Origin of the sequence: Pseudodesulfovibrio karagichevae, assembly GCF_041414475.1 — a bacterium.
Lineage (GTDB): Bacteria > Desulfobacterota > Desulfovibrionia > Desulfovibrionales > Desulfovibrionaceae > Pseudodesulfovibrio > Pseudodesulfovibrio karagichevae.
Genome location: NZ_JBGLYH010000006.1, coordinates 1 through 111428, shown reverse-complemented (window position 1 = coordinate 111428; position 111428 = coordinate 1). Strand labels below are relative to the sequence as shown.

Below are 111428 nucleotides of genomic sequence, written 5' to 3'. Positions count from 1 at the left end.
AAAAACCCTTTGAAAAGGGTTGTTTCCTCCCCTTCCCCCGGACCCCCATCCCCTCCTTTTCCTAAACTTTCTGTGCCGCGCGCGGATAGTGCGGGCGCGGGGTTTTTTCTGTCTTTTCATCGTAGGGAAACGCCGCGAACCCATAGGGACACGTTTTATCAAGCTACACCCGCCTCCCCGAGGAGCGGCACAACTCTATGCCCCCGCACGTCCCTGCCGAAGGCACGTAAAAAGTTTAGGAGGGGGGTCCAGGGGGGAACCCTTTTCAAAGGGTTCCCCCCTGGCCGCCGGAGGCATTCTTCTCCTATCTCGATATCAGCACGATCCCGCCCAGGACGCAGGCGCAGCCGGTGAGTTGTTGCCAGCCGATGGGTTCGTGGAGCACGAGGGCGGACAGGACCAGGGCGGACACGGGCATGATGGCGGTGAATACGCCCGCGGTGGACGGCGGCACCTTGGTGATGCCCGCGAACCAGAAGAGGTAGGCGAGCACGGTGACGAACGCGCCGTAGTAGAAGACCACGAGCCAGCCTGTGGCGGAGATGGCGGCGAGGTCGGCGTGGACGGCCTCGTACACGCCCATGGGCAGGAACCAGAGCAGGCCGAACAGGGAGATGATCGTGGACACGGCCAGGGGGGAGAGCGGTTCGGGCACGGTCTTGCGGATGAGCAGGAACAGGGATTCGAAGAGCACGGCGGCCAGGACAAGCAGGTTGCCGAGAACCGGGTTCGCGCCGCCGGGCGCGCCGTGCGGGGCGGCCTGGACGAGGTTGATGACCAGCACGCCCGTCATGGACAGGGTGATGCCCATGAGCACCCGGCGCGACGGGCGGTCTTTCAGGAAGAGCCAGGCGATGAGCCCCATGCAGGCCGGGGTGGTCGAGGTGATGATGCCAGCCGAGGCCGGGCCGGTCCGGGTCAGGCCGTAGAGCAGGAAGACCGTGAACAGGAACGAGCCGCACAGGGACTGGACGGCCAGCTTTGCCCAGGTCCTGCGCGAGAGGCGGGGCAGGCCGCCTTCGCGCAACCGGACGATGGGCAGGAGGATGACCAGGGCCAGGGCGAAGCGCAGGGCCGAGGCCATGAACACGGGCAGCTCGTCGACCATGATCTTGCCGGCCACCACGGAGCTGCCGACCAGGATCATGGCCAGGGAGAGATTGAGATAGGCGTAGTGTTTTTCGGACATGGCCGGAGCATGCCCGAACCGGGATCAGGAGTTTTGAAGCATCTTGCGGTATTTGGCGGGGGTGACGCCGGTCTGGCGTTTGAACAGGCGGGTCAGGTGTGCCTGGTCCGCGAACCCGCAGTCCATGGCGATGTCGGCCACGCGCTCGTCCCCGGCCAGCCGGTGGCGGGCGTGCTCCACGCGGGTCTGGGTCAGGTAGGCGTGGGGCGTGATGCCGAGCTGGTTCTCGAAGACGCGCACCAGGTGGAAGGGGGACAGCCCGGCCTCGCGGGCCAGGTCGGACAGAGGCACGTCCTCGGCGAAGCGGTCCTCGATGATCTCGCGGGCCCGGTTCACGGCCCGGTGTTCGCGCCCGGTGCGGGGCTCGTTGCCGGGCTCGTCCGCGTGCCGCCTGATCCAGGCTTCGAGCAGGCGCAACAGGCGCGTCTCCTTTTCCATGAGCGAGGTCTCGGGCAGCTCCAGCCGCCTGTGGGTGTGGTCGATCAGGGCGGCCAGGGCCGGGTCGTCGAGCACGCCCGCGCGGAAGTGGGGCAGGTTCGGGCGGGGCATGAGCTCACGGGCGGCGGCCATGAGCGCCTCGGGCGCGAGGTAGAACATGCGGTAGGCCCAGCCGGATTCCTCCGCGCCATGGCCGTCGTGGGGCTCGCCCGGCACCACCAGGTTGACCTGGCCGCGCGCGGCCACCACGGACTCGCCGCGATAGGAGAAGCGCATGGCCCCGTCCTCGATGCAGCCCACGGCGAACCCCTCGTGGAAGTGCCGGGAGAAGCGCTGGGTCACGAAGCGGGCGCGCAGCAGCTCCACCCCGCCCCAGAAGGGCAGGGTCGAGACGCACGCGGTTTCCTTTGACGGTGAACGGACCATGAGTCGATCATCGCCCAGCCCGGGGAGAAAGGCAAATGGCCGGGAGAGGCGGGCCGATATCGGCCAAGGTGTTGACCTCCGAGGATATTCCCGGCTAGGACGGAGGAAACCGGGAGAGCCGATGAAATTTACACAAAAGGACCTGGACGGGGCGGTACGGGCGGGCGTCATCGCGCGGGAGACGCGCGACGCCCTGGTGGCCTTCCTCGAGGACGGGCGCGAGGGCGCTCCGGCCTTTACCATGGCCAACGTGCTGTACTACCTCGGCGGGCTCATCGTCATCGGGGCCATGACCATCTTCGTCACCGACGCCTGGGGGCGTCTCGGCGGGTGGGGGCATCTGCTCATAGGCGCGGGGTACGGGCTGGGCTTCCTGTTCATGGGCAACTGGCTGTGGAAGGGCAGGGGGCAGCGCGTGCCCGGCGGCATCCTGGTCACGGCGGCGGTCTGCATGACCCCGCTGGTCGTGTACGGCATGCAGGAGATGTCCGGCTGGTGGGCCTGGGACGAGCCGGGCATGTATGAGGATTTCTACCGCTGGATCAAGGGCGGCTGGTTCTTCATGGAGGTCGGCACGGTCGTGGCGGGCCTGTTGGCCCTGCGCCGGTTCCGGTTCCCGTTCGTCACCCTGCCCATCGCGTTCTGCCTGTGGTTCATGTCCATGGACCTGACGGCCGTGCTCTACGGCCCGGACTTTTCCTGGGATCAGCGCAAGATCGTCTCCCTGTGCTTCGGGCTGGCCATGCTCGTGACCGGCTATCTGGTCGACCGCCGCACCCGGCAGGACTTCGCCTTCTGGGTGTACCTGTTCGGCATGCTGGCCTTCTGGGGCGGGCTGACGAGCCTGGACAGCGACTCGGAGACGGGCAAGTTCGTCTACTGCTGCGTCAACCTGCTGCTCATGGTGGTGTCCGTGATCCTGCAACGGCGGGTGTTCATCGTCTTCGGAGCCTTGGGCGTGTCCATCTATCTCGGGCACCTCGCGGCGGACGTGTTCGACGACACCCTGTCCTTTTCCTTCGCCCTGAGCGGCCTGGGGTTGCTCGTCATCCTGGCCGGGCTCCAGTACCACAAGCATCGGGAGGCCATCGAGGAGAAGGCCCTGCGCCTGCTCCCGGCAGCCATCCGACGAACGCTCCCCCGTTATCGTTAAAGACGCCTCCGGCTCCCGTTTTCCGGCCGCCGGGGGTCCCGCTTCTGTACTTGGATTGCCTCGGGTTTCGTGCTAGAGGCTTCGCCACGAGCTTTGTTTAAGGAGATATACTCGGATGAGAGCGAAAATACATTTGGAAGGAGCGCTGAAGCAGGCGCTTGAGGGCTTCGGCTGGCCGTGGCCCGAAAAGGCGGTCATCGAGCCGCCCAAGGACAGTTCCTTCGGCGACATGTCGGCCAACGTGGCCATGATGCTGGCCAAGGAAGCGAAGAAGGCCCCGCGCGCGGTGGCCGAGGACATCAAAGGTGCGCTGGCTAACGATCCGCTCATCGAGAAGATCGAGATCGCCGGGCCGGGCTTCCTGAATTTCACCTTCGCCCCCGCCTTCTGGCGCGAGACCGTGGGCGCCATCCTGGACCAGGGCGAGGCCTACGGCTCCTCGACCCTGGGCAACGGCACCAAGGTGCAGGTGGAGTACGTGTCCGCCAACCCCACCGGGCCGCTGCACATCGGCCACGGACGCGGCGCGGCGCTGGGCGACTCCCTGACCCGCATCCTGGAAAAGGCCGGGTACGAGGTCGAGGCCGAATACTACATCAACGACGCGGGCCGCCAGATGCTCATCCTGGGCGGCTCCATCCTGTACCGCGCCCGCCAGATCGCGGGGCTCAATCCGGCCGAGCCCGAGGATTATTACAAGGGCGAGTACATCACCGACATCGCCCGCGACCTGATGGCCGAGCGGCCCGACCTGCTCGACCTGCCCGAGGCCGAGGCCACGGAGGTCTGCAAGGTCTACGGCAAGGACATCATCCTGGAGGGCATCAAGGAAGACCTGGCCGCCTTCCACGTGCGCCACGACGTGTGGTTTTCGGAGAAATCCCTGGTGGACGACGGCAAGGTGGACGAAACCTTCGCCGACCTGACCGCCTCCGGCATGGGCTACGCGGCCGACGGCGCGTTCTGGTTCAAGTCCACCACGCTTGGCGACGACAAGGACCGCGTGCTGCGCAAGAGTAACGGCGACACCACCTATTTCGCGTCCGACATCGCCTACCACGACAACAAGTTCAAGCGCGGCTTCGACCTGGTCATCGACATCTGGGGCGCGGACCATCACGGCTACGTGCCGCGCATGATGGCGGCCTGCGAGGCGCTCGGCAAGCCGGGCGGCCTGTCCGTCATCCTGGTCAACCTGGTCAACCTGCTGCGCGACGGCCAGCCCATTGCCATGTCCACCCGCGCGGGCCAGTTCGAGACCCTCAAGGACGTGGTCGACGAGGTCGGCTCCGACGCGGCCCGGTTCATGTTCCTGTCGCGCAAGTCCGATTCCAAGCTCGATTTCGACCTGGAGCTGGTCAAGCAGAAGACCATGGACAACCCGGTCTACTACGTGCAGTACGGCCACGCGCGCATCCGCTCCCTGGACCGCAAGGCCGAGGAGGCCGGTATCAAGGCGGCGACCGTCAATCCGGATTCCCTGGCCCTGCTCGACACCGAGTGGGACATGGAGATGCTCAAGCTCCTGGACCAGTACCCGGACTATGTGGAGGCCGCGGCAAAGGCCCAGACCCCGCATCTGATCTCCATGTATTTGCAGGAGCTTGCCTCAACGCTCCACAGGTACTATACCAATTGTCATGTGCTCAGCGCCGAGCCCGAAGTGGCCTCGGCACGGCTCATGCTGCTTGACTGCGTGGCCGGTGTGGTCGCGAGCGGCCTCGGCCTGCTGGGCGTGAACGCCCCGGAATCCATGTAGCGGCTCGGCGAACCCCAAAGCGGACGAGGAATATGGCGGACAATCTGGAACCGAAATACAAGGTCAAAGTGCCCAAGCTCAACGCGGCCAGGAAGAAGTACGACTTCTCCCTGTCCCTGTCGGGCATGATCAGCATCACGGGGGTGGGCGTCCTGGCGCTGACCTTCTTCTTCGTCATGGGCATCCTCATCGGGCGCGGCTACCGGCCCGAGGCCGACGTGCCGCCCCTCAAGGAGCTCATGCCCGACGCCGAGCACGGCCAGCTGGCCGCGGAGAATACGCCTCCCAAAGTCCTGACCCTGGAGGAGCTGGACTACCAGGACCGCCTCAAGGCCTCGCCCCAGCAGATGCTCGACGGCCCCGATGAGGCCAAGGCGAAGCCCGAGCCCAAGCCCGTGGCAGCGCCCGAAACTAAGCCCGAGCCCAAGCCGGAAGCCAAGTCCGCTCCGGCCGCCGCGCCTCAGCCTGAAACGGCCACGCCCGCCCCGGCGCAGCCCGGCGAGGCGGTTTTCGACTACGTCTACCAGGTGGCCTCGTTCCGCAAGGCGGACATGGCCACCGGGCTGCGCGACAAGCTGGCCGCAGCGGGGTTGAAGGCCCGGGTCGAGTCCGGCGAGGCCAAGGGGTCCACCTGGCACCGCGTCCAGGTGCTGCACCACGGCACGCCCGCCTCCACGTCGGAGATGAAGGCGACGCTGGCCAAGTTCGGCATAGCCAAGCCGCTGCTCAAGAAGAAGTCCGCCTCAAAATAAGGGGCGGGACGAGATATTCCAAAGGGCTGCGCGGTGATCCGGGCGGCCCTTTTTTTCGGACTTCAACAGGGAAGGAAAAAGCATGCCGACGAATACATCGACAAACGACAGGCCGGGCATCGTCCTGTTCGTGCACGGCGCCTTGGCCGACGAGCGGGTCTGGCAGGAGCACATCGGCCTGTTTCGGGGCGAACAGGAGGCTTCGGCCGTCACCCTGCGCCACTTCGGCGTACACGGCGACCGGGACCAGGGAGAGTTCGGCCTGAACACCCACGCCGACGACCTGGCGGGCGAGTTGGCCCGGCTGGCCGTTCACGGGCCGGTGCACGTGGTGGCCTGGTCCTACGGCGCGGACGTGGCCCTCAACGCCGTGGTCCGCCATCCCGGCAGGGCCGCCAGCCTGCTGGTCTACGAGCCGGGGTATCCCGGCTGCCTGAGCGAGGAGGAGATGCACGTCTTCGGCCGGGATGCCGGGGCCATGTTCGGCCCGATTTTCGCGCTGGTCGGCGATGGGCTGATCCCCCAGGCCGTGGAGGCCCTGGTGGACAAGTCCGCAGGCCGGATGGGATATTTCGCGGCCCAGCCCGAAGCCGTGCGCAACCAGCAGCTGGAAAACGGCCACACCCTGCGCCGTCAGCTGCATCAGCAGGAGACCCCGGACCTGGGCGTCGCCCGGCTCGCCGAAATCGACATCCCGCTGACCGTGGCCTGGGGCGAGGACTCCCGGCCGCTCTTTCGGGCCGTGAGCGTGGGCGTGGCCCGCGCCGTGCCCGGGGCCCGCGTCCATCCGGTGGACCGGGCCAACCACATGCTGCCCGTCGAGTCCCCGCGCCGGTTCGTGGATATCGTCCGTCAACACCTCGGGGCCTGACAGCCGCCCCGCAAAAGGAGCCCATCATGCTTGATCCCAATACCCGCCACCCCATGGTCCTGCCGGACGGCACGGTCGTGAAGACCGTGGTCAACCTGAACCAGGTCATCGACCATCCGCGCATGGAGATCGGCGACTTCAGCTATTATTCCAACTTCAACCCGGTGGAGGACTACGCGGCGGCCATCGCGCCGTACCTCTTCCCGCTCAGCCCGGAACGGCTGGTCATCGGCCGGTTCGTCCAGATCGCCCACGGCGCGGTCTTCGTCACCAGTTCGGCCAACCACGCGACCCACGGGTTCTCGACCTATCCCTTCTGGAACTTCACCATGACCCCGGAGACCGGGTTCGACGAGGTCAAGGCGTTGTTCAACATGCCGGGTCGCAAGGGCGACACGGTCATCGGCAACGACGTCTGGATCGGCATGGAGGCCGTGGTCATGCCGGGCGTGACCATCGGCGACGGCGCGATCATCGGCGCGCGGGCCGTGGTTTCGCGCGACGTGGCCCCCTACACCGTGGTCGCGGGCAACCCCGCCCGCGAGGTGCGCAGGCGGTTCGACCCGGAGATCGTGGACCGGCTGCTGACCATCCGCTGGTGGGATTGGCCGCTTGAGAAGATCATGGCCAAACGCGACGCCATTTCCGGCGCGGACCTGGACGCCCTGGAGGGCTGAGGGGGGCAAAATCAGGTGTTGAAGGCCGCTTCGCGGCGATTGTCGGGTGACTTCGCCTCCGGCGGGTAAAGGTTCGCACCCTTGCATCCCATGCTGCGCCTTCGGCGCATTGCGTGGTGCAAAAAAAGGCCGCCTGGATTATCCAGGCGGCCTTCGTCATTCCATGGTATGGATACGGCGCTCTACGCGGACGGGGCGGCGGCCTGCTCCTTGTGGAACATGCGCTTGGCCAGGTAGATGAACGGAGTATCCAGGGCGGCCACCACGAACTTGATGATGTAGGTGGACAGCAGGATCTCCATGAAGACGTTCATCGGGAACACGCCCCAGAAGGCGATGAAGCAGAAGATCACCGAGTCGAGCAGCTGGCTGACCATGGTCGAGGCGTTGTTGCGCAGCCACAGGTGCTTCTCGCCCGTGCGCGCGCGGATGGCGTGGAAGGCCCAGACGTCGTGCAGCTGGGAGACCAGGTAGGCGGCCATGGAGGCCAGGGCCACGCGCGGCATGAACCCGAACAGGACCTCCAGGTGCGGCTGGGCGAAGTCGTCGGCCGCGGGCTGGAAGAGCAGGGCGATCTGCATGTACGCGACCATCATGAGCAGGGTCACGAACCCCAGCAGCACGCCCTTGCGCGCCTCTTTCTTGCCGTAGAACTCGCTCAAGAGGTCGGTGGCCAGGAACACGCTGGCGTACAGCACGTTGCCCAGCGTGGTGGTCAGCCCGAACAGCTGCACGGTCTTGAGCACCTGGATGTTGCACAGGAGCAGGTTGAAGACCATCAGGCCGAACAGTCCGACCTTGCCGAACAGCCGGTACACCACCAGGACCATGCACAGGTCCACCAAGGCGAATAGGATCCATAATGTCTCGTTCATGGCCCCGGGTGTGCCTCCATTTTTGAGTGAGGTCAAGTTTTTGGTGGGGGGCGGCTTGCGATAGCGGGCCCTCTGCACTGCCTTTGCAAGCTTCCTCTTCGGGAAACGGGCAAAGAAAAAGGGCGCGACTTGCAACGCAAGTCGCGCCCTATCTTTTCTTTCGGAGCGGCTCAGGTGGCGCAGCCACTCGACAGCGGCTTTACTCCCCCGCGTCTGGAATAGGCTTGGGAGAGTGGGGCAGCTGTGCATTTTCTTCCGGCCGGGGCAACCGCAGCGTGCCTCAGCTCTTAGGCCGAGCTTGCTCGGTCTTAGAGATGACGACAGCAGCGATAGCCGTCTACGTGAGGATTGCCACGGCCGGAAAAAATGTGCAGATGGCCCGCTATCGCAAGCCGCCTTAGCCCCTGGTCACCAATCCATAGTTCTTCTTGCCCTTGCGGATGACGAGGAGCTCGCCGCCGATGAAGTGGGTGTCGAGGATGTCGTCGCCCTCCACGCGCTCGCCGTTGATGTACACGCCGCCGCCCTGGATGTCCTTGCGCGCCTGGCCCTTGGACTTGACCAGGCCGAGGTCCACGAGCATCTGGGGCAGGTCGGGTACGTCGCCGGGGGCGTAGCGCATGGCCGGGGCGGATTCCAGGGCCGAGCGCAGGGTGCCGGGGTCGATGGCCTTGAGGTCGCCCTTGCCGAACAGGGCCTCGGTGGCGGCCAGGACGCGCTCCAGCTCGTGCTTGCCGTGGATCATGGTGGTGACCTCTTCGGCCAGCCGCTTCTGGGCCGTGCGCAGGTGCGGGGATTCCTCGGTCTGCTTCTCCAGCTCGGCGATCTGCTCGGGAGTGAGGAAGGTGAAGAGCTTGAGGAACTTGATCACGTCCGCGTCGTCGGTGTTGATGAAGAACTGGTAGAAGGCGTAGGGCGAGGTCAGGTCCGCGTTGAGGTACACGGCGTTGCCCTCGGACTTGCCGAACTTCTTGCCGGAGGCCGTGGTGATCAGCGGGAAGGTCAGGGCGAAGGCTTCGGCAGACTCGCCGTCCACGGCGTAGCGGCGGCGGATGAACTCGCAGCCCGCGGTGATGTTGCCCCACTGGTCGCCGCCGCCGATCTGCAGGCGACAGTCGTAGTTCTTGTACAGATGGTAGAAGTCGTAGGACTGCAGGATCATGTAGGAGAACTCGGTGTAGGAGATGCCGGTCTCCTCGCGGCCGATGCGGCCCTTGACCGACTCCTTCTGGAGCATCCAGTTGACCGTGAAGTGCTTGCCCACGTCGCGCAGCAGCTCGATGCAGGTCATGTCCTTGGTCCAGTCGTAGTTGTTGACGATGTTCGGGCGCTCGCCGGTGTTGCGTTCCACGAAGCGGCGGACCTGGTGCTTGATCAGCTCCAGGCGCTCGTCGAGCTTCTCGGCGTCGGACAGTTCGCGCTCCTTGTCCTTGCCCGAGGGATCGCCGATGCGGCCGGTGGCCCCGCCCATGAGGTACAGGGGGTGGTGGCCCGCCTTCTTCATGCGCACCAGGCAGAGCAGGGGGACGAGGTTCCCCACGTGCAGGGATTCGGCGGTGGGATCGAAGCCGCAATACATGGTGGCCCCGGGCTCGGACAGATACGCGCGCACCTTGTCTTCGTCAGAAACCTGATTGATCAGCCCCCGCCATTTCAACTCGTCGTAGATGTTCACTTTCTTCCTCATTTATGTGGGTTGGACAGTGGATCGGGCCTAGTCGTTCCGCTGGAACGTGGCCATGGATACCGCCTTGCCGGTGCTCTCATCTATGTCAAAAATCGCGCCTTGTAAAACCCCTGGGCCGGTGGCCGCTTCGAGTTGCCGGGGCAGCCCGGTCAGGTAGCGGTCCAGGATGATTTCCGGCTTCATGCCGAGACAGGAATCGGCGGCCCCGCACATGCCCAGGTCGGTCAAATAGCCGGTCCCGCCGGAGAGCACCTTGGCGTCGTTGGTCTGGACGTGGGTGTGGGTGCCGACCACGGCCGAGACCTTGCCCTCCAGGAAGTAGCCCATGGCGATCTTCTCGCCCGTGGCCTCGGCGTGGAAGTCCACGATCTGCACTCGGATGTCGGCGGGCAGGGCGTCGAGCACGGTCTCCACGGCGGCGAACGGGCAGTCGATGGGCGGCATGAAGGTCCGGCCGATGAGGTTGATGACCGCCACCGGCGGGAAGCCGTCCTTGCGGAAGACGCGCACGCCCGAGCCGGGCAGGTGCTCCGGGTAGTTGTGTGGGCGCAGGATGCGCCCATCCCCGTCCAGCATGGCGTAGAGGTCCTTGTACTTCCAGATGTGGTTGCCGCCGGTGATGCCGTCCAGGCCCGCCTTGAGCAGCTCGTGGGCGTGCTTCTGCTTCAGGCCGTAGCCCCCGCTCGCGTTCTCGCCGTTGGCGAAGATGAAGTCGAGGGACTCCTCCTCCCGGATGCGGGCGAGGTTCCGGATGACGGCCTTGCGGCCGGGCAGGCCTACGATGTCGCCGAGAAAGAGAATGCGCATGACGCTCCTTGGGGTGGTGCGAAGGGTTTGCCGGACGGGACCGGCGGGATGACGGGCGGGGCGGTCAGAGCCGCTGGAAGACCGTGGGGGCCACCTGCCGGATGGGCAGGGTCATGCCGGACAGGCTTTCCGAGTGGCCGATGAAGAGGTAGCCGCCGGGCTGGAGGTTGTTGCAGAACTTGTTGAAGAGCACTTCCTGGGTGGGCCGGTCGAAGTAGATGACCACGTTGCGGCAGAAGATGATGTTCTGGGTGTTCTGCAGGCGGAAGTCCTCCATGAAGTTCAGCTGCTGGAACGAGACCTTGTTGCGCAGGATGGCGTCCATCTTGACCAGCTGCTTGTCCTTGGACTTGAGCATGTACTTCTTCTTGTACTGCATGGGCACGTCCTCGACCTTGTCCATGGAGTAGACGGCCCGCTTGGCCTCGGCCAGGATCTTCTGCGAGATGTCCGTGGCCAGGATGGAGAAGTCGAACCCCTGCCGCCCGACGCCCCATTCGTGGAGCACCATGCCCAGGGTGTAGGGTTCCTCGCCGCTGGAACAGCCCGCCGACCAGATGCGCAGGGCCGAGGACCGGCCCACGCCCCGGCTCCACAGCTCGGGCAGAACGATGTTGTTCATGATGTCCCAGTGCTTGGGCTCCCTGAAGAAATGGGTGGTGTTGGTGGTGACCACGTCGATCAGGTGCGAGCGCTCCCGCTCGCGCCCCGCGTCCGAGAAGACGTAGTCGCAGTATTCCTTGTAGCCGGACATGCCCAGGGCGCGCAAGCGCTTCTGGAACCGGGACTGGAGCAGGACCTTCTTGCTGGGCGGCATCTTGATGCCGAGTTCGGTCTGGATCAGGTCGCTGAACCGCTTGAATTCGGCGTCGCCCATCTCGGAGCGTACCAGGTTCATGGACTTGTCCATGGCCTGCTTGAGCTGATCGGTGGATGGGTCTGTGCTGCGGCTCATATCTGTCAGGGCTCCCTTTGCTGCCGGGTTCAGTGATGCAACCATATAGGATGATCATTCTCGTGAGCCATGATTTTTTTCGGATACGCGGCGGGGAGGAAAAGGCGCACCCGGAGGCTCCTCCGGGTGCGCTGGGGAATGTGTTTATTTGGCGTAGCCCACGGCTCGTTTTTCACGGATGACCGTGACCCGGATCTGGCCGGGGTAGGTCATGTTGTTCTCGATCTTCTCGGCGATGTCCTTGCAGAGCACGTAGGTGTTCTCGTCGCCGACCTTCTCGGAATCGACCATGACGCGGATCTCGCGGCCCGCCTGGATGGCGTAGGCCTTCTGCACGCCGTCGAAGCCGGTGGCCAGCCCTTCCAGCTCCTCGAGGCGCTTGACGTAGTTCTCGAGCAGCTCCTTGCGCGCGCCGGGCCGGGCGCCGGACAGGGAGTCGGCGGCCTGGACCAGGTTGGCCAGGATGGTCATGGGCGGGGTGTCCTCGTGGTGGGCGGCGATGGAGTGGATGATCTCCTTGGATTCGCCGTGCTTCTTGGCCAGGTCCGCGCCGATGATGGCGTGGGGGCCTTCGATCTCGTGGTCCACGGCCTTGCCGATGTCGTGCAGCAGTCCCGCGCGCTTGGCCTCCTTCTCGTTCAGGCCGAGCTCGGCGGCCATGACGCCGCACAGGAAGGCGACCTCCATGGAGTGCTGGAGCACGTTCTGCGAGAAGCTGGTGCGGTAGTGCAGGCGGCCGAGCAGGTTGATCAGCTCGGGGTGGATGCCGTGCACGCCCACGTCGAAGGTGGCCTGCTCGCCGATCTCCTTGAGCTTGGTGTCCATCTCGCCCTCGACCTTGCGGACGATCTCCTCGATGCGGGCGGGGTGGATGCGGCCGTCGTGGATGAGGCGTTCGAGCGCCTGCTTGGCCACTTCGCGCTTGAGCGGGCTGAAGGCGGACAGGACCACGGTCTCGGGCGTGTCGTCGATGATCAGGTCCACGCCGGTGGCGGCCTCGAGCGCGCGGATGTTGCGCCCCTCGCGGCCGATGATGCGGCCCTTCATGTCCTCGGAAGGCAGGGTCACGGCGGTCACGGTCTGCTCGCCCGCGTAGTCGCCCGCATACCGCTGCAGGGCCAGGGAGAGGATCTCCTTGGCCTTCTTGGAGGCGTTTTCCTTGGCCTCCATCTCGATATTGCGGATCATCTTGGCGGCTTCGTGCCGGGTGCGGGACTCGATCTCCTTGAGCAGGCTTTCCCTGGCCTCCTCGACGGTCAGGCCGGAAATCTCCTGGAGCTTGCGCTCGTGCTCGTCGGATTTCTGGGTCAGGTCCTCCTCCAGTTCGCTCAGGTGCTTCTCCTGCTTGATGAGCTGCTTCTCCAGCTCCACGACCTGGGCTTCCTTGTCCGCGACCTTCTCCCGCTTGGCGTCGAGGCGCTCCTCCTTGGAGTGGAGGCGCTTCTCCTCGCTCTTGAGCTGGCTCTCGCGGTCCTTGAACTCCCGCTCCAGCTCCTTCTTCTGGTTGAAAATCTCATCCTGCGCCTGGAGACGGGACTCTTTCTTCAGGGCCTCGCTCTCCTTGCGGGCCTCCTCCACGATGCGTTCAGCAAGCCCTTTGGAGTCGGAGACCTTTTTGTCGGTGATGTATTTGAAGAGAATGATCCCGGCTCCGAGGCCGATGATCAATCCACCGCCGACCATGGCGATTTCGGATAACATGAGGTTGCTCCTTTTTATGTTAACAGGCTATTGAACAGGCGGCCTGTTTCCGCCGTGCCGCGTTGAAGAGCACGCAACAAAGACGCACTCTGCTCTGAAGAGAAGAGAGGAGGGTGGTTTCGGATATGGCTGTAGGGTTTATATCGCCGCCTGAAAACGCCGGTCTTGGCCGGTCAGGCGGAGGTTTAAATCCCCGGGAAGCCGTGTTGCCTGTATGTTTTGAACCTGGTATGTCCAGGTGGGCATGACTCGCGGGCCTTCAGGCTTCCCGGTCGGACCGGGCCTGCTCACCAGCACGCTGGAGTCGTCGCCCTTTATCAGAGCATTGGCTCAATAACACTCCGGGCAATCACGCACGCCCCAGGGTAATTCCTTGCCGACCTCGGCCCCGCCCAGTTATCGGCCCGGGTCCGTAGAGGTCTTTTCCAAAATCTCTCCGATCTTCCCTTCCAGTCGCTTCAGCTTATCCTGGGCGACCAGATAATCGTCCGCCAGGCTCAGGAGCAGGTAGGTGAGCAGCTTCTCCTTGCTGATGTCACCGGCCCCGGCAACAAGCTCCTTGTGCTTGTTCTCGATAAACGCCTGCGCGGCCTCGATGCGGACATTGTCCGCATCCGTCTTGAAGGATATCTCGAGTCCCATCAGGGTCAGCGTGTATCGAGGCATCGTAACTCACTATCATTCCAGCTCGTTTTCTATCTTCCCAAGCAGGGTGTCGATACGCGATTCGATGTCGGTACGCAGACGCCTCTCGGCCTCGGCCTCCTCCTTCAAGCGCTGATTTTCTTCTTTCAGTTCCGCAATTTTATTCAATAATCCATTGAAACGCTCTTCAAGCTTGGCAACTAATTCCATATCTTTTTTCTATGCTTTTTTCGGGTCCAAGGCAAGATTTCTTTCCACAGTTATTCAAAGGGTTTTCCACCGTCACGCTAGTTTCTTTTCAGGCTCCGGTTCAGGTTGACCTGCTTGCCCCTGGCGATGCCGGTCTGGTTGTCCGGCACGTCCTTGGTGATGGTGGACCCCGCTCCGATCAGGGCGTTGTCGCCCACGCTCACCGGAGCGACCAGGGCGGTGTTCGAGCCGATGAACGCGCCCGCGCCGATCCTGGTCAAAAACTTGTTTTTCCCGTCGTAGTTGCAGGTGATGGTCCCGGCCCCGATGTTGGCCCCGGCCCCCACCTCGGCGTCGCCCAGGTAGGTCAGGTGGCCGGCCTTGGCGCCTTCGCCCAGCACCGCCTTCTTCATCTCCACGAAATTGCCGACGCGCGCGTTCTTCTCGAGCCTGGCGCCGGGCCGCAGCCGTGAATAGGGGCCCACGGTCACGCCTTCGCCCACCTCGGCCCCCTCGATGTGGTTGAACTCGCGGACAACGCACCCTGGCGCGAAAGTCGCGTCGGTGATGTGGTTGTACGAGCCGAGCCTGGCCCCGGCGGCCACCCTGGACGCGCCGTAGAGCTCGCAGTGGCCGAAGATTTCGGCGCCGGGCTCGACCACGACCCTGGGGCCGATGATCACGGTGCCGGGGTTGTGGATGAGCACGCCGGAATCGATGAGCTCGTCGACGATGCGCGCCCGCAGGGTACTTTCCGCCGCGATCAGTTCGCGAGGGGAGTTGATGCCCATGAGGGAGATGTCGTTGCCCGCCTGGACGCCGTCCACGGACAATCCCTCCTCCACGGCCAGTTCGACCAGGTCGGTGATGTAGTACTCGCCGGACTTGTTGGCGTTCTCCAGTTTTTCCAGGAGCGGACCGAGGGCCGCGACCTTGAGCAGGTAGATGCCCGCGTTGACCTCGCCGGTGACCGGGCCGTGCAGGGAAAAATCGTAGTCCTTGGCCTCGACGATGGCCTTGATCCTGCGCTCCCTGTCGCGGACCACCCGGCCGAAGGCACCGGTGTCGCGCGGGGTGATGGTCATGAAGGCCAGGTCGCAGCACCCCTGGGCGGCCATCAGCCGGTCCAGGGCCTCCACCGTGACCAGCGGGGTGTCGCCGTTGATGACCAGGCAGTGGGTGGCCCCGGATTTTTCCACGGCCTCCCAGGCCACCTGCAGGGCGTGCCCGGTGCCGAGCTGCTCGGCCTGCATGACGAAGCGGTCGGCCATGGCCGGGAAGGCCTTGGCCACGTTGTCGGCGTCGTGGCCCACCACGGTCAGGACGTTGTCCCGCACGATGGGCGCGAGGGCCTCGTATACATAGAAGAGCATGGGCTCGTTCAGCAGGGTCTGCAACACCTTGGCTTTGGGCGAACGCATCCGCGTCCCCTTTCCTGCGGCCAGCACCAGGGCGGTCGTCTTGGTCTCGGGCATTCTGTTCTCCGTATTGGGTTCCTTGTACCGTTATGCCGGGCATAAATTACCCGCTCGCAAGGAAAAGGACAAGACCCCTTTGCAAAATGGCGTCAAGTTGTCGTGTGATGCCCGCCCGTTTCCGGGGCCGATTTTCCGGGGCCGCGTCCCCCCGTCCCTTCGCCCCGGATCGGGCGGCTCACAATCGAAACACCGTTAATAATATGAACGCATTTTCAGATGAGAAAGCCGTGTTCGCAAATGCCGCGAACCGGATTTCCTTTCCATTCCGGCTTGTTGGCGAAGGAGCGTCCGGCCGCTGCGCCCGGCATGGGACTTGCTCATATGGCCGTGATTTCCAATGGAGCGGTACCCGGCCCGGATCGAATCCGGACGGGACACCCCGTCGGAGCACGTCAGCGCCCCACTCGTTGCGGGAGGGGGATTTGACCGGCGGCAAGGCCCTCCGGGGAAACGGCGACAGCGCCGTGGTTCCGGGGCGGCCCGCCACGTCTTCGGACGTGGGCCTCACGCCGGGCGGACGCGCCGAGCCGGGGCCAACATGACTGAACAGGAGGCGGTTATGGATCACGATATTCTTGTGGGCGCCCTGACCAAGCTGGTCGGCCCGGACAATATTCTCACCGGCAAGGAAGACCTCATCGGCTACACCTACAACGCGGGAGGGGCGGCCCCGTCGGCCGTGCTGCCCGCCGCGGCGGTCATCCCGGAAACCACGGAGCAGGTCTCCGGCGTGGTCCGGTTCGCCAACGAAAACCGATTGCCGGTTTTGGTTCGCGGGCAGGGGTCGGGCCTGAGCGTCAACGTCATCCCCGAGCAGGACGATTCCATCGTCATCTGTATGCAGGCCATGAACGAGATCGTGGTCGACCCCGGGAGCATGACCTGCACGGCCGAGGCCGGGGCCATCACCTCGGACATCAAGGCCGAGGCAGCCAAGCACGGGCTGTTCTACCCGCCCGACCCGGCCAGCTTCACCTTCACCTCCATCGGCGGCAACGTGTCCACCGACGCCGGGGGGCTGCAATGCGTCAAGTACGGCACGACCAAGAGCTACGTGTCCGGCCTGGAGGTGGTCCTGCCCAGCGGCGAGATCATCCACACCGGCGGCAAGTGCATCAAGGACGTGACCGGGTACAATCTGACCCAGCTGTTCACCGGGGCCGAGGGCACCCTGGGCGTGGTCACCAAGGCCGTGCTCAAGCTCATCCCCCAGCCCGAGGCCAAGACCGCGCTGCTGGTGGCATTCGACGACCTGGAGAACGCGGCCACGGCGGTGGTGCGCATCATGCATGGCGGGGTGGTCCCGTCGGTCATGGAGTTCATGGAAAAGACCTTCATCGAGGCCGTGGAGGCGCACACCCAGGCCGGGCTGCCCAAGGACGCGGCAGCCATGCTGCTCATCGAGCTGGACGGCGAGGCCGTGACCATCCCGGCCAAGATCGGCAAGGTCCGGTCCATCTGTTCCGAGCTGGGCATGATCCAGTTCCGGGCCGCCGCCAACGAGGAGGAGGCCGAGGCCATCTGGCTGGCCCGCCGCGCCGCGCTCCCGGCCCTGGCCCGGGTGGCCAAGGGACGGTTGGGCGGCGATCCGGCGGCCCCCATCGACCGGCTGGCCGACGTGGTCAGGACCCTGCACGGCCTGGGCGAGAAGTACGGCCTCAAGGTCGGCTGCCAGGGGCACGCCGGGGACGGCAACGTGCACCCGCACTTCTTCTTCGACAACGACGAGCAGAAGGCCCTGGCCGCCCAGGCCCGGACCGAGTTCCACGAATACATCATCTCCATCGGCGGGACCGTGTCCGCCGAGCATGGCGTGGGCCGGGAAAAGGCCCCGTACCTGGTCAAACAGCTGGGCCGGGCCCAGGTAGACGCCATGTGGGCCGTCAAGAAGGCCCTGGACCCCAACCTGATCATGAACCCCGGCTGCATCTTCGGGGAGTCGGACCATGACTAGCCTGCCCGAAGAACTCAAGGCCCGCGCGGCCAAATGCACCCGCTGCGGTTCCTGCCTGGTCGTCTGTCCCGTGGCCACGCGACTGCACAGCGAGGCCACCAGCGCGCGCGGCAAGCTGCAGTTCATCCGCGCCCTGGGCGAGTCCCGCCTGGACGCGGGCAGGGAGCTGTCCCGCCTGGTCAATCTCTGCCTGCTCTGCGACGCCTGCTCCGAGCGGTGTCCCTCGGGCGTGAAGACCACGGACCTGTTCATCCTGCTCCGGCACGAGCTCGGGACCGAGGTCCCCCTGCCCCGGCTCAAGCGGCTGGCCTTCACCGGGCGGACCTACCGTCGCCTCTTCGACCTGGCCATGCGCGCGGGCGGCCTGTTCCAGATGGCCCTGTTCCGCGACGCCGGGCACGGCCTCGGCGTGGAGGCCCGCCTGCCCATCCCGGCCGCCGGGCTCGACGTCCGCCGGGTGGTCCCCAGGCTCGGCGTCCGGCCCCTGCGCAGCCTGGTCTCGCGCAAGGACGACCTCAAGCACCCCCGGGCGCACGTGGCCTTCTTCCCGGGCTGCATGCTCAGCTACATCTATCCCGAGGCCGGGGCCGCCGTGGTCCGGACCCTGCGCGCCAACAACGTGAGGGTGTCCATGCCCGACGACATGGGCTGCTGTGGCACGCCCATGCTGGTCAACGGCGACTTCGAGACCGCCACGCTTCTGGCCGAGCGGACCATCGCGGCCCTGGGCTCGCGGGAGTACGACGCGATCATCACCGCCTGTCCCACCTGCGGCTCGGCCCTGAAGGAGCGCTACGAACTCCTGCCCCTGTCCGACGAGGCCCGCGCGACCTGGGAAGGGTTCCGGGGCAAGGTCGTCGACTTCTCCCGGTTCCTGGCCCAAACCGGCCTGCACCGGAACATGCTCGCCCGCGAGCGGACCGTGACCTACCACGACTCCTGCCACATGGTCCGGAGCATGAAGGCCAAGGCCGAGCCCCGCGGGCTGCTGGCCGAACTGCCCGGCACCGAACTGGTCGAGATGCGCGACGCCGGGGCATGCTGCGGCTGCGGCGGCACCTTCAGCGCGGAAAACTACGACCTCTCCCGGCGGATCAACGACGACAAGATCCGCAACATCATCGCCTCCGGGGCCTCCACCGTGGCCATGGGCTGCCCGGCCTGCATGATGCACATAGCCGACGGCCTGGCCCGCCACGGGTCGGACGTCCGCGTCGTGCACACCGCCCAGCTTCTGGCCGAGGCCTACGGACCGCCCCGGCCATGACCCCGAAGCCATTCCTCCCTCACGATCATGACGGAGGGCACCCCCTCAAGCCGGAACGACCCTCGTTCCGGCTTTTTTTTCGGAGGCGGGGAGACCGGGCGTGGCGGCCGCTTTTCCAAAGGGAAAACCCGGAGCGCGGAAAGACGGACACGGCCCTTCCCTCGCGTCCGCGACCGGCCCTTAGGGGCGATGCCAATTCCAGAGGCAGTGGGTCGGAATGGCCGCCCGGGCCCTTTGCGCACACACTGGCCCACCCCTCGCTCCAGACAACCGTACGAAAGGGCGGCAGTTAAGAAAATGAACAGTGCTAAGTATCTTTACGGCCTGTTCGGACGGTATGGAGATCGGCGGAAATCCGCTTAAAAAATCTACAGTATTACAGTGTGTTAGCAGACGCTTTGCCGGCCTGTTTTGTGGCACGGTGGTTGCTATTTGGGGAATGCTTCACGAGGACGCCCGGTCTGCCCTGAACCCGAGTCGGACGCCCGTACGGAAGTATTAAGGGTAATGGTCTGCTTGCCGCCGTCGGCCCGATCGGCAAACGGCGGCTCCAATTCGGGTTCAATGGACCGCTCTCTTGCATTGTAGGAGGTGCAGCATGGAGTGTAAACAGAGTTCCGGCGACGGCTGGATTGCTTATCTCAGGTATGGCGTCGCCGTTCTTTCCATCTTCGCCGGGGTGGCCATCGCCCTGATGACCCCGCCTGATGGCCTGACCCCCGAGGCCATGCGCGCCATCGGCGTGCTCGTCTTCGCCGTGGGTTGGTGGATATGCCAGATCGTGCCGGAGTACGTCACCGGCATCCTGATGTGTACCTTGTGGGCGGCGACCCATAGCGTCAAGTTCGACGTGGCCTTCTCGACCTTCGCGGGCACGGGCTGGTGGATGATGGTCGGCGCCTTCGCGCTGGGTGCGGTGGCCGGACGGACCGGCCTGTTGCGGCGCATCTCGCTGTACGTCCTGACCCTGTTCCCGGCCACGTTCCGCGGCCAGGTCCTGGGGCTCATGGGCGCGGGCACGATCATCAGCCCGCTGGTGCCGAGCATGAACGCCAAGTCCGCCCTGTCCGCCCCCCTGGCCCTGGCCATCAGCGATTCCCTGGGCGCGGAGCGCAAGAGCCCCGCCGCCTCGGGCCTGCTCGCGGCCTGCTACACCGGGTTCGTGCTCATGGGCCACATCTTCCTGTCCGGCTCGTTCAGCCATTACATGCTGATATCCATCCTGCCCGAACAGTACAAGAACGTGTCCTGGTTCGACTGGCTCCTGTGGGCCCTGCCCTGGGGCGTGGTCGCCTTCACCGGCCTGGCCCTGTACATCTTCTGGGCCTACGCGCCCAAGGAGAAGCTGGCCCTGCCCAAGGGGTACGGCCGCAAGGAGCTCGACAAGATCGGGCCCATGTCCCGCGACGAGAAGATCGTCCTGGCCGTCATCCTGGCCGCGCTGGTCGGCTGGATGACCAGCTTCATGCACCACATCTCGGGCGCGGTCATCGCGGTCATGGCCATGTGCATCCTGCTCGGCGTGAAGACCATGACCAAGGAGGACTTCAAGACCCGCATCGAATGGCCGGCCATCTTCCTCATCGGCTGCGTCTTCAACATGGCCAAGGTCGTCAAGGCCCTGCACATCGACGTCTGGCTGACCGGAGTGCTCAAGCCGATCATGGGCTTCGTCATGAGCTCGACCCCGGTCATGATCGTCTCCATCGTGGTGGTCATCGTTCTGATCCGCTTCCTGATCACCAACATGACGTCCGGCTCGATCATCGTGGCCATCGTCATGATGCCCTCGGTCCTGGCCGCGGGCATCAACCCGTGGATCGTCATCTTCATCGCCTTCACGGCCGCCAACGTCTTCTTCTTCAAGTACATGAACACGATCTACCTGTGCGCCCAGTTCACCACGCACGGCGAAATGTCGGACCACTGGCCCATGGCCAAGTTCTGCATGGCCTTCACGGTGATCAGCACCATCGGGTTCCTGGTCAGTGTTCCGTTCTGGAAGATGTTCGGCTTAATGTAATATATTGAGGAGTTTATAGAATGAGTACAGCCAAATTGATCCAAGGCAACGCCGCCATCGCCCAGGGCGCCTTCTATGCCGGGGCGCGGTTCTATGCCGGCTATCCCATCACGCCTTCCTCGGAGATCGCGCAGATCGCGGCCAGCGAGCTGCCCAAGCTCGGCGGGGTCTTCATGCAGATGGAGGACGAGCTGGCCAGCATGGGCGCCATCATCGGCGCGTCCCTGTCCGGCGCCAAGGCCTTCACCGCCACCAGCGGTCCCGGCTTCTCGCTGATGCAGGAGAATCTGGGCATGGGCACCATGGGCGAAGTGCCGCTGGTCGTGGTCAACGTCCAGCGCTCCGGCCCGAGCACCGGCCTGGCCACCCGCCCGGCCCAGTCCGACATGATGCAGCTGCGCTGGGGCCGCCACGGCGACCAGAGCGTGGTGGCCCTGATCCCGGCCACCGTGGCCGAGTGTTTCGAGCTGACGGTCAAGGCCTTCAACATCGCCGAGAAGTACCGCACCCAGGTGGTCGTGGCCCCGGACGAGGTGGTCGGCCACATGCGCGAGAGCTTCCGCGTGCCCGAACCGGGCGAGCTGGAAGTCGTCGACCGCGTCAAGCCCACCGGCGATCCCGAAAGCTACAAGCCCTTCGACTTCACCCCCGGCGCCGTGGCTCCGCTGGCCTCCTACGGCAGCGACTACATCTTCCACGTCACCAGCTCCATGCACGGCGAGGACGGCTACAGCTGCAACGCCCCGGACAACGCCGCCCGGCGCGTGGCCCAGCTGCACACCAAGCTCGAGGACAACCTCGACGACGTGATCATGGTCAAGGAGTTCGACGTGGAGGACTGCGACGTCCTCATCGTGGCCTACGGCGTGGTCACCCGCGCCGCGCGCTCGGCGGCGGCCAAGGCCCGCGAAAACGGCGTCAAGGCCGGCGTGCTCCAGCTCCAGACGGTCTGGCCCTTCCCCGAGAAGGCCGTGGCCCGCGCCGCCGCGAACGCGAGCGTCGTGGTCGTCCCGGAGATGAACTACGAGGGCCAGATGGCCGGCGAGGTCCGCAAGGTCGTCGGCGACCCGTCCAAGGTCCGCACGGTCAATTCGTACAATGGAACGATCATGTTCCCCGACGCCATCGAAAAGGCCCTGTACTAGGAGAGAACCGATGAAATACGCCACTGGAATGGACTATATCAAGACCGACTCCCTGCCGCACATGTGGTGCGCGGGATGCGGCGACGGCATCGTGGTCAGGGCCATCGCCTGCGCCTTCGAGAACCTCGGGCTGGACCCGCGCAAGATCGTCATGGTCAGCGGCATCGGCTGCTGGGGCAAGGCGGACGACTACTTCAGCTGCAACGCCCTGCACACCACCCACGGCCGGGCCCTGGCCTACGCCACGGGCGTGAAGAGCGCCAACCCCGAGCTGACCGTGGTCGTGCTCATGGGCGACGGCGACGGCACGACCATCGGCGGCAACCACCTGCTCCATGCGGCCCGCCGCAACATGGATCTGACCGCCGTGCTGGTGAACAACTACAACTACGGCATGACCGGCGGCCAGGCCTCGGCCACCACGCCCCACGACGCCGTGACCAGCACCTCGGTGCTCGGCAACCCCGAGCGCAGCGTGGACGTCTGCGAACTGGCCAAGGTGGCGGGCGCGAACTACGTGGCCCGCGAGACCGTGGCCCAGGGCACGCGCCTGTCCAAACGCATCCAGGAGGGCATCGCCAACAAGGGCTTCTCCCTCATCGAGGTGGCCAGCCCGTGCACCACGCTCTTCGGCCCGCGCAACAAGATGCGCCAGCCCGTGGACATGCTCCGCTGGCTCAAGGAAAAGGGCGTGTCCGAGTCCCGCTTCGACAAGATCGAGGACGCCGCGTCCCAGGGCTACTTCAAGGTCGGCAAGTTCGTGGAGCGCCACGACCCCGACTTCAACACCAGCTATGAAGTCATGCGCGACCGGCTCCAGCAGAAGGAGGGCAAGTAACATGGCACGACACTCCGAAATACTCATGGCGGGCACCGGCGGACAGGGGCTCATCTTCGTGGCCTCCTTCCTGGCCGAATGCGCCATCGCCCAGGACCTGAACGTGGTCCAGACCCAGACCTACGGCATCGCCCAGCGCGGCGGGTTCATCTCCGCCGGGGCGATCATCTCGCCGGAGGAGATCTTGTTCCAGCAGGTCACCGCCCCCAACGTGATCGTGGCCCTGCACGACGTGGTCGGCAACCGCTACGACGACGCGACCGTGCCCGTGGTCTACGATTCGAGCATCATGACCGAGCGGACCTTCGACAACTGGCTGGGAATCCCGTGCACCAGCACGGCCCAGGAGATGGGCGCGCCCAAGTCGGCCAACCTGGTGGCCCTCGGTGCGGTCTACCAGATCTACCCGTTCGTGGACTTCGACAGCATCGTCAAGGCGGCCAACAAGAAGTTCGCCCCCAAGATCGCTGAAATGAACATCGAAGCCGTCAAAAAGGGCATCGCCCTGGCCGAAGCGGCTTCCCAGACGAGGTAATGACCATGGAAGAAGCCAAGAAGAAGTTCAAGATCACCATCGTGGAAGAGCGCTGCAAGGGGTGCGGCTACTGCAAGGAAACCTGCCCCAAGGACGTCTTCGAGTTCGAGGGGACGCTCAACGCGGCCGGATACGTCGTGTCCTCGCCCAAGCACCTGGACCGGTGCATCGGCTGCAACAGCTGCGTCATGGTCTGTCCGGACCTGGCCCTGTCCCTGTCCGAGGAAGCATAGCAACAGGCGGCCCGCGCCGCCTCTCCGGGGCCCCGTCCGCGGGGCCCCGGCCATATCAAGAGGAATCCATGTCATACACCACCCTGGAACAACTGGCCGACAAGGTGCGCAACAGCGGCCGGGGCGCGCGGATCGTGTCCGTGATCAACGCCACCGAGAGCCACGTGCTCGAGGCCGTGCGCGACGCCCGGAAGGACGGCCTGATCTCCCCGATCCTGTTCGGCGACAAGGACGTCATCGCCGAGCAGCTCGAACTGCTCGGCCTGTCCCCGGCGGACTTCGCCATCGTGCACGCCGCCTCGCCCGAGGAGGCCGCCGTCAAGGCTGGCCAGTCCCTGGCCTCGGGCCGGGCCGATTTCCTGATGAAGGGCAACATCCCCACCGGGAACATGCTCAAGGCCCTGTTCAGCAAGGAGGCGGACTTCCGCACCGGGAACCTCATCTCCCACCTGAGCATCATCGAGCTGCCCGACCACCCCAAGCTCTTCGGCCTGACCGACGCGGCCATCAACATCGCGCCCGACCTGGAGCAGAAGAAGGGCATCATCCGCAACGCCGTGGCGACCATGCGGGCCATGGGCTTCGTCCACCCGAAGGTGGCCGTGCTGGCCTCCACCGAGGTGCCCAACCCCAAGATGCAGGCCACCATGGACGCCGTGGAGATCAAGAAGGCCGGAGCTGCCGGGGAACTGGGCGACTGCGTGGTCGAGGGCCCCATCTCCTACGACCTGGCCATGAGCCCGGAGTCCGCGCGGATCAAGAAGTTCGACAGCCCCATCCAGGGCGACGCCGACCTGCTTGCCGCCCCGGACATCAACGCGGCCAACGTGCTCATCAAGGCCCTGCGCTATGCCGGGCATTCCCGCAGCGCGGGCATCGTCATCGGCGGGCGCGGCCCCATCGTGCTGACCTCGAGGGCCGCCGCCACGCAGGACAAGTACTGGCCCCTGGTCCTGGCCGCCTCGGCCACCCTCGGCGACAACTAACGAGCGACAGGAGCCATCCGTGCCTCAAGAAAACTACGTCATACTGACCATCAATCCGGGATCGACCTCCACCAAGATCGCGGTCTTCGACAACGACAAGCTGCGCTTCGAGCACAAGGTCGACCATCCGGCCGAGGAGCTGGCCAAGTTCACCAACAGCATGACCGAGCAGTTCCCCATGCGCCGCGAGGCCATCCTCAAGAGCCTGGCCGAGCGGAACGTGGACCTGGCCACCCTGAGCGCCGTGTCCGGCCGGGGCGGCAAGCTGCCCCCGCTGAAGCAGGGCGCCTACGCGGTCAACCGCGAGATGTTCGAGTTCCTGCGCGACCGGCCCATCGACGACCACGCCTCCAACCTCGGCGGCATGCTCGCCTACGACATCGCCCAGGCCCGGGGCATCCCGGCGTTCATCTACGACGCCGTGGTCGTGGACCAGCTCGAGGACATCGCCCGGCTGAGCGGCCTGCCCGAGATGAAGCGGCGGGCCTCCTGCCACGTGCTGAACATGCGCGCCGTGGCCCGGCGCGTGGCCGAGCGCGAGGGCAAGCGGTTCGAGCAGAGCTCGTTCGTGGTCTGCCACATGGGCGGCGGCATCAGCGCCTGCGTGCTCAAGAACGGACGGATGATCGACGTGGTCACCGACGAGGAGGGGCCGTATTCGCCCGAGCGGTCCGGCGGGCTGCCCGTGCGCCAGCTCATCGACAGCGCCTTTTCCGGCGAGTTCGACCGCCTGTCCCTGACCCGCCGCACGCGCGGCAAGGGCGGCCTGGTCGCCTACCTGGGCACGAACAACGCCATCGAGGTGGAGCGGCGCATCGACGCGGGCGACGCCGAGGCCGCCCTGATCTACGAGGGCATGGCCTACCAGACGGCCAAGACCATCGGCGGGCTGGCCACCGTGCTCCATGGCGGCCTGGACGGCGTGGTCATCACCGGCGCGGTGGCCTATTCCGAGCGGCTGACCGGCTGGATCAGGGAGCGCATCGCCTTCCTCGGGCCGGTCTTCGTCGAGCCCGGCGAGGACGAGCTCCAGGCCCTGGCCCTGGGAGCCCTCCGGGTCCTGCGCGGCCAGGAGGAGGCCCACGAATTCACCCTGTCCGACTGACCTCGGACCCAACCGACTCCCCCGGCCGGGCGGCCCCGCACCTCGCTCCGAACTCCAGACAGGATACCCGGAGAGGACCGCCAGTCCGGGAGCCCGTCCCGGCGCAGAGCACTACCCTTACCCCACCCTACGGGACGGGACACCAAGGCCGGAACGATCCCCACAGGATCGTTCCGGCCTTTCCTTTCGCCGAATTCCGTTGGCCCGGAGGCTATTGCCGGACCTGGGTCTCCTGGAGCCGCTTCCAGACGGTCACGCGGCTGACCCCGAGGCGGCGGGCCACCCGGGTCTGGTTGCCGCCCATGCGGTCCAGCATCTTGGTGAAGATCTCGTTCTCCATGTCCTTGAGGGAGGCCACGTGGATGGTCAGCATGCCCGGCGCGTCGTCCGCGGCGGCCAGGCCCGCACACCCCCGGCTCCGGCGGGTGCGCTCGGCCAGCAGCTTCATGGCCGAGTAGTCCAGGTTGCTCTCCAGGGGCTGGAGGATGAGCAGCTTCTCCATGAAGTTCTCCAGCTCGCGGACGTTGCCCGGCCAGTCGTACTCCCGCATCATGTCCAGGGTGCGGGGCGAGAGCCGTTTGGACTCCACGCCGTACATGGCCCCCTTGGAGGCCAGGAAGAAACAGACCAGGGTCTCGATGTCGTCGGGCCGCTCCCGCAGCGGGGCGATGGTCAGGTTGAGCAGGTTGAGCCGGTAGTAGAGGTCGTCCCGGAACTCGCCCCGTTCGACCATGCCGAGCAGGTCCTTGTTGGTGGCGGCCACGATGCGGGTGTTGACGTCCAGGATACGGTCGCCGCCGACCCGGAGCACGGCCTTTTCCTGCAATACGCGCAGCAGGCGGCTCTGGATCATGGGCGAGATGTCGCCGATCTCGTCCAGGAAGATGGTCCCGTTGTGGGCCAGCTCGAAGAGCCCGGCCTTGCCGCCCTTGCGCGCCCCGGTGAAGGCCCCGCTGGTGTAGCCGAACAGCTCGCTTTCGAGCAGGCTCTCGGGCAGGGCCGCGCAGTTCACGGCCACGAACGGTCCCTTGCTGCGGGGGCTGACGTTGTGGATGCCCTGGGCGAAGAGCTCCTTGCCCGTGCCGGTCTCACCCTCGATGAGCAGGGCGGCGTCCGTGGAGCCGAACTGCCGGGCCCGGAGTACGCATTCGCGCATGGCCCGGCTGCTGTAGATGATGTCCGAGAAGGACTTCTTGGCCACCAGGCCCGCGTTGCGCAGGGCGTTGCGCGACTTGCGCTCCAGGGACTGGATGTCCGAGATGGACTGGAAGGTGACCAGGGTCTCCTCGATGCGCCGGTTGATGCTCAGCTGGATGCGGTTGACCATGAAGGCGTTTCCGCCGCTGACCACGGTCTCGTTGACCAGGAAGCTCCCGTCGCCGTAAATGTCGCGGAATATCTGCGGCACCTCGGGCGAGGACAGGGACTTGCCGACCACGTCCGCCTGGGTGACGTTGAAGATCTTCTCGGCCGCGAAATTCATGATCGGAATGACCCCGTCCTTGTCCACGCTGAAGATGCCTTCGCTGGAATAGTTCAGGATGTTGGTCACCCGGCTGGTGGTCAGTCGTTCCTTGTAGTTCAGGTCGATGATGTTCTTGGCCGCCATGAGCGCGCTGCGGATGTTCTCCCGGGAGGACTCGATCATGACGTAGTCCACGCCGTGCTTCCGGACGTGGTCGCAGGTGCACCCGCCCAGGCCGATGACCGTGTGGTCCTTGAGGGAGAAGACCTTGGCGATCTGGTCCTGGAAGTCGTCCTTGTTGGAATAGGGGAACACGGTGAAGTCGAAGTCCGGGGTCAGCTGGGCCAGGCTCTCGAGCTCCTTGAGCAGGGGACAGTCGTAACTGACCAGGGCCACCTTGTGGCCGTAGCTCTTGGCCTTGTTCAGGGCCTGGACGTAGTCCACCACCGAGATGGTGATGGAGATGACCGGCTTGGACAGGGTCTCCTCCATGAGCAGGGCGGTCCCGCCCTGGGAGAGGAAGACGTCGTATTCGCTCTGGTGTTCCAGGGCGTACAGGTGGCCGTCGGTCAGCAGGCCCCCCTTGCGGATGTCCAGTTGCAGGCCGAGGCCCTTGGCGACCCTTGCGGCCTCGCGGCTCAAGGTTTCGGATGTTGAAATAAGAAGCGCCCTGTGTCTCACGGATGGGTTTCCTCCTTGCGCCCGTAACGCGCCTGTCGGCGACAGGTCGAAGGGGCGACATTACACCGCCATGGAGTCCCGGCGATGTTACAGGAAAACGTCCGCCGATTCAATGCCGACGGTATAAACGCATGATTTGGCAGCGCCCCGCGGAGGAGGGGCCGGGACCGTTTCGGGAACCGCCCGCCCTGTGCGCTTATGATGGAGATAAGCCCATTGTAGACAGTGTGTTGCGATGGTCTTAGTAGGCCAGCCTGCCCAGGGATTTCATGATCAGGGTGCAGCCCATGGCGAACATGCCGGTCAAGCCCATGCCGCAGGAGAAGCCCGCCAGCAGGACCGGGGCGTAGTGCCGCCACTTGGCGCCGTACTTCTTCAGGAAATAGAAGCGGCCGAGGAGGGCACCCACGACCTCCAGGAGCATGCCGTGGGGCGTGGACTGGCCGAGCCCCCGGACCACGCCGTAGACCAGGAGCACGGGCAGGCCGAGCACGTTGAGGACCGAATAGAGGATCAGCCCCAGCCCCAGGCCGGACAGGACCACCGGGCCGGACAGCGCCTCGAAGAAGAGCGAGTTGCCGTCCAGCGTGGAGGTCTGGAGCAGCAGGGAGTTGAGGGCCTGGAGGTGCCACAGCTGCTGGGCGAAGGGATACTCGGGCGAGGGGATGGGCGCGAGCTGCCAGAGGAACTGGGAGAAGAGCAGGCTCGAGACCATGACGATGGGAAAGACCAGGATTTCGGCCTTGATGATGCCCTTCAGGCTGGTGCCGGTCAGCTCGATCTGGCGGAACTGGACCGTGGCCTCGCCGTAGTTGTGCACCGGGATGGGCGCGTACCATATCTCCAGCCCGTGGTAGCCGAAGAACTTGGCCCCGGCGATGAACGAGAACTCGCGGACCATGGGCAGAGCCACGAACTGTCCGGCCACGCCCTCCATGCGCGCGGAGATGTACGAGATGACCGGGGTGTAGACGAAGCCGTAGAGGACGAAGAAGATCCACGGGAAGCTCGGCACCAGCCACAGGCAGAACCCGATGTAGCACAGGGTCGAGAAGACGTAGATGCCGATGGACACCCAAAAGTTGATGTCCCCGCGCCCCTCGGGCGGGTTGAACAGGACCGAGAAGTCCAGGCCGCCGGTCGAGCTCCGGAAGGACTTGATGACGTAGTAGATGCCCACCGCGCCGATGGCCAGGCCGAGCCCGATGCCGAAACTCATGTAGAAGTCGAAATTGTTGGCGAAGACCGTCTCCACGGTGGCCATGCCCGGGTGCCAGCGGTGCAGGATGCCGTGGGCGTAGAGAATCGGGTTGGCGACGATGGTCACGATCAGCCCGAGCAGGCCGCCGATGACCGCCCAGAAGGGCAGGACCATGCCGATGAAGACTAGGCCGAGGTCGAACTGGATGCCGGTGGCCACGGCGGGCAGGGCGTTCTCGGTGTACCGGGTCAGCTCCACCCACGGGATGGGGATGAGCCGGATGGGCTCGGTGAAGAGCAGCCCGGACAGGGCGGGCAGGAGCACGTAGAAAAAGCCGAAGGCCAGCCCGATGACCCCGCCGATGGAGAAGACCCGCCACTTCCAGCCGGTCTTCTTGTCCTCGGTGGACTCGGCCAGGGCCATGGTGCCCAGCGCGCCCACCGGGGCCATGGGGAAGGGCAGCTTCTCCACGTCCGAGGTGATCCGGTAGAGCGAGTAGCCCAGGCCGAAGTGGTCGATGCGCTGGACCAGCTGCGAGCCGACGAGCAGCATGATCGGCACCAGCCAGTCGCGGTGCAGGAAGGTCCGCTCCAGGTAGGAGCCCGAGCCGAGCGTCGGGGCCACCCAGTGGGGGATGAATTCGGTCAGGCCGAGCATGCGCGCCGCGTCGGACTGGACCAGGTACTGGTTCCACAGCAGCCCCTGGAACGGCGAGGCCAGGGCCGCGCCCGCCATGTAGTAAAGCAGGAATATCTCCTGTTCCTTCAGGTGGGTGTAGGAGCGCTTGGCGATCTCGGCGAACAGGATGATGGTCACCCAGCGGGCGGCCGGGCCGATGCCCTGGCCGATGACCAGCTGCAGGTACATGGAGCCGGGCATCATCAAAAAGCCGATGAAGATGGCCCCGACGATGGTCTTCCAGTCGAAGCCCTCCTCGAACTTCTCCGGCGGCTGCATCAGGTCGCGATATTCTTTCAGTTCCTTGTCGTCGTACATGCGTCAGGCTCCGTCGGGGGCTATCTGTACCGGTCGAGGATGGCGTTCAGGGCGCCGTCCCGCTTCATGGCCCTGATGCGTTGGTTGATGCGGTCGATATAGTTCTCCCAGCCCCGCCCCTTCGGCAGGAGGAAGCGGTACCAGGCGCTGTCGAACGGGGTCGCGGCCATGCGGAAGCGTTCGGGGTGCAGTTCGGGATGGTTGCGGAAAAGCCACAGGGTCTCGCTGCGGTTGACCAGGGCCGCGTCCACCCTTTCCCGGTCGAGCATCTCCAGCATGCTGTAGGGCGACCCGCAGTCGATGCGCGTGATCGCTCCCTCCCGGAAGGCCGGCTCGAGGGCGGGATAGACGAAATCCGCCATGGCGGCCACGCGCAGGCCCCGGAGGGACGCCGGGGAGACATAGCGCAGGGTGCTGTCCGCCCGGAAAAGCAGGACGTCCTCGTTGAGCATCACCGGGTCGGTCCACAGGAAACGGTCCGGATCGTCGACCCACTCCCGGGCCGAGAGGCAGATGTCCAGCTCGCCGTGTTCGAGCATGTCCCGGCCCCGGCGTTCGGGCAGTTCCCTGACCCTCAGGGTCAGGCCGAGAGGCGTGGCAATCTCCCTGAGCACGTCCACGATCACGCCGTCGCCCTTGGCGGCCGGGTCGCTCATCTGGTAGGGCGGCCAGTCCTCGTTGGTCATGAACAGGACGAGATCGCGCGCGTGTCCCGTGCCCTCGGCGCACAGCAAAAACAGGCAGACGAGGGCCACGGCGGCCGCGTTGGGGGCCCCGCGCAGGCGGCCGGGGAGGCCCGCTCCCGTTCCGGCAACCCGCCGGTATCGCATCGGTTTCTTGTCGTGCATATGTCCGCCTACCTGTACCGGTCGAGTATGGCCTTGAGGCTGCCGTCCTTTTTCATCTCCCTCAGACGGCGGTTGAACTGGCCGACCACGGGCTCCCAGCCCTGGCCCCTGGGGAAGAGGAACCGGAAGAGCGCCCGGCCCACCGGGGGCTCGTTCACGCGGAAGCGGTGCGGCTCCAGATCGTGGCGCGTGCGGAGTATCCACTGTATCTCCGTACGGTTGACCAGCACGGCGTCGGCCCGGCCACGGGCCAGGAGTTCGAGCATGGCCTCGGGCGAGGGAGCGTCCAGGCGGGTGATCCCGCCCGGCCTGAAGTGGCCTTCCAGGGCCGGGTAGACGAACCCCTTGATGCACGCCACGGTCATTCCGTGGAGGGATTCGGGCCCGGTGTAGGACAGGGGGGCCCCGGCGCGGCAGAGGAGCACGTCCTCGTTGGGCATGAACGGTTCGGTCCACAGGAAGCGGTCCGGATTGTCGGTCCATTCCCGGGCCGAGGCATAGACGTCCACCCCGCCGTACTTGAGCATGTCCCAGCCCCGCTTGTCGGGCAGCCGTATGCTGGTCACGGTATAGCCCAGCGGCCCGGTCACGGCCCGGAGCACGTCCATGAGGATGCCGTTGTTTTCGGATTCCGGGCCGACGATGTAGTAGGGCGGCACGTCGGCGTGGGCGATGAACATGACCATGCCGGTCTTTTTCTCCGCCTGGGCGGCGGTGCACACGATGCCGCCGGCGCTCTCGACGAGCAGCAGGATGAGGGAGAGGGGGAGTATCTTCAATATCGAACGCATGGGTATTCTCAAGACTACATGGGAAAGACGCTGTACGCCTGGTTGGAGAACATGCCGATGACGGCGTACGCGCCGCCCATGAGGAAATCGCCGAGGATCAGGCCGATGAACAGGAACCGGACCTTGTTGTAGAGCCGGGTGCCGCCGTAGTGCAGGACCAGGTGGTTGCACAGCCAGCCCAGGAAGAACGGGTACCACAGGATCTTCATGCCCGCGGAGTAGGCGGCCAGGTAGCCCAGCGGATGCAGGGGCCACCAGGGCAGCTTGTAGTAGCAGTAGATGAGCGCGAACATGACCAGGGCCCCGAAGCCCGCGTAGGTGATCAGCCACCGGTTGGGGCCGACCGGCTGGTCCACCAGCCGCTGGGCGTTCTCATAGTTGGCCAGCACGGTCTGGGTGGCCCAGTCCAGGCGCAGCTCGCGCAGGCCGTAGCGGTGGCCGAGATAGAGCATGGTCGCGAACGCGGCGGCCAGGGCCAGGACCAGGGACAGGCCGACGGCCACGAGCACCAGCCTGCGCCGGTCCGGGGCGGCGGACTCGCGGATCTTGGCCCCGTGGAACAGGGTCGGGGCCACGGCCTCGCGCACGTCCAGGAACAGGACCTTCTGCATGACCGCGGTGGCGGCCACGCCCGCCGTGCCGAGCACGCCCGTGCCGAACAGCCCCATGATCCCGTCGGACGGGGCCGCGGTCAGGGTGAAGTAGGGCAGGCCGCCCTGGCAGACCAGGCGGCTGATGACGAGCATGACCAGCATGAAGGCGACGGGCAGCAGGACCGCGCCGGTCCAGGGCAGGCCGAACCAGCGGCACCAGACCACGAGGAAGAGCATGCCGAGGATCAGCCCGACCAGCGGCCAGGCGGGCGGTCCCCACTCCTCCGGGGGCGTGGCGCGGCCCGTCCGGTTAATGGCCTCGCCGCCCTTGCAGACCGGCCGGATGAGGCAGGACAATGTTTCCTTGAGATGGTGGCGGGCCAGCCAGAGCAGGAAGACGAAGAACACGGCGTAGGAGCCGATGGTCTGCGCGCCCTCGGGCCGGGCCAGGTCGGGGCCGAGCGTGGTCCCGAGCGCGGCCTCGGGCAGCTGCCAGCCGAGCACGTAGAGCAGGCCGAAGAGCAGCCCGGCGGCCAGGTGGAAGAACCACATGGAGAAGGAGATCTGCCGGGTGGTCAGGAAGGCGAAGCCCACGAAGGCCGGGATGAAATAGAGTTTCAGTTTGTAGAACCCGGAAAAGAGCCCGAACTTCGGGAAATAGGAACCGGCCAGGATCAGGGTCGGCAGCTGCGGCACGGACGGGTAGTAGAAGTGCAGGCCGTTCAAGAGATGCAGGGCCCCGGCCAGGACCAGGCCGGTGAGCAGGAAGCGGTCGGTCCACCAGGACGAGAACGTCTTCTGGTCGAGCGCCTCGCCCATGAGCAGGGGCACGCGCAGCAGGGGGAAGTTGACCCGCTCGTTGACCACCCATTGGCGGCCGAACAGGGCGGTCAGGCAGACCATGACGAAGTACGCGCCCAGGATGAACAGGGACCAGACGAGCAGCGGCGGCAGCCAGACCCCCCACGGGATGGCCGAGAGGACCTGGAGCACGGACATGTCCCGGCCGCCCTTGAGCCCCTGGAAGAGCTGGCGCACGGCGTCGGCCGAGTGCGGGAACCAGGAGTCGGGCAGCAGCGGGCCGAGGATTTCGGTCCAGCGGTAGGCGTCCCGGGCGTAGCGCTGGGGCGCGGTGATGTTGACGAGGAAGGTCTCGCTCAGCCCGGCGTAGCCGATGGCCGAGAACAGGGTCATCATCAGCCAGACGACCAGCAGCTCCGCCCCGGACAGGACGGGCGGCCTCCTGGTCAGGCGCGCGATCCCGGCGTCGATGAGGAACAGCCAGGCCAGGATGAAGAACGGGGCCAGGGGGAAGTGCCCCCCGCCCAGCGGCACGCCGCCGAGGACCGCGTTGTTGTACGGGGTGTAGACGCACAGGGTCAGGCCGAGGACGAGCCCGGTCAGCAGCGCGCGCAGCCTCAGTCGTCCGTTCATGCCTTGAACTCCTCTGCTTCCTCGCGCTCAAGGCGCAGCCGTTCCGCTTCCAGGTCCTCGGCGTAGTGGTGCACGGCCTCGTCGTCCAGGGAGCGCCAGGCGAGCAGCTGCTTGCGCAGGTCGTTGATGAAATTGCGGTTGAGGTTCCCCCAGGCGGTCAGCTCGCCCGCTTCGCGGTCGATGAGCACCTTGATCTGCCGGAAGCCCTTGTAGACGTCCGACGGGCAGAAGACCAGCTTGACCTTCTGGCGCACGCCGAAGTCGAAGGGGGCCAGCCAGACGCGCAGGTCCATGGAGAAGCACAGGTCGTCGGTCAGGGGGATGTCCTGCCCCGCGCCGGTGGTCAGGCCGGTGGCCGTCTCCTCCTGCTCCAGGTCCAGGAAGTTGCAGCGCATGTCGTCGGTGCAGAAGGCCCCGTGGGACACGTCGTGGTGGGCCAGATAGTACTGACGCAGGAACCCGCCCGCGGATTTCATCTCGGCCATCTTGATCAGGAAGGGCAGGATGATGGTCAACCGGTCGCCCTCGGCCTCGGGCATGGTCCAGGACTTGTTCACGTCCGGAATGGCGATGTTGGCGGCCACGCGGGCCGGGTAGATGGCCGAGACCAGGACCACGCCGATGACCAGGACCATGGCGGCCACGCCCGCGGTGGAAGAATAGTTGGCGGTCATGCCCGCCCACAGCGGCGTCCCGGCCAGGAAGGCGCTGGAGGTCTGGGCCAGGACGTAGCCGACCACCACGGAGATGACCGCGAAGGCCAGGGACTCGGCGATGAACAGGAAGGCCACGTGCGGGGGGGCCAGGCCCACCGAGGTGTAGACCGCGATTTCGGGACGGCGTTCGTAGACCGAGCCGATCATGGTGTTGAGCACGATCAGGATGGAGATGGCCAGGGGGATCAGGATGTTGGCCACGCCCGAGTAGTTGACCGCGTCCGAGGCGAAATAGAGCGAGGTCCCTTCCGGCCCGCCCTTGAACAGGAGCAGCCCGAAGCGGTCGCCCAGGTCGTCGCCCACGCGGTGGCCGGTGTCGGGATGCACGGCGATGCCCTTGAGGCGGCCGACGGACAGGGAGAGAAGCTCCTCGGCCGGGATGACCACGGTTTCGAACCCGGGAATGTGCTGGTAGCGGGACTCGGCGGCCATGACGTCCTCGCCGTTCTCGATGGCCTCGGCCTCCACCTCGGACAGCTGGGTGGCCGCCTGGTTGGGGAAGACGATGGGGGTCATGGGCTCGCCGTCGAGGTCCGGGTGGTCGCGCAGCCCCTCGTCGCTGAACACGCCCACCAGGGTCAGGGGCAGCCCCCAGAGGACCACCTTGTTGCGCGTGGGATCGTCCGGGTCGGCCCCGATCCGCTCGGCCATGCGCTGCGGGAGCAGGACCACCTGGCGCTCGCCCTTTCTGAACCAGCGGCCCTTGACCAGGATGCGGTCGAGCCCGCTGACCTGCGGCTCGCGCCAGGACAGGCCGATCAGGCCGCGCCCCTGGGCCTCCTTGCCGTCGCGGACCACCGGGATGAGCGGGGCGCGTGATTTGTCGGAGGTGAACCCGGTGTCGTACCAGACGCGCGGGGCCACGACCCCGGTGCCGGAAAAGGCGTTGCGCATGACCGACAGGGCCTCCACCGGGATGTCCTGCCAGTTGAGGTACTTGACCATGAGTCCGTCATAGGAGGCGTGGTCGTTGAACTTGGCCCATCCGGCCTGGCGCACGGACTTGACCGTGGTGAAGTTCATGATCGTGAAGGTCAGGATGACCAGGGTGGCGAAGGTCAGAAAGGTGCGCACGGGCCGCCGCTTCAGGTTGCCCACGCCGAGCACGAAGGCCGCGCTGAAGGCGGCCATGGGGCTGATGCCGGTCAGCTTGACGTGGGAGGAGCGCTTCTGGAGCTCGACCATCTCGCGTTCGAAGCGGAAGAAGATGATCATGGACACCAGGAGCGACAGGGCCAGGATGAAGAACGCCAGGATGACCACCAGCGGCGAGTAGGTCAGCTGGAAGGCCGGGTGCACCAGGTAGATGATCCCGATGATCAGGACCAGGAAGCCGAGGAAGGCCCCGATCCGTTTGCGGATGTCCACGAACGAGAAGAAGAGCCGCTCCATGCAGTAGGCGAACGGCACGAACAGGGCCACGTAGAAGAGCACCCCGAAGAGCACGTCGCGCTGGGTCTTGTCCACGTCGTTGTACACCCGGCTGGCCTTGGACAGGGAGGCGCGGGAGGCCTCGACGAACTTGTCCCACTGCCTGGCCTCCTTGTAGCGCACGGCGTCGGCCAGCTCCCGGTCGCCCTCCTTGCGCAGCAGCCGGATGCGGTCGTTGACGATGCCCTTCTCCTCGAGGTTGTCGATGCGCGGACCGAGCAGGGCCCACATGTCGCGGGCCGCCTTGAACTCGGTCATGGGGATGACCGGCCACCGGCGGGCGACGTAGCCCAGCCCGTCGGGATGCTTCTTGTCCGCGTTGAGCAGCAGGACCTTCTTGTCCAGGACCGTGTCGGACAGGGTCAGCTTGATCGGGGTGTCCGGCTCCAGGAACAGGGTGCCCAGGGTGGACGAGCGGGTGTCCAGGCGGCTGTACCAGTAGCTCACGGGCGGGGCCTCGGTGCGGCCGTCGATCAGCGTGGGCCGGTACAGGTACTTGAAGGTCCGGGGTTCGAACATGTCGAACAGGGTGGTCTGGGTGCAGGCGAACAGGATCAGGTCCGTGGCCTGCTCGGCCCGGGACAGCTTGACCCGGTAGGCGTCCTTGCCGGTCTTGGGCTTGTCGATGGCCCAGTCGGCCAGGCCGGTCTCGTCGTTGAACCGGAAGGCCTCGATCACGGCCTTGTGGTAGCTGACCTTCTTGCCGGCCAGGCCGGGGATGCGGAAGTTGCCCTGGGTGTCGACCATGCCGTAGTTGCGCGTCCGCCACTGGAAGGCCAGCACGACCAGGCCGGTGCCGGGACGGTCCGGGAAGATCTCGCCCTTGCGCAGGAGGTTGGCCCGCCCCTGAAGGGTGACGAAGTTGTTCTTGTCCCGCTTGCCCGCGTCCGCGATGGGCCGGTCGGCCAGGGCCGAGATCAGGGCGCGGACCAGCCGGGACTGACGGGCCAGATAATCGAAATCCACGCGGCCGGGCCGGTCGTAAGGGGTGCCCCAGGCCGGGCGCACGTCGTGGACCGTGGCCAGGGTGAAGCCGGGCAACCCGGCCAGGGCCATGGGTTCGCCGCCCAGTTCGGGCCGGTCGGGCAGGAAGCTTTGCCAGGCGCGCTTGCCGGGCCGGAGCGTGTCGTGGAACAGGCGCGCGATGGCCGGGGCGGTCTTTTTCAGTTGCTCCACCGTGTCCTTCATGACCGTGTCCAGGGGCCGGAAGAAGCCGGTCCGGTTGACGTCGGGCTTGAGGTCGATGAGGAACCCCTGGTCGAACCCGCCCACGCCGTCGCCGTGGGAGGAGAGATACAGGGAGACGTGGGCCGCGATGGACGTCTCGCCCAGGGCGTCGCGCACGGCCCGGGCCGAGGCGATGTCCCCGAGCTGCCCCGTGGCGTCGGCGAGCACGGCGGAGCGCAGCTCTTCGGCGGGCTTGAAGAACCGCCTGAGCGCCACGCGCTCTTTTTCGGGCAGGGGATAGTCGTCCACCGTGGAGCTGATCCAGGTCAGCCGCTTGAGCCCGATGCGCTCGTCGGCCAGGGCCTGGATGCGCGTCTGGTCGGCGGCGGCCACCCCGGCGCCGGTCCCGTCGCCCGGCCCGGCCAGAAGGCGCAACCGCATGAGTTCGCCGGTGATGTCGTCCTCGCGGTTGCGGACCACGGCCTTGAGCGCCTGCTTGAGCAGGGCGGCGTCCGCAGGGTCGGCCAGGTTGGACGGGGCCAGCGGCTCTGGCGAGCGCAGCAGGGTCAGGACCCGCTCGGTGTCGCCCACCAGCTTCCGGAGCTCGTCGCGCCGCGCCTTGAGGGACTTGCCCTTGGTCACCAGGGCCCAGGTGAATTCGCGCATGCCCGCCTGGGCCGCGGATTTGCCCGCCGTGGCCAGGAAGAGCACCGAGCGCTTGGGCCGGTGCGCGGCCAGGTCGGCGGCCACGTCCATGAGCGCGGCGATGGACGCGCCCTCGTCCGCTCCCGGGGAGTGGCCCTCCACAAGGGCGGTGGAGTCGTAGAACGCCTCCACGACGACGGTTTGGCTGGACAGCTCCGGGTCGCTGCCCGGGATGCGGCAGTAGACGTTCTCCAGCCGCTCGTTGCGCCACTTGCCCTTGGAGGTCAGGACGGCCTCGCCCAGGGCGCGCGGCCCGTCGGTCACGAGCCCCTCGCCGAACAGGGCCTGCGCCCGTTCGCGGGAAATCCAGAAGGTCGGGAAGTCCACCGGGGTGAGTTCGAACTTGTCGCTGAAGCGGGGCCGGGGGGCCGGTCCGCCGTCCCCGCCCGCGCCCACGAAGATCAGGCTGCGCGCGCCGAGCATGGCCGCGTTGTTCCAGTTCTTGCCCGAGTCCATGTCCATGAGGACCACGGCCCCCTGGACGGTCAGCCCGTCGAAGTCGGCCACGCGCCCCCTGCCCGCGTAGAGCAGCGGCCCGTCGATGCCGGGCGGGGCCACGGCGCCCGGGGACAGGGCGTTGGCCTGCAGCTGGCGCAGGGGCTCCACGTGCCCGGTGGCCGCGATGGTCAGGGACGCGCCCTCCTGGACCTGCACGGGCAGGTGGAAGGACTGGCGTCCGATGGTCCCGTCCGGGAACAGCCGTTTGAACTCGGCCTCGACCATGTCCGCAGCCCGGGCCACGCCCGCGCCGCCCGGCGCGCGGTCGCCCAGCGCGCTCAAGGCGCGCAGGAACGCCGCCCCGTCGGCCAAGGCCGGGCACGCGGCCGCCAGGACCAGGACGAGCGCCTGGAGAACGGCCGTGACGGCGGTTGCAACGTGCGGGCCGCGCCGGGTCATGATCTACGCTCCGGATTCCCTGCGGCCGGTCAGCTTGTCGCCGATGCCGCCGATGGAGATGTCCAGCTCCTCGCGCCGCTCGATGCGGTCCACCTGGCCGTCGCGCACCCAGACCACGCGGTCGGATACGTTGAGCATCTTGTAGTCGTGGGTGGCCGAGATGACCGTGACCCCGCGCTCCTGGGAGAGCATCTGCAAGAGCTCGATGATCTCCTCGCCCGTGGTCAGGTCCAGGTTGCCGGTGGGCTCGTCGGCCAGGACGATGGCCGGATCGTTGGCCAGCGACCGGGCCACGGCCACGCGCTGCTGCTGGCCGCCGGACAGCTCCAGCGGCTTGTGCTGGAAGCGCTCGCCCAGGCCGACCAGCTTGAGCAGCTCGATGCCCTTGTCCTGGGCGTCGTCCGCGTTCATGCCCGCGAAGGTCATGGGCAGGGTGACGTTCTCCAGCGCGGTCATCACCGGGATGAGATTGAAGGTCTGGAAGATGTAGCCGATCTTGCGGTTGCGCAGCCAGGCCAGCTCGAAGGCGTCCAGCTGGGAGATGTCCACCTCGTCGATGAAGACCTTGCCCTCGGTGGGCTTGTCCAGGCCGCCGATCATGTTGAACAGGGTGGACTTGCCCGAGCCGGACGGCCCCATGATGGAGATGTACTCCCCGGCGAATATCTCGAGGTCCACGCCCTTGAGGGCCTGGAGCTCGACCTTGCCCATGGTGAAGGTCTTCTTCACGCCGATGACGCGGACGATGGTGCGTTTTTCGTCACTCATAAAGTATCCTCAATGTTCCGCACGGATGGCCTTGATGGGGTCCATGCGCGCCGCCAGCCAGGCGGGGTAGAGCACGCCCAGGAGGCTGAGGGCGCAGCCCGCCAGGGTGGCCAGCCCCACGGAGCCGAGCAGGGAGGCGGGCGGCAGGCTCGCCAGGGAGGCGAAGCCGAAGCGTACGGCCCCGGTCAGCAGGGAAAACAGGCAACCCAGGAGCGCGCCCGCAAAGGCCCCGGCCAGACCCTGCATGGCCGCTTCCAGCAGGAACAGGCGCAGGATCATGGAGTCCAGGGCGCCCAGGCACTTCATGACCCCGATCTCGGAGAACCGTTCGGTCACGGACATGAGCTGGGCGTTGACGATGCCTACGGTGCAGACCAGCAGGGACAGGATGACGATCCAGCGCTCCTTGGCCGACATGGCCACGGCCCCGTGGGCCAGGTCCACGTCGTAGCCCGCCTGGGAGAGGGCCCGGGCCGCCTCCCGGCCGCCGTGCAGGAGCATGCCCGTGGCGATGTCCAGGTTGACCAGAACGAAACTCAGGAACGAGACGGCCAGGACCAGGCTGGAAACCGTGATCATGGAGCGGAAGAAACGGACCTTCAGGCTCTTGTAGCTGATCTCGAGGGATTTCGAGAACGGCAGCGAAATGAGTCGTCCCGGTTTGTGCATTGCCTTCCTTTTCGTTCGAACATGCTGGATTCGTTCATTCTCAGCATATAGTTTCGGGCTGTCGGAAACAAGCGGAATCAGGAATCAGTGTACGATTATCACACGTCTGACGAAAAGGCACCATCCCGGCGCTCCGGTCAGCGGGGCAGCCCCCTGACCACGACCAGGGTCAGGTCGTCCTCGCGCCTTCCGGTCCCGGTGAACTCGCGGATTTGTCCGCTGATGGCCGACAGGATCTCCCGCGCGCTGCGCTCCCGGTTGTCGCGAATGAGCCCGCGCAGCCGCTCGCGGCCGAACATGGTCCCGTCCGGGGCGCGGGCCTCCCAGACCCCGTCCGTGCAGACGCACAGAATCTGCCCCGGCCCGGGCAGGTCCATGGTCCGTTCGTGGTAGTCCCAGCCCGGCTCCACGCCGAGCGGGATATCCACGCCCTTGAGTTCGGTGAAGGCGTCTGTGGCCGGGTCGTAGAACTGCGGCGGCTGCTGGCCCGCGTTGACCCAGGTGAGCCTTCCCTCGGCCGGGTCCAGGGTCATGAAGAACAGGGTCATGAACCGGCCGGTGTCGCCGATGTCGCGGCTGAGGTGCAGGTTGGCCCGGCGGATGCTGTCGGCGGCGGAGCCCGGCGTGGCCGCGTTCTGGCGGATGACGGCCCGGCCCGCGGTCATGAGCAGGGCCGCGCCGATGCCGTGGCCCGAGACGTCGCCCACGGCCACGGCCAGCTGGCCGCAGTTGTCCGGGTCGCACTCGATGAAGTCGAAGAAGTCGCCGCCGGTCTCGTCCGAGAACAGGCTCGCGCCCGCGATGTCCAGCCCCGGCATCTCCGGGGCCTTTCTGGGCAGGAAATGCTGCTGGACCTCGTGGGCGATCCGCAGCCCCTCGCGCATGTACATGCCTTCGCGCAGGCTGGCGATCATGGCGTTGGTGTGCCCGGCGATGACCCCGAGTTCGTCCGAGGTGGTCACCGGCACCCGCCGGGACAGGTCGCCCCGGGTGACGTTTTCGAGCACCCCGGTCTGGGTCTCGAAGAGGATGCACAGGTTGCGGGCGTAGGCGATGATCAGGTTGATGACCATGACCATGAGGAAGCCCATGACGAAGAGGATCTCGCCCAGCACCGCGCGGCCGAGCATGCCCAGGGTGTCGAGGTTCAGGTCCTGGGTGGCCAGCCAGCCGATGTCGTGGATGATGACCAGCAGGATGATGGCCGTGCTCAGGATCAGGATGAGGATGGCCACCAGCGAGAACTTGTGGGTCATGGGGATGAGCCTGTCGGGCGTTTCGTAGGCGGCGTCCCCGGCCAGGGCGCGGCGGATGACCAGCCGCTCGCGGGCCAAGCCCAGGTCCAGCCCGGCGAAGAGCCCCACGGTGAAGATGCCGAGCACCAGCTTGGACCCGCTCATCAGCAGCGGGTAGCCGTAGAGGATGCGCAGGAGCAGGGCGGCCACCAGCCCGGCCAGGACGAACAGGGCCAGTTCGAGCTGGAACTGGCGCAGGGCCTGGCGCAGGGGGCGGGCCCGGTCGACCCAGCGGGGCTGGGCGCAGGGGCGCACCGCCCAGGCCACGGCCAGGGGGCCGAGCAGGACGAGGCCCAGTTCCCAGGCCGGGAGCTGGTCCATGAAGGGACAGACCTGGCCGCCGTAGACCGCGCCGCCGACCACGGCCAGCGCATAGTACAGAAACGGTCGCCAGGCGGGCATGGCCGGTTCGTTGGGCATCCATCCTTCCCTGTTTGTCGCCTATTCCTTTGCAAATCGATATGATCTTGTTTAACCATAAGGGCTGTCCACGGAGCGGACAAGCTCAAAAACAAACAAAGGCGATGGATATGAGAAGAGCGAGTTTCCTGTTCCTGGCCCTGGCGGCCCTCTTTGCGACGCCCGCCCTGGCCGCCGAGGGGTTCCCCACCACCCTGGCCGGGTTCACCCTGGGCGAATCGGTGGAGCACTACGAGGATTATTGCCGCACGGAAGAGGCCATCCCCGTGTCGGACTGGCCGTTTTTGTCCGAGGCCCAGCTCAAGCCCGAGAACCTGCCCGGCGTGCGCGGCGGCAGCCTGGCCTTCGGCAACTGCCTGGGCGACAAGCGTCTGGTACGCATCAAGCTTAAGTTCAACGATCACAGCCAGAGGCTCTTCAACAGGCTCTACGACCGCTATGAGGCCGATTTCGGCAAGCCGGACAAGTACCTGGGCGACGCCTTCAAGAACGTCATCGCCTGGGAGTGGCTCTTCCAGGACGGCAAGGGCGGGCGCGTCTCGCTGGTGCTCATGTGGAGCCGCGAAAAGGAAGTCCGGCCCGGCGTGTCCATCAAGATGACCCAGGAGACCTACATGGACGAGGAGCACGCGTGCTACAAGGCCAAGTCCAAGGACTCCATGGGCAAGATGGGCAAGGCCCGGATCGGCTCCCTCGACGCCTACGTGCCCCGCTAGCATGGCCGACTTCGCCTGGAACGGGATCGGGCTGGCCGCGCCTCCCGGCTGGGAACCCTCGGCCATCGAGCGCGACGGGCTCTTCCTGGCGGACTCCCTCGGGCCGGTCTGCGAGCTCAAGTGGAACCGCGTCCAGGGAACCTTCTCCTTTGACAAGCACCTCCGGAAACTGACCAAGGGCAACCGCGAAGCCGTGGTCAGCGTGGCGGACTCGGCCGAGACCCCGGCCGCCTGGGCCGGGGCCGTGGACCGGCTGGCCCGGTCCGGCCTGCGCGCCAAAAGCTTTCTCTGGCGGGCCGACGGGAGCCGGGGGCTGGGCGCGGCCCTGCATCATCCCGGCACCGGGCTGGCCTGCCTGATCCAGTTCTTCATCCGCACCGAGGCTGATGAGCCGAGGGCCGCCGAGGTCCTGGCCACCCTGCGCGACTTCACCGGGGGCAAGACCGTGCCGTGGGCCATGTTCGGCCTGGCCGCGCGGGTGCCCGCCGACTTCGTCCTGGACACCTTTTCCTTCCGGCCGGGCCACTATCGGGTGGCCTGGTGGCGGCCCGCCTCGGGCAAACCCGGCGGGCGCGTCCCCGCGGGCAAGGGGCCGGGCACCCATCTCGACTTCGAACGCTTCGCCCCGGCCTCGGTCCTGCTCAAGGGGACCACCCTGGAGGCGTGGTGCCGGGAGCGGCTGGCCCACGCGCCGCCCAAGTTCGTGGCCGTGGACAACGGCCCCGGCCGGGTCGCCTGGCGCGGCGCGGCCAAGACCTCGCTGCTGCGCAAGGCCCTGCGCCGGGAGATCAAGACCTGCGGCCGGGCCTGGACCCCGGACGCGGGCAACGCCGTGCTGGCGGTCACGGCCGAGGGTACCGCGCCCCTGGCCGAATCCACGTTCAACGACATCTGCGGGAGCTTCACCCTTGTTCCGGAAGAAACGGCCTGAGCCGACCATATCCCGCGCCCAGGCCCTGGACATGGTCCCGGTGCGCAACGAGGCCGTGGCGGTCACCGAACTCCCCGGCGGTCTGGTCCAACTGGCCTACCCCCTGGCCATCAAACCGTGGTTCGGCCGGTTGGCCGACAAGGTCGGCCTGTGGGACGGCAAACCCATGACCAAGACCGTGGAGCTCGACGAAATGGGCACCTTCGTCTGGCGGCACATCGACGGAACGCGATCCGTGCGCGACATCGCCCGGGCCTTCACCGAGGCGTACGAGGTTCAGCCCCGCGAGGCCGAGTTGGCCGTCACCGCCTTCATCAAGACCATCGGTCAGCGCGGTATTATCGGCCTGAAATAGGGTGGCTTCCGATAGCGGGCCATCCGCACATTTTCCGCGCGGACTCTTTCGTGTTGGGGAAGGGGGGCGGGATCAGGAATCCTGCAGGGGCGTGGGCAGGATTGCCACGTCCATCTCGGTGGCCGCGGCCTTGAGGAAGGTCCGCACCTCGCGTTTCAGGTGCGGGCTGTAGCGCAGCAGGAGTATTCCCTTGAACTTGTTGACCACGGTGAACACGCCGAGGTTGTCGTACCCTTCCAGGAGAAAGCGGAAGAGCCCGATGTCGCTCGGGGCGATGCGCACGTAGGTCCGCTCGGACCACTGCGGGGGAGGGGGGCAGACCCGTTTTCGGGGGCTGCGACGCGATGGAGATGCCATGGAGGCTGTCTAGCCTCCACCAGATGAAAAGGCAAATGTGTTTTTGTGGGGGGGCACGAATCGCCTGCGGCGGGCCCTGTTGAGCGCGGGCGGGCGTCCGCGCATCTGCGTCGGGGGTGAGGGGGGATCGCCTTGCGGCGGGCCTTATTGTGCGCGGGAGGGCGTCCGCGCATCCGCGTCCGGGCTTTTGGCTGTCTGCCTTACTTTTTGATTTCGCCTTTACGGCGACTTCCTTTTTTGCTGGCGCAGAAAAAAGGAAGCAAAAACTGCGCTGTGGTGCGAGCGCGGCGGAAGCGGACCCAAGAGCCCGTAGGCGGCTTTCGCTGGCTGGATAGATGTCTGCTGCGCAGACTCGATCCAGCCGACGCTTCGCTCGCCGGAGACGGGCTCTAGGGTTCGCTTCCGATTGCTGGCCTCCGTTTGTAAGAATCGAACTGCCGCGTTCGGCTTGGCGAAAGAGCCCATGCGCGGGAGTTTGGCCGCGCTTTGCGACAGACTGGATCGGCCTTCCGCGTTTGGCTTGGCGAAAGGTCCGGCAGGAACTCCCTACGGCGGCCATGGAGCGCCTCGGACGCTTGCGTCCGACAGCGGCTCTCCTCTGCCTTGCGCCGAGACACGCCCAATCGCTCCCCGACTCACTTCTTCCCTTCACCCAAACGAGCCCTTGATCGGGGGGTTAGAAGCTGACCGCGAGGGGCGGCGGCTCTTCGAATCGCAGCGAGCATCGATTCGGGAGCCGACCCGAGCGGATCAGCTTCTTATCCCCCGATCTCCGGGCGGCCGCGCTCCCCTCCCAGGCCCTTTTTTTCGTCTATTTTTTTGGGCCAGCAAAAAAATGGACCCCGCCGGGAGGGCATGGAGCATTGTGCAGGCTTCAGCCTGCACAGCGGCTCTCAGCGGTGCAACCGCGCATTTTCCTCTTCTCCTCTTCCCCTTTCACCCCAAATAAGAAAGCCGCCCCAAGGGGCGGCCTTCCTTATCGTTATACTCTTCATAGCGAGCCGTAGGCTTACGAGGTCAGGTCAGCCTTGGCCAGCACCTCGATCAGCCGCCGGAGCATGTCCATGTCGTACGCGCTGCGCATGGACTTGATCCTGGCCAGGGCCTCGAACGGGGTCAACCTGCGCCCCGCGCGGCCGCGCGTGAGATTGTCGTACGCGTTGCACAGGATGAGCGCCTTGACGTAGGACGGCAGCATCGGCCCCGTGGACCCCGAGGGGTAGCCCAGGCCGTCTTCCCGCTCGTGGTGGAAGAGGATGCACTGCAACGTCTCCTGGGGCAGGGGCAGGGCCGAGCACACGCCCACGCCCAGTGCCGGGTGGGACTTGACCAGGTCCATGTCCGCGCGGCTTAAGGTGTCGAATTTCTTGTGGAAGATTTCCTGCGGCAGCTCCAGCTTGCCGATGTCGTGGAGGATGGCCCCCATGCCCACGGCGACCAGCAGGTCGGAGTCCTCCTTCATGAACGAGCACAGGGTGGTCACGGTCAGGACCATGACCCCGATGCCGTGGTGGAAGATCTCCTCGCCTTCGCGGATGAACCGGGAGAGCTCCTTGAGGGCGTCGTCGCGGGACAGGAACTTGAGCGAGTCGGTGATGAGCGAGCGGATGCGCTGGAAGCGGCGCTTGTCCACGGGCGCGGGCAGGGAGCGGTCGAAGGCCTCCCGGGCCAGGGACGCGGTGGCGTCGCTCCAGACCCGGGCGCGCTCGCCCACGGGGATGGACTCGTCGTCCATCAGCTCCAAAATGTTGTCCTGCACGTAGCGGGTGAACTGGGCGTAGTCCGAGGCCCGGACATAGAGGTGGTCCACGCCGAGCAGGCCGAGGCGCTGCTTGTGCTCGTCGGTGAACAGCTCGCCCTTTTCCGCGTACAGGACGAGCTTGCCGTTCTGTTTCAGGTACAGGGAAAAGCCGCCCACGCGGGACGGGATGACCATGTAGGGCGAGACCTTGACCATGCCCTGGCCGTTGTCGTTTTTGCCGTTATGTGCGCCGTTTCCGGCGGAATGGGTATTGCCCATGTGTTCTCCTGGGGGAAGGCCGTGGCCGGGCGAGGTTCGCGGAGTGTCGGGAGGATCGTCGGCAACCCGGCTGCCTGCGTGAGGCCCGTGGCTTTCCGTCCCCGTCTCGCAACGGGTTTGGCTTTTTTGTGCCTACTCTACATACCCGCACCGGACACGGCTGTAAAGGGCGGCCTCGCCTTGTTCCCGGAGGGGCGGGGGGAGCGGGGTCCGTCCGGCGCGTCAGCATTTTTGTGCTTGTACGGCAAAGGGGAAGCCAATAAAATGCTCGATATTTCCCGAGAGGTATGACGAGGACATAATATGCCATTTGCTTGCGAGTTTGAGGAGATGGACGGCTTTCTGCAGTGTGTCGTCCGGGGGAGCATCAGGAATTCCAGGGAGCTGACCGAATACGCCGAGACGATTCTGGCCAAGGCGGAGCGGGTCGGCACCAGGCGCATCCTGCTCCAGGAAAAGGCCTTGGATACCTCCCTGTCCGCTTTCGATGCCGTGGTCCTGGTCAAGAATCTGGACAAATTGCTCGGGCCCGGCCCCCGGCGGCGGATCGCGCTGGTCCACGCCCCGGACAACGAAGCCGCCATCCGGTCCTTCGAGACGGTATTCCGGAACCGGGGCTACCGGCACCGCATGTTCCTCGACGAGGAGGCCGCTTCACGTTGGCTGATGGGCTAGCCCCGGCCGGAGGAACGAGATCATTTTTCCCTTCCCGCTTGCCATCCAATCGAGAATGGTTACTCTCCCCCGATGAACACGACCGACTCCAAATCCATTCATATAGAAGGCGCCCGTCACCACAACCTGAAGGACCTGACCCTGGACATCCCCCGCGAAAAGCTGGTGGTCGTCTGCGGCCCGTCCGGGTCGGGCAAGTCCACGCTGGCATTCGACATCGTCTATGCCGAGGGCCAGCGCCGCTACGTCGAATCACTGAGCGCCTACGCCCGCCAGTTCCTGCCCCAGATGGACAAGCCGGACGTGGACAAGGTCGAGGGGCTGTCTCCGGCCATCTCGCTGGAGCAGCAGACCGCCACCCGCAACCCGCGCTCCACCGTGGGCACCGTGACCGAGGTCTACGACTTCCTGCGCGTGTTCTTCGCGCGGCTCGGCAAGTTCTACTGCCCGTCCTGCGGCAAGCCCATCGAGGCCCAGACCACGGACGAGATCGTGGAGACGATCCTGGCCATGGAGGAGGGCACCAAGTTCATGCTCCTGGCTCCGCTGGTCGAGCACCAGAAGGGCACGCACAAGGACCTGTTCGCCAAGCTCAAGAAGGACGGCTTCGTGCGCGTGCGCGTGGGCGGCGAGCTGTACTCCCTGGACGAGGTCCCCGAGCTGGAGAAGAACAAGAAGCACACCATCGACCTGGTGGTGGACCGCCTGGTCATCAAGGACGGCATCAAGAAGCGGCTGGCCGACTCGGTGGAGCTGGCCCTGGAGAAGGGCGACGAGCGCATGATCGTCTCGGTGGTCGGCGGCGACAATGCGGGGGACACTTTCATGTCCACCCTGTCCACCTGCCCGTCGTGCAAGATTTCCATGCCGCGCCTGACCCCGCAGCTCTTCTCCTTCAACTCGCCCCAGGGGGCCTGCCCGACCTGCAACGGCATCGGCAGCGTGGAGTATTTCGAGCCCGACCTGATCGCGCCCAACAAGGGGTTGTCCCTCAACGAGGGCGGCGTGATCCCCTGGAACAACGCCACCCGGCAGCGCCAGTATGGGCCGCAGCTCAAGAAGCTCGGCGCCCGGCACGGCTTCACCCTGGACACGCCCCTGGACCAGTTTTCGGCCAAGGCCTGGGCCGCGCTCTTCTACGGCGACAACGACACGGGCTGGCACGGCGTGGTGCCCATCCTGGAATACGGCCGCGAGCAGGCGGGGGTCTGGGACCACTGGACCGCGCGCTTCCAGCAGTCGCGCCCCTGCCCGACCTGCGAGGGCGCGCGCCTCAAGCCCGAGGCCCTGGCCGTGCGCGTGGCCGACAAGAACATGGTCGAGTTCACCTCCATGTCCATCCAGCGCGCCCTGGACTGGCTCAAGGACCTGAAGTTCTCCGGCCACGACACGCTCATCTCCGAGCCGCTCCTCAAGGAGCTGACCCACCGTCTCGGGTTCATGGTCAACGTGGGGCTGGAATATCTCTCGCTGGGCCGCAACATGGCCACGCTCTCGGGCGGCGAGGCCCAGCGCATCCGTCTGGCCTCCCAGCTCGGCTCCGGCCTGGTCGGCGTGACCTACGTGCTCGACGAGCCGTCCATCGGCCTGCACCCGCGCGACAACCAGCGGCTGCTCGACACCCTGCGCTCCCTGCAATCGCGCGGCAACACCGTGCTCGTGGTCGAGCACGACGAGCCGACCATCCGCGAGGCGGACCATGTCATCGAGATCGGCCCCAGCTCGGGCTGGCTCGGCGGTGAGATCGTCTTCCAGGGCAAGGTCGAGGACCTGCTCAAGGCCGACTCCCTGACCGGCAAGTACCTGCGCGGCGACCTGTTCATCGCCCCGCCCGAGACGCGCCGCAAGCCCACGGGCCACATCACCCTCAAGAAGGTCCAGACCAACAACCTCAAGGACCTGGACGTGGACATCCCGCTCGGGGTCATGACCTGCGTGACCGGCGTGTCCGGCTCGGGCAAGTCGTCCCTGGTCATGGATTCCCTGTACAAGCACCTGCTCCTGCACCAGGGACAGAAGGCCAACGATCCCGGCAAGATCGGCGGCATCTCGGGAATCGACAAGATCGAGAAGGTCATCTCCATCGACCAGTCGCCCATCGGCCGCACCCCGCGCTCCAACCCGGCCACCTACACCAAGATATTCGACGAGATCCGCAAGATATTCGCCGGGGCCAAGGAGTCGCGCACGCGCGGCTACCAGCCCGGCCGGTTCTCCTTCAACGTTAAGGGCGGCCGCTGCGAGGCGTGCAAGGGCGACGGCCAGATCCGGGTCGAGATGCACTTTCTGCCCGACGTCTACGTGACCTGCGAGACCTGCAAGGGCAAGCGCTACAACGCCCAGACCCTGGAGGTCGAATACCGGGGCAAGAACATCTCGGACGTGCTGGACATGACCGTGCGCCAGGCTCGCGAGTTCTTCGCCAACCATCCGGCGCTCATGCGCAAGCTCGACGTGCTCGCCGACGTGGGGCTCGACTACGTCCGCCTCGGCCAGCCCGCCACCACCCTGTCCGGCGGCGAGGCCCAGCGCATCAAGATATCCCGCGAGCTCGGCAAGCGAAGCCTGCCCGGCGCGCTCTACATCCTGGACGAGCCCACCACCGGCCTGCACATGCACGAGGTCGGCAAGCTCATCCGCGTGCTCCACGCCCTGGTGGACAAGAACGCCACGGTCATCGTCATCGAACACAACACCGACGTGATCATGGCCTCGGACCACGTCATCGACCTCGGCCCCGGCGGCGGCGAACACGGCGGCCGGATCGTGGCCTCCGGCACCCCCGAGGAGATCATCGCCAACCCCGAGTCGGTTACCGGCAAGTTTCTGGTGTAGGGAAGCCTCCGGCGGCCAGGGCGCTGCCCTATCGCTGCTGTCGACGGCTCTAAGACCGAGCAAGCTCGGCCTAAGACCCGACGCGGCCCCGGCAGGGAGCAAGGCCCCCTGCACCCCCATCGCCCGCCTGGCGGCGGGAGAGCGTATCAGTCTTAAATACAATATGATTTAAAACAGGAAGCTATCCCATGTTCATCCTCCGTCTGACCTATGTGAAGCCCCTCTCGGAAATCGACCGGCTCATTCCGCCGCACCGGGAGTATCTCGCCAAGTATTACGCCTCCGGGAACTTTCTGTTTTCCGGGCGGCAGGAGCCGCGCACGGGCGGGGTGATCATCGCCCGGGCCGGGTCCAGGGCCGAGGTGGAGGAGCTTATCAAAGAGGACCCGTTTCTGATCGAGGGCGTGGCCGAGTACGAGATCGTGGAGTTCGTGCCCGCCATGACCGCGCCGGACCTGGACGGGTACAGGGAGTCGTAGGACTTTTCCCCCGCGAAGCAGCGGGTGCGGCGGTCCGTCTTTCGGGATGGGCCGCCGTTTTTTTGTGGGGGAGGGGGGTGGCGTCAGCGCCAGTAGATGCGCGCCGTGCGCTGGCCGAATTCGCGGGCCGCGGCCACGTCCTTGCCGAAGTAGATGTCGATGCGCCGTTCGAACCGCTGGTTCATCTTGTCCAGGACCCGGTAGGGGCCGTCGAACCCGTCTATCCAGACCTCGGTCTGGTTGTCCAGGCCGAGGTCGATCAGGTCGCGGGAGACCGCCACGGCCTTCATGCCCGGCCTGAGCCGGTTGTTCCAGGCCGCGCGGTGCGGGTTGCCGTCGGTCTGGGCGCGGGTGGAGTTGTAGGCCGTGAGCGTGACCTCCATGCTGTTCCAGAAGGCCACGCGGTTGGGCTGACTCATGGCGTATCCGACCAGCATGAACAGGCAGGCGACGAGCAGGGGGATGAGGACGCGCTTCATGCGTCCTGTGTACCCGGACGCGCGCGTATGGGCAAGCCGATCGCTCCGGGGATGGCGGGCGGCGCGGGGACGGCCGAATCAGGTTCCCTTTGCCCGGTTCGGCGGGCCTGTGCTATGAAGTATGGCAATGAGCACCCTTGCGCGCCATACGCCCCGTTTCCGGGCCCTGACCGGCCTCGCCCTGTGCGTTGCCGCTGCGGCGCTGTGGCTGTCGTCCGCCTCCCCGGTGCAGGTCCGGGAGCCGTATCGCATCGGATACACCCCGGACGCTGAAATCCATGTGGAGTCCATGAAGCGGCTGGCGGTGGCCTATGAACGCGCCGGGCTGCCTGTGGAGTTCGTGCCCCTGCCCCAGAAACGCTCCCTGGTCCAGGCCGTGGACGGCGTCATCGACGGCGACGTGGGACGCATCCCCGGTTTGGAGAAGACCTTTCCCTCCCTGGTACGGGTGGACGTCAAGCTCCTGGACCTGAACGGAGCGGCTTACGTGGTCCGGGAACGGCGGTTCGGTGAATACCGCCCTGAATTGCTCGCGACCCTGCGGGTCGGGGCGGTGCGCGGCGTCCTCTGGGCCGAGAAGGCCATGCACGGGCATCGCCTGGATCTGGTCAACAACTACAAGACCCTGTTCGAGATGCTCCTGGAGGGACGCCTCGACCTGGCCCTTGCGAGTCGACTCAGCGCCGAGTATTTTATCTACGGCAACCGGGCGCGGTACGCCCGCATTCGCCGGTTGGACCCGCTCGTGTACAGTGAGCCTTTCTATCACTACATCAACATCAAGAACGCGGACATCGTCCCGAAGCTCGAAAAGGCCCTGCGCGAACTGCTCGCCGAGGACTACTGGCACGACGGGGAAGGGAACTAGCGGGCTCGGCAGTAGGCCGCGAACAGCCCGAGCAGGGAGGCGGACTCCGGCGTGTCGCGCACCGTGGCCCGGATGGCGGCCACGTCGCGTCCTGCCGCCGCGAGCTCCGTTTCGCGCCGGGCTATGTATTCGCGGATGGCGGGCGCGTCGAACTCGGGATGGAACTGCACACCCCAGGCGGACTCGCCCACGCGGAAGGCCTGGTGCGGGTCGTGGGAGCCCGTGGCCAGCAGGACCGCGCCCTCGGGCAGCTTCAGCGCCGTCTGGGCGTGGGTCACGTGGCCCGGAAAGACCTCGGGCAGCCCGCGAAACAGCGGGTCCTCGCCGGAGGCGCGGGTGCGGGTGATGTCCGCCGTGCCGATCTCCACCCCGCCCGGGTGGTAGTCGGCCCGGCCGCCTAGGGCGTCGGCCATGAGCTGGTGCCCGAAGCAGATGCCGAACAGGGGCAGCCCGGCCGCCACGGCCCGGCGGATCCAGGCCGCCGCGTCCAGAATCCAGGGCAGCTCGTCCGTGACCATGTCGTGGGAGCCGGTGATCACGGCCCCGGCATAGCCCGCCGGGTTGGGCAGGGTTTCCCCGGCCTGCACATTGACGCTCACCCAACCACCGTCCTCAAGGGACATGCCCCGCGCGGCCCAGTCCTCGAAATCGCCGCGCCCGGCGGCGTAGTCCGCAAAGGTGCCGCCCACTTTCACTATCAGGAATTTTTGCATTCTTGTCCTACATAAATGTAGTTAAATTAATATACTAAGGCGATGATGTCCCAAGCCGGTGGGGGTGTCAACAGCGCTCGGCGGGCGGGACGCGCAGCGAGTGCGGGGTTGAACAGCCCTGCGCATTTGCGGTACAACCGGGGCAAGCATTGGGAGATGAACATGAAACCGATGAAGACCGACTCCCGCCTGTCGCGGCGGGAATTTCTCAAGGCCGGGGCCATGACCGTGGCCGCCGCCGGGGTGGCCGCGTGCGCCAAGAACCCGGTCACCGGCCAGAGCCAGTTCATGCTGGTCAGCGAGGAGCAGGAGATCCAGATGGACCGGCAGGCCTCGCCCCAGCAGCTGTCCAACGACTACGGAACCACCCTGGACACCTCGCTGAACGGCTACGTGTCCGGCGTGGGCCGGTCCCTTGCGGACGTCTCCCACCGGCCGCAGATGCCCTACAACTTCCACGTGGTCAACGCCAACTACGTCAACGCCTACGCCTTTCCCGGCGGGACCGTGGCCTGCACGCGCGGCATCTTGCTCAACGTGGACAACGAGGCCGAGATGGCCGCGCTGCTGGGCCACGAGATCGGCCATGTCAACGCGCGGCACACGGCCTCGCGCATGAGCTCGCAGATGGTCATCGGCGGCCTGGCCTCCCTGGGCGGGGCGGCCATCGGGGCCAAGTACGGCGGCACCTGGGGGACGGTCGCGGGCGGCCTGGGCGGCCTTGGGGCCGGGCTGCTCCTGGCCTCCTACAGCCGCGACGACGAGCGCCAGGCCGACGCCCTGGGGTTGGAGTACATGACCCGCGCCGACTACAACCCCGAGGGCATGGTCGGGCTCATGGAGATGCTCAACGAGCAGCACACCCGGGAGCCGAGCGCGCTCGAGGTCATGTTCGCCACCCACCCCATGAGCTCCGAGCGGCTGGCCACCGCCCGCCAGACCGTGAACAAAAAATATTACGGGGCCAGGAAGTACGCCTTCTACCGCGAGCGGTACATGGACAACACCGTGGACCTGCGCAAGCTCGGCCCGGCCATCCGGGACATGCAGGACGCGGAAAAGCTCGGCGGCGAGAAGAAGTACGCCGAGGCCCAGGACAAGATGGGCCAGGCCCTGAAGCTGGCCCCCAACGACTATACCGGCCTGCTGCTCATGTCCAAGCTGCTCATCGCCCAGGAGAAATACAACGCGGCCCTGCCCTATGCCGAGCACGCCCGCGACGTCTATCCCGCCGAACCCCAGGCCAGCCAGGTGGCCGGGGTGCTCCAGCTTAAGGCCAAGAAATACGACCAGGCCCTGGCCAGCTTCGAGGCCTACGACAAGGCCCTGCCCGGCAACCCCTACGTGGGCTTCTACAAGGGCTACGCCCAGGAGGGCATGGGCCACCGCCGGGACGCGGCCGAGGCCTACTACAAGTTCCTCCAGAAGGTGAACAAGGGAGAGCAGGCCCAGCACGCCTACAACCGCCTGGTTGAGTGGGGGTATGTGAGGTAGGCGGCTTCCGATAGCGGGCCATCTGCACATTTTCTTCCGGCCGGGGCGAATCAAAGCCTCTTCCGAGGGCGCGAGAGCGTCGGGGAGAGAGCCGCTGTCGGGTGCCGCGCACCCGAGCCGCTCCAAGGCGGGCGTTGGTCGGGAATGGTGCCCCTGTTGCTTCGAGGCGTTGGAAACAGTGAACCCTGCCGCCGGACGGGTGATTGTCCGGCGGCAGGGCTTTTCTTTTTTTCGGGGCGGGTGGATTCTACCGGGCTCCGGCGTCAAGGAACGCGAACGGTTTCACCGGGGCGCCCAGCCGGGCGGCGTCGCCGGAAAACGGTTTGCCGTCGACCAGCAGGACGGAGCCCTGTGTCAGGCTGATTTTTTGCGTCGAGGCCTTGGGCGAGAAATCGATCTCGTCCAGGGGAATCCAGACAAGGTAAGGGCTGCGCGGGGACTCGAAGTAGTAGACCTTGTTCTTCTGGTCCGAGACCGCGCGCCATTGCGTCGAACTGATGTTGGGTTGGCCCGGCGTGGTGATGCCCAGGGGCACGGACACGTTGCGGATCACGCCGAACGCGCTGGCCAGCGCCTCGTTGATGTCGGCGGTCTGCGGAATCGCCTTGATGTAGAAGGAGGCCCGGACAAAGCGGTCGCTCGCCCGGTTGGTACCGGGGAGCATGGTGGTCCCGCCGATGGCGTCCCAGTAGGCCGTCAGGGCGAGCTGCTGGTCGAAGGTGGGCGAGTTGGTCATGACCTGGAACCGGCGGCCGTGATGGATGACCAGGCGGCCGTCCAGGTATTCGAATATGGCCGAATCGCCGCTCGGGTCGGAGATCGCCAGGTGCGCGGTCCCGGCGTGTCCGTCCGGGGTGCTGGGCGCGGCGATGTAGAACGCCGCCTTGCGCAGCTCCTCCACCGCCTCGGCCACGGTGGCGAAGCTGTCCAGGACGTATTGGCCCCAGGCCGACAGGGACAGGGCCTTCTTGCCCGGGACCGGCTTACCGTAATCGGATTCCGCCAGATAGAGGACGTTGGCCACCAGGCCGGCCTCGTTCATGCCGTCGATGGTGGTCACGTCCCATCCGGCCACGGTCACGCTGCCGTATTTCGACGTCCAGCGGAGGGAATCCGCTCCGGCGGCACCGTCCCGTTCGATCCCCCGGGGGTAGATCCAGAGGTTCGAGTGTTGCGAGCCCGCCCAGTCGTTCGAGCGGGTCGTGATGACGGTATCCTTCGGGCCGAGATAGGTGGCCCGGCTGCAGGCGGACGCCTCGCGCGGGCGGGCCAGCAGAACCACCGCGAATACCGCCAGGGCCGCCACCAGGCCGAATACCGGCAGATTGCTTGTCGTCAGATGCATCGTATAAGCTCCTTCATGACGTCTACGGAATGTCGTGTCCGGTGATCCGCACCCTGCGGGGCGGCGTTAGCCGCCGCACTTGGTATAGGCGCAGGATTTGCACATGTGGCAGCCTTCCTCGAAGACCAGGGGCTCGCCGCATTCGGGGCAGAGCTCGCGGCCCAGGGAGGCGACTCCGCCGTCCACGTGGTCGCCGCTCAGGTAGCGGGATTCGAACACGTAGGCGATGGCGTCCGGGATGGACTTGACCAGGTGCTTCTTCATGAATTTCGGGTTCTCGCCGCCGATGCCCTTGAGCTGCTGGACGATCTCGCGGACCTCCACGCCGGAGCGCAGGGCCAGGGAGACCAACCGGCCGATGGCCTCGGCCTTGGCGGTGATGGAGCCGCCGGACTTACCGATGGTGGCGAAGACCTCGAACGGCTTGTTGTCCACCTCGTTGACGGTCAGGAAGAGCATGCCCAGGCCGGTGGGGATCTTCTGGGTGAAGCCGTAGATGACGTCCGGGCGGTCCTTGACGATGGACCGGCCCTTGGCGGCCTCCTCCTTTTTCTTCTCGGCCTCGCCGGTGCACAGGACCTGGGAGGTCTTGGACCCGTCGCGGTACACGGTCACGCCCTTGCAGCCGTACTCGTAGGCCTTCCAGTAGATATCCCAGATGTCTTCCTTGGTGGCGGAACCGGGCAGGTTCACGGTCTTGGAGACCGCGTTGTCCGTGTATTTCTGGAAGGCGGCCTGCATCTTCAGGTGCCAGATGGGCTCCACGTCCATGGAGGTCACGTAGACCGAGCGCAGGTGCTCGGGCAGGTGATCCATCTTCTTGATGGAGCCGACCTTGGCGATCTCCTCCATGAGCTTGCCGGAGTAGGCGTCGGCGTTTTTCAGGGCGGCCTCGAAGTACTGGTTGGTCTCGACCAGCTTGTCGTTGTCCATGACGTTGCGCACGAAGGACAGGGCGAAGAGCGGCTCCACGCCGGACGAGCAGCCCGCGATGATGGACAGGGTGCCGGTGGGCGCGATGGTTGTGGTCGTGGCGTTGCGGTACGGGCCGAGGTTGGCCGCGCCGAAGGTGGACTCGGGATAGGTCGGGAACTGGCCGCGTTCGGCGGCCAGCTGTTTGGAGGCGCTGCGCGACTCGGCCTGGACGAACTTCATGACCCGCTCGGCCATGTCCACGGCGGTCTGGGAGTTGTAGGGAATGTTCAGCTGGTAGAGCAGGTCGGCCCAGCCCATGACGCCCAGGCCGATCTTGCGGTTCTTGCGGACCGTGTCGGTGATCTGCTGCAGCGGGTAGACCGAGGCGTCGATGACGTTGTCCAGGAAGCGCACGGACAGGTGGATGATCCGTTTGAGCTCGTCCCAGTCGATCTCGGAGTCCTTGCCGTTCTTGCCCTTGGCGAAGCACAGGCCGAGGTTGATGGAGCCCAGGTTGCAGGCCTCGTAGGGCAGCAGGGGCTGCTCGCCGCACGGGTTGGTGGATTCGATCTCGCCGAGCGTCGGGGTCGGGTTGTCGCGGTTGATGCGGTCCAGGAAAACGATGCCGGGGTCGCCGGACTCCCAGGCCTTCTGGACCAGGATGTTGAAGACCTCGCGGGCGTTGAGCTTGCCCACGGCCTGGCCGGTGTTGGGCGCGATCAGGTCGAAGTCCGCCTTTTCGTGCACGGCCTGCATGAAGGCCTCGGTCAGGCCCACGGACAGGTTGAAGTTGTTCAGGTCGCCGTCGCGCTCCTTGGCCTTGATGAACTCCATGATGTCCGGGTGGTCGATGCGCAGGATGCCCATGTTGGCCCCGCGCCGGGTGCCGCCCTGCTTGATCTGCTCGGTGGCGCAGTTGAAGATTTTGAGGAAGGACAGCGGGCCCGAGGCCACGCCGCCGGTGGAGCCGACCACCGAGTCCTTGGCCCGCAGGCGGGAGAAGGCGAAGCCCGTGCCGCCGCCGGACTTGTGGATCATGGCCGCGTGCTTGACCGCGTCGAAGATGCCCTCGATGTCGTCCTCCACGGGCAGGACGAAACAGGCGGCCAACTGGCCCAGGCCGGTGCCCGCGTTCATCAGGGTCGGGGAGTTGGGCAGGAAGCGGTAGGAGGTCATCAGGTCATAGAAATCCCGGGCCAGCTTGGCGGGCTTGGTGGAGGAGTTCTCGTACTTGGCCTCCTCCGCGGCGATGGCAGAGGCCACCCTCCAGAACAGCTCCTTGACCGTCTCGTAGACGATCCCTTCCGTGTCCTTGCGCTGATACCTGCGCTGCAAAACTATCTTTGCGTTTTCATTGATGATCGGGTCCGGAAGATTGGCGGGCATTTTGAGTTCTGGCATGAGGAAACCTTTGTAACTGATTAAAATACTTAAAAATTATTGGTAGTCGCAACGACGATAGTTGCTGGCGTTAGAGAATGTCTAGACTACAGAAACCGGTCTAAAAACGCCAGCCAAAATTCGGTTTCACGAACAAAAAACCGGGGAGCCCGCATGGTCCGGGAGTTCCCGGCCGGGGCGACAGGTGAGAATCAGTACTATTTCAAAGTCGTCTTGTCGAGGGCGAAGATTCTGTCGCCGCAGGGGGAGAAAAAGGCCCCCGCGCCGGAGACGCGGGGGCCGGTTCGGTCAGCCGGTCTAGGACGGTTTGCGGAAGACGTGGAACTGGTAGCCGTATGCGCCGGGATGGCGGCGGTAGAGGGCGATCTCGTGGCGGGTCATGTCGATGATGGCCCGGCCGTCCGGGTCGTCGCCGTAGACCGGCTCGATGGCGTCCAGCCGCGCCTCCACGTCGCTGTAGAAGGCGTCCCAGCAGGCCGCGTCGATGGTGAAGCCGCCGAGCACGTCATAACCCGCCTTGCGTGCGGCTTCATTGTTGGCCTCGGCGGTGCGCATGGCCGGGTAGCCCCGGGCCCAGAACTCGCGCAGTTCTTCCGGCGCGGACTCGGGGGCGATGAGCCAGACCGCGTCCGTGATGCACAGGCAGCCGCCGGGCTTGAGGAATCGCTTCCACTGGGCGAGGGCCTTGTCCACGCCCAGAATGTAGGCCGCGCCCTCGCACCAGATCAGGTCGAAGGATTCGGGCTCGGCCCGGATGTCGCCCATGTCCATGACCGCCGCGATGACCCGGTCGGCCACCCCGGCCGCCTTGGCGCGTTCGATCAGCGCGTCGAGGAAGGGCCGGTACACCTCGGTGGCCGTGACCGTGCCGCCGGAGATTTGCGCCAGGGGGATGGTCGCCCCGCCCGAGCCGCAGCCGAGTTCCAGGATCTCCGGCTTGTCCGGCAATCCCCGGCACAGGCGGTAGGCCCGTTCGGTCATGGCGTGACTGCCCGGACCCTCGCGGTCCAGCCCCTCGTATATCTTGAAGAACAGTTCCATAAATCTTCCTGACTCCCTGTTGAGGTTGAGGATTTCGTGGGGCGCGGCGGCCATGGCCCGGATGGCCGATATCTCGGGGGGCGGGATGCGCAGGGCGCGTAGGAAGAGCTCGTGCTTGTCCGGGTCGCTGCGCTCGAAGCGGACGTGCCAGTTGCGCATGTCCGCCTCGGTGAACCCGGCCGAGGCCAGCAGGGAGACCCAGGTGGCCTTGTCCATGGCCTCGGCCTCGGCCAGCAGGTCGGCCCGGCCGAGCAGTCCGGCCACCAGACGCTGCTGCTCCCGCAGCCCGTCCATCTCCCGGTTCAGCTCCCTGAGCCGGTTCTCCAGCGCCCCGGCCACCGAGGTCCCGGCGTGCCCGTCGAGCATGCGCCGGATCTCGTCCAGGGCGATGCCCGCCCGCCGGTACTCGCGGATGCGCGCCAGCCGGGCGTCGTCCGCGTCCGAGTAGTGCCGGTACTCGCCCTTGGCGTGGCCGGTCGGGCGCAGCAGCCCGATGCGGTCGTAATAGAGCAGGGTCGAGCGCGACAGCCCGTGCCGCTTGGCCAGTCGTCCCACCGTGTACATGTCCGCGTGCTCCTTTCGTGTCTTAGGTCAGCATTTCGCCGGTTGCCAGATAGTGGCCGAGCATGCGCTCGAGCAGCGCCGTCTGGGCGGCGAAGGTTTCGGGCTTGCCGTCGAGCCCTTCGTTGCCCGCCTCGGTCAGGGCCGTGACGTGGTGCGTCCAGGTCAGCCGGGTCCCGCCGCCCTCGGGCGAGAGCCCGATGACGAAATGGATGACCCGGTCCGGGCCCGTGCGCACGAACTCCAGCCGTTTACACGGCTCGTACCGGCTGGTCAGCCAGACCTCGGGCCCATGGTCCGGGAAATCGGTGCGAAACACGCAGCCGAGTTCGTTGACGCCGGATTCGCTGCGCAGAACCTCGCAGCGCCAGTGGGCGATCCAGTCGTATTCGCGCACCGGGCAGAGCAGGGGCCAGATGGCCTCGGCCGGATGATCCAGAAACATTTCAGCCGAAACCGTGAGGTGTCCGGGGGTGAATTCAGCCATGATCCTCTCCTTTTGGTTGGTGGTTGCTCCGTCATGGCTGCACTGTGAACCCATAGACAGGTCAAGCCGCTCGGCAACTTTTTTCCCGAGAGGGGAAGAACGCGATTTACCTCCGATTTTTTTTAGTCTATTGGCAAACCAGCGGTCCTGTACATCAATCATACTATAAAGTGAGCTTTTCCATGCGAATTTCCGAACGTCTGGCGAGAATCAAGCCGTCCGCCACCTTGGCGGTGAACACCAAGGCGCTGGAGCTGCAGGCCCAGGGGCGCGAGATCATCAGCCTGGCCGTTGGTCAGCCCGATTTCAGCACCCCGGTCAACGTCTGCGAGGCGGCCAAGGCGGCCCTGGACGACGGCTTCACCCGGTACACCGCCGTTCCCGGCATCCCCGAGCTGCGCGAGGCCGTGGCAGGGTACTACGGAAGGTTTTACGGCGCCAAGGCCGAAGCGGCCAACGCCATCGTCTGCAACGGCGGCAAGCAGGTCCTGTACAACCTGATCATGGCTCTGGTGAACCCCGGCGACGAGGTGCTCATCCCGGCCCCGTACTGGGTCAGCTACCCGGCCATGGTCCAACTGGCCGACGGCGAATCCGTGTTCGTGCCGACCACTGCCGACGACGGCTATCTGGTCACCCTGGAGGGGCTGGAGGCCGTGCGCACGGACAGGACCAAGGTGCTCATCCTCAACTCGCCGTCCAACCCCACGGGCTGCTGCTACACCCAGGTCCAGGTGGAGGCCATCGCCGAGTGGGCGCGCAAGCATGATATCTTCATCATTTCGGACGAGGTCTATGACCGGCTGGTCTACGCCCCGTTCGAGCCCGTCTCCCTGGCCAAGACCTGGGAGATGTACCCCGAGACCATCGCCATCGTGGGCGCGCTGTCCAAGTCGTTCTGCATGACCGGCTGGCGCGTGGGCTACGCCCTGGCCCACGAGGACCTGGTCAAGGCCATGACCAAGATCCAGGGGCAATCCACGGCCAACATCAACTCCATCACCCAGCGCGCGGCCCTGGCCGCACTGACCGGCCCGTGGGACATCGTGGAGGAGATGAAGCGGTCCTTCGTCCGCCGCCGCGACCTGGCCTACGAGATCATCACCGGCTGGGGCGCGACCTGTCCCAAGCCCGACGGGGCGTTCTACCTCTTCCCGGTGTTGGACAAGTTCTACACCGACGACGCGCCGGACTCGGCGGCCATGTGCACCAAGATTCTCGAAGAGGTCGGGGTGGCCCTGGTGCCGGGATCCGCGTTCGGCGACGACAAGTGCATCCGCTTCTCGTACGCCGTGGACGACGAGGTGCTGAAGTCGGCCCTCGCCAAGGTGGGGTCGGTGCTGCTCGGGAAATAGGCCGGGCATCACGGTCTCGTCGAAATTGAGAGATAAGGAAGGCCGCCCGTTGGGGCGGCTTTTTTTGTGGGATAAGATGCGCGGCTGCGGCACGCGAGAGCCGCCGTGCGGGCTGCGCCCGCACTTGCTCCATGCCCTGCGCGGGCGGCGGTTCTTTTTTGCTTGCCCAAAAAAGAACCAAAAAAGGGCCTTGCGCGCGGTGTGGCCGCCCGAGGGATCGCCGGCGAGAATCCGATCCGCTCGGGGCGGCTCCACACCGGGAAAAGTAGAGGGCGCACCTTTCCGGAAGGCGAGCCGCTTTGGAAGTACGCCGGGTCCCGTGGGGAGAGCCGCCACCCCTTCGCGGTCGGCTTCTAGGCCGTCGATCCAGGGCTCGAGCCAGTTTGCTCCTCTTCGGTCTTTCGGATGTGGCGAGCGTGGATTATCGGGAGGGTGCACTTCCGTTTGTGACGCCCTGCAAAGAGAGCCGCTGTTGGACGCGGGGCGTCCAAGGCGCTCCACTGAGCTTGGAAGGGCTGGGGGCCGAGCGTGATGACGGGCCAAACGCGAGGGGCTGAGACAACTTACAGCGACGGACAATCGGAAGCGGGGCCTAGAGCCCGTGCCCGGCGGCGAAGCGCAGGCTGGATCGCGTCTGCGCAGCAGACATCCACCCAGCCAGCGAAAGCCGCTACGGGCTCTTGGCTCCGCTTCCGCGAACTAGTCCAAAAAGCGCAGTTTTTGCTTCCTTTTTTCTGCGCCAGCAAAAAAGGAAGTCGCCGTAAAGGCGAAACACCGAGTAGGGAGAACGCGCACTCCCCCACCGCGCATGCGCGCAATCCAAATGGAGCTCCTCCCTTCCCCAAAAAAACAAGACGGCGCGCCATGCTCATGCACGGCGCGCCGTCTTGTCTCGGCATCGGGGGGGCGGGGCCCCGCCTGCTATTCGTACAGCTTGTCGAGCTCTTCGTACACGTAACGCATGTACATCATCTTGGGGGAGCCGCCCATGGCTACCGCAAGCAACCCCGCGTCGATGATCTCGTCCTTGGTCGCGCCGCAGGTCACCGCGTTCTGCACGTGGAGCGAGATGCACATGTCGCACTGGGACAGGATGGAGCAGGCGATCAGGATCAGGGACTGGTACTTGTCCTCGATGGCGCTGCCCTTCTTGATGGCGGCGGTGAACCCCTGGTACGCCTTGAAGACGTTGCGGCGGTTCTTATTCATCTGGCGGAAAAGTTCAGTCGCTTTTTCAGCGGGTTCCGGCATTGCGGCTCCTTGATTAGTAGAGTCCGGTCCAGGAGAACGTCTCCTGGACCGGGCCTATGAGAGGGAGAGAGTCCCGATTGGGTTGACCATTGGGTACATTCAAAAAATCAGGCTGTAAAGCGGAAAAAAGAGGAAAAAAATGTCTTTTTGAAGAATATTGTTGCGGATTTTTTCAAATGGACAACCGATTCCGCGTCTTAGGGCGGAATCGGCCGATTTCGCTTTCCCTTCGGAAAGGGGGCTAGTCTTCCTTGCCGTGGACCAGGGTGTAGAGCGCGCCCTTGCGGTCCAGAAGCTCCTGGTATTCGCCCTGTTCGACGATGCGGCCCGCCTTGAGGACCACGACCTTGTCGTAATAGGGCAGCATGTCCAGGCGGTGGATGACCGCCAGGACCGTGGACTTGCCCTTCCAGTTGGTGGTCAGGATGTTCTGCACCCGGGCCTGGGACTTGTTGTCCAGGGCGGCCGTGGCTTCGTCCAGGATGAGCACGGGCGGGACCTTGAGGAAGGCCCGGGCCAGGGCCACCTTCTGGCGCTGTCCGCCGGACAGCCGGTCGCCCATGGAGCCCACCTGGAAGTTCAGGCCCATCTCCACCACGGGCTCGAGCGCGCCCTGCATGATCAGGGCCTGCATGATCCGGTGGTTCAGTTCCTCCTCGGCCCCCTGAGCGTCGGTACGCACGCGGCCGAACAGGATGTTGTCCTGGATGTTCAGGGCGTCGATGTACTTGTCGTGGGTGAAGAAGGTGAAGGAGCCGGGGTAGCGATCGGTGACCAGGTCCATGAAGTCCTGGCGGGAGCGGACCACGCGGTTGGCGAAGCCCTTGTCCAGAACCACCTGTTTGTGGATGCCGGGGATGAATCCCATGGCCAGCTTGACGATCAGGCCCTGCTCCTGTTCGGACAGAGGCTCGCCAGAATCCAGGCGGTTGGCCACCTTCTGGTAGTCGCCGTACTCGGCCTCGGGGATGGGACAGTTGCGGAAGTCCTCGTGGATGGGCTCGGGGCCGAGCTCATCCGTGACCACGCGGGCCAGGGTCTCGCCCAGGACGGTCAGGTGCGCGCTCAGCCCGTGGTTCTCCAGGAACGTCTGGAACTCGGGATGGGCGTGCAGGTGCTCCTGGTCGAAGGGCTCCATGTTGGCCGCGCCGAAGGCGATGTTCTCGGCCACGGTCATGTACTGGGAGTAGGACTCCATGTCGAAGAATTCGATGTGCTCGGCCACGTCCGCGTACATGCCCGCCTCGCCTTCCTGGAACTCCTTGCGCGAGGCCAGGATGGCCTCCTTGAGGGTCTGGCTGTCGGCCTCGGGGTCCAGCCGGGAGCGCAGGGCGAAGGCCAGCACGTCGGTGAACAGCCCCACCTGCTGGGTGATCTTGATCAGGTCGTCCAGGCTCGGCTCGTCGCCGCCCGGACAGTGCCCGCCCTGCATGGCCAGGGAGCGGCAGGAGTAGAGCAGGTTCTCCTTGACCGTGCCGTCGAAGATGAACGGGTGCTGGGCGACCATGCCCAGGTTGTAGGAGATGTCCTGCTTGGTCAGCTCCGCGACCTCGCGGCCGCCGAGCAGGACGCTGCCGCCCGTGTACTTGTAGAGCTGGGCCACGCACAGGGCCAGGGTGGACTTGCCCGAGCCCGAGAAGCCGACCAGGGCCACGTGCTCGCCGCCCTTGATCTTCAGGGAGACGTTGTCCAGCAGCCGGACGTTGCCGCCGACCACGAAGGATAGGTTGCGGATCTCCACGTCGTTATCCAGATGGTAGGGGTCGCGCCCCTCGGTGAACTGCTTGAACTCGGGGGCGTGGTCGAAGGCGCGCATGATCTGCTTGTAGCGCACGGAGCTGTCCTGGTAGACCTGCCAGAACTCCATGAGCTCCTTCCACGGGTCGTAGAGCTTCTCGTAGGCGGACAGGAAGGCCACGATGGCGCCCACGTCGAACCGGCCCTGGATGGCGTACCAGCCGCCGATGAGGAAGAGGACGAACGGCCCCAGGCTCATGAAGAAGTTGTTCACGAACTTGATGCCGAACTTGATGCCGTTTTGCAGCACCGTGGCCTTGTAGAGCTTGTCCAGGATCTTGGAAAAGCGCTTTTTCTCCAGCGGGATGGACGCGTTGGAGTGGACCTCGTGCACGCCGGAGATGGCCTCGCCCACCAGCCCGGAGAGGGCCTGGGTGTGCTTGATGCGGCGGCGATTGGCCCGACGGAAATATGTCTGGATGCGCGGCAGGACCGCCAGCTCTATGGGGTAGATGGCGATGGAGATCAGCCCGATGGTCGGGTTGAGGTTGATCATGTACCCGGCCATGGCCAGGAAGGTCAGGACGTTGACCGCGGGCACGGCCACGGCCTGGCCGATGAATGTGGCCACCGGGATGAACTCGGTGATCAGGTACGAGATGACGTTGCCGGGCGAGGTGCGGCGGTAGAACTGCACGGGCAGGGAGAGCAGGTGTTCGTAGAGCCGCTCGCGGATGTACTTGAGGGCCCGCTCCCCGATGTGCACCTGCATCAGGTTGATGACGAACTTGAGAATCGCGGCCAGGGTCACGGAGCCGATGTACAGGGCGCTGTAGCGCCACAGGGCCGGGACGTCCTTCATGCCGATGGCCTGGTTGATGATCCTTTTCTGCATCTCCAGCGGGACCACGCGCATGGCCACGGTGATCACGATGATGCCCACCACGATCAACTGCAGCGGGACGCTCTTGTACAGGACCCAGGAATAGAGGGAGGTTTTGGTGATGCGTTTTTGTTCGTTGGGGTGCGGCATGGGTCATCCGTTTTTCAGGTTCGCGACTTTTCGGGTATAAACGGTCCGTGTCCCTTTTCCAAGCATTATAATGGAAATGGAAGGCTGGGCGGTGGACATCTCCCCCTCATCTGTGGTCAAACGGCAAGAGCGGCGCAAACGGCGGTGAGGCGTCCGGAAATGCGTATGAAGATATCCCTCAGATTGAAATTCTTTGCGGTCCTCCTGGCCTTCAGCCTGGCGCCCATCTTCATCTCGCGCGGGCTCATGAGCAATGCCTCCCGCGACGTCATCGAGGAAACCGGAAACCAGACCCGGCGCGAGCTCCTGGGCATCATGTCCAACGAGTTCGAGTACACGGCCTCCTCGCTGCTGTCGCTGATGGAGCGCGGTTCCCAGGCCATGCGGCTGGCCACCATCGGCGTGGCCCGCGAGGTGGAGGACGCCATGAGGAAGACCCCGGCCGCAGGCGGTCCGGCGCCCTTCATGGCCAACGACTTCGGCGACCCGGACCTGACCCCGCCCGACGCGGCCCGGCGGCAGGGCTACTCCCGGCGGACCATGGAGAACGGGCAGGAGCTCATCCAGGTCAGCTTCGACCACCCCACCTTCCACCTGGCCGTCCACGTGGACGAGCGGGCCGTGGAGCCCGAGATGCGCCGCCTGCTCCTGGCCATGCCCGGCATCAAGACCATCTTCCGGAACCTGGCCAAGGCCCCGTTCTGGATCAACGTGGTCATGGAGTCCGGGGTGATGATGACCTATCCCGGCCACGGTCGGCTGCCGATCCGGTACGACGCCCGCCTTGAGGAGTGGTACCGCAAGGCGCGGGACACGGACGACTGCCGGTGGTACCACACCGTGGACCCGGCCAGCCGGTTCGTCGTCAACAAGGTGGCCTTCCCCCTGCGTGACGCGTCCGGCCGTTTCATCGGGGCCGTGTCCCTCGACATCCCAGCCCACACCATGATGCCGGGCGAACGGCTCGAGGCCCGCTGGGGGGGCGAGGTGCGCACCTTCCTGGTGGAGCGCATCCCCGAGGGCCAGCCCACGGACAAGGGGTTGCCCATCCTGGTCCAGCTCGAACCCAACGAGAAGGGCCGCCGCCACTGGAGGAGCGCGGTGGAGCAGGAGTACCTGACCTTTGACGAGCCCGTGGGCTACGAGATTCTGCTCCACGCCCTGGACACCCGCGACTCCGGCGTGGTGGACGTCTCCTACAAGGGCGCGCCGTCCCTGTGCGCCTTCGCCTCCACCGACACCTTTTCGTTCCTGGTCATCGCGCCCAAGACCGTGGTGGCCAAGCTGCCCAATGAGGTCGCCGGCACCCTGCAGAACCTGTTCACCGAAATGCGCGTCCTGGCCTCGATCATTTCCGGGGTCATGCTGCTCGTCACCGGGCTCATCGCCTGGTTCGGCTCGCGGGCCATCACCAAACCCCTGTTCGGCATCGTCGCGGTGGCCCGGCGGCTGACCCGGGGCGATTTCTCCGCGCGCATCGATCAGCGCACCGGGGACGAGCGCGACGACCTCATCCAATCGATCAACGAGATGGGGCCCAAGCTCAAGGAGCTGATGCACCTGAACCGGGACATGGAGGTGGCCCAGGAGGTCCAGCGGCTGCTGCTGCCGGGCGCGGAGCCGGAGCTGTCCGGGTTCGACATCTCCGGGGGCATCCTCTACTGCGACAAGACCGGCGGCGACTACTACGATTTCCTGAAGGTCTGCCGCAGGGAGCCCCCCTGTCTGGCCGTGGTCGTGGGCGACGTGTCCGGCCACGGCATCCCCTCGGCCCTGGTCATGGCCGCGGCCAGGGGCCAGCTGCACACCCTGTCCAACGTCGAGATGGTCCCGCACGAACGGATGGGCGCCATCAACCGGGTGCTCGCGCACGACCTGGACGGCACCGGGCGGTTCCTGACCCTGTTCTATCTCCAGCTGACGGCGGACTCGGGCCGGGTCCGCTGGGTCCGGGCCGGGCACGACCCGGCCATACGCTACACCCCGGACACGGACTCGTTCGGCGAGCTGCACGGCGAGGGGCTCCCGCTGGGCGTGGTCGAGGACTACGCCTACGAGACCAGCGAGGCCACGCTCGCGGAGGGCGAGGTCCTGGTCATGGCCACGGACGGCGTGTGGGAGGCCCGCAACGGTGATGGTGAAATGTTCGGCAAGAAGAGAATGCTTGCCATCATCAGGGAGAACGCCCATAAATGTGCGGAGGACATCCGCCTGGCCATGATGGCCGCGGTGGAGGCCTTTCAAGGGAACGGCCAGGAGGACGACATCGCTGTCGTCGTGGTCAAGAAGGGAACAGGCGGCGCGTCCATGGCTCGGCATTCCATCTCCTTTCGCATGACCAACAAGGAAAACTGCTTCAAGTGCTTCCAGCCCAAGGTGGAAGCCTTCGGGATTGAGCACGGCCTGCACCCCAAGATCATCTTCCACCTCACCCTGGTCCTGGACGAGTTGATCACCAACATCATCTCCTACGGATACGCCGATTTCAACGTGCACCCCATCGACGTGACCATCGCCCTTCAGGGCGACCGGCTGACCATTCGCGTGGAGGACGATTCCGAGCCCTTCAACATCCTGGAGGCCCCGGATCCCGAACTGGACCTGCCTCTGGACCAGCGCACCAAGCCCGTGGGCGGCCTGGGCATCCACCTGATCAAGAACATGGTGCACGGCATTCATTACAAACGGGAAAACGGCAAGAACGTGCTGACCCTGCACAAGGACATCAGCAAGACCCACTGCCCGGTGCAGGGCTAGGGACCATAGGGAGGGAGAGAATGGCTTTGAATCAGATCGACGAAGGCGGGGTGGTCATCCTCGCCGTGGACGGCAACCTCGACGGCGAGGGCACCCAGGCCCTTGAGGAGAAGGTCCTGGGCCTGCTCGAAAACGGCACCACCAAGCTGTTGTTCGACTTTTCCGGCCTGGACTACATCAACAGTTCGGGGCTGCGCGTATTGGTCCTGGCCTACCAGCGCCTCAAGAAGAACTCCGGCCTGGTGGCCATCTGCGGCGTCAAGGACTACATCCAGGAGGTCTTCGAGGTCTCCGGATATGACAAGATATTCCCGCTTTATCCGAACAGGGGCGACGCCCTCTCGGGCATGTAGCCGCGCCATCGCGGGCCACGGATCGTTTTCTGCGGCATGGAATCGGCCGCGCTCCGAAATGGGGCGCGGCCGCTTTTTTATGGCCAAAGGCGCATGTCCGGCGCGGCCGCGGCGGCTCCTTGCGATGCCGCCCGCCTATTCCGGTTGCCCTTCCATGTCGAGCAGCCGCCTTTTCCTGTCCAGGCCCCAGCGGTAGCCCGCCAGCGCGCCGGACTTGCGCAGGACGCGGTGGCAGGGGATGGCCACGGCCAGGGGGTTGGCGGCGCAGGCGGCGGCCACGGCGCGGACGGCCCGGGGGGCGTCCAGAGCGCGGGCCACGTCGGTGTAGGTCCGGGTCTCTCCGACCGGGATGCGGGCAAGCTCCCGCCAGACGCGCTGCTGGAAGGCGGTGCCCTGGATGTCGAGCGGCAGGTCCAGGCCCTGGTCCGGGCGGCGGACAAAGGCGGCCACCTCGGCGAGCAGCGGGGCGAGGTCGTTTTGTGCGTCGCGCAGGTCGGCCTCGGGGAAGCGTTCGCCCAGGGCCTGGATCAGGTCCTCTCGGGAATCGCCGAACTCGATGGCGCAGACGCCCTGGTCGGTGAAACCGGCCAGGACCAGGCCGAGGAAGCAGTCGGCGGTGGCGAAGCGGATGGTCAACCCCTTGCCGCCCCGGCGGTAGGCGGCGGGCGGCATGCCCAGGGTTTGGCCTGCGTGTTCGTAGAACCGGCTCGGCGCGCCGAAGCCCGCCGCGTAGATGGCCTCGGTCACGGACCGCCCCTGGGCCAGCGCCTCGCGGACCCGCTCGTCGCGCACCGCCTGGGCGTATTCCTTGGGCGTGATTCCGGTGCGGGCCTTGAACAGGCGCTGGAAATGGGACGGGCTCAAGCCCGCCTCGCGGGCCAGGTCCTCGAGGGACGGCGGGGGCGCGTCGTCGGCCAGGGATCGTTCGATGGCCCGGCAGGCGGCGGCCACGCGGGCGGACCGCATGTCCTGGTGTGCCGGGTCGTCCGGACGGCAGCGTTTGCACGGGCGATACCCCGCCCGCTCGGCCTGTGCCGGGGTCTCGAAGAAGCGCACGTTGTCGGGGTTGGGGGCGCGGGACGGGCAGCCGGGGCGGCAGTAGATGCCGGTGGTGGCGACGGCGTAGACGAACCCCGAGGCCGAGGCGTCGCGGTCCAGGACCGCCCGGAGGCGGTCGTCGTATGGTGATTGCTTGCTGTTCATGGCTGAAAGATAGCCGCAAGCGCCGGGCAAAACCATCCGTTTCTTGCGCCGCAATCAGGAACGCCGGGGGCCAACGAAAAAACCCGCCCGTCCACAACGGACGGGCGGGCCTGTATGGCTGGTGAGGCTGGCCTTTAGAAGCTGTAGCCGAGCGCCGCGCGCATTTCGGCGGGGATGACGGCATCCTGGCCGGGCTCAAGGGCCTTCCAGGGCGCACCGGCTTCCTTGCGGGAGGCCTTCACTTCCTCAAGGTCGAACCCGTAGCGGGGCACATCGAACTGCTGGCCGGGGTAGATAAGATCGGGGTTCTTGATCTTGTCGCGGTTGGCCTTGTAGATCATGGGCCACATGAAGGGATCGTTGTACACGTGCTTGTACTCGGAAATCCACCACAGGCATTCGCCCTTGGTCACGGTGTGGGTAACAGGCAGCGCGTCGTACTCGGCCTTGTACACGGCCATGGGATCGACCACGGGCGCGGGGGCGGTCTCGACGACGACTTCCTTTTCTTCGACCACAACCACTTCGGGTTCGGTCTGCACTTTTTTGGAACAACCCCAGGCGAACATGACGCACAGGGCGATTGCCAGTAAAATCAGCTTTTTCATCAACGGCCTCCTCAGATAAAGCTCGTTTCAAAAGTTCCAGCTAAACGCTGGTTCATGTATGAATTCAATTGGACCAATTATCAATAATTTTCTTTTCTTGCAACACCATTTTGCTGGAAGGGTTTTCCTTGAGCGCCTCACCCACGGCATGGGCCGCCTCGTCCACCCAGCCGCCCAGACGCAGGGACTGGCTGGCCAGGATGTACATGCGCTCGCGCTCGTGCCCGTAGATGGCGAAGAGCAGCCCCTCGTACTCGTCGGCGAACACGGCGCGGACCAGATCGTTCTGGGAGAAGATGTACCGCGCCAGCAGCACGTTGTCGCTGTAGCGGTGCAGGTAGTAGGGGAGCAGTTGGCGGCACTTGGCGATGATGAACCGGATGCGGGCGATCTCGCGGCGCATGGACTCCTCGGTCTGGTTGAGGACCTGGAAGAGCTGTCCGGTGACGTCCTTTTCCGAGGCGTTCAGGTCGCCCTCGTACAGGCGGTGGAACCAGGGCGCGTAGTTCTGTTTCTGGTAGGCGTCCTCCTTGAGCTTCAGGGTCTCGTGGAAGATGTAGCCCAGTGCCCAGTCCAGGAACTGGCCGCCCAGCTGGGCGTGGGGGTCGTTGCGGAAGACGTGGTGGGCCGTGTCCTTCATGCGCCAGAGCAGCCCCTTGTTCATCTCGGTGCCGACCAGGTCCTTGAGCACGTCGAACTCGACGGTGCCGTCCTCGTCGAAGCGGATGAACTGCTGCTCCAACTGGTCGCAGGCCTGGCAGAAGAACTTGAACAGGTCCCGGACGAACTCCGGGTGCTTGGCCTGTATCCATGCTTTCGACATTGTCTTGCGCTCCTTGGGATTAGGCGGGGAAGATGACATCCACCCGCGCGCCGCCCTCTTCGGCGTTGCTCAAGGCCATCTCCGCGCCGTGGCTCTCGAAGATGGTCGAGACCAGGGCCAGCCCCAGGCCGGTCCCGGTGTCCTTGGTGGTGAAGAACGGGTCGCGCACCTGGTCCAGGTGGGCGGGGTCGAAGCCGGGCCCGGTGTCGACCAGGGTCACGTGCAGGCCCTTCTCGCCCCGGGCCGCCCGGATGGACAGCTCGCCCGGTCCGTTCATGGCCTGGAGTGAATTGGCCACCAGGTTGTAGAAGGCGCGGTAGAGCAGGTCCTTGTCGCCCCTGGTCGTCATGTCGCCGTCGAACTCGCGGTCCACGGTCACGCCGAGCTTCTCGCACTCGGGCTCCAGGAAGACGGCCACCTGGTCGAGGATGGACTTGACGTCCACGTCGTGCATGGCCGGTTTCTTGGGCCGGGCGTAGTCCAGGAACTCCGTGACCGTGCGCGACAGCCGCTTGGCCTCCTCGTGCAGGGCCTCGAGGATGCGCACGTTGGAGTTGTTCTCCTTTTTCGCCTTTTTCAGGATCAGCTCGGAGCTGGAGCAGATGATCCCCAGCGGGTTGCGGATCTCATGGGCCACGCCCGCGACCATGCGGCCCATGCCGGCCAGCTTCTCCTGCTGTTGCAGCTCGAAGATGAGCCGCTCCTTTTCGCGCAGCTGCCTGTTGGACAGCCGCTCGGCCCGGCGCAGCACGGTCAGGACCAGGAAGAAGAGGACCAGGGAGGTGACCAGGGAGAAGGCGATGATCAGCCGCTCGAAGTTCAGCGTGGCCAGGTAGTCGGCGGTGATGTCCTGCTGGAACTCCAGGATGCCCATGATCGGGTTGGCCTCCATGTCGGTCAGGCTGCGCTCCACCCGCAGGGGATAATAGGCGCGCAGGACCATGGAGCCGGGATCGAGATCGACCCGGAACAGGGAGGCGATCTTGGAGACCTTGGCCAGGATCTCCGCGCTGAACCCCTGGGTATCCCAGGTCTTGGTGACCATGTAGTCGGCGTCGCCCTTGTCGCCGACCTCGTCCTTGTTCAGCGAATAGGTGATGTTCCCCTCGCGGTCGTAGATGCGCAGACTCGACACGTGGAAGCTGTGGATGGTCGAGCGGACCACCTTGTCCATGGCGGCCGCCTGGTCCTCGTTGCGCAGCCGGATGGCCCCGAAGTTCAGCACCGTGGGGATGACGAAGCGGGTGAACAGCTGGTGGCTGACGTTTTCGGCCAGGAGCAGGGCGAAGGCCTCCTGCTTTTCGAGCAGGGTCTGTTCCGCGTACTTGGAAATGAAGAGCGACAGCAGCAGGCTGAAGCTCAGGATGATGACCAGCAGGGTCCAGGAGATGACCCGGACGAACTGGAGCGGGCTGCCGCCTTCCTCGCGATTATTCGGCAATGACTCAGAACTCCCGTAAATCTCGTTGTGCGGTCAGAAAACCGTTCAGGTCGGCCTTTTCCTCGGCGAGCCCGTCCGCGTTCATGCGCGCCTTGGCCAGCCGTTTGCCCAGCTCCACGGCGGGCTGGTCCAGGGGGTTGATGCCCATGAGCCAGCCGGTCAGGATGGTGGCCGCGCCGAGCAGTCCGATGAGCTTGCCCGCCTGTCTCGGTCCGTCCGTGCCCACCCGGATTTCCACCAGGGGCACGCCGTTCTTCGACAGGGCCATGCGCGTGCCCAGCCCCTCGGCCTGGATCAGCTCGCCGAAGTCCTTGCCCCGGACGTAGGCGAACTGGTCGGGCAGGTCGGCCGGGAACTTCGGTCCGGCGGGCAGGGACGGGCAGGTCAGGAACAGGCACGCCTTGTTGCGCACGCCGTCCATGAACATCTGGTTCACCGAGTGCTGGTCGGTCACGCCCACGGCGGGCACGGGCTGGCTGCCCTTGCCTTTCTTGCCGAGCGATTCGGCCCACAGCTGGGCGAACCAGTCCCCGAAGCTTGCCCACAAGGGGATATAGGCGAAAAAGATCATCTCCGTAAAGCCCTTGTCCATGAGCGCCGCGCCCCAGGCGGCCAGGCGGAAGGCCTGGGTCTTGGCCAGGGTTTCGCCGTTCAGCTCGGGGTCGGCCAGGACGTCGGCCACCTCCCGCGCTCCGGCCAGGAGGGCGTCGATGTCCATGCCCAGGAACAGGGCCGGGACCAGGCCCACGGCCGAGAGCACCGAGTAGCGCCCGCCGAGGTTGTCGGGCACGGGCAGAGCCTTGATGCCGTAGGCCTCGACCTCGCCGCGCAGGAACCCCTGCTTCTCGTCGGTGACCAGGAGCATGTGGCCGGCCCAGGCGTCGCCGAGCCGCTCCTTCATCCACTCCTTGATAATGAAATACTGGCCCACGGTCTCGATGGTCCCGCCGGACTTGGAAACCGTGACCACCACGGTCTTTTCGGGCGGGAGCCTGTCCATGTAGTCGGACAGCGCGTAGGCGTCCACGTTGTCCGCGATCCACAGCCACTTGCCGTCGTGGCCGGGGCGGTCCTGGCCGGGGTGGAAGGCCTTCTGCAGGGCGCGGGCGCCCAGGGCCGAGCCGCCGATGCCGAGCAGGAGCATGTGCTCGAACCCGTCGAGATACCCCTTGAGCCCGGCCAGCTGTTTCTTCAGCGCGGCTTCATAGGGCATGGTCAGGAAGGGCAGCCTGCCCGCGCCGGTCTCCTCGCGCAGGCGCGCGGCCATGTCGTCCGCCTTGTCTTGGTACGCCGCCATATCCAGTTGGTCGAGGTCCGCGTTGGTCCAGTCGAGTATGTCAGCCATGTCTTCCTCCGGATAGGGTCTTGTCTTCATGGGGTCGCGCGTCGGGCGCGATCAGGCCTGATGGTGCCGGATACCATACGGCACACTGTGGCCGAGAATACCATTATTTTGGAAAAATGTAAGGGCGCGCCCCGCGATCGGCTCAGGCGGGCGGCAGGGGGTCGCTGACCTCGGCCAGCCGCCGCGCGTAATGGGCGGTGTGCAGGGAAAGGTGCTCGTAGTAGTCCCGGACCAGGAATTCCAGGGTTAGGGGCTTGCCCTGCGACGTCCACCGGTTGCCCAGGGCCGCCTCGGGCGTGGTCGCGGCCAGGTGGAGCAGGAGCGCGTTGTACCGCCGCCAGAGGTCGGCGAGGGCGGCGAAGTCGAACCCGTCGTATCCCTGGGCCGCGACCCAGGCCTCGGCCTCGTAGCCCGGGAAGGCGTCGAGGTCGCCCAGGCGCAGCCGCGCGAACCGCTGGTGGTTGTTGGAGGCGGAATCCACCAGATGCCCGACGATCTCGGTCAGGGGCCAGGCGTCGGGCACGGGCCGGATGTGCGCCACCTCCGCCGGGGTCGCCGCGAGCAGCCGGTCAAAGGCGTCCACCTTCCCGCGCATGGCCGTGAGTTCGAACATCGTATCCTCCTAGTGTTTGCCGAAGAGCAGCCGTTGCAGGTCGGCCAGGGTCGGGGCGGTGGCCGAATGGCAGACCGGACCGTGGCCCAGCCGTCCGGCCTGCTTGAGGCGCACGTCGTGGGCGGCCACCGGGCGGACCTGTCCGTTCAAATCGATCTCGCCCCAGAAGACCGAGGCCTCGGGCAGGGGCTGGTCGTAGAAGGACGACATGACCGCGGCCACCACGGCCAGGTCCAGGCCGGGGTCCCTGGAGGCCAGCCCGCCGGTGATCTTGGCGTAGATGTCATGGCCGCTCAGGTTGAGCCGTAACCGTTTTTCGAGCACGGCCAGGAGCAGGTTCAGCCGGTTGGTGTCGAAGCCCAGCGCCGTGCGCCTGGGGATGGTCAGGAAGGACTTGGAGACCAGGGCCTGGACCTCCACGGCAAAGGGCCGCTGCCCGTCCACCGCCAGCGCCATGGCCGTGCCGGACAGGGACGGGTCCCGCGCGCCCAGGAAGAAGGTCGCCGGGTCCTCGACCACTTCGAGCCCCTGTTCCTTCATGGTGAAGACGATGAGTTCGTCGCTCGGCCCGAACCGGTTCTTGAGCACGCGCAGGATGCGCGAGAAGTGCTTGCGGTCGCCCTCCAGGTACAGGACCGTGTCGACCATGTGCTCGAGCAGCTTGGGTCCGGCGATCTGGCCGTCCTTGGTCACGTGGCCCACCAGGATGAGGGTGGTCCCGCACTTCTTGGTCTTCTCCACCAGCTCGCTCGACACGGCGCGCACCTGGCTGACCGAGCCGGGGATGCCTTCGGCCAGGGGCGAGGCCAGGGTCTGGACCGAGTCCACGATGAGCAGTTCCGGCGGGTTCGGCCCTTCGAGCACGGCCAGCCCGTCCTCGACCTTGTTGGTGGCCATGGCCATCAGCCCCGGCCCGAGCAGGCCGAGCCTGCCCGCCCTGGACTTGAGCTGGGGCAGGGATTCCTCGCCCGAAAGGTAGACCGCCGTGTGCCCCAGCCGCGCCTGGCTGCCCGCCAGCTGCAGCAGCAGGGTGGACTTGCCGATGCCCGGCTCGCCGCCCACCAGGATGGCCGCGCCCGGCACCAGCCCTTCGCCGAGCAGGTGGTCCAGGGAGGGCAGCCCGGACGGCCGGGCCCCGAGGTGTTCGCTCTCCAGCTCCTCCAGGAGCTGCGGCGAGGACTGCGACGCGGCCGCTCCCACCGGGACCGAACTTTTTTTCGAAACGGTCACGGCTTCGAGCGTGTTCCATTCCTTGCAGGATGGGCACTGGCCCTGCCAGCGGGGGGACTGCGCGCCGCAGGCGGCGCAACGGTAGGTTTCCTTGGTTTTCATATGGTGAGTATCCCGCCATTCGCAGGCAAAAGTCCAGCCCGGGAATGAGGTTGCACAATTAAGGCGTTGACGGCGGCCGGGCCGGGCTGTATCCCCATTGATCGGCGGATCAACATACATGAACGACATCAGACATTCCTTCCTGTCCGGGGCCCGCGACTCCATTCCCATCCTGCTCGGCATGGTGCCCTTCGGGCTCATCTGCGGCGCGGTCAGCGTGGGCGCGGGCATGTCCCCGTGGGGCGCGCTGGGCTTCACCTGGGCCATCAACGCGGGGGCCAGCCAACTGGCGGCCCTGCAACTCATGGAGCACCACGCCTCCCTGGCCGTGGTCATACTCACCGGGCTGATCATCAACCTGCGGTTTTTCATGTACTCGGCATCCATCGCCCCGCACCTGAAGAGCATGCCTCTGCCGGGCCGGGCCCTGCTCGGCTTCATCCTGTCGGACCAGGCCTACGCCCTGTCCATCGCCCGCTTCAGCCGGGATGACAAGACGGAGATCAGCAAGCCGTTCTATTATCTCGGCGTGGGTTTGGCCATCTGGGGCTCCTATTCCATCGGGGCCGTCCTCGGCGCGTCGGTGGGGACCTTCATCCCGCCCGCCTGGGACCTCGGTTTCGCCGTGCCCCTGACCTTCATCGCCGTGGTCGTGCCCGCCATCAAGGACCGGCCGACGACCCTGGCCGCCCTGGCCGCCGGAGCCGTGGCCTGGTTTGCCGACGGGCTGCCCTACAACCTCGGCCTGATGGCCGGAGCCGTGACCGGCATCCTTCTGGGATACGCCGCCGAAAGGAGGCTCGCCCGTGACTGATGCGTCCGACTTCTGGCTGGTGGCCGTCCTGCTCGGGCTGGGCACCTTCCTGATCCGTTTCTCCTTCATCCTCATCGTGGACAAGGTCGCCTTTCCCGAGGCGGTGGTCCGCATGCTGCGCTTCATCCCGGCCTCGGTCCTGCCCGCCATCATCGTGCCCGCGGTGCTGCTGCACGGCACGGACGGCGGCCCGGTCGGCCTGGCCCGTCCGGTGGCCGCCCTGGTCGCGGTCCTGGTGGCCTGGAAGACCCGGAGCATTCTGGTGACCATCCTCAGCGGAATGGGGGTGCTCTGGCTCTTGCGAGCCGTGCTGTAGCTCCTTTTGGATTGCGCGCATGCGCGGTGGAAGAGCGTGCGTTCTCCTTTCGTTGTTTTTCGCCTTTACGGCGACTTCCTTTTTTGCTGGCGCAGAAAAAAGGAAGCAAAAACTGCGCTTTTGGGCCATCTTGCGGAAGCAGGACCTAGAGCCCGTAGGCGGCTTTCGCGGGCTGGATAGATGTCTGCTGCGCAGACGTGATCCAGCCTGTGCTTCGCCGCCCGAGACGGGCTCTAGGCCCCGCTTCCGATTGTCCGTCGCTGTAAGCCGTCTCATTCCATCGCGTCTGATCCGTCATCCCGCCCCCGACAAGCCCTCCCAAGCTCGCTGGAGCGCCTTGGACGCCCCGCGTCCAACAGCGGCTCTTTTTGCAGGGCGTCCCGAACCCAGGCGCACCCTCCCGATAATCCACGCCCGCCACACCCGAGAGACCGAAGAGGAGCAGACTGGCTCGATCCCTCGGGCGGCCACACCGCGCGCAAGGCCCTTTTGGGGTTCTATTTTGGGCAAGCAAAAAAGAACCGCCGCCCGCGCAGGGCATGGAGCATTGCGCGGGCGCAGCCCGCACGGCGGCTCTCGCGGCGCAGCCGCGTTCTTCTGCATCCAGGGGTGCGCGAGCCGTTCGCGTTTGGCGCGCGCGGTTCGGTCCGGGCGTTACTCCCGCAGTCGCCCATCCCGTGCCGGGACAACTGCGTCCAGGCTCTTAGCCAGCTGGAGGCCCTGTTCGACGACTCCGCTGTGTTTGTCGCGCAGGGGACGCACGGAGATGTCCGGCAGTTCTTCGGGTACAGGTTCGAGGCCGAAGCTCCGTACGAAAATCGCGCTCCTTCTTGCCGCAGTCGGCCGATTGGGCTAACGGTGGAATCGGGACAGGTCTCGGCCCCGCACCGATGCGGGGCGGAAAAGGAGGGCTCCATGAGTGATTCCGGCCAACTCTCGATCCAACATCTGCGCAGTTCGTTGAAACCGTTCGCCAAACCGGCCTCGGGCCGGGCCGCATGGCAGGTGGCGGACACGTTCCTCCCCTACCTGGGGGTCTGGGCGCTGCTCATCCACCTGTTCAGGACCGGGGCCTCGGTTTTCCTCATCCTGCCGCTGCTCCTGCTGGGGGCGCTGCTGCTGGTGCGCATCTTCATCATCTTCCACGATTGCGCCCACGGATCGTTCTTCGCCTCGCACCGGGCCAACGTGATCCTGGGCTATGTCGCCGGGATACTGACCTTCACCCCGTACACCTACTGGAAACGGAACCACCTGATCCACCACGCCAGCTACGCCAACCTGGACCGCAGGGGGGTGGGCGACCTGTGGACCCTGACCGTGGACGAATACCGGGCGCTCTCGCCGCTCAAGCGGCTGGCCTACCGCCTCTACCGGCATCCCCTGGTCTTCCTGGGGATCGGTCCCGGGTATTCCTTCCTGATCACCCAGCGGTTTCTGTACGACTGGCAGGGGAAGGATGAGCGCTTCAGCGCCACGGTCACCAATGTGGCCCTGCTGGCCACCCTCGTCGCGGCCGGCCTGACCATCGGCTTCAAGACCTATGTCCTGATCCAGCTGCCGATCGTGCTCGTGGGCGGCGCTGTCGGGGTCTGGCTGTTCTACGTCCAGCATCAGTTCAAGGGCGTGTACTGGGCGCACCAGGACGACTGGGACCCGGTCAAGGCGGCCATGGAGGGCAGCTCCCACTACAAGCTGCCCAAGGTGCTGCAGTGGTTCACCGGCAGCATCGGCCTGCACCATGTGCACCACGTCCTCCCGAGGATTCCCAACTACCGGCTCCAGGAGTGCTACGACGCCGTGCCGGAGATGCGCACGGTCCCGCAGCTGACCCTGTTCAAGAGCCTGGGGTCGCTGAGGCTGAATCTGTGGGACGAAGGGCGCAGGGAACTGATCAGCTTCAAGTCGCTGGCGGCCTGAGCCGACAAAAAAGCCGCCCCGAAGGGCGGCCCGAACTCCTGGGAACCGCGCGGGGCGGTCCCTACACGTCCAGGCCTTGTTTCTTGTATTCGTTGAGCTTGTTGCGCAGGGTGCGCACGGAGATGCCCAGCAGTTCGGCGGCGCGGGTGCGGTTGCCCGTGGTCTCTTCCAGGCTTTTCAGGATGAGCCGTTTTTCCATCTCGTGCAGGGGCATGACCGACACGGCCTCGTCCGGGGTGGACGGGGGCGCGGCCTCGCAGGCGGCCTGCTGGGCCGCGTCGATGTCGGACAGGTCGTCCGGGGTCCACTGCTCGTCGCCCATGAGGAAGTGGCGCGGCCGGATGGGGCCCTGGCCCGCCAGGAGCACGGCCCGCTCCATGAGGTTCTGCAGCTCGCGCACGTTGCCGGGCCAGTCGTAGCCCATGAGCCACTTCCTGGCCTCGTCCGTGAAGGCGAGCCTGGCCAGCCCATAGGCGGCGGTGAACTTGTTGGTGAAATAATCGGCCAGCAGGAGCACATCGTCGCCCCGATCCTTGAGGGCGGGCAGGGCCAGCGGGATGACGTTCAGCCGGTAGTAGAGGTCCTGGCGGAACTTGCCTTCCTTGACCGTGTCCTCGATGCGCCGGTTGGTGGTGGCCAGGACGCGGACGTCGATCTTGACCGTTTCCACGCCGCCCACGCGGTCGAACTCGGACTCCTGCAGCACGCGCAACAGCTTGGCCTGGAGGCCCAGGTCCATCTCGGTGATCTCGTCGAGCAGGATGGTCCCGCCGTCGGCCAGCTCGAACTTGCCGAGCTTGCGCTGGATGGCCCCGGTGAAGGCACCCTTTTCGTGGCCGAAGAGCTCGCTCTCCAGCAGGTGCTCGGGCAGGGCCGCGCAGTTGATCGCCACGAACGGCTTGTCCGCGCGGTCGGAGTTGTGGTGCAGGTAGCGGGCGAACATCTCCTTGCCGGTGCCGGACTCGCCGGAGATGAGTACCGTGGCCTTGGACCCTGCCACCTGCTTGGCCAGGGCGAGCACGCGCAGCACGGCGGTGTGGCGGCCGATGATATGGAACCGGCCCTTGGGCGAGCCGTTGCCGGCCTGTGCGGCCTGGGCCTTGGGCGGGCAGGGCTCGGGTTCGGGTTCGGGTTCGTCGGCGGGCAGGATCAGCTTGATCTTTTCCCAGGCCAGGGGCTCGATCCAGTAGTCGCGCGCGCCGAGTTCGAGAAATTCGGTGGCCTGCTCGGCGTTGCCCGAGGCCGCGAAGATGACGATGGGCGGGAATCCCGGGATCTCGGCGGCCTTGGCGAGGAACGCCCTGGCGTCGAAGCCCTGTAGTCGCGGACGGCAGAAGATCAGGCAGGGCCGGGACTTCCTGATGAATCCGAGCGCCCCATTGAGGTTGTCGGCCAAGCCCGCCTGCAACCCGGCCTTCTGCAAGGTGGGGAAGATGGCGGTCACGGACTGCGGCTCCGCGATGAATAGGACAGTTCTTGCCGTCATGGTCACTTCTATTAGCGGTATCTCAGAGAGTTTACAAGGGGTTCGCGCACTTGTCCACAGGCCGGGCCCGGATCGGGCCCGCAGGGCTCCCTCCATCCGCTCTCCATCCTTCCTTGCCCATGCAACGCCCATCTGCTACTTCTCGGAAGCCTGAGCGCAAACGAGAAACAATACGATGAGCATATCCATACCCGTCCTCTGCTACCACAACGTGTCCGACGTGAATGGGCACACGCCCGAAATGTTCCGGGAGCACCTCGACGCCATGACCGACGCGGGCTGGCGGACCATTTCGGCCCGCGACCTGCTGGCCGTGACCCGAGGGGAGATGGCCGCCCCGAAAAAATCCCTGGTCCTGACCTTCGACGACGGCCACGTGTCCAACTGGATCACCGTGGTCCCGGAGCTGGAAAAGCGGGACATGACCGGGACCTTCTTCGCCCTGACGGACTTCACCGTGCCCGGCGCGGCACGCACGGCCGAGACCGCGCCCGCGATGTTGCACATGCGCGAGGTCTTCCGGGCCGCGTTCATCAGCGGCGATTTTTCCCAATTCATTAATGAAGGCGAGATCCGGGCCATGCTCGACAAGGGCATGGAGGTCTTCTCTCACGGCTGTCGGCATCAGGCCGCGTTCACCAATCTCATCCCGCTCGCGCCCCTCGGGGACCCGGGAGCCCACTGGGGCGGCTGGGCCGTATATCCCGGCCACAAGGACGGCTGGCCAACCTTCAAGGTGGGCAGCGGATACGTCCACGACGGGTTCTGGCCCGTGTTCGAAGGCCGGGGCGAGCCGCGTTTCGTCAAGAGGACCGAGGCGGAGCGCCGGGCGTTCTGCCGCCGGGATTTCCGCCAGAGCCTCAAGCGCATGCGCGAGCTGAACGGGCTGGACGAGCAGCTCTTCTGCTGGCCGTGGGGCCAGTTCGACGCGGTGGCCGAAGAGGAGCTGAAGGCGGCCGGATACGCCGGGGCCTTCACCCTGGAGCGGTGGGCCAACGCGCGGGGCACCGATCCCTTCCGGCTCAACCGTCTCGGCGTGTCCGCCAAAAAGGATGGCAGGTGGGTCCAGGCCCGGTTGCGCATGTACGCGGGGACCACGTCGTCCAGGATATTTTTCAAGAAATACCGCAAGAAGCCGGAAATATCCTCCGTGCTCTACGCCACGGACTCCAACAAACTGTCCGGCGGCAGCCGCCAGATGGTCAACAACATCAAGGCTATGGCGGACATGGGCTTGAAGGTCTATGCGGTGGTCACCCCGGACACGGCCATCAACGCTGCCCTCGACCCCTTGAAGGGCGAAAACGTGGAGGTCATCCACTTCGACGGCTTCAGCCGATACGTGCAGGCCGGGAAGTTCCTCAAGGCGCTGATCGCGGAGAAGCGCATCGACGTGGTCCACACCTTCCATAACCGGGCGTACAAGATGGGCGTGCTGGCCCGGCTCCTGGGCGCGAAGTTCCGGCTGTTCATCAACCGGGGCGTCATCTCCCGGCCCAACGCCGTGTTCTTCCTGTGGACCGCGCTGAGCGACGGAGTCATCGCCAACTCGGTCCAGTGCGCCGAGGTCATGCGCAGATACTGGGTGCGCAACAAGCGGCTGAACGTGATCTACAACGCCTACGCCGGGCCGGATTTTGGCGAGCCCAGGCCGCGCAAGAAGCGGGGCACGCGCTACATCTACGTGGGCAACGCTGCGGATATCAAGGGCTTCGACGTCTTCCTCAATGCCGCCGACCGCCTCTGCGAAGGCGGGGCGCGAGACCTGGAGTTCGTGGGCGTGGGCGTGAGCGACGAAAAACTCGCCAAGTTCGATGACATTTTCACCCCGGTGGTGCGCGAGCGCTACCGCAACGCGGGCGAGATTTCCCACGCCGAAGTCCTGGACGAACTGCGCTTCGCCGACGTCCAGGTCATCTCCTCGCGCAAGGAGAGCCTGCCCAATGCCTTGCTCGAAGGGTTCGACCTCGGCCTGCCCGCCGTGTGTACCCGCGTGGGCGGCATCCCCGAGGTGGTCCGCGACGACGTCAACGGCTTCCTCTGCGCGTCCGAGGACGCGGACTGCCTGGCCCAACAGATGCGCCTGTTGGCCGAGGCCCCGCTGAAGCGGTTCGCCCTGGGCCTGGCGGGCCGCCGGGTGGTGCGCACCCTGCTCACGCCCGAGGCCAAGGGGCGCAACCTCATGCGCGTGTACATGGGCGAGCGGCTGTACGAGCCCCTGCCCATCGAGAACATGGCCGTGCCCGAACCGCCCGCCGAGGCGGCGGATGCGGAGGAACATCCCCATGAGCACGGGCCGCGCTGATCTTCCGGCCACCTTCTGGCGCGCCCTGCCCGATGACCTCAAGGCCCTGCTGCGCCTGGGGTTTACGGGCCGGTCCCAGCTGCTCGACGTGGCCGGACGCTGCCTGCATGCGGGCCGGACCGACCTTGCCGAAGACCTCGCCAGGATCGCCGGGGACGCCCTGAACACCCTGGCCTGCGATCATCCGCTGGACGGCGGGCTGGCCGCCGAACTGCTGGCCGCCGACCCGGCCGTCGCGCTCCTGGCCCCGGAAGCCGTGGCCCGGCTGCGCGTCCTGGCCGACCATTGGGCGCGTCCCACCGACTCCGCGCCGCTTCTCGATATTCTGGCCGCCCGCGACTTCGGGCGGACCCGCGCCTTTCTCACGCAGGCCGTGCTCGACGAGCCCGGCAACCTGTTCTGGCGCGAACAGGCCGTGACCGTGGGCACGGTGGAGAACGTCCCGGACTTCGTCTTCGCCTGCCTGGACGCCCCGTCGCCCGAAGACGTCCGTCCGGTCCTCGCCATGGCCGTGGAGCGTGCCCGGACCCTGTTCTCCCCCAGGCAAGCCCCGTCCCCGGAGGCCTTGCTCGCCGCCGCCCGTCGGGCCCCGTGGAACGCGGGCCTGGCCCTGCGCGCCTTTGACGCGCTCTCGGGCGCGGCCGATCAGCGCGACCCGCTACCGGGCCGGACCGCCGTGCTGCTCTATTCCTGGAACAAGGCGGACGAACTCGGCTCGACCCTGGACTCCCTGCTCGTTTCCGACCTGATCGGCTGTTCTGTCTTCGTCCTGGACAACGGGTCCACGGACGGAACCGCCGAGGTCCTGGCCCGCCGGGAGGCGCGGTTCGCGGACGTCCTCGGCGCGGGCCGGTTCACGGTGGTCTCCCTGCCGGTGAACATCGGTGCGGCCGCCGCGCGCAACTGGCTGCTCCATCTGGACGCGGTGCAGGCGCACGACTTCTGCTGCTATCTCGACGACGACGTGGAGCTCCCGCCCGACTGGCTCGCCCGCCTGGGCGCGGCGGTCAATCGCTACCCGGAGGCGGGGGTGTGGGGCTGCAAGGTGGTGGACCACGCCAACCCGCTGTGCATCCAGAGCGCGGATAGCCACCTGGCCATGGACCCCGCGGAACGGGCCGACCTGACCCGGCTGGACCCCAACCCGTTCTCGCTCACGGACCTGCATGTGCAGACGCTGGACACCGGCGGCTTCGACTTTATGCGCCCGTGCGCGTCGGTCACCGGCTGCTGCCACCTGTTCCGCACCCGGACCCTGCTCGAATCCGGCGACTTCGCCATCCAGCTCTCCCCGTCGCAGTACGACGACATGGAGCACGACCTGCGGCTGTGCGAGGCGGGGCTGTTCCCGGTCTACCAGGGGCACCTGGCCGTGCGCCACAGGAAGCGCACCGGCACGGCGTCCCTGACCTCGACGCGGGAGCACGGCAGCGCGCTCGGCAACAAGTACAAGATGCAGACCATGCACACCCGCGCGGACATCGCCGCCGCCATTCAGGCCGAGCAGGCCCTGCTCGAAGCCGACCTGCTCGACAAGCTCGACTACCTCGAAGGGGTGTAGGGGGGCCGCCTGCGGCGGGCCTGGGGGAGTTCCTTTTGGATTGCACGCATGCGCGGTGGGAGAGTATGCGTTCTCCTTTTGTTGTTTTTCGCCTTTACGGCGACTTCATTTTTTGCTGGCGCAGAAAAAAGGAAGCAAAAACTGCGCTTTTGGGCTAGCTCGCGGAAGCGGGGCCAAGAGCCCGTAGGCGGCTTTCGCTGGCTGGATAGATGTCTGCTGCGCAGACTCGATCCAGCCTGCGCTTCGCCGCCCGAGACGGGTTCTAGGCCCCGCTTCCGATTGCCCGTCGCTGTAAGTCATCTCATTACCATCGCGTTTGGCCCGTCATCGCGCTCGGCCTCCAGCCCTCCCAAGCTCGCTGGAGCGCCTTGGACGCCCCGCGTCCAACAGCGGCTCTCTTTGCAGGGCGTCACAAACGGAAGCGTACCCTCCCGATAATCCACGCTCGCCACACCCGAAAGACCGAAGAGGAGCAGACCAGCTTGAGCCCTGGATCGACGGCCTAGAAGCCGACCGCGAAGGGGTGGCGGCTCTGCTCCAGGGACCCGATGTACTTCCAAAGTGGCTCGCCTCCCGCAAGGGTGCATCCTCTACTTTTCCCGGGGTGGAGCCGCCCCGAGCGGATCGGATTCTCGCCGGCGATCCCTCGGGCGGCCGCACCATGCGCAAGGCCCTTTTTGGGTTCTTTTTTGGGCAAGCAAAAAAGAACCGCCGCCCGCGCAGGGCATGGAGCAAGTGCAGGGGCGCAGTCCCGCACGGCGCCTCTCGCGGCGCAGCCGCGTTCTTCTGCACACGGGAGACAATCCGGTAACTTGCCGATAGCGCAGGCAACGCAAGACAGGAGGGAGCCCCCTCCATATAAGGAAAATGGACGATCTATCGGAGCAGCAGCTGCTGTCCCTTGGAGAAACACCGCTTCCTGACCAGGTTGGTGACGATCAGCGCCCCCACGGCGGTGGAGGCCACGAGCATCAACATGACCACGATCTGATAGCGGATGGCGATGAGCGGGTCGGTTCCGGACAGTATCTGGCCGGTCATCATACCGGGCAGGGACACCAACCCCACGGCCATGAGGGAGTTGATGGACGGGATCATGCCCGCGCGCACCGCCCCGGCCATGATCTCCCGCGAGGCCTCGCGATAGTCCGCGCCGAGCGCGAGCTTCATCTCCACCTCGCCCCGCCGGGACTTGAGATCCGAGAAGAGCCGGTCCAGGCAGATGGAGATGGCGGTCATGGAGTTGCCCACGATCATGCCGGCCAGGGGGATGAAATACTGCGGCGTCCACCACGGCCGGGCCCCGACGATGACCCCGGTGACCACCATGGTGACCAGGGAATAGGACACGAGCATGGACAGGAAGGTGGGGACCACGAAGGGGATGGTCCGCTCCTTGACCCGGCCCCGGATGATGTGCACGGCGGCGGCGACCATGAAGGCGTACAGCAGCAGGACCAGCCAGGAGATGCGCACCTCGAAGACGAACTTGAGGACGTAGCCCATGAGGAAGAGCTGGGCGAAGGTGCGCACCGTGCCCACGGCCAGGTCGCGGCCCAGGCCGAGCTTCTGGACGAAGGAGGTCGCGCCCGCCAGGAGCACGAAGCCGAGGCACAGCGCCAGTTGCAGCGGGCCGATTTCGATGATGTGCGGGGTCATGACAGGACCAATCCCTGGTTTTCCAGACTGATGAAATGGGTCACGCCTTCGGGCACGGTCTCGGAGTGGGAGATCATGACCACGGTCACGCCGTTCCCGGCCAGCCCACGGGTGCGGTCCAGGACCACCCCGGCCGAATGGGCGTCCAGGGAGGCGGTGGGCTCGTCCAGGAGGATCGCCTCGGGCGACAGGAGCAGGGAGCGGGTCAGGCAGACCCGCTGGGCCTGGCCCACGGAAAGCTTGTCCGCCCGCGCCTCCAGGGTCACGCCCTCGAGCAGGAAGGCCGAAAGCTGGGCGGCCATCTCTTCGTCCGAGGGCGGGGTCAGGCGGGCGTTGGCCTTGAACGAGAAGGGCAGGAGCAGGTTGTCGCGCACCGTGCCGGGCAGGAGCGTGGGCAGTTGCTGCACGTAGGCCACGCGGCGGCGCAGCTCGGCCGGGGGTATGTCGTTGATGGGCGTTCCCTTGAAGGAGATGGTCCCGGCCTGGGCCTCTTCCAGGCGGCAGAGCAGGCGCAGCAGGGTGGACTTGCCCGCGCCGGACGGGCCGCGCAGCAGGTGGTAGCCGCCGGGCTCGAGGGCGAGCGAGGCGTCCTTGAGGATGGCCGGGCCGTCCGGGTAGGCGAAGGAGACGCGGTCCAGGGTGAGGGACACGGTTTACTCCGCCTTCCTGTCGAGAAATTCCATGAAGCGCAGGGCCAACTCCATGTTCGGTTCGAGTTCGAGGGCCTTTTTCAGGTTCTCCCGGCATTCGGTCTCGTCGCCGCGCTCGAAGTAGGCCCTGGCGATGTTGTAGTACAGGTTCTCGTCGTCCTCGCTGATGGCCAGGGCGCGGGCGTAGTACTCCACGGCCTGGTCCGTGAGCCCGGACTTGCGCAGGTTGATGCCGAACTCGTTGAACAGGTGCTTGTGCTCCGGGGAGAAGGCCGCGTCCAGGGCGACCACGCGCTTGAAGATGTCGCCCGCCTTGTCCGCATCGCCCCGGGCCATGTAGGTCAGGCCCAGGCCGAAGTTGGCCCGGACGTTCTTCTCGTCCAGCCCCAGGGCGGACTCGAATTCGAACTGGGCGGAGTAGAGGGCGCCCTGGTCGCGCTGCTCCTCGGCCCGCACCAGGGTGTCCCTGAGCTCGCGCATGCGCGGAAAGACCTCGGCCTGGTAGAATTCGATCTCCGGGTTGAACCGGGAGAGGAAGTCGGGCAGGGCGACCGCTTCCTTGGGGCCGGTGGGGACGTTGTGGCTGTTCAGCGGGCGGACCTGGATGATGCGGGTGCCGTCGGCGTCGGGCTCGCCCTCTTCGGCGAACCAATAGGCCTTCTGCACGGTCTTGCGCTGGGTGGTGCCGGTGCCCACCTGGGACACGGACTGGGTGGAGAACGCGCCGGAGATCTTTTCCACGCTGATGTCGGCGGGAATTCCGGCGCGTTTCGGCTTGCCCTTCGCGGGGGCGTCTTTCTTGCGGGCCGGGCCCACGGTCAAGGGTTCGTCTAGGTTCACTGCATGGCCTCTCGTTCTCGAAAATGGGACGAGAGGAAAAGATACACTCGGCCCATTCGGATGGCAACCGATCTAACGGTTGAGCCGGATGGTTTCGCCATATGGTGACAATCGGTCGTATATCCGATACAGGCAGGGGCGACGGACCGTCCCCAACGCCTCTGTCAGCATCGGAAGAGTCCCTGCGCCAGCATTCGTGCCATCGACAACGGAGAACATCACATGAGTACTATCGGGAAGAGGATTCGCGCCTATCGTGAGAAGCAGAATCTGAGCATCGAGGATCTGTCCAACAGAACCACCCTGTCCGAGGACTTCATCCGTGCCGTGGAAGAGGAGGACATGTATCCCTCCCTGCGGCCCCTGGTAAAGCTGGCTCGCGCCCTAGGCGTACGGTTGGGAACCTTCCTGGACGATCAGGTCTCGAGCGACCCGCTGGTCACCCGTCTGGCCGAGCGCGAGGAGGAGCTGGTCATGCACCCGGACGGCAAGGAGACCGGGCTGATCTTCCACTCCCTGGGCAAGGGCAAGACCGACCGTCACATGGAGCCGTTCTTCGTCGAGCTGCTGCCCGAGTCGTGCAAGGACGACGCCCTGTCCTCCCACGAGGGCGAGGAGTTCATCGTGGTCCATTCCGGCAAGCTGCGGGTGCGCTACGGCCAGGAGGAGCAGATCCTCGAGCCGGGCGACTCCATCTATTTCAACTCCATCGTGCCCCACAACGTGGCCTGCGGCGGAGCGGAAAAGGCCGAGATCTACGCCGTCCTCTATTTCCCCGAATAAGGAGGGTGTATGAGCGCACTTCGAGAAATCACCCTCGGCGACCTGCTCAGGGAAACCGCTGCAAAACACCCCGACACCGAGGCCGTGGTCTACGTGGACCGCGACTTCCGGCTGACCTACGCGGAGTTCGACGAACTGACCGACACCATCGCCAGGGGGCTGATGGGGCTCGGCGTGAAAAAGGGCGAGAAGGTGGCCATATGGGCCAACAACGTGCCCTACTGGGTGGCCCTGCAGTTCGCCACGGCCAAGATCGGGGCGGTCCTGCTCACGGTCAACACCCACTACCGGTCCCACGAACTGGAATACCTGCTCAAGCACTCCGAGACCGAGAACCTTTTCATCATCGGCCAGTACCGCGACCACGATTACCTGACCACCACCTACGAGCAGGTGCCGGAGCTGCGCACCCAGGAGCGCGGCCAGCTCAAGACCGACAAGTTCCCGCACCTGAAGCGGGTCTTCTACCTGGGGCACCAGAAGCACCGGGGCATGTACTCCATCCCCGAGCTCCAGGCCATGGCCGCCATGGTCACGGACGAGCAGTACGCCGAGCGCCAGGCCTCCCTCGACCCCCACGACGTGGTCAACATGCAGTACACCTCGGGCACCACCGGGTTCCCCAAGGGCGTGCAGCTGACCCACTACAACATCGTCAACAACGGCTACTGGATCGGCGCGAACCAGAAGTTCGTGCCCGGCGACCGGCTCTGCCTGACCGTGCCCCTGTTCCACTGCTTCGGCTGCGTGCTCGGGGTCATGGCCTCGGTCAACCACGGGGTGACCATGGTCATCATGGAGGATTTCGTGCCGCTTGAGGTCATGGCCGCCATCGACCAGGAGCGGTGCACCGCCGTGTACGGCGTGCCGACCATGTACATCGCCATCCTCGACCACCCGCTGTTTTCGCGCTTCGACTATTCGTCGCTGCGCACCGGGATCATGGCCGGTTCGCCCTGTCCGGTGGAGGTCATGAAGCGGGTCATCGACAAGATGAACATGCGCGAGATCACCATCTGCTACGGGCTGACCGAATCCAGCCCGGTCATGAGCCAGACCGTGGTCGGCGACTCGCTCAGGCACATGACCGAGACCGTGGGCCGGGCCATGCCCGAGGTCGAGGTCCGCGTGGTGGACCCCGAGACGTACGAGGAGTGTCCTCCCGGCGTGGTCGGCGAGGTCTGCTGCCGGGGCTACCTGGTCATGAAGGGCTATTACAACAACGAGAAGGCCACCGAGGCCGCCATCGACAAGGACGGCTGGCTGCATTCGGGCGACCTGGGCGTCATGGACGAGGACGGCTACCTGACCATCACCGGCCGCCTCAAGGACATGATCATCCGGGGCGGCGAGAACATCTACCCGCGTGAGATCGAGGAGTTCCTGTACTCCATGGACGGGGTCCTGGACGTGCAGGTGGCGGGCGTGCCGAGCAAGAAGTTCGGCGAGGAATGCGGCGCCTTCGTCATTCGCAAGGGCGACGCGGACATCGAGCCCGAGGACATCATCGACTATTGCCGGGGCAAGATCTCGCGGTACAAGATTCCCAAGTACGTCACCTTCGTGGACACCTACCCCATGACCGCATCGGGCAAGATCCAGAAATACAAACTCCGCGAAATGGCCGCAGACCTGTGGCCCGACGCGTAGACGCATAGCGTAAAGACCGGGGGAGGCCTCCAGCAGGGAGGTTTCCCCCGAATCCCTTGCCGCCCGTTTCGGCAAGGCGTAGGCCATGTGGACGGCGTTCGCGGAACCCGGAAAGGGGCTTTCCCCGTTTCGTCGACGCCATTCCCCCGCCGTCTCGGCGCGGCTGCGGATTGTTTCGGCCGGACCGGAGCAGCGCCACGGCCGTCGGACACAGAGTTTTTCCAGGAGGTATGGAATGGAACAGTACAAGGATATCGCGCCCCGTCTGGTGGGCGTGCGCGAGGGCGTCGGCTGGACGCCCAAGGAGATGGCCGACCTGCTCGGGGTGTCCGAGGAAAAGGTCACGGCCTATGAATCCGGGACCGTGGAGATCCCGGTGGGCTACCTGCTCGACGTCTCCCGGCTGTGCCGGGTGGACCTGACCACGCTCATTTCCGGCCGCGAGCCGCACCTCAGGTCCTTTTCGCTGGTGCGCAAGGACGAGGGCTTCGCCGTGGACCGGCGCAAGGACTACGACTACAAGTCGCTGGGCTACAAGTTCGCCGGGCGCGAGATGGAGCCTTTTCTGATCGTGGTCCCGGCCAAGTCCGGCGAGGAGATGGTCGAGACCTCGCACCGGGGTCAGGAGTTCATCTACGTGCTCGAAGGCCGCCTCGAGGTACGCCTGGGCGGCGAGCCGATCATCGTCGAACCCGGCGACTCGCTCTATTTCAACTCGGAAACGCCCCACGCCCTGCGTGGTCTGGACGGCAAATCCGTCCGTTTTCTCGACGTGATTCTATAGGGTTGGCCGGGAATCCCCCGACCCGCCCGGAATAAGTTCACGATTTTTGTTGCGGAAAAAATCACGAAAGCCGATCAGAATCACGGAGAAAAACCCATGTTTACCAAAGAAGAATACGCCGATTACAAGGATTTTTGCGAACGATACAAACCCGAGTGCCCCGACAACTTCAACTTCGCCTTCGACGTCCTGGACGCCAAGGACCCGAAAACCCCGGCGCTGATCCACGTGGACGACGACTACAACCGGCGCGACCTGGACTTCGGTTTCTTCCAGGAATCCTCGTCCCGGCTGGCCAACGCCCTGGCGGACAAGGGCGTGAAGAAGGGCGACCGGGTCATGGTCATCCTCTACCGGCGGCTGGAATACTGGGTGGTCATGCTCGCCCTGCACCGCATCGGCGCGGTGCCCATCCCGTCCCCGTCCCTGCTGACCAAAAAGGACATCCGCGAGCGCGTCAACTACGCGGGCATCTCGACCTTGATCTGTGAGGATTCCATCACGGAGCGGGTCAACGAGGCCCGGCCCGACTGCCCCGGCCTGAACCTGCTGGTCCAGGTGGAAGGCAAGGCCGGAAACGGCTGGCTCGACTACGGCGAAGTGCTCGCCTCGGGCGATCCAAGCTTCCCGCGCACCCCGGATTCCCCGGGCGGCGACGACCCCCTGGTCATCTTCTTTTCCTCCGGCACCACCGGCCTGCCCAAGATGGTCCTGCACAACCACAAGTACGCCGCGTCCCACTACACCACCGGCGCCCTGTGGCACGACCTGGAAGAGGGCGACGTGCACCTGACCGTGTCCGACACGGGCTGGGGCAAGTCGGTCTGGGGCAAGTTCTACGGCCAGTGGATGGCCGGGGCGATCATCTTCGTCTGGGACTTCCGGGGCAAGTTCCACCCCGGCGACCTGCTCAAGGTCATGGCCGACAACAAGATCACCACCTTCTGCGCGCCGCCGACCATCTACCGATTCCTGGTGCGCGAGGACCTCTCGCAGTACGACCTGTCCTCCCTGCGCCATTGCACCACGGCGGGCGAGCTGCTCAACGATTCGGTCTTCCACGCCTGGGAAAAGGCCGTGGGCATGCCCATCTACGAGGGCTACGGCCAGACCGAGACCACGTTGCAGGTGGCCACCTTCAAGTTCATGGAGCCCAAGGCCGGGTCCATCGGCAAGCCCGTTCCCGGCTGGGACATCGCGCTCATGGACGAGGAGGGCAACAAAGTGCCCCAGGGCGAGGAGGGCGAGATCTGCATCAACATCGAGTCGCCCGTGCTCGGCCTGTTCGATTCCTACATGGACGAGCCGGAAAAGACCGCCAGCGTCAAGTTCGACGGCTGGTACCACACCGGCGACAAGGCCTGGGCCGACGAGGACGGCTACCTCTGGTTCATGGGCCGCACCGACGACCTGATCAAGTCCTCGGGCTACCGCATCGGACCGTTCGAGGTGGAGTCCGCCCTGGTGGCCCACGAGGCGGTCATCGAGGCCGCCGTCACCGGCCTGCCCGACGACGTGCGCGGCCAGCTGGTCAAGGCCACGGTCGTGCTCGCCCCGGGATACGAGGGCGACGAGAAGCTGACCAAGCAGTTGCAGGCCTTTGTCCGCGAACTGACCGCGCCCTACAAGTACCCGCGCGTCATCGACTACGTGGACGAACTCCCCAAGACCATCTCCGGCAAGATCAAACGAAAGGAAATCCGCGAAGCCGACCTCGCCAGACAGGCGAAGTAGCCCCCGATACATCCCCCGAAAAGGCATTCAATCGCCCGGCAAGGAAGGACTCCCCTTCCTCGCCGGGCTTTTTCGTTCTCCTCTTCATGCGCTGGCGGCACCGGAGAGCCTGGTTTCGTATTGGCGTAATGTGTGTTTTCTTAAGCGGGGATCGAATTAAAGAATAATAAAAAAGAATACTTGCTCAATGTGGTCAGGCGGCATACCGGCATCTGCATTCGAGGAGGACTTTTTCCCGATTGAGGAGGGAAATCGTCCCTGTGAGGTAACGCTTTAGCCAACGGGTTTGCCATGTATTCTCGTCTCACCGTGTTTCTTTTCGCCTGTCTCCTGTTCCTTCCTTCCTGCCAGCACAATATCGGCGACATGTTCGCTTCCAAAGCCGACGGCCCGGTGGATCTGCATTACGGACCCGGCACGGTGGACCTGCATACGGCCACCAATGTCATACTGGAAGTAAACGGGAAAAAGGGACAGGAGCTCCCGGTCCTCTCCTTCGACATCCATTATGTGATCAAGCGGAGCGGCTCGCGCCTGGCCTGGACCATGGTCCTGGACAACCGGAAGTCGCTGACCGCTTCCCCGAGGCCGGAACCCTTCTATTCCGTGTCCTTCACGACCGACGCCAAGGGCCGGAACATGGCCGACAAGGTCCGGCATGAGGTGCCCGGCAAGGACGATCAGGACCTGGGCGAGGCCGTATTGAGCGACATCGCGCTCCCCCTCGAAAAGGTCGCCGTGGGCGATCCGTCCATCCTGCTGTCTGCCAACATGTTGAAATCAAAGGACGTTGAGATTATCCTGCCGGAATCGTCTCCTGCCTATATCTATGACGGCGTGAAGGAGATCAACGGCAGGGAGTGCTACACGTTTTCCTACGAGAGCAAGGCGACCGTCAGGCAGAATGGTGAGGAATATCCCGGTTCCATGCGCATCTCCACCGTGTTCAGCAAGCAGATGCTCCCGGTAAGCGGCGCGAACGAATTGACCATGAACGGCCCCATGGAGAACATGGTCACGAAACTGGTCGGCTCCGCGCGGGAGATCACGGCGCAGGACAAGGCGGCGGCCGAGGAGAAGTCCATGAGCGATCTGCGCACCGCGTTGAAGCGCGCGCCCCTGCAGCAGGTCACCGAGCCCATGGCCTTCCGCTACGTTCCCGCCTCGGTCCGGCTCAAGGCCGAATCGACCTTGCTTGTCGGGAAAAAGGGCGAGACCGGGGTCAATCTTCCCTTCCTGGCGTACGTCATGCGGATCGACACCGCCGAGGAAGCGGAAAGGATGGCCTGGGACGTCGACGTGTCCGCACTGAAGCTGCTGGGCAAGCCGGTGAAGCTGAAGCACGCCCTCGGCTTTGCGTTCTCTACCGACGAACAGGGACGCGACATCCGGGATTTTCGGGACAATACGGACTTGAAAGTCCTGACCGTGGCCGACATTCAGAGCGATTTCATCATCCCCGAGGGAGCGTACAAGTCCGGGGATGTCTGCATGCCCGTGAAGATGAAGGGGAAGTCGGGGGGCACGCAGTATGATTTCCCCGAAGGCCAGGGATTCGTATTCGAGGGCGTGAAACAGGTCGGCTCCATGCGGGTGGGCGTGTTCAAGGCGGATATCGACCACTTCACGGCCAGGACTGTGAAGACGGGTGCGGTGCGGCACGGCAGCCTGTATATCGTCCGCTATTATGACCTCGCGACCATGATGCCCCTGTGGTACGACGGCAGGGTGGTCCTGGATATGGAGAACAGCACCCTGACGACCTTCGCCGGCATGACCCGGATCATGAACTGAACCGGGGTCCTCTTTTCGGTCTCCGGAGCATCCGTCTCCGGCAGGATCAAACGAAAGGAAATCCGCGAAGCCGACCTCGCCAGGCTGGCGAAGTAGGGCTTCCGGCGGCCGGGGGAGGGGAGGACGAACCTCTTTCCCCCGGCCTCTCCTTCCCCCCTTTTCCCGTCCATTCCGCCGCGCCGGGGCCGACGCCGCGCCCGCGCCTGTCCCGCGAAAAAACACCGCCGCCGGGGCGGGGCCTCCGCGCGATGTCCGCCGCGCCGAAACGGTTATGTTGTAAAATGGATGCGTTGTGCTATGGTCCTTCTCAGCGGGAGGGCGCGGCCGCGTTCCGCGCCGGGCCGGTCCGTCCCGCTTCCTTCCCCCCGAGCCTGAGCGAGACATGGAGCCGATTCGGATGAGTGACGTCGTGAGCAAGGAAAAATCCCTGGAAGAGGTCCACGGGTCCGTCCAGACCCGGCACCCCAAGTTGTGGAAACGCATCTTCGCCTTTGCCGGACCGGCATACCTGGTCAGCGTCGGGTACATGGACCCCGGCAACTGGGCCACGGACCTGGAGGGCGGCTCCCGGTTCGGCTACGCCCTGGTCTGGGTCATTCTGATGTCCAACATGATGGCCGTGCTGCTGCAGACCCTGTCCGCCCGACTCGGCATCGTCACCGGCAAGGACCTGGCCCAGGCCTGCCGGGCCGAATACTCCAAGGCCGCCTCCTTTGTCCTGTGGCTCTTCTGCGAGGTGGCCATCGCGGCCTGCGACCTGGCCGAACTGCTCGGAACCATCCTCGGCCTGAACCTGCTCTTCGGCCTGCCCCTGCTCTGGGGCGCGGCCGTGACCCTGTTCGACACCTTTCTGCTGCTGGCCATCCAGCGGCTGGGCATCCGCAAGATGGAGGCCTTCATCCTCTCGCTGATCACGGTCATCGCCGGGGGGTTCGTGGTCAACCTGTTCCTGGCCAGGCCGGACTGGGGCGCGGCGGCGGCCGGGCTTACGCCGTCCATCCCGGCGGGCTCGGTCTACATCATCCTGGGCATCATCGGGGCCACGGTCATGCCCCACAACCTGTACCTGCACTCCTCTCTGGTGCAGACGCGGCATGTCTCCCGGATGGTCGACGCCAAGGCCCAGGCCTGCCGCTTCAACCTCCTGGACTCGGCCATCGCCCTGAACGCGGCGTTTTTCGTCAACGCGGCCATATTGATCCTCGCGGCGGCGGTCTTCCACCGCCACGGCATCGTGGTCACCGAGATCAAGCAGGCGGACCTGATGCTCGCACAGCTGCTCGGCACGCAGGTGGCCCCCATCGCCTTCGGCCTGGCCCTGCTGGCCGCCGGGCAGAGCTCGACCCTGACCGGGACCCTGGCCGGGCAGATCGTCATGGAGGGGTTCGTCAAGATCCGGATGGCCCCCTACGTCCGGCGGCTCATCACCCGTTGCATCGCGCTGCTCCCGGCCGTGGTGGTCATCGCCCTCATGGGCGACAGGGGAACCTACAAGCTGCTCATCCTCAGCCAGGTCGTCCTCAGCCTGCAACTGCCCTTCGCCATCGTCCCGCTGGTCCATTTCACCAGCGATAAATTGAAGATGGGCTCGTTCGTCAACCGGCTGTGGGTCAAGGTCCTGGCCTGGGGCACGTCGGCCGTCATCATCGGACTGAACGGCAAGCTGGTGTATGACCAGATCGCCGAATGGGGCAGCGAGGGCATTTCGCCCGTGGTCACGGTGCTCATCGTCCTGGTGGCGGCCGCGACCGGGCTCTTCCTCGTCTACCTGCTGGTCATGCCGCTCATACGCGGCGACAAGAGCTGGGCCGAGGAGACGCCCGGCTCCGCGGGCGCGATCATCGAGAGGATCGAGACGAAGAGGACGCGGCACATCGTCGCGGCCCTGGGGCATGACTCGGGCGACGCCCCGATCATCAACCGGGCCCTTTCCTTCGCCAAGCAGGAGGGGGCCATGCTCACCCTGGTCCACGTGGTCGATACGGCCCTGGCCCACGTCTACGACAACAGCGTGGAAGGCGGGCAGAACGTCTACGACGAGCACACCCGCGAGGACGAGCAGTATCTGTCGGAGATCGTGGATGAGATCTGCCAGACCGGCGTGGCCGTGGAGATGGCGCTGCTGTTCGGCAATCCGTCGCGTGAACTGATCAGGTTCGCGGCCGCGCACAACGTGGACATGCTGGTCATGGGCTCACACGGCCACCGTCTGCTGGGCGACCTGCTCTGGGGCGAGACCGTGGAGCCGGTCCGGCACAAGGTCGACATACCGATCCTGGTCGTCTAGGCGCGAAAAAAGCGGACCCGCATGAGCGGGTCCGCTTTTTTTTGCAACGTGCGCTGCGGGGGCCGGGGGCGTCCTACTGTTTGGTTCCCTTTGCCTCGGCCTCGGCGGCCTCGGCTTCGGCCACGCCCTCCTCGGTGAGCAGGGTGGCGTAGGCGTCCTTGAAGATCAGCTTGGTGGCCAGTTCGTCGGCCTTTTCGCCCAGCTCCATGAGCCGTTCCAGGAAGTCGAGGATGAGCAGGCGGCGTTCCTCCTCGCCGTTTTCGAATTCGAACTTGCAGTCGCCGGAGTCGAAATAGTGGGCCACGCGTTCCAGGTAGTCGATGTCGAGCATGGTAAAGCCTCCGTCAGTGGTGCCTAGTCGTGATGATAGGGCATGTTTTTATGGATGGTCCCGGCGCGGTAGAGCTGCTCCAGGAGCAGGAGCCGGGCCAGTTCGTGGGGCAGGGTCATGTCGCTCAAACGGATGGTGTGGCGGGCGGCGGCCTTGACCTCGTCCGACAGGCCGAACGGCCCGCCGATGACGAAGACCGGACGCTGGTTGGGCGCGTCGGTCCAGGCCTTGAGTTTGTCGGCCAGCGTCCGGCTGGTCAGCCGTTCGCCGAACTCGTCCAGGAGGATGAGCACGTCGCCGGGTTTGACCTTCGAGAGAATGCGCTCGCCCTCGACCTTGTTCTTGTCCGTCGGGGGGAGCTTGCCAGGAGCGTCCTTGATGACCGTCTCCTCCAGCTGGAAGAAGCGCGACAGCTTTTTCCAGTACAGGGCGCAGCCGTCCCGGGAAAAGGACTCCTTGAGCTTGCCCACCCAGAGAAAACCGATCTTGCTCATCTAGACGCTCTCGAGGCTGGCGGTCACGGTCGCGCCGTCGAAGTCGATGCGCACGAACCCGCCGCCCGCGAGCATGCCGGGGTTGATGACCGGGGTGTCGCCGATGCGGTCGACACCGGCGGCCTCGTGGATGTGGCCGGTCACGGCCAGGGCGGGCTGGACCCGCTCCAGGAAGGCGCGTACGCCGGGGCTGCCCACGTGCTGGCCGTTGTCGAGCCGGTCCACCGCGGTGTCCAGCGGCGGCTCGTGGATGACGCAGATGAGCTGTTTGAACCCGTCGGCTCGGGCATGGGTTTGTTCCAGCCACCCGGCCAGGGTGGATTCCGGGACCTCGCCGGGCGTGCCGAACGGGGTGGGCGTGGACAGCCCCACGCCCATGAGCCCGAGGCCCGGGGCCAGTTCGCGCACGCGCAGGTGGATGTCCATGTCCTGTTCGCGGATGTAGGCGGTCACGCCGTCGGAGTCCATGTTGCCGGGCTGGGCCAGGATGCGCGGGTTGTACCGGGCCACGGCGTCGAGCACGCGCTTGCCCGCCTCGCGGCCGCCCCGGTTGGTCAGGTCCCCGGTAACGATGACCCCGTCGGCTTCGGCCAGTCCGGGTACGGACCCGAGCAGGCCGGTTGATTCGTGTATATCGCCGAAAGCTATCCAGTACATTGGCGGCTCCTTCGCAAAGATTGCCTGACCCTAACGGCGAGCCCGACCTGCGTCAACGCGCTGGCAAAGGAGTTTCAGGGCAATCGATTATTCCGGCGGAATATTGCCACCGGAATAATCGGGAGCGGCCGACCGTGCCGACCTACTTGGCGCAGCCCCCGGAAGTGGTCTTGAGGGCCAGCTCGGCCAGTTCGGCCAAGCGTTGGTCCACCTTGCGGTACAGGGTGCCGAGCGGGTACTGGCCGTTCTTGCCGCGCGTGCCGCACTTGAGCCCGGTCAGGATGAACAGGGCCTCCTCAATGGACGTGACCGGGAAGATGTGGAACTTGCCCTCGTCCACGGCCCGGACGATCTCGTCCTTGAGCATCAGGTTGACCACGTTGTCCGCGGGCAGGATGACGCCCTGGCGGCCGGTCAGCTTGCGCCTGCGGCAGACCTCGAAGAATCCCTCGATCTTGCGGTTGACGCCGCCCACGGCCATGACCGCGCCGCTCTGCGAGACCGCGCCCGTCATGGCGTAGGACAGGTTGATGGGCGTGTCGGACAGGGCCGACAGCAGGGAGGCCAGCTCCGCGCCCGAGGCCGAGTCGCCCTCGATGCCCGCGTAGGACTGTTCGAAGCACAGCGACCCGGTCAGCACGATGGGCTTGTTCTGGGCGAACAGGCGCACCAGGTAGGACTTGATGATCATCATGCCCTTGGTGTGGATGGGCCCGCCCAGCTGGGCCTCGCGCTCCAGGTCGAGGATGCCGCCGTGGCCAACGCCCACGGTGCAGGAAATCTGGTGCGGCAGGCCGAACTCGTAGTCTCCGAACAGGGTCACGGACAGCCCGTTGGCCCGGCCGATGCCGTATCCGTCGGTGTCCACCTTGATGACCTGGCGGTCGTAGTCGGCCATGAACTCCTCTTCATAGAGGTTCACGCGGTAGTCCTTGGCCCAGACCGCCTCGCTCATGGCCGTCTGGTCCACGGTCTCCTTCCCGGCCATGCGGGCCAGGGCCGAGGCCTCGATCATGCGCTCGCGGATGAGCGGGATGTACAGGGAGAGCCTCTTCTGGTCCTCCACCAGCCGGGAGGAGAAGTCGATGAGCCCGGCCATGGCCTCGCGGGTCAGGGGCAGGACCCCGGCCTCGCGCGCGGTCTGGCCGATGATCGAGACGTAGTTGCGGATGTTCGCCGCCGTGCGCATGGCCGCGTGCTGCAGGTGCGCCTTGAGCTTGAAATACTTGGCGAACCGGTCGTCGTTGTAGAGCAGGACCTCGTAGTGCTCGTCCGTGCCGATGAGGACCACCTTGAGGTCCAGGTCGATGGGCTCGGGCTGGATGGTCCGGGCGCGGACCTGTTCCGGGTCCACCGGGTCTTCGATGCGCGACTGGCCGGATCTGAGCGCCCGCAGCAGCCCTTCCCAGGAGCTCGGGTTGGACAACAGGTCCTCCACGTTGAGGATCAGGAACCCGCCGTTGGCCTGGTGCAGGGAGCCCGCCTTGATCAGGGTGAAGTCCGTGTACAGCGCGCCCATCTCGGCCTCGCGCTCAATGGAGCCGAGCAGGTTGAACGGCGTGGGGTGGTCCTCCACCACCACGGGCGCGCCCTTGGTCTTGCCGTTGTCCACGAACAGGTTGACCTCGAACCGGGTGAAGAAGTCCTCGCCGGTGGGCATGCCCTCGGGCAGCAGCCCGGCCAGGGAGCTGTCGCGCGGCATGAACAGGTCTACGTTGTCCACCACCTCGTCCACCACGGCCTCGAAATAGGCGGGCAGCCCCTCGATGTCCTTGAACTTGTCGGAGACCTGCGTGAAGCAGTCCTCCATGACCGTCTTGGCGGTCTCCCGCTGCAGCGCGCTCTCGGAATCGCGCATCTCCATCTCGTTCTGGTTGATCTGGCGCAGGATGGAGCTGACACCGGCCAGCAGTTCCTCGCCCTTGGCCTTGAGCTTTTTGCGATGGGCGGGCTTGAGCTTGTCGAAATCCTTGTCCGAGACCACCTCGCCGTCCACGATGGGCGACAGGGTCAACACGCCCTCGTCGTCCAGCGACAGGGAGAAGTTCTCCTTCTCGGCCGTGTCGTCCATCTCGTTGAACAGCTCCTCGCGCCTGGCGTTGAACTTCTTGACGATGCGCTCATGCTTCTTCTGGAAGGTGTCCTTTTCGAACCGGGCCGGAATCTCCTGGCGGATGTGGGTCATGGCCTTGCTCTGGGCCAGCTTGAACTTGCGGCCCCGCCCGGCGGGCAGGGACACGGCGATGGGCTTGTCGCTGTCCTCGAAATTGTACAGGTAGACCCAGTCCGCCGGGGGCGCGGCCTTGGCCGCCGCGGGCTTGAGGAACGACTTGACGAAATACGTGCGGCCCATGTTCGGCTCGCCCGCCACGTACAGGTTGTGCTCGTTGCCCTTGATCTCGAGCGCCAGGGACAGGGCGTGGATCGCCCTCGGCTGCAACTTGGAATAGACGTTTCGCGCCGGGACGTCGGCGCTGGTGGCGTAAGGGATGGTGGCCGGGTCCATGGCCGCCCGCAGCTTGGAGCCGGGCAGGCTGGAGGGGAGGGTCGTTTTGGTCATCGGTACTCGTTCAGGTTGATTTTGCGCGGCGATCACACCGTACACCGTTTCTAAGCCCTTTCCCCCCACTTGTCACCATCCGCGTGGCAGGGGGGGCCTCCGGCGGCCAGGGGGAAGGGGAGAGAGGGAATCCCATCCCCTCTCACCCTCCCAAATTTTTTGGGTGCCTTCGGCATGGGCGTGCGGGGGGCGGCGGGGGTGGCGGAAGAAAAGGGGCGGCTCCGGGGAGCCGCCCCTGTGGGTGCGCGATGCGTGGATCAGAGGCCGGTGCCCTGGAACAGGGCCTTTTGCAGCCCCATGGACCATTGGCCCTTGGGGAAGCCCTGGCCCACGGCGTAGTGGTCCAGAGCGCGCTTGGTCTGGGGGCCGAAGGTCTTGTCGATGGGGCCTTTGTAGATGCCCAGCGCCTTGAGGCGGTTCTGGATCAGCTCCACGTCTTCCGGGAAGACCGGGTTGAGGAAGGCCAGGCCACGCTCCAGCGGACCCTGGGCCGGGGCCGGAGAAGCGGCCGCCGGGGCAGGAGCCGGGGCATAAGTCTGAGCGGGAGCGGGTGCAGGAGCTGGCGCGGGTGCCGGAACATAGGTTTGCGCGGGAGCGGGCGCGCGGGCTGGAGCCGGGGCCGGTGCGGGTGCCGGAGCATAGGCCGGATTCCGGGCGGGAGCGGGTGCCGGGGCGGGGGCGTAGGCCGGGGCCGGTGCGCGGGCCGGGGACGGAGCCGGTGCGTAGCTGGCCGTCGCGGGGGCGGGCGCTGCGTCCCAGCGGGCGACCTGCACCCGTTTGCCCGTGCCGTCGCCGGGGGTGGAGTAGTAGCCGATGTAGAACCGTTCGGCGAAGTCGGCGGGCGACAAGCGGGTGGCGAACATGTGCACGGGCTGTCCCTGGAAGTTCATGTACCGCTCCTGGCTCCTGGCCTGGGCGTCCTCGGTCGCGCGGTTTGTCCGGCGGTCCGTGACGACCGCCTCGAACCTGGCGTCCGGCGGCAGCGTGCCGCGCAGGAAGCTCATGACCATGTAGCTGTCCGCCGGACCGCCTCCCCCGGACGGGCCGTGGGCGTTCCGCATGGCCAGTTCATGCAGGGCGTTCCAATCGGTGAAGACCTCGTAGGGCACGGTCTGGAAGGTCTCCATGGGCACGAGGTAGACCTCCACCTGGGCCGCGTGCGCGGACACGGTCCAGGTGAGGAGCAGGGAAAGGATGAAAACGATGGATTTGGTGCGCATCATGCCGTCCTTGTCGGGAAGTTGGTGTCATGCGACGTGGCCGTTACCTCGACGCCGCCCTTGCCGTCCCCGCCGCCGGAGGGAGGGGCGGCGGGGGGCGGCGGGCGGTGGCAGGGGCCCGTGGCGGCCCGGCTATCGGCCGGTGCCCTGGAACAGGGCCTTTTGCACGCCCAGGCTCCACTGGCCCGTGGGCAGGCCGTGCTGCTGGTTGAAGGTGTCGAGCGCCTTGCGGGTCAGGGGACCGAAGTCGCGGTCGATCTTGTAGTTGTACAGGCCGAGCTCATGCAGCCGGATCTGGATGATCTCCACGTCCTCCGGGAAGACCGGGTTGAGGAACCGCGCGCCCGAGGCCAGGGGGCCTTCGGCCGATGCGGCCGGAGCGTATCCGGTCGCGGGGGCCGCCTGGGCCGCCGGTGCCGGGGCGTAGGGCTTCTTCAGGTTCAGGAACTCGCCGACCACGACCTCGGGCAGGTAGGACTCGGCCTCCTGCTTGTAGGTCACGCCCACGTAGAACTTGTAGCGCGAGGAGCCGGGGGCGAACTTGCCGCCCGCCACCAGGATGCGCCAGCCCGAGTCGTTGATGGAGATGCCCTGGCCGAGCTTCTTGCCCGCGCCGTAAGGCCGGTCGGTGATGGTCATGGCCAGGGAGGCTTCCTGGTAGATGCGGTCCTTGCAGAAGGTCAGGATGTAGTATTCGCCGGTCAGTCCGACCTTGCTCCCGCCCTCGCCATAGGTCATGGGCTCGGCGTTCTCGATGGCGAAGAGGTAGTAGTCCATGTAGCTGGTCAGGCCTGAGGCCGCCTCCTTGAAGACCTTCTCCGGGATGAAGTAGGTCTCCACCCTGGGGAAGTCCGGCGGAATGCCCGCGACCACGGATTTGGTGATGTTGATGTTGTTCCGGGTGACCACGTACTGAGTGCAGAAGTAGACGCCGGCGCGGCGGTTGATCACGTCCTTGAACAGGATCACGCCTTCGAGCATGGCCTGACCCCTGTCCGGGCCGAGCTCGGCGGTGATGTAGCCGGTCACGGCCACGTTCTTGACGTCGAAGCCGTCGTAGTTGAAGTCGAGCTCGCCCACGGAGTGCTGGCCGTTGGGGTCCAGCGTGACGTTGGCCACGCTGATGCGGCCGCCGCGCAGCCGTTCGATGAGGGCGGCGGTGACGAGCTTGATGTCGTCGAGTTTCTGTGCGGGCGCGGCCGGGATGACCTGGGGCGCGGGCACTTCCCTGGGCGGCGGCGGGTTCAGGGCGGCGGACTGCGGCGTGGGCATGTTGCATCCGGCCACGGTCAGGACCAGGGCGCACAGCAGCGCGAGTTGGTAAAAGGCGTAGTTACGCATGGGTGTGTATCCCCTTTCGTTGCTGGTTCGGTGTCAGTCCTTCAGCCTAGAGCTGCGGGGTGCCGCCCGCGATCGGCGAGGCCGGTGCGGAAGACATGGGATCGTACGCCGGGTCCGGCACGTAGCTGGGCTGCTGGGCCACGTTCGGCGCGCCGAGGTAGTCGGCCAGCGCCTCCATGCTCTTGCCCAGCTGGCCCTCGACCTCGCCCTCGATCTCCTTCTTCAGGCCGTAGCGGGCCATGGCCTTGGCCGCGATGGCCATGGCCTTGGTCCGGACCTGGCTGTTCACGGTGTTGCGGGCGACGTTGATCCCGGCCTTGGCCGTATTGAAGGCCTGATCCGCGTTCAGGGGGGAAAACTTGCTCATTATGACGGACGAGGTGGCGCTGATGACCACGCCCTTGACGATACCCTTGGTCCCCAGGCCGTCGCGGTAGGCGTTGGCCCCGCCCCGGGCCGCGCTCAGGGTGGCCGAGGTGACCCAGCCCACGCCGGGCACGAAGGACAGGCCCGTCTGCGAGAGCTCGCCCATCTTGTCGAGTATCTCCAGGGTCTTGACGCAGGCGTCGAGCATGGCCGCCTCGTTGTTGGCGGCCGTGGAGTTCTTTTCCAGGAAGACCTGGCGGATGGTCAACAGGTCGCGTCTGCTGATGGTCGAGCCGGTGAACGCCTCGACCAGCGTATTCTGCTGCGAAGGCGAGGTGCTCTGGAAGATGGAGCTCAATTCGTCCGGAGTCCAGGGCTCGATGTTGGAGGGGGCGCCACCGCCGACGTCGCCGCCACCGCCGCCATAGGCCCATACCAGGGCCGGGGTCAGCAGCAGGCCCAGGGCGAGCGCCCAGGCCGTCATTGTCCGCAGTCCTCTAAGTTCGCATACCATGTCGCTCTCCTTGAATAAAAAGATGTAATGAGTCCCCTACCTGCCGTCTGTGGCCATGGACTTGCCGAGGGCCCCTTGCGGGTCCGCGAGCTCCATGGACTTTTGTCTGAATTTGGCGTGGTCCGGGACGAATTCCGGGACCATGGCCGCCAGCTCCTCGTGGCTGAAGCGGAAAAGCCGCAGCGGCGGGCTGGACCGCCCGTCGTCGTCGATGTAGGTCAGGAAAATTTCGGTGAAGGGCGAGTTCCCCTTGGAGGCGAAGGCCAGCCACCGGGAGTTGGGCGACCAAGTGTGCCAGGAATTCATCAGCCCGGTGTTGGCCTTGAGCACGTGCGCCTTGCCGCCCCCGGCAGGGACGATGGCGATCTTCGAGTCCGGCTGGAGGACCAGGCCGGTGGCGCACTGGGTGAAGGCCAGCCAGCGGCCGTCGGGCGAATACTTGGGGAAGAAGTTGCTCAGGCCGTTGTCGGAGGCCCCCCTGATCGGCTCGGGCGTGCCGCCTTCGCCGTTGTTGAAGGGCACGGACCAGAGGTCGAACTGCACGGGATATTTGGCGTTGACCGCGTGGATGTCCTGGTGCGGGTCCTCCTTGCGCAGTTCGCCCGCGACGATGCGGGCCACCAGGGCCGTTTCCACGTCGGCCCGGGCAAAGGCCAGCCGGGTCCCGTCCGGGGTGAAGGACGGGTTGGTCTGGATGCGCCTGACGTCGTCTGCGCCGGGCAGGGGCGCGACCTTGCCGGTCCTGGCGTCGTAGATCGCGATCTGGCCCGTGGCCGGGTAGAACATCTGCGAGAAAGAGAGATCGTCGAGCATGATGAAGGCGGAGGTCTCGCCCACCGTGGAGGCGGCATAGCGCCCGTCCGGGGAGAGGCTGGTGAACAGCCCCATGTTGTAGGTGGCGGGTTTGGGCGGGACGTAGTCGTTCCAGGAGACCACGGCGCGGTCGTCCACCTTGACCTGCTCGGCCACGGTCACCAGGGCGTAGCCGCCCTTGTCCCCCTTGTAGTCCATGTCCATGCCGTAGGTGGACCCGTCCAGGGAATAGGCGTGGCAGTTGAAGCAGATGGGCACGTCCTGCATGACGATGCGCGGCCCGCCGTATTCCGCGAGGTCGCCGACCACCACCTGGCTGTCGTTGGGGTTCTGCTGCGCCGTGCGGAAGGGCAGCCGTTTGCGCAGGAAGGAGATGCGCGCAGCCACGGGGTCGCCGCACACGGCCAGCGTGGTCCGCCCGGTGGAGACCAGCCGTCCGTCGGGGCCCACGCCGGAGACGACCGCCTCGATGGTCCGCTCGCCCGCGTCCGCGCGGATGCGCTCCCACAGGGCGCGCTCCGGGACCCAGTACGGGGTGTTCAGCAGTCCCTTGCAGACCGGTTCGCCGTCCACGCTCAGGGTGACGAGCCAGGACCTGGCCGAGGGGTCCCGCCAGCGGAAGAGGGGCGAGGCCGCGTCCACCGGGACGAGCGCGCCGTCGGCCGGTTCCAGGACCTCGACCGGGGCTTGGGACGCCGTCGGGGTCAGCCCTTCGATGGCGGCGGCCAGGGTCGCGCCCTGCGGCAGGGAGAGATCGGCGGAGCGGAAGAGCGGGCAAGCCGCCGCGTCGGCGGGCGCCAGGGCGGCGAGGCAGAACAGGAGGAGATGGAGGACCAGTCCGGTGCGGAAGCGGAGGGGCGGCATTCTTTCTCCTGCCTGTATCAATGGTTATTTGAACATAGAATACTGTATACAACGCTAATACGCTGGGCGAATTTTGGCAAGGAATATGCGGATACCCGATACCTGTTCCGGTATGGGAAACGGAGCCCGGGAGGGAGCTGGGAACGGATGCGGCCGGGGCTTGGAACGGCCCGGCCCGGGGCCTATCGGATGTAGTTGGGCAGGTTGAGGAAGAGGTTGGTGGTATAGGCCGTCATCTTGTCCATGATCCATGGGAAGGCCAGGAGCAGGGCCAGGAAGATGGCGATGATCTTGGGCACCATGGTCAGGGTCATCTCCTGGATCTGGGTGGCGGCCTGGATGATGGAGATGAAGATGCCCACGATCATGCCGATGCCGAGCATGGGCAGGGAGATGATCAAGGTCATCTCGATGGCCTGTCTGGCAAAACCGACGACGAATTCCGGTGTCATGTCAGGCCCTCCTTGCCGGGGCGGTTGAGGTTTCGGGCAGGCCGCCGGGCGGACCACCCCCCGGGCAACACGGCGCGCCTGGTCACTGAAAGGTGTTGACCAGGGAGCCCACCAACAGGTTCCAGCCGTCGATCAGGATGAACAGGAGAATCTTGAACGGCAGCGAGATCATGACCGGCGGCAGCATCATCATGCCCATGGCCAGCAGGATGGAGGCCACAACCATGTCCAGGATGAGGAACGGGATGTAGATCAGGAAGCCTATGGTGAAGCCGGTCTTCAGCTCCGAGATGGTATAGGCGGCCACCAGCATGATGGTCGGCACCTGCTCCTTGTTCTCGGGCCTCGGCTCCTTGGTGATGGAATAGAAGATGGACAGGTCCTTCTCGCGGGTGTGCTTGAACATGAACTGGCGCAGGGGGACCTGGGCCCGGTCCAGGGCCTCGGTGAAATTGATGGTCTCGTTCATGTACGGCTGGAGCGCGGTCTCGTTTATGGCCTTGCCCACTGGGTACATGATCACCATGGTCATGAAGATGGCCAGGGCGGACAGGATCTGGTTGGGCGGCATCTGCTGGGTGCCCATGGCCTGCCGGATGAAGTGGAAGACGATGATGATCCGGGTGAAGGAGGTCATGGTCAGCATGATGGCCGGGGCCAGGGACAGGACGGTCAGCAGGAAGAGGATCTCGAGCAGGGTCGAGACCTCCTGCGGGTCGGCCTGACCTGCGGCCAGCTCCATGGTCAGCTTGGGAATGACCGGGGCCTGGGCCCAGGCCAGGGCCGGGAGCAGGGCGGCGGCCAGCACTGTCAGCAGGACGATGATGCGTCTGCGGCTAGTCACGGCCCGCGCTCCTCTTGAGCACCGAGGCGAAGGACCGGCGCTCGGCGGGAGCCGCTTCCGGGGCGGCCTCCTCCTCGGCGAGCAGGGTCACGTTGTGCTCGGTCACGCCGAGCAGCAGGTCCTTGTCGCGGTAGCGGACCACGGCCACGGACTGGCGGTTGCCGAGCATGAGGCGGTTGACCAGCCTGGGGCCGTTCGGCCCGGAAGAGGTCAGCGCGCCGGGCACGCCGAACCGCTTGAGCAGCCAGTAGGCCAGAAAAATGACGCCGAGCAGCAGGAACAGGTATCCGGCGGTGGTCAGGATGGTGGTTCCCGAATCCACGGCCGGAAGCTGCATGGGAGCGGCGGCGCCGACTTGAGCCGGGCTAGCCAAGCTGCTTCACCCGCTCGATGGGGCTGATGATGTCCGTCAGACGGATGCCGAACTTCTCGTTGATGACCACGGCCTCGCCGCGCGCCACCAGCTTGCCGTTAACGTAGATCTCCAGCGGTTCGCCGGCCAGCTTGTTCAGCTCGACCACCGAGCCCTGGCCCAGTTGCAGCAGTTCGTTGATCAAAAGCTTGGTGCGGCCGAGCTCTGCCGAGACCTCCAGCGGGATGTCCAGGATGAAGTCCAGGTCGCGCTTGCCCGAGGAACTGCCGGCCTTGGCGTCCGGGCCCATGTCGGGCAGGTCGTAGTCGTGGGTCTGGGTGGACAGGAAGGCCTGTTCTTTCTCGTGCCGGACCTCGTCCTGTTCGGTCTCGGCCAGGGCGGCGGCCCACTCGTCGGCCAGGGTCTCGTCGTCGTTGCCCACATCGGCGCTGCCCGCCTCGGAGGGGTCGGTCACGTTCTCCAGGTTCCCCAGCGGATCGTCGTCCGTGTCGCCGCTCTCCAACAGGGCGTCGGCCCATTCCTGTGCGAGTTTATCCTGATCGTCAGCCATGTCGCTCACCTCGGTAAATCGTTATTCGCAGTCGGGCCGTCAAAAAACAGGACGGTCCGCAACGGAACTAGCAAGAAGCGTGCTACTGGATGACCATTTCCGTGATGTAGACCCGAAGGACCCCGCCGTTGCCGAGGATCTGGTTCAGGCGGTCCGCGATCTCCTGCTTGAGCTCCACCTTGTCCTGCATGGTGGAAAGGCCCTCGTAGGTCTTGCTCGAAAGCAGCAGGAGCAGGGTGTCCTTGATCTTGGCCTCGTACTTGGTCAGGGCGGCCTGGGCGTCGGCGTCACGCACCTCCACCTCCACCCCGAGCTTGAGGTACCGGCGGCCCAGGGGGTCGGCCAGATTGACCAGGAACGTGGGCAGGGGCACTATCAGGCCCTCCTTCTGCTCGGCGGGTTTGCCGGGATCGCCCGCGGCGTCCTGTTGCGCGGCCGGGTCCTCGGGGGACGGCGCGAAAAACATCTTGTAGCCGAACCAGCCGCCCACGCCCAGCGCCGCCAGCAGGACGACGATGATGATCCACTTGAGCAGGCCGCCCTTTTTCTTTTTCCCTTCTTCCGGGGTCAGTGCTTCTTGAGCCATGGCAGTTCCTTTTCCAGCTGGTTGTTGTCAATTCCTTATCGTCAATCGCCCCATTTTTCCAGACTAACTTTAGACTCGTCAGTAGCCGCCGATGGGCCGGGCGGTCTTGAGCAATATCTCCACCCGCCGGTTTTTCGGCGACTCCGCCACGGGCCTGCCCAGCTCGTTGATCACCGGGAAGGCGTTACCGTAGGCGGACAGGGAGAAACGCGAATTGGGCACGCCTTTGTCCACCAGGAAGGCCAGCACGGTCAGGGCCCGGGCCCCGGACAGTTCCAGCGGGGTCTGCGTGGCGTCCGACCGGTCGGTGTATCCGGCCACGTTGATGGGCGCGTCGGTCTGGGTCATCATCGGCACCAGGCGGCCGATGAGGTACTGGCCCTTGTCGGACAGCTCGGCCCCGCCCGGCGCGAAAAGTATCTGGTCGGTGAAGACCAGGGCCACGCCGTCCTGCTTGGCCAGGACGTCGAGGTTGTCGTTCAGGTCGGACTTGCTGATCTCGTCGGGCAGGGTGTCGTCCGGGAAGAGCAGGTCCTTGATGCGCTGCTGCTTGTCCAGGACCTCCCACGGCTTCTCCATGAGTTCGACAATCATGTGCTCCTTGACGTTGACCCGGCCCGAGCCGCGCTTGTCGAGCAGGCCGAGGTCCGCCGTGGTCAGCGTGACCTTGGTCAGGATGGAGTTGTCCATGGAGGCCATGGTCAGCAGCAGGACGAAAAAGGTCAGCAGCAGGGTCATCAGGTCCGAGAACGTGACCAGCCACAGGGCCATGGGCGGGCAGGGCGCTTCCTTCTTCTTGGCCATGGCTTATTGCAGTTCCTTGGGCGTGGACACGTCGAACTCGAAGCCGTCCACGCTCATGCTGTCCTTGCGCTCGGGCGCGGCCGGGATGGCCTCGACGATGCGATCCCCCAGGCGGCTGGAGCGCTTGTCCAGAACGATGTCCACCCGCCGGTTGCGGGCGCGGTTCTCCGGGGTGTCCGGCGGATAGTGCGGCCGGTATCTGCCGAAGGCCTCCACCCGGAGCATGTCCGGGCTCATGCCGTTGTCGAGCAGATAGCGGTAGATGGTCAGGGTCCGGTTGAGCGACAACTTCCAGGAGAGGTCGGGGGTTTGCTCGTTGTCGCCGGGCTGGTAGTCGAGCCCGAGCTCGTCGCGCATGTCCGAGGTATGCCCGGCCAGGAGCAGGGGGTACTTGACCTGCTCAAGCAGGGGCAGGAAGCCGTCCAGGGTGGCCCGTCCCTCGGCGCTCAGGGTGTAGCCGTCGGGGCCGAACAGCAGGCTGGCGTTGATGGACAGGATCTGGACAAAGCGGCTGGAGGAAAAGTTGATGTCCTTGTTGACATCCTCCCATTTCAGGGACTGGAGCGGCTCCAGGTCGCCGGTGTCGACGGGGCCGGGCTCCACGGTCCGCTTGGTGTCCTTTTTGGAGTAGACGTCGTAGCCCTGCTGGTTGAAACCGAAGGTGCCGATGATCGAGCCGAGCGCCACCAGCTTGCGCCGCTGGTCGATGGTGGCCATGGACACGAGCAGGATGAAGAAGGTCAGCATCAGCGTCATGCAGTCCGCGAACGTGACCATCCACAGGGGCATCTCCTCGCATACCTGCTTCAGTTTCTTCTTGGCCATGGCGCGCCCCTTCGTTTGCGCGGGTTAGTCGGAAACGATCCGGTCCTTGGGCGGGAGGTAGCTGTTCAGCTTCTCCTCGATGATGCGCGGGTTCTCGCCCTTGGAAATGGACAAAATGCCCTCCATGATCATCTCGCGCAAAAGGATTTCCTCCTTGCTGCGCGCCTTGAGCTTGCCCGCCATGGGCATGAGCACGAGGTTGGCGATGATCGCTCCGTACAGGGTGGTCAGCAGGGCCACGGCCATGGCCGGGCCGATGGACGACGGGTCGCTCATGGTCTGGAGCATCTGCACCAGGCCGATGACCGTGCCGATCATGCCCATGGCCGGGGCCAGGGTGCCCAGGGCGGAGACCACGTCCGCGCCGGTGGCGTGGCGTTCGGCCAGATAGGATATCTCCGTCTCCAGAATTTCCTGGATGGTCTGGGGCTCCAGGCCGTCCACGGTCAGTTGCAGCCCCTTGCGCATGTAGTCGTCGTCGATCTCCTTGATGAGCGGTTCGAGCGACAGGATGCCCTCGCGGCGGGCGCGGTTGGCGTAGTCCTTGAAACGGTCGATGATCTCGGCCGGGGAATCCAGGCTGGAGAAAAAGGTGTTCTTGATGACCCCGATGACGCCGATGATGTAGCCCATGGGGTAGTTGACCAGCCCGGCCCCGATGGTGCCGCCCACCACGATGAGCAGGGAGGGCACGGACACGAAGATGATCAGGCTGGAGCCGGTCATGATCGCCGACAGGACCAGTCCGAACGAAAGGACGATGCCGATTATGGTACCCAGATCCATGCTGTCTCCGCTGTTGTTCTCAGTCGCGCGGCGGCCGCGCCCCGAAAATCCGTGTGCCGATGCGCACCAGGGTCGCCCCCTCCTGCACGGCCGGGATGAAATCCCCGGTCATGCCCATGGACAGGTGCGGCAACCCCACGCCCAGGCGCGTTTCCAGTTCGTCGCGCAGCTCCCGGAGCCGCGCGAACACCGGCCGGGCGCGCTCGGGATCGTCGAAAAACGGCGGCAACGTCATCAATCCGACGAACCGCAGCCCCTCCATGCCCAGGACCGCCTCGGCCAGTTCCGGCAGGTGTTCCACCATGATTCCGGACTTTTGCGTTTCCCCCGCAATGTTCACCTGAATCAGGATGTCCTGGACGGCATCCAGGCTCACCGCCTTTTTATGCAATGCCTGCGCCAGCTTGGAGGAATCCACGCTGTGCACCAGGGCGAACTTCCCGGCCACGTACTTGGCCTTGTTGGACTGCAGGCCGCCGATGAAATGCCAGTTCACGTTCAGTCCGGCCAGGTCCCGCTGCTTGTCCAGGGCCTCCTGCACGTAGTTCTCGCCGAACTCGGTCTGGCCGGTCGCGGCCAGGTCCCGGATGTCCGAGGCCGGGTGCAGTTTGGAGACCGCCACCAGGGTCACGTCTTCGGGCGCGCGGCCCGCCTGCTTCGCGGCCTCGGCCAGGGCCTCCCTGACCCCGGCCGCCCGCTCGGCCAATTCCTGTTGTCTCTGACTCATGCTCTATCCATATGCCGGAGCCGGGCCGCCGGCCCGTGAAATCCGGCCCTTAGGTCCCAATGGCTCTTATCGGTCCGATTTTCAATTAGTTTAATGAATTAATGATGATTTTTCGCATCCAATCAACGCATAACCGCTTATACCACGACTATGCGCACCCTAACCACCCGAAATTTTACCGGAACTGTAACCGATTGGAATTCGCCAATATTGCCGGAAAGTTAAGTCTAGATTTTCTCTAGCAACGGCCCCTCCCGAAAATGACCGTTCACTGCCCGAAACACCGCCCCTCAATCTCCTTTCGCCGTCAAGTCGCGCCGGGCTTCTCCTTTAATCAACGGGCACACCGCCGCATCCGCATCACCCGCGAAGCGGCACCAAAAAGTTTGGGAAAAAGAGGGGATGGGGGTCCGGGGGAAGGGGAGGAAAGAACCCTTTTCAAAGGGTTTT

93 protein-coding genes, 1 other RNA gene and 1 riboswitch are annotated in these 111428 nt (G+C 65.6%); of the genes, 36 read left to right on the top strand and 58 right to left on the bottom strand.

The genetic code is table 11. The annotated features are described in order from the left end of the window. Positions 1–304: 304 nt before the first annotated feature. Together AB6M95_RS04065 and AB6M95_RS04060 are read right to left on the bottom strand one after the other, a co-directional pair. Positions 305–1189: a DMT family transporter gene (locus AB6M95_RS04065; RefSeq protein WP_371385455.1), complete on the bottom strand. Its 885-nt coding sequence runs from the start codon at positions 1187–1189 to the stop codon at positions 305–307. A gap of 24 nt (positions 1190–1213) precedes the next feature. Beyond that, positions 1214–2053, bottom strand: a complete 840-nt coding sequence (locus AB6M95_RS04060) for an AraC family transcriptional regulator (protein WP_371385454.1) — start codon at positions 2051–2053, stop codon at positions 1214–1216. A 121-nt stretch (positions 2054–2174) separates the two neighbouring features. On the opposite strand from AB6M95_RS04060, the gene AB6M95_RS04055 reads away from it, so the two are divergent. The 5 genes from AB6M95_RS04055 to AB6M95_RS04035 all read left to right on the top strand — a co-directional run bounded on the left by AB6M95_RS04055 (position 2175) and on the right by AB6M95_RS04035 (position 7265). After that, on the top strand, positions 2175–3206 hold the full coding sequence (locus AB6M95_RS04055) for a DUF2157 domain-containing protein (RefSeq protein WP_371385453.1): 1032 nt from the start codon (positions 2175–2177) through the stop codon (positions 3204–3206). Between the two features lie 115 nt (positions 3207–3321). Next, entirely contained in the window at positions 3322–4965 is a 1644-nt protein-coding gene (gene argS, locus AB6M95_RS04050; protein WP_371385452.1) for an arginine--tRNA ligase, read from the top strand. A gap of 32 nt (positions 4966–4997) precedes the next feature. Then, positions 4998–5717: an SPOR domain-containing protein gene (locus tag AB6M95_RS04045; protein ID WP_371385451.1), complete on the top strand. Its 720-nt coding sequence runs from the start codon at positions 4998–5000 to the stop codon at positions 5715–5717. Positions 5718–5799: 82 nt separating this feature from the next. Continuing rightward, entirely contained in the window at positions 5800–6588 is a 789-nt protein-coding gene (locus tag AB6M95_RS04040; protein WP_371385450.1) for an alpha/beta fold hydrolase, read from the top strand. Between the two features lie 26 nt (positions 6589–6614). After that, positions 6615–7265 (top strand): CatB-related O-acetyltransferase, encoded by a 651-nt coding sequence (locus tag AB6M95_RS04035; RefSeq protein WP_371385449.1) that lies wholly within the window; start codon positions 6615–6617, stop codon positions 7263–7265. A gap of 182 nt (positions 7266–7447) precedes the next feature. Here the strand turns inward: AB6M95_RS04035 and AB6M95_RS04030 are convergent, their stop codons facing one another. The 9 genes from AB6M95_RS04030 to glmU form a co-directional block, all read right to left on the bottom strand. After that, positions 7448–8140, bottom strand: coding sequence for a queuosine precursor transporter (locus AB6M95_RS04030; protein WP_371385448.1), 693 nt, complete (start codon positions 8138–8140; stop codon positions 7448–7450). 397 nt (positions 8141–8537) lie between these two features. Continuing rightward, on the bottom strand, positions 8538–9815 hold the full coding sequence (tyrS, locus tag AB6M95_RS04025) for a tyrosine--tRNA ligase (protein WP_371385447.1): 1278 nt from the start codon (positions 9813–9815) through the stop codon (positions 8538–8540). Positions 9816–9854: 39 nt separating this feature from the next. Continuing rightward, positions 9855–10634, bottom strand: a complete 780-nt coding sequence (locus AB6M95_RS04020) for a TIGR00282 family metallophosphoesterase (RefSeq protein WP_371385446.1) — start codon at positions 10632–10634, stop codon at positions 9855–9857. 64 nt (positions 10635–10698) lie between these two features. Beyond that, complete coding sequence (locus AB6M95_RS04015; protein WP_371385445.1) at positions 10699–11589, bottom strand: CheR family methyltransferase; 891 nt, start codon at positions 11587–11589, stop codon at positions 10699–10701. A 144-nt stretch (positions 11590–11733) separates the two neighbouring features. Further along, the gene (gene rny, locus AB6M95_RS04010; protein WP_371385444.1) at positions 11734–13290 is read right to left on the bottom strand and encodes a ribonuclease Y; all 1557 of its coding nucleotides are present in this window, start codon (positions 13288–13290) and stop codon (positions 11734–11736) included. Positions 13291–13476: 186 nt separating this feature from the next. Further along, a non-coding RNA gene (gene ssrS / locus AB6M95_RS04005) (6S RNA) lies at positions 13477–13660 on the bottom strand. A 26-nt stretch (positions 13661–13686) separates the two neighbouring features. Beyond that, positions 13687–13956, bottom strand: coding sequence for a cell division protein ZapA (gene zapA / locus AB6M95_RS04000; RefSeq protein ID WP_371385443.1), 270 nt, complete (start codon positions 13954–13956; stop codon positions 13687–13689). Positions 13957–13968: 12 nt separating this feature from the next. Beyond that, on the bottom strand, positions 13969–14145 hold the full coding sequence (locus AB6M95_RS03995) for a hypothetical protein (RefSeq protein ID WP_371385442.1): 177 nt from the start codon (positions 14143–14145) through the stop codon (positions 13969–13971). A gap of 77 nt (positions 14146–14222) precedes the next feature. Next, entirely contained in the window at positions 14223–15599 is a 1377-nt protein-coding gene (gene glmU / locus AB6M95_RS03990; RefSeq protein ID WP_371385441.1) for a bifunctional UDP-N-acetylglucosamine diphosphorylase/glucosamine-1-phosphate N-acetyltransferase GlmU, read from the bottom strand. Between the two features lie 562 nt (positions 15600–16161). On the opposite strand from glmU, the gene AB6M95_RS03985 reads away from it, so the two are divergent. From AB6M95_RS03985 to buk, 9 genes are all read left to right on the top strand, one after another. Beyond that, positions 16162–17556: an FAD-binding oxidoreductase gene (locus tag AB6M95_RS03985; protein WP_371385440.1), complete on the top strand. Its 1395-nt coding sequence runs from the start codon at positions 16162–16164 to the stop codon at positions 17554–17556. After that, positions 17549–18823: a (Fe-S)-binding protein gene (locus AB6M95_RS03980; RefSeq protein ID WP_371385439.1), complete on the top strand. Its 1275-nt coding sequence runs from the start codon at positions 17549–17551 to the stop codon at positions 18821–18823. Before AB6M95_RS03985 ends, AB6M95_RS03980 begins: the two co-directional genes overlap by 8 nt. Before the next feature lie 598 nt (positions 18824–19421). Beyond that, positions 19422–20846, top strand: a complete 1425-nt coding sequence (locus tag AB6M95_RS03975) for an SLC13 family permease (RefSeq protein ID WP_371385438.1) — start codon at positions 19422–19424, stop codon at positions 20844–20846. Between the two features lie 20 nt (positions 20847–20866). Continuing rightward, positions 20867–21991, top strand: coding sequence for a 2-oxoacid:acceptor oxidoreductase subunit alpha (locus AB6M95_RS03970; protein WP_371385437.1), 1125 nt, complete (start codon positions 20867–20869; stop codon positions 21989–21991). A 10-nt stretch (positions 21992–22001) separates the two neighbouring features. Continuing rightward, the gene (locus AB6M95_RS03965; RefSeq protein ID WP_371385436.1) at positions 22002–22829 is read left to right on the top strand and encodes a thiamine pyrophosphate-dependent enzyme; all 828 of its coding nucleotides are present in this window, start codon (positions 22002–22004) and stop codon (positions 22827–22829) included. Position 22830: 1 nt separating this feature from the next. After that, a complete protein-coding gene (locus tag AB6M95_RS03960) occupies positions 22831–23364 on the top strand; it encodes a 2-oxoacid:ferredoxin oxidoreductase subunit gamma family protein (protein ID WP_371385435.1) in 534 nt (177 codons plus the stop codon). Further along, positions 23364–23597 carry a 4Fe-4S dicluster domain-containing protein gene (locus tag AB6M95_RS03955; RefSeq protein ID WP_371385434.1) on the top strand — a complete coding sequence of 78 codons (234 nt, stop codon included), beginning with the start codon at positions 23364–23366 and terminating at the stop codon, positions 23595–23597. Before AB6M95_RS03960 ends, AB6M95_RS03955 begins: the two co-directional genes overlap by 1 nt. Before the next feature lie 68 nt (positions 23598–23665). Next, positions 23666–24583, top strand: coding sequence for a phosphate acyltransferase (locus AB6M95_RS03950; RefSeq protein ID WP_371385433.1), 918 nt, complete (start codon positions 23666–23668; stop codon positions 24581–24583). Positions 24584–24602: 19 nt separating this feature from the next. Further along, on the top strand, positions 24603–25688 hold the full coding sequence (gene buk, locus AB6M95_RS03945; RefSeq protein WP_371385432.1) for a butyrate kinase: 1086 nt from the start codon (positions 24603–24605) through the stop codon (positions 25686–25688). 211 nt (positions 25689–25899) lie between these two features. Here buk and AB6M95_RS03940 read toward each other — a convergent pair whose 3' ends face one another. The 9 genes from AB6M95_RS03940 to AB6M95_RS03900 all read right to left on the bottom strand — a co-directional run bounded on the left by AB6M95_RS03940 (position 25900) and on the right by AB6M95_RS03900 (position 41765). Beyond that, on the bottom strand, positions 25900–27795 hold the full coding sequence (locus AB6M95_RS03940; protein WP_371385431.1) for a sigma 54-interacting transcriptional regulator: 1896 nt from the start codon (positions 27793–27795) through the stop codon (positions 25900–25902). Between the two features lie 280 nt (positions 27796–28075). Next, on the bottom strand, positions 28076–30031 hold the full coding sequence (locus AB6M95_RS03935) for an OPT family oligopeptide transporter (protein WP_371385430.1): 1956 nt from the start codon (positions 30029–30031) through the stop codon (positions 28076–28078). 20 nt (positions 30032–30051) lie between these two features. Continuing rightward, positions 30052–30879, bottom strand: coding sequence for a substrate-binding periplasmic protein (locus tag AB6M95_RS03930; protein WP_371385429.1), 828 nt, complete (start codon positions 30877–30879; stop codon positions 30052–30054). Between the two features lie 8 nt (positions 30880–30887). After that, positions 30888–31670, bottom strand: coding sequence for a substrate-binding periplasmic protein (locus AB6M95_RS03925; protein WP_371385428.1), 783 nt, complete (start codon positions 31668–31670; stop codon positions 30888–30890). Between the two features lie 14 nt (positions 31671–31684). Further along, a complete protein-coding gene (locus AB6M95_RS03920; RefSeq protein ID WP_371385427.1) occupies positions 31685–33697 on the bottom strand; it encodes a DUF6785 family protein in 2013 nt (670 codons plus the stop codon). Further along, positions 33694–38613: an FtsX-like permease family protein gene (locus AB6M95_RS03915; protein WP_371385426.1), complete on the bottom strand. Its 4920-nt coding sequence runs from the start codon at positions 38611–38613 to the stop codon at positions 33694–33696. Before AB6M95_RS03915 ends, AB6M95_RS03920 begins: the two co-directional genes overlap by 4 nt. A 3-nt stretch (positions 38614–38616) precedes the next feature. Then, complete coding sequence (locus AB6M95_RS03910; protein WP_371385425.1) at positions 38617–39381, bottom strand: ABC transporter ATP-binding protein; 765 nt, start codon at positions 39379–39381, stop codon at positions 38617–38619. Positions 39382–39390: 9 nt separating this feature from the next. Further along, entirely contained in the window at positions 39391–40050 is a 660-nt protein-coding gene (locus tag AB6M95_RS03905) for an ABC transporter permease (protein ID WP_371385424.1), read from the bottom strand. 137 nt (positions 40051–40187) lie between these two features. Next, complete coding sequence (locus AB6M95_RS03900) at positions 40188–41765, bottom strand: PP2C family protein-serine/threonine phosphatase (RefSeq protein ID WP_371385423.1); 1578 nt, start codon at positions 41763–41765, stop codon at positions 40188–40190. A gap of 110 nt (positions 41766–41875) precedes the next feature. Between AB6M95_RS03900 and AB6M95_RS03895 the strand changes: the two genes are divergently transcribed. Genes AB6M95_RS03895 through AB6M95_RS03885 form a run of 3 tightly spaced genes read left to right on the top strand, consistent with a single transcriptional unit; the run spans position 41876 to position 43767 of the window. Then, positions 41876–42481 (top strand): hypothetical protein, encoded by a 606-nt coding sequence (locus tag AB6M95_RS03895; RefSeq protein WP_371385422.1) that lies wholly within the window; start codon positions 41876–41878, stop codon positions 42479–42481. Between the two features lies 1 nt (position 42482). Then, entirely contained in the window at positions 42483–43412 is a 930-nt protein-coding gene (locus tag AB6M95_RS03890) for a hypothetical protein (protein WP_371385421.1), read from the top strand. Continuing rightward, positions 43390–43767 (top strand): PqqD family protein, encoded by a 378-nt coding sequence (locus AB6M95_RS03885; RefSeq protein ID WP_371385420.1) that lies wholly within the window; start codon positions 43390–43392, stop codon positions 43765–43767. Before AB6M95_RS03890 ends, AB6M95_RS03885 begins: the two co-directional genes overlap by 23 nt. Positions 43768–43839: 72 nt before the next feature. Here the strand turns inward: AB6M95_RS03885 and AB6M95_RS03880 are convergent, their stop codons facing one another. Continuing rightward, entirely contained in the window at positions 43840–44049 is a 210-nt protein-coding gene (locus AB6M95_RS03880) for a DUF4911 domain-containing protein (protein WP_371385419.1), read from the bottom strand. 1084 nt (positions 44050–45133) lie between these two features. After that, complete coding sequence (locus tag AB6M95_RS03875) at positions 45134–46144, bottom strand: HD-GYP domain-containing protein (RefSeq protein WP_371385418.1); 1011 nt, start codon at positions 46142–46144, stop codon at positions 45134–45136. A gap of 57 nt (positions 46145–46201) precedes the next feature. Continuing rightward, a riboswitch (cyclic di-GMP riboswitch) is annotated at positions 46202–46276 on the bottom strand. A gap of 171 nt (positions 46277–46447) precedes the next feature. On the opposite strand from AB6M95_RS03875, the gene AB6M95_RS03870 reads away from it, so the two are divergent. The 3 genes from AB6M95_RS03870 (at position 46448) to AB6M95_RS03860 (ending at position 50133) form a co-directional block, all read left to right on the top strand. Continuing rightward, the gene (locus AB6M95_RS03870; RefSeq protein ID WP_371385417.1) at positions 46448–46819 is read left to right on the top strand and encodes a hypothetical protein; all 372 of its coding nucleotides are present in this window, start codon (positions 46448–46450) and stop codon (positions 46817–46819) included. A 72-nt stretch (positions 46820–46891) separates the two neighbouring features. Further along, positions 46892–49654 (top strand): excinuclease ABC subunit UvrA, encoded by a 2763-nt coding sequence (gene uvrA, locus AB6M95_RS03865; RefSeq protein WP_371385416.1) that lies wholly within the window; start codon positions 46892–46894, stop codon positions 49652–49654. A gap of 188 nt (positions 49655–49842) precedes the next feature. Next, entirely contained in the window at positions 49843–50133 is a 291-nt protein-coding gene (locus AB6M95_RS03860; protein ID WP_371385415.1) for a YciI family protein, read from the top strand. An 83-nt stretch (positions 50134–50216) separates the two neighbouring features. On the opposite strand, the gene AB6M95_RS03855 is transcribed toward AB6M95_RS03860, so the two are convergent. Further along, positions 50217–50612 (bottom strand): 3D domain-containing protein, encoded by a 396-nt coding sequence (locus AB6M95_RS03855; protein WP_371385414.1) that lies wholly within the window; start codon positions 50610–50612, stop codon positions 50217–50219. A 127-nt stretch (positions 50613–50739) separates the two neighbouring features. On the opposite strand from AB6M95_RS03855, the gene AB6M95_RS03850 reads away from it, so the two are divergent. Continuing rightward, positions 50740–51480 carry a substrate-binding periplasmic protein gene (locus AB6M95_RS03850; protein ID WP_371385413.1) on the top strand — a complete coding sequence of 247 codons (741 nt, stop codon included), beginning with the start codon at positions 50740–50742 and terminating at the stop codon, positions 51478–51480. Here the strand turns inward: AB6M95_RS03850 and AB6M95_RS03845 are convergent. Then, entirely contained in the window at positions 51477–52193 is a 717-nt protein-coding gene (locus tag AB6M95_RS03845) for a glutamine amidotransferase (protein ID WP_371385412.1), read from the bottom strand. The genes AB6M95_RS03850 and AB6M95_RS03845 overlap by 4 nt on opposite strands. A 162-nt stretch (positions 52194–52355) precedes the next feature. Here AB6M95_RS03845 and AB6M95_RS03840 point away from each other — a divergent pair, with 162 nt between their 5' ends. Then, a complete protein-coding gene (locus tag AB6M95_RS03840) occupies positions 52356–53687 on the top strand; it encodes a M48 family metalloprotease (protein ID WP_371385411.1) in 1332 nt (443 codons plus the stop codon). A 247-nt stretch (positions 53688–53934) separates the two neighbouring features. Here AB6M95_RS03840 and AB6M95_RS03835 read toward each other — a convergent pair whose 3' ends face one another. The 4 genes from AB6M95_RS03835 to AB6M95_RS03820 form a co-directional block, all read right to left on the bottom strand. Then, positions 53935–55032, bottom strand: a complete 1098-nt coding sequence (locus tag AB6M95_RS03835) for a linear amide C-N hydrolase (RefSeq protein WP_371385410.1) — start codon at positions 55030–55032, stop codon at positions 53935–53937. Between the two features lie 66 nt (positions 55033–55098). After that, positions 55099–57348 (bottom strand): vitamin B12-dependent ribonucleotide reductase, encoded by a 2250-nt coding sequence (locus tag AB6M95_RS03830; RefSeq protein WP_371385409.1) that lies wholly within the window; start codon positions 57346–57348, stop codon positions 55099–55101. Positions 57349–57645: 297 nt separating this feature from the next. After that, positions 57646–58953 (bottom strand): MerR family transcriptional regulator, encoded by a 1308-nt coding sequence (locus AB6M95_RS03825; protein ID WP_371385408.1) that lies wholly within the window; start codon positions 58951–58953, stop codon positions 57646–57648. A gap of 22 nt (positions 58954–58975) precedes the next feature. After that, positions 58976–59437 carry an SRPBCC family protein gene (locus AB6M95_RS03820; protein WP_371385407.1) on the bottom strand — a complete coding sequence of 154 codons (462 nt, stop codon included), beginning with the start codon at positions 59435–59437 and terminating at the stop codon, positions 58976–58978. A 182-nt stretch (positions 59438–59619) separates the two neighbouring features. On the opposite strand from AB6M95_RS03820, the gene AB6M95_RS03815 reads away from it, so the two are divergent. Beyond that, on the top strand, positions 59620–60792 hold the full coding sequence (locus AB6M95_RS03815) for a pyridoxal phosphate-dependent aminotransferase (protein WP_371385406.1): 1173 nt from the start codon (positions 59620–59622) through the stop codon (positions 60790–60792). A gap of 921 nt (positions 60793–61713) precedes the next feature. Here AB6M95_RS03815 and AB6M95_RS03810 read toward each other — a convergent pair. Both AB6M95_RS03810 and AB6M95_RS03805 read right to left on the bottom strand, forming a co-directional pair. Beyond that, positions 61714–62043, bottom strand: coding sequence for a carboxymuconolactone decarboxylase family protein (locus AB6M95_RS03810; protein ID WP_014323249.1), 330 nt, complete (start codon positions 62041–62043; stop codon positions 61714–61716). Between the two features lie 241 nt (positions 62044–62284). Further along, positions 62285–64813, bottom strand: coding sequence for an ATP-binding cassette domain-containing protein (locus tag AB6M95_RS03805; RefSeq protein ID WP_371385405.1), 2529 nt, complete (start codon positions 64811–64813; stop codon positions 62285–62287). A 165-nt stretch (positions 64814–64978) separates the two neighbouring features. Between AB6M95_RS03805 and AB6M95_RS03800 the strand changes: the two genes are divergently transcribed. Both AB6M95_RS03800 and AB6M95_RS03795 read left to right on the top strand, forming a co-directional pair. Beyond that, a complete protein-coding gene (locus AB6M95_RS03800) occupies positions 64979–67570 on the top strand; it encodes a SpoIIE family protein phosphatase (protein WP_371385404.1) in 2592 nt (863 codons plus the stop codon). Positions 67571–67590: 20 nt separating this feature from the next. Beyond that, positions 67591–67923, top strand: a complete 333-nt coding sequence (locus AB6M95_RS03795; protein ID WP_371385403.1) for an STAS domain-containing protein — start codon at positions 67591–67593, stop codon at positions 67921–67923. Positions 67924–68058: 135 nt separating this feature from the next. Here the strand turns inward: AB6M95_RS03795 and ada are convergent, their stop codons facing one another. The 7 genes from ada to radA all read right to left on the bottom strand — a co-directional run bounded on the left by ada (position 68059) and on the right by radA (position 75288). After that, positions 68059–69126 carry a bifunctional DNA-binding transcriptional regulator/O6-methylguanine-DNA methyltransferase Ada gene (gene ada, locus AB6M95_RS03790; RefSeq protein WP_371385402.1) on the bottom strand — a complete coding sequence of 356 codons (1068 nt, stop codon included), beginning with the start codon at positions 69124–69126 and terminating at the stop codon, positions 68059–68061. 134 nt (positions 69127–69260) lie between these two features. Continuing rightward, a complete protein-coding gene (locus AB6M95_RS03785; protein WP_371385401.1) occupies positions 69261–69734 on the bottom strand; it encodes a LysM peptidoglycan-binding domain-containing protein in 474 nt (157 codons plus the stop codon). Positions 69735–69798: 64 nt separating this feature from the next. Next, a complete protein-coding gene (locus AB6M95_RS03780; protein ID WP_371385400.1) occupies positions 69799–70557 on the bottom strand; it encodes a hypothetical protein in 759 nt (252 codons plus the stop codon). 19 nt (positions 70558–70576) lie between these two features. Further along, positions 70577–71998: a sensor histidine kinase gene (locus AB6M95_RS03775; RefSeq protein WP_371385399.1), complete on the bottom strand. Its 1422-nt coding sequence runs from the start codon at positions 71996–71998 to the stop codon at positions 70577–70579. Between the two features lie 4 nt (positions 71999–72002). Continuing rightward, entirely contained in the window at positions 72003–73343 is a 1341-nt protein-coding gene (locus AB6M95_RS03770) for a phosphoglucose isomerase-related protein (RefSeq protein WP_371385398.1), read from the bottom strand. 142 nt (positions 73344–73485) lie between these two features. Beyond that, entirely contained in the window at positions 73486–73956 is a 471-nt protein-coding gene (locus AB6M95_RS03765; protein ID WP_371385397.1) for a DinB family protein, read from the bottom strand. Positions 73957–73965: 9 nt separating this feature from the next. Beyond that, positions 73966–75288, bottom strand: coding sequence for a DNA repair protein RadA (radA, locus tag AB6M95_RS03760; RefSeq protein WP_371385396.1), 1323 nt, complete (start codon positions 75286–75288; stop codon positions 73966–73968). Positions 75289–75406: 118 nt separating this feature from the next. On the opposite strand from radA, the gene AB6M95_RS03755 reads away from it, so the two are divergent. The 3 genes from AB6M95_RS03755 (at position 75407) to AB6M95_RS03745 (ending at position 78338) form a co-directional block, all read left to right on the top strand. Beyond that, positions 75407–76102, top strand: a complete 696-nt coding sequence (locus AB6M95_RS03755) for an AzlC family ABC transporter permease (RefSeq protein WP_371385395.1) — start codon at positions 75407–75409, stop codon at positions 76100–76102. After that, positions 76095–76418, top strand: coding sequence for an AzlD domain-containing protein (locus AB6M95_RS03750; protein WP_371385394.1), 324 nt, complete (start codon positions 76095–76097; stop codon positions 76416–76418). Before AB6M95_RS03755 ends, AB6M95_RS03750 begins: the two co-directional genes overlap by 8 nt. 915 nt (positions 76419–77333) lie before the next feature. Then, complete coding sequence (locus AB6M95_RS03745; protein WP_371385393.1) at positions 77334–78338, top strand: fatty acid desaturase; 1005 nt, start codon at positions 77334–77336, stop codon at positions 78336–78338. A gap of 61 nt (positions 78339–78399) precedes the next feature. Here AB6M95_RS03745 and AB6M95_RS03740 read toward each other — a convergent pair whose 3' ends face one another. Beyond that, positions 78400–79824 (bottom strand): sigma 54-interacting transcriptional regulator, encoded by a 1425-nt coding sequence (locus tag AB6M95_RS03740; RefSeq protein ID WP_371385392.1) that lies wholly within the window; start codon positions 79822–79824, stop codon positions 78400–78402. A 175-nt stretch (positions 79825–79999) separates the two neighbouring features. Between AB6M95_RS03740 and AB6M95_RS03735 the strand changes: the two genes are divergently transcribed. Together AB6M95_RS03735 and AB6M95_RS03730 are read left to right on the top strand one after the other, a co-directional pair. Further along, positions 80000–82129 carry a glycosyltransferase gene (locus tag AB6M95_RS03735; protein WP_371385391.1) on the top strand — a complete coding sequence of 710 codons (2130 nt, stop codon included), beginning with the start codon at positions 80000–80002 and terminating at the stop codon, positions 82127–82129. Beyond that, positions 82110–83690: a glycosyltransferase gene (locus AB6M95_RS03730; protein WP_371385390.1), complete on the top strand. Its 1581-nt coding sequence runs from the start codon at positions 82110–82112 to the stop codon at positions 83688–83690. Before AB6M95_RS03735 ends, AB6M95_RS03730 begins: the two co-directional genes overlap by 20 nt. 876 nt (positions 83691–84566) lie before the next feature. Here AB6M95_RS03730 and AB6M95_RS03725 read toward each other — a convergent pair. The 3 genes from AB6M95_RS03725 to AB6M95_RS03715 are packed head-to-tail and all read right to left on the bottom strand — an operon-like array spanning position 84567 to position 86839. Beyond that, complete coding sequence (locus AB6M95_RS03725; protein ID WP_371385389.1) at positions 84567–85349, bottom strand: ABC transporter permease; 783 nt, start codon at positions 85347–85349, stop codon at positions 84567–84569. Beyond that, on the bottom strand, positions 85346–85999 hold the full coding sequence (locus tag AB6M95_RS03720) for an ABC transporter ATP-binding protein (protein WP_371385388.1): 654 nt from the start codon (positions 85997–85999) through the stop codon (positions 85346–85348). The genes AB6M95_RS03725 and AB6M95_RS03720 overlap by 4 nt, the downstream gene beginning before the upstream one ends. A gap of 3 nt (positions 86000–86002) precedes the next feature. Continuing rightward, on the bottom strand, positions 86003–86839 hold the full coding sequence (locus AB6M95_RS03715; RefSeq protein WP_371385387.1) for a tetratricopeptide repeat protein: 837 nt from the start codon (positions 86837–86839) through the stop codon (positions 86003–86005). A gap of 222 nt (positions 86840–87061) precedes the next feature. Here AB6M95_RS03715 and AB6M95_RS03710 point away from each other — a divergent pair, with 222 nt between their 5' ends. From AB6M95_RS03710 to AB6M95_RS03685, 6 genes are all read left to right on the top strand, one after another. After that, a complete protein-coding gene (locus tag AB6M95_RS03710; protein WP_371385386.1) occupies positions 87062–87622 on the top strand; it encodes a helix-turn-helix domain-containing protein in 561 nt (186 codons plus the stop codon). 9 nt (positions 87623–87631) lie between these two features. Beyond that, the gene (locus AB6M95_RS03705) at positions 87632–89272 is read left to right on the top strand and encodes an AMP-binding protein (protein ID WP_371385385.1); all 1641 of its coding nucleotides are present in this window, start codon (positions 87632–87634) and stop codon (positions 89270–89272) included. A 235-nt stretch (positions 89273–89507) separates the two neighbouring features. Further along, the gene (locus AB6M95_RS03700; RefSeq protein ID WP_371385384.1) at positions 89508–90056 is read left to right on the top strand and encodes a helix-turn-helix domain-containing protein; all 549 of its coding nucleotides are present in this window, start codon (positions 89508–89510) and stop codon (positions 90054–90056) included. 96 nt (positions 90057–90152) lie between these two features. Further along, on the top strand, positions 90153–91790 hold the full coding sequence (locus AB6M95_RS03695; protein WP_371385383.1) for an AMP-binding protein: 1638 nt from the start codon (positions 90153–90155) through the stop codon (positions 91788–91790). A 366-nt stretch (positions 91791–92156) separates the two neighbouring features. Next, positions 92157–93584, top strand: a complete 1428-nt coding sequence (locus tag AB6M95_RS03690; RefSeq protein WP_371385382.1) for a hypothetical protein — start codon at positions 92157–92159, stop codon at positions 93582–93584. A 397-nt stretch (positions 93585–93981) separates the two neighbouring features. Then, positions 93982–95871, top strand: coding sequence for an Nramp family divalent metal transporter (locus AB6M95_RS03685; protein ID WP_371385381.1), 1890 nt, complete (start codon positions 93982–93984; stop codon positions 95869–95871). Between the two features lie 73 nt (positions 95872–95944). Here AB6M95_RS03685 and AB6M95_RS03680 read toward each other — a convergent pair whose 3' ends face one another. The 17 genes from AB6M95_RS03680 to AB6M95_RS03600 all read right to left on the bottom strand — a co-directional run bounded on the left by AB6M95_RS03680 (position 95945) and on the right by AB6M95_RS03600 (position 110978). Continuing rightward, entirely contained in the window at positions 95945–96202 is a 258-nt protein-coding gene (locus AB6M95_RS03680) for a hypothetical protein (protein WP_371385380.1), read from the bottom strand. A 23-nt stretch (positions 96203–96225) separates the two neighbouring features. Next, positions 96226–96696: a 23S rRNA (pseudouridine(1915)-N(3))-methyltransferase RlmH gene (locus AB6M95_RS03675; protein ID WP_371385379.1), complete on the bottom strand. Its 471-nt coding sequence runs from the start codon at positions 96694–96696 to the stop codon at positions 96226–96228. Beyond that, a complete protein-coding gene (locus AB6M95_RS03670) occupies positions 96697–97353 on the bottom strand; it encodes a metallophosphoesterase family protein (protein ID WP_371385378.1) in 657 nt (218 codons plus the stop codon). It abuts the gene before it with no gap. Between the two features lie 142 nt (positions 97354–97495). Then, entirely contained in the window at positions 97496–99913 is a 2418-nt protein-coding gene (locus AB6M95_RS03665; protein WP_371385377.1) for a Lon protease family protein, read from the bottom strand. Between the two features lie 257 nt (positions 99914–100170). Then, positions 100171–101133, bottom strand: a complete 963-nt coding sequence (locus AB6M95_RS03660; RefSeq protein WP_371385376.1) for a peptidoglycan-binding domain-containing protein — start codon at positions 101131–101133, stop codon at positions 100171–100173. 132 nt (positions 101134–101265) lie between these two features. Then, positions 101266–102474, bottom strand: a complete 1209-nt coding sequence (locus tag AB6M95_RS03655) for a peptidoglycan-binding domain-containing protein (RefSeq protein ID WP_371385375.1) — start codon at positions 102472–102474, stop codon at positions 101266–101268. Positions 102475–102520: 46 nt separating this feature from the next. Beyond that, positions 102521–103354, bottom strand: a complete 834-nt coding sequence (locus AB6M95_RS03650) for a hypothetical protein (protein WP_371385374.1) — start codon at positions 103352–103354, stop codon at positions 102521–102523. A gap of 36 nt (positions 103355–103390) precedes the next feature. Beyond that, the gene (locus AB6M95_RS03645; RefSeq protein WP_371385373.1) at positions 103391–105031 is read right to left on the bottom strand and encodes a TolB family protein; all 1641 of its coding nucleotides are present in this window, start codon (positions 105029–105031) and stop codon (positions 103391–103393) included. A 182-nt stretch (positions 105032–105213) separates the two neighbouring features. Then, positions 105214–105483: a flagellar biosynthesis protein FliQ gene (fliQ, locus tag AB6M95_RS03640; protein WP_014323357.1), complete on the bottom strand. Its 270-nt coding sequence runs from the start codon at positions 105481–105483 to the stop codon at positions 105214–105216. 82 nt (positions 105484–105565) lie between these two features. Next, positions 105566–106225 carry a flagellar type III secretion system pore protein FliP gene (fliP, locus tag AB6M95_RS03635; protein ID WP_371385456.1) on the bottom strand — a complete coding sequence of 220 codons (660 nt, stop codon included), beginning with the start codon at positions 106223–106225 and terminating at the stop codon, positions 105566–105568. A 94-nt stretch (positions 106226–106319) separates the two neighbouring features. Then, on the bottom strand, positions 106320–106649 hold the full coding sequence (fliO, locus tag AB6M95_RS03630) for a flagellar biosynthetic protein FliO (protein ID WP_371385372.1): 330 nt from the start codon (positions 106647–106649) through the stop codon (positions 106320–106322). Between the two features lie 43 nt (positions 106650–106692). After that, on the bottom strand, positions 106693–107250 hold the full coding sequence (gene fliN / locus AB6M95_RS03625; protein WP_371385371.1) for a flagellar motor switch protein FliN: 558 nt from the start codon (positions 107248–107250) through the stop codon (positions 106693–106695). An 82-nt stretch (positions 107251–107332) separates the two neighbouring features. Then, positions 107333–107836 carry a flagellar basal body-associated FliL family protein gene (locus tag AB6M95_RS03620; RefSeq protein WP_371385370.1) on the bottom strand — a complete coding sequence of 168 codons (504 nt, stop codon included), beginning with the start codon at positions 107834–107836 and terminating at the stop codon, positions 107333–107335. 78 nt (positions 107837–107914) lie between these two features. Beyond that, positions 107915–108640, bottom strand: a complete 726-nt coding sequence (locus AB6M95_RS03615) for an OmpA/MotB family protein (protein ID WP_371385369.1) — start codon at positions 108638–108640, stop codon at positions 107915–107917. Between the two features lie 3 nt (positions 108641–108643). Then, complete coding sequence (locus tag AB6M95_RS03610) at positions 108644–109465, bottom strand: OmpA/MotB family protein (protein WP_371385368.1); 822 nt, start codon at positions 109463–109465, stop codon at positions 108644–108646. A gap of 24 nt (positions 109466–109489) precedes the next feature. After that, the gene (locus AB6M95_RS03605; RefSeq protein WP_371385367.1) at positions 109490–110251 is read right to left on the bottom strand and encodes a motility protein A; all 762 of its coding nucleotides are present in this window, start codon (positions 110249–110251) and stop codon (positions 109490–109492) included. 19 nt (positions 110252–110270) lie between these two features. Then, positions 110271–110978: a YggS family pyridoxal phosphate-dependent enzyme gene (locus tag AB6M95_RS03600; protein ID WP_371385366.1), complete on the bottom strand. Its 708-nt coding sequence runs from the start codon at positions 110976–110978 to the stop codon at positions 110271–110273. Positions 110979–111428 lie beyond the last annotated feature (450 nt).

Coding starts and splice junctions, on each gene's coding strand:
- fliP (WP_371385456.1), bottom strand. CDS start 106,225: ATGGAGCTGGCCGCAGGTCAGGCCGACCCGCAGGAGGTCTCGACCCTG.
- AB6M95_RS03955 (WP_371385434.1), top strand. CDS start 23,364: ATGACCATGGAAGAAGCCAAGAAGAAGTTCAAGATCACCATCGTGGAA.
- AB6M95_RS03680 (WP_371385380.1), bottom strand. CDS start 96,202: ATGCTCGACATCGACTACCTGGAACGCGTGGCCCACTATTTCGACTCC.
- AB6M95_RS03930 (WP_371385429.1), bottom strand. CDS start 30,879: ATGCACGACAAGAAACCGATGCGATACCGGCGGGTTGCCGGAACGGGA.
- AB6M95_RS03705 (WP_371385385.1), top strand. CDS start 87,632: ATGAGCGCACTTCGAGAAATCACCCTCGGCGACCTGCTCAGGGAAACC.
- AB6M95_RS03975 (WP_371385438.1), top strand. CDS start 19,422: ATGGAGTGTAAACAGAGTTCCGGCGACGGCTGGATTGCTTATCTCAGG.
- AB6M95_RS04065 (WP_371385455.1), bottom strand. CDS start 1,189: ATGTCCGAAAAACACTACGCCTATCTCAATCTCTCCCTGGCCATGATC.
- AB6M95_RS03755 (WP_371385395.1), top strand. CDS start 75,407: ATGAACGACATCAGACATTCCTTCCTGTCCGGGGCCCGCGACTCCATT.
- AB6M95_RS03735 (WP_371385391.1), top strand. CDS start 80,000: ATGAGCATATCCATACCCGTCCTCTGCTACCACAACGTGTCCGACGTG.
- AB6M95_RS03875 (WP_371385418.1), bottom strand. CDS start 46,144: ATGGGCAATACCCATTCCGCCGGAAACGGCGCACATAACGGCAAAAAC.
- AB6M95_RS03600 (WP_371385366.1), bottom strand. CDS start 110,978: ATGAGTCAGAGACAACAGGAATTGGCCGAGCGGGCGGCCGGGGTCAGG.
- AB6M95_RS03860 (WP_371385415.1), top strand. CDS start 49,843: ATGTTCATCCTCCGTCTGACCTATGTGAAGCCCCTCTCGGAAATCGAC.
- AB6M95_RS03825 (WP_371385408.1), bottom strand. CDS start 58,953: ATGTACACGGTGGGACGACTGGCCAAGCGGCACGGGCTGTCGCGCTCG.
- glmU (WP_371385441.1), bottom strand. CDS start 15,599: ATGCCCGAGACCAAGACGACCGCCCTGGTGCTGGCCGCAGGAAAGGGG.
- AB6M95_RS03960 (WP_371385435.1), top strand. CDS start 22,831: ATGGCACGACACTCCGAAATACTCATGGCGGGCACCGGCGGACAGGGG.
- AB6M95_RS03725 (WP_371385389.1), bottom strand. CDS start 85,349: ATGACCCCGCACATCATCGAAATCGGCCCGCTGCAACTGGCGCTGTGC.
- AB6M95_RS03810 (WP_014323249.1), bottom strand. CDS start 62,043: ATGCCGGAACCCGCTGAAAAAGCGACTGAACTTTTCCGCCAGATGAAT.
- AB6M95_RS03950 (WP_371385433.1), top strand. CDS start 23,666: ATGTCATACACCACCCTGGAACAACTGGCCGACAAGGTGCGCAACAGC.
- AB6M95_RS03730 (WP_371385390.1), top strand. CDS start 82,110: ATGAGCACGGGCCGCGCTGATCTTCCGGCCACCTTCTGGCGCGCCCTG.
- AB6M95_RS03985 (WP_371385440.1), top strand. CDS start 16,162: ATGGATCACGATATTCTTGTGGGCGCCCTGACCAAGCTGGTCGGCCCG.
- AB6M95_RS03850 (WP_371385413.1), top strand. CDS start 50,740: ATGAGCACCCTTGCGCGCCATACGCCCCGTTTCCGGGCCCTGACCGGC.
- AB6M95_RS03855 (WP_371385414.1), bottom strand. CDS start 50,612: ATGAAGCGCGTCCTCATCCCCCTGCTCGTCGCCTGCCTGTTCATGCTG.
- AB6M95_RS03605 (WP_371385367.1), bottom strand. CDS start 110,251: ATGGATCTGGGTACCATAATCGGCATCGTCCTTTCGTTCGGACTGGTC.
- AB6M95_RS03670 (WP_371385378.1), bottom strand. CDS start 97,353: ATGTACTGGATAGCTTTCGGCGATATACACGAATCAACCGGCCTGCTC.
- AB6M95_RS03890 (WP_371385421.1), top strand. CDS start 42,483: ATGGCCGACTTCGCCTGGAACGGGATCGGGCTGGCCGCGCCTCCCGGC.
- AB6M95_RS03795 (WP_371385403.1), top strand. CDS start 67,591: ATGGCTTTGAATCAGATCGACGAAGGCGGGGTGGTCATCCTCGCCGTG.
- AB6M95_RS03765 (WP_371385397.1), bottom strand. CDS start 73,956: ATGTTCGAACTCACGGCCATGCGCGGGAAGGTGGACGCCTTTGACCGG.
- AB6M95_RS03915 (WP_371385426.1), bottom strand. CDS start 38,613: ATGACCCGGCGCGGCCCGCACGTTGCAACCGCCGTCACGGCCGTTCTC.
- AB6M95_RS03895 (WP_371385422.1), top strand. CDS start 41,876: ATGAGAAGAGCGAGTTTCCTGTTCCTGGCCCTGGCGGCCCTCTTTGCG.
- AB6M95_RS03780 (WP_371385400.1), bottom strand. CDS start 70,557: ATGTCGAAAGCATGGATACAGGCCAAGCACCCGGAGTTCGTCCGGGAC.
- AB6M95_RS03650 (WP_371385374.1), bottom strand. CDS start 103,354: ATGGTATGCGAACTTAGAGGACTGCGGACAATGACGGCCTGGGCGCTC.
- AB6M95_RS03870 (WP_371385417.1), top strand. CDS start 46,448: ATGCCATTTGCTTGCGAGTTTGAGGAGATGGACGGCTTTCTGCAGTGT.
- AB6M95_RS03980 (WP_371385439.1), top strand. CDS start 17,549: ATGACTAGCCTGCCCGAAGAACTCAAGGCCCGCGCGGCCAAATGCACC.
- AB6M95_RS03610 (WP_371385368.1), bottom strand. CDS start 109,465: ATGGCCAAGAAGAAACTGAAGCAGGTATGCGAGGAGATGCCCCTGTGG.
- AB6M95_RS03785 (WP_371385401.1), bottom strand. CDS start 69,734: ATGAAAAAGCTGATTTTACTGGCAATCGCCCTGTGCGTCATGTTCGCC.
- AB6M95_RS03615 (WP_371385369.1), bottom strand. CDS start 108,640: ATGGCCAAGAAGAAGGAAGCGCCCTGCCCGCCCATGGCCCTGTGGCTG.
- AB6M95_RS03995 (WP_371385442.1), bottom strand. CDS start 14,145: ATGGAATTAGTTGCCAAGCTTGAAGAGCGTTTCAATGGATTATTGAAT.
- AB6M95_RS04055 (WP_371385453.1), top strand. CDS start 2,175: ATGAAATTTACACAAAAGGACCTGGACGGGGCGGTACGGGCGGGCGTC.
- AB6M95_RS04045 (WP_371385451.1), top strand. CDS start 4,998: ATGGCGGACAATCTGGAACCGAAATACAAGGTCAAAGTGCCCAAGCTC.
- AB6M95_RS03695 (WP_371385383.1), top strand. CDS start 90,153: ATGTTTACCAAAGAAGAATACGCCGATTACAAGGATTTTTGCGAACGA.
- AB6M95_RS03740 (WP_371385392.1), bottom strand. CDS start 79,824: ATGACGGCAAGAACTGTCCTATTCATCGCGGAGCCGCAGTCCGTGACC.
- AB6M95_RS04030 (WP_371385448.1), bottom strand. CDS start 8,140: ATGAACGAGACATTATGGATCCTATTCGCCTTGGTGGACCTGTGCATG.
- AB6M95_RS04060 (WP_371385454.1), bottom strand. CDS start 2,053: ATGGTCCGTTCACCGTCAAAGGAAACCGCGTGCGTCTCGACCCTGCCC.
- AB6M95_RS03690 (WP_371385382.1), top strand. CDS start 92,157: ATGTTCGCTTCCAAAGCCGACGGCCCGGTGGATCTGCATTACGGACCC.
- AB6M95_RS03655 (WP_371385375.1), bottom strand. CDS start 102,474: ATGCGTAACTACGCCTTTTACCAACTCGCGCTGCTGTGCGCCCTGGTC.
- zapA (WP_371385443.1), bottom strand. CDS start 13,956: ATGCCTCGATACACGCTGACCCTGATGGGACTCGAGATATCCTTCAAG.
- AB6M95_RS03905 (WP_371385424.1), bottom strand. CDS start 40,050: ATGCACAAACCGGGACGACTCATTTCGCTGCCGTTCTCGAAATCCCTC.
- AB6M95_RS03910 (WP_371385425.1), bottom strand. CDS start 39,381: ATGAGTGACGAAAAACGCACCATCGTCCGCGTCATCGGCGTGAAGAAG.
- AB6M95_RS03830 (WP_371385409.1), bottom strand. CDS start 57,348: ATGCCAGAACTCAAAATGCCCGCCAATCTTCCGGACCCGATCATCAAT.
- AB6M95_RS03920 (WP_371385427.1), bottom strand. CDS start 33,697: ATGAACGGACGACTGAGGCTGCGCGCGCTGCTGACCGGGCTCGTCCTC.
- AB6M95_RS03900 (WP_371385423.1), bottom strand. CDS start 41,765: ATGCCCAACGAACCGGCCATGCCCGCCTGGCGACCGTTTCTGTACTAT.
- ada (WP_371385402.1), bottom strand. CDS start 69,126: ATGAACAGCAAGCAATCACCATACGACGACCGCCTCCGGGCGGTCCTG.
- AB6M95_RS04040 (WP_371385450.1), top strand. CDS start 5,800: ATGCCGACGAATACATCGACAAACGACAGGCCGGGCATCGTCCTGTTC.
- AB6M95_RS03645 (WP_371385373.1), bottom strand. CDS start 105,031: ATGCCGCCCCTCCGCTTCCGCACCGGACTGGTCCTCCATCTCCTCCTG.
- uvrA (WP_371385416.1), top strand. CDS start 46,892: ATGAACACGACCGACTCCAAATCCATTCATATAGAAGGCGCCCGTCAC.
- AB6M95_RS03710 (WP_371385386.1), top strand. CDS start 87,062: ATGAGTACTATCGGGAAGAGGATTCGCGCCTATCGTGAGAAGCAGAAT.
- AB6M95_RS03685 (WP_371385381.1), top strand. CDS start 93,982: ATGAGTGACGTCGTGAGCAAGGAAAAATCCCTGGAAGAGGTCCACGGG.
- AB6M95_RS03745 (WP_371385393.1), top strand. CDS start 77,334: ATGAGTGATTCCGGCCAACTCTCGATCCAACATCTGCGCAGTTCGTTG.
- AB6M95_RS03800 (WP_371385404.1), top strand. CDS start 64,979: ATGAAGATATCCCTCAGATTGAAATTCTTTGCGGTCCTCCTGGCCTTC.
- AB6M95_RS03845 (WP_371385412.1), bottom strand. CDS start 52,193: ATGCAAAAATTCCTGATAGTGAAAGTGGGCGGCACCTTTGCGGACTAC.
- rny (WP_371385444.1), bottom strand. CDS start 13,290: ATGTTATCCGAAATCGCCATGGTCGGCGGTGGATTGATCATCGGCCTC.
- AB6M95_RS03970 (WP_371385437.1), top strand. CDS start 20,867: ATGAGTACAGCCAAATTGATCCAAGGCAACGCCGCCATCGCCCAGGGC.
- radA (WP_371385396.1), bottom strand. CDS start 75,288: ATGAAAACCAAGGAAACCTACCGTTGCGCCGCCTGCGGCGCGCAGTCC.
- AB6M95_RS03935 (WP_371385430.1), bottom strand. CDS start 30,031: ATGTACGACGACAAGGAACTGAAAGAATATCGCGACCTGATGCAGCCG.
- AB6M95_RS04015 (WP_371385445.1), bottom strand. CDS start 11,589: ATGAGCCGCAGCACAGACCCATCCACCGATCAGCTCAAGCAGGCCATG.
- AB6M95_RS03815 (WP_371385406.1), top strand. CDS start 59,620: ATGCGAATTTCCGAACGTCTGGCGAGAATCAAGCCGTCCGCCACCTTG.
- AB6M95_RS03805 (WP_371385405.1), bottom strand. CDS start 64,813: ATGCCGCACCCCAACGAACAAAAACGCATCACCAAAACCTCCCTCTAT.
- AB6M95_RS03770 (WP_371385398.1), bottom strand. CDS start 73,343: ATGGCTGACATACTCGACTGGACCAACGCGGACCTCGACCAACTGGAT.
- AB6M95_RS04020 (WP_371385446.1), bottom strand. CDS start 10,634: ATGCGCATTCTCTTTCTCGGCGACATCGTAGGCCTGCCCGGCCGCAAG.
- AB6M95_RS03820 (WP_371385407.1), bottom strand. CDS start 59,437: ATGGCTGAATTCACCCCCGGACACCTCACGGTTTCGGCTGAAATGTTT.
- AB6M95_RS03620 (WP_371385370.1), bottom strand. CDS start 107,836: ATGGCTCAAGAAGCACTGACCCCGGAAGAAGGGAAAAAGAAAAAGGGC.
- argS (WP_371385452.1), top strand. CDS start 3,322: ATGAGAGCGAAAATACATTTGGAAGGAGCGCTGAAGCAGGCGCTTGAG.
- AB6M95_RS03840 (WP_371385411.1), top strand. CDS start 52,356: ATGAAACCGATGAAGACCGACTCCCGCCTGTCGCGGCGGGAATTTCTC.
- fliQ (WP_014323357.1), bottom strand. CDS start 105,483: ATGACACCGGAATTCGTCGTCGGTTTTGCCAGACAGGCCATCGAGATG.
- AB6M95_RS03700 (WP_371385384.1), top strand. CDS start 89,508: ATGGAACAGTACAAGGATATCGCGCCCCGTCTGGTGGGCGTGCGCGAG.
- AB6M95_RS04035 (WP_371385449.1), top strand. CDS start 6,615: ATGCTTGATCCCAATACCCGCCACCCCATGGTCCTGCCGGACGGCACG.
- AB6M95_RS03675 (WP_371385379.1), bottom strand. CDS start 96,696: ATGAGCAAGATCGGTTTTCTCTGGGTGGGCAAGCTCAAGGAGTCCTTT.
- AB6M95_RS03965 (WP_371385436.1), top strand. CDS start 22,002: ATGAAATACGCCACTGGAATGGACTATATCAAGACCGACTCCCTGCCG.
- fliN (WP_371385371.1), bottom strand. CDS start 107,250: ATGGCTGACGATCAGGATAAACTCGCACAGGAATGGGCCGACGCCCTG.
- AB6M95_RS03925 (WP_371385428.1), bottom strand. CDS start 31,670: ATGCGTTCGATATTGAAGATACTCCCCCTCTCCCTCATCCTGCTGCTC.
- AB6M95_RS03665 (WP_371385377.1), bottom strand. CDS start 99,913: ATGACCAAAACGACCCTCCCCTCCAGCCTGCCCGGCTCCAAGCTGCGG.
- AB6M95_RS03835 (WP_371385410.1), bottom strand. CDS start 55,032: ATGCATCTGACGACAAGCAATCTGCCGGTATTCGGCCTGGTGGCGGCC.
- AB6M95_RS03660 (WP_371385376.1), bottom strand. CDS start 101,133: ATGCGCACCAAATCCATCGTTTTCATCCTTTCCCTGCTCCTCACCTGG.